Origin of the sequence: Herbaspirillum hiltneri N3, from assembly GCF_001267925.1 — a bacterium.
In the GTDB taxonomy this organism is placed as follows: Bacteria; Pseudomonadota; Gammaproteobacteria; order Burkholderiales; family Burkholderiaceae_D; genus Herbaspirillum; species Herbaspirillum hiltneri.
Genome location: NZ_CP011409.1, coordinates 227,942 through 343,284, shown reverse-complemented (window position 1 = coordinate 343,284; position 115,343 = coordinate 227,942). Strand labels below are relative to the sequence as shown.

Annotated in this window: 108 protein-coding genes and 1 pseudogene (2 of these 109 running past the window's edge); 57 read left to right on the top strand and 52 right to left on the bottom strand. The window is 60.2% G+C overall.

Features of this window, described 5'->3' with window-relative positions; all coding sequences use genetic code 11:
* From F506_RS01560 to F506_RS01540, 5 genes are all read right to left on the bottom strand, one after another.
* On the bottom strand, positions 1 to 19 hold the 5' end (the start) of the coding sequence (locus tag F506_RS01560) for an ABC transporter permease (RefSeq protein ID WP_053195037.1). Its footprint begins 818 nt before the window's first position; only the first 19 of its 837 coding nucleotides appear in the window; the start codon lies at positions 17 to 19; its stop codon lies off the left edge, out of view.
* Positions 19 to 867 (bottom strand): ABC transporter ATP-binding protein, encoded by an 849-nt coding sequence (locus tag F506_RS01555; RefSeq protein ID WP_083457516.1) that lies wholly within the window; start codon positions 865 to 867, stop codon positions 19 to 21. Before F506_RS01555 ends, F506_RS01560 begins: the two co-directional genes overlap by 1 nt.
* A gap of 64 nt (positions 868 to 931) precedes the next feature.
* Entirely contained in the window at positions 932 to 1,441 is a 510-nt protein-coding gene (locus F506_RS01550) for a LeuD/DmdB family oxidoreductase small subunit (protein WP_053195035.1), read from the bottom strand.
* Complete coding sequence (locus F506_RS01545; protein WP_235471263.1) at positions 1,438 to 2,700, bottom strand: 3-isopropylmalate dehydratase large subunit; 1,263 nt, start codon at positions 2,698 to 2,700, stop codon at positions 1,438 to 1,440. Before F506_RS01545 ends, F506_RS01550 begins: the two co-directional genes overlap by 4 nt.
* Before the next feature lie 17 nt (positions 2,701 to 2,717).
* The gene (locus F506_RS01540) at positions 2,718 to 3,596 is read right to left on the bottom strand and encodes an isocitrate lyase/PEP mutase family protein (protein ID WP_053195033.1); all 879 of its coding nucleotides are present in this window, start codon (positions 3,594 to 3,596) and stop codon (positions 2,718 to 2,720) included.
* Between the two features lie 261 nt (positions 3,597 to 3,857).
* Between F506_RS01540 and F506_RS01535 the strand changes: the two genes are divergently transcribed.
* Entirely contained in the window at positions 3,858 to 4,781 is a 924-nt protein-coding gene (locus F506_RS01535; RefSeq protein ID WP_053195032.1) for a MaoC/PaaZ C-terminal domain-containing protein, read from the top strand.
* A complete protein-coding gene (locus tag F506_RS01530) occupies positions 4,771 to 5,928 on the top strand; it encodes an acyl-CoA dehydrogenase family protein (RefSeq protein WP_053195031.1) in 1,158 nt (385 codons plus the stop codon). Before F506_RS01535 ends, F506_RS01530 begins: the two co-directional genes overlap by 11 nt.
* Here F506_RS01530 and F506_RS01525 read toward each other — a convergent pair.
* Entirely contained in the window at positions 5,925 to 6,761 is an 837-nt protein-coding gene (locus tag F506_RS01525) for an SDR family NAD(P)-dependent oxidoreductase (protein ID WP_053195030.1), read from the bottom strand. The two genes, F506_RS01530 and F506_RS01525, sit on opposite strands and share 4 nt — an antisense overlap.
* Before the next feature lie 72 nt (positions 6,762 to 6,833).
* Entirely contained in the window at positions 6,834 to 8,021 is a 1,188-nt protein-coding gene (locus F506_RS01520; RefSeq protein ID WP_053195029.1) for a lipid-transfer protein, read from the bottom strand.
* Positions 8,022 to 8,229: 208 nt separating this feature from the next.
* Between F506_RS01520 and F506_RS01515 the strand changes: the two genes are divergently transcribed.
* The 5 genes from F506_RS01515 (at position 8,230) to F506_RS01495 (ending at position 13,412) form a co-directional block, all read left to right on the top strand.
* Positions 8,230 to 9,399 (top strand): acyl-CoA dehydrogenase family protein, encoded by a 1,170-nt coding sequence (locus F506_RS01515; RefSeq protein ID WP_053195028.1) that lies wholly within the window; start codon positions 8,230 to 8,232, stop codon positions 9,397 to 9,399.
* Positions 9,399 to 10,061: a TetR/AcrR family transcriptional regulator gene (locus tag F506_RS01510; RefSeq protein WP_053195027.1), complete on the top strand. Its 663-nt coding sequence runs from the start codon at positions 9,399 to 9,401 to the stop codon at positions 10,059 to 10,061. The genes F506_RS01515 and F506_RS01510 overlap by 1 nt, the downstream gene beginning before the upstream one ends.
* Before the next feature lie 2 nt (positions 10,062 to 10,063).
* A complete protein-coding gene (locus tag F506_RS01505; protein WP_053195026.1) occupies positions 10,064 to 11,401 on the top strand; it encodes a phenylacetate--CoA ligase family protein in 1,338 nt (445 codons plus the stop codon).
* Positions 11,402 to 11,473: 72 nt separating this feature from the next.
* Positions 11,474 to 12,247 carry an enoyl-CoA hydratase/isomerase family protein gene (locus F506_RS01500; protein ID WP_053195025.1) on the top strand — a complete coding sequence of 258 codons (774 nt, stop codon included), beginning with the start codon at positions 11,474 to 11,476 and terminating at the stop codon, positions 12,245 to 12,247.
* 82 nt (positions 12,248 to 12,329) lie between these two features.
* Positions 12,330 to 13,412, top strand: a complete 1,083-nt coding sequence (locus tag F506_RS01495; RefSeq protein WP_053201132.1) for an ABC transporter substrate-binding protein — start codon at positions 12,330 to 12,332, stop codon at positions 13,410 to 13,412.
* A gap of 12 nt (positions 13,413 to 13,424) precedes the next feature.
* Here F506_RS01495 and F506_RS23595 read toward each other — a convergent pair whose 3' ends face one another.
* Complete coding sequence (locus F506_RS23595) at positions 13,425 to 13,700, bottom strand: YkgJ family cysteine cluster protein (protein WP_083458195.1); 276 nt, start codon at positions 13,698 to 13,700, stop codon at positions 13,425 to 13,427.
* A 152-nt stretch (positions 13,701 to 13,852) separates the two neighbouring features.
* Here F506_RS23595 and F506_RS01485 point away from each other — a divergent pair, with 152 nt between their 5' ends.
* On the top strand, positions 13,853 to 14,761 hold the full coding sequence (locus F506_RS01485) for a LysR family transcriptional regulator (protein ID WP_053195023.1): 909 nt from the start codon (positions 13,853 to 13,855) through the stop codon (positions 14,759 to 14,761).
* A 30-nt stretch (positions 14,762 to 14,791) separates the two neighbouring features.
* Here F506_RS01485 and F506_RS01480 read toward each other — a convergent pair whose 3' ends face one another.
* From F506_RS01480 to F506_RS01470, 3 genes are all read right to left on the bottom strand, one after another.
* Positions 14,792 to 15,574: a pirin family protein gene (locus F506_RS01480; protein ID WP_053195022.1), complete on the bottom strand. Its 783-nt coding sequence runs from the start codon at positions 15,572 to 15,574 to the stop codon at positions 14,792 to 14,794.
* Between the two features lie 107 nt (positions 15,575 to 15,681).
* A complete protein-coding gene (locus F506_RS01475; RefSeq protein ID WP_053195021.1) occupies positions 15,682 to 15,963 on the bottom strand; it encodes a DUF4148 domain-containing protein in 282 nt (93 codons plus the stop codon).
* Positions 15,964 to 16,071: 108 nt separating this feature from the next.
* On the bottom strand, positions 16,072 to 16,332 hold the full coding sequence (locus F506_RS01470; protein ID WP_053195020.1) for a hypothetical protein: 261 nt from the start codon (positions 16,330 to 16,332) through the stop codon (positions 16,072 to 16,074).
* Positions 16,333 to 16,737: 405 nt separating this feature from the next.
* Between F506_RS01470 and F506_RS01465 the strand changes: the two genes are divergently transcribed.
* Together F506_RS01465 and F506_RS01460 are read left to right on the top strand one after the other, a co-directional pair.
* Entirely contained in the window at positions 16,738 to 17,955 is a 1,218-nt protein-coding gene (locus F506_RS01465) for an acyl-CoA dehydrogenase family protein (protein ID WP_053195019.1), read from the top strand.
* Positions 17,948 to 18,790, top strand: coding sequence for a MetQ/NlpA family ABC transporter substrate-binding protein (locus F506_RS01460; RefSeq protein WP_053195018.1), 843 nt, complete (start codon positions 17,948 to 17,950; stop codon positions 18,788 to 18,790). Before F506_RS01465 ends, F506_RS01460 begins: the two co-directional genes overlap by 8 nt.
* Before the next feature lie 53 nt (positions 18,791 to 18,843).
* Here F506_RS01460 and F506_RS01455 read toward each other — a convergent pair whose 3' ends face one another.
* On the bottom strand, positions 18,844 to 20,193 hold the full coding sequence (locus F506_RS01455; RefSeq protein WP_053201130.1) for an LLM class flavin-dependent oxidoreductase: 1,350 nt from the start codon (positions 20,191 to 20,193) through the stop codon (positions 18,844 to 18,846).
* Positions 20,194 to 20,415: 222 nt separating this feature from the next.
* Between F506_RS01455 and F506_RS01450 the strand changes: the two genes are divergently transcribed.
* Complete coding sequence (locus F506_RS01450; RefSeq protein WP_053195017.1) at positions 20,416 to 20,769, top strand: hypothetical protein; 354 nt, start codon at positions 20,416 to 20,418, stop codon at positions 20,767 to 20,769.
* Positions 20,770 to 20,796: 27 nt separating this feature from the next.
* On the opposite strand, the gene F506_RS01445 is transcribed toward F506_RS01450, so the two are convergent.
* The 7 genes from F506_RS01445 to F506_RS01415 all read right to left on the bottom strand — a co-directional run bounded on the left by F506_RS01445 (position 20,797) and on the right by F506_RS01415 (position 27,889).
* A complete protein-coding gene (locus tag F506_RS01445; RefSeq protein ID WP_053195016.1) occupies positions 20,797 to 21,675 on the bottom strand; it encodes an L-fucono-1,5-lactonase in 879 nt (292 codons plus the stop codon).
* Between the two features lie 103 nt (positions 21,676 to 21,778).
* The gene (locus F506_RS01440; RefSeq protein WP_053195015.1) at positions 21,779 to 22,720 is read right to left on the bottom strand and encodes an ABC transporter substrate-binding protein; all 942 of its coding nucleotides are present in this window, start codon (positions 22,718 to 22,720) and stop codon (positions 21,779 to 21,781) included.
* 55 nt (positions 22,721 to 22,775) lie between these two features.
* Positions 22,776 to 23,786 (bottom strand): ABC transporter permease, encoded by a 1,011-nt coding sequence (locus F506_RS01435; RefSeq protein WP_053195014.1) that lies wholly within the window; start codon positions 23,784 to 23,786, stop codon positions 22,776 to 22,778.
* Positions 23,787 to 23,833: 47 nt separating this feature from the next.
* Entirely contained in the window at positions 23,834 to 25,387 is a 1,554-nt protein-coding gene (locus F506_RS01430; RefSeq protein ID WP_053195013.1) for a sugar ABC transporter ATP-binding protein, read from the bottom strand.
* 52 nt (positions 25,388 to 25,439) lie between these two features.
* On the bottom strand, positions 25,440 to 25,778 hold the full coding sequence (locus F506_RS01425) for an L-rhamnose mutarotase (RefSeq protein ID WP_053195012.1): 339 nt from the start codon (positions 25,776 to 25,778) through the stop codon (positions 25,440 to 25,442).
* Positions 25,779 to 25,788: 10 nt separating this feature from the next.
* Positions 25,789 to 26,565, bottom strand: coding sequence for an SDR family oxidoreductase (locus F506_RS01420; protein WP_053195011.1), 777 nt, complete (start codon positions 26,563 to 26,565; stop codon positions 25,789 to 25,791).
* Positions 26,566 to 26,611: 46 nt separating this feature from the next.
* On the bottom strand, positions 26,612 to 27,889 hold the full coding sequence (locus F506_RS01415) for an L-fuconate dehydratase (protein ID WP_053195010.1): 1,278 nt from the start codon (positions 27,887 to 27,889) through the stop codon (positions 26,612 to 26,614).
* A 550-nt stretch (positions 27,890 to 28,439) separates the two neighbouring features.
* On the opposite strand from F506_RS01415, the gene F506_RS01410 reads away from it, so the two are divergent.
* Both F506_RS01410 and F506_RS01405 read left to right on the top strand, forming a co-directional pair.
* Positions 28,440 to 29,570, top strand: a complete 1,131-nt coding sequence (locus tag F506_RS01410; protein WP_235471329.1) for a porin — start codon at positions 28,440 to 28,442, stop codon at positions 29,568 to 29,570.
* Between the two features lie 281 nt (positions 29,571 to 29,851).
* On the top strand, positions 29,852 to 30,706 hold the full coding sequence (locus tag F506_RS01405; RefSeq protein ID WP_053195009.1) for an IclR family transcriptional regulator: 855 nt from the start codon (positions 29,852 to 29,854) through the stop codon (positions 30,704 to 30,706).
* A 184-nt stretch (positions 30,707 to 30,890) separates the two neighbouring features.
* On the opposite strand, the gene F506_RS01400 is transcribed toward F506_RS01405, so the two are convergent.
* Entirely contained in the window at positions 30,891 to 31,562 is a 672-nt protein-coding gene (locus F506_RS01400) for a hypothetical protein (RefSeq protein ID WP_053195008.1), read from the bottom strand.
* Positions 31,563 to 31,932: 370 nt separating this feature from the next.
* Between F506_RS01400 and F506_RS01395 the strand changes: the two genes are divergently transcribed.
* The 7 genes from F506_RS01395 to F506_RS01370 all read left to right on the top strand — a co-directional run bounded on the left by F506_RS01395 (position 31,933) and on the right by F506_RS01370 (position 39,553).
* Entirely contained in the window at positions 31,933 to 32,619 is a 687-nt protein-coding gene (locus tag F506_RS01395) for a TetR/AcrR family transcriptional regulator (protein WP_053195007.1), read from the top strand.
* Positions 32,619 to 33,761, top strand: a complete 1,143-nt coding sequence (locus tag F506_RS01390) for an efflux RND transporter periplasmic adaptor subunit (protein ID WP_053195006.1) — start codon at positions 32,619 to 32,621, stop codon at positions 33,759 to 33,761. Before F506_RS01395 ends, F506_RS01390 begins: the two co-directional genes overlap by 1 nt.
* A gap of 3 nt (positions 33,762 to 33,764) precedes the next feature.
* Positions 33,765 to 36,968, top strand: coding sequence for an efflux RND transporter permease subunit (locus F506_RS01385; RefSeq protein WP_053195005.1), 3,204 nt, complete (start codon positions 33,765 to 33,767; stop codon positions 36,966 to 36,968).
* Positions 36,958 to 37,110 (top strand): hypothetical protein, encoded by a 153-nt coding sequence (locus F506_RS23370; RefSeq protein WP_158443109.1) that lies wholly within the window; start codon positions 36,958 to 36,960, stop codon positions 37,108 to 37,110. The genes F506_RS01385 and F506_RS23370 overlap by 11 nt, the downstream gene beginning before the upstream one ends.
* A gap of 10 nt (positions 37,111 to 37,120) precedes the next feature.
* The gene (locus F506_RS01380) at positions 37,121 to 37,768 is read left to right on the top strand and encodes a protein-L-isoaspartate O-methyltransferase family protein (RefSeq protein ID WP_053195004.1); all 648 of its coding nucleotides are present in this window, start codon (positions 37,121 to 37,123) and stop codon (positions 37,766 to 37,768) included.
* A gap of 9 nt (positions 37,769 to 37,777) precedes the next feature.
* Positions 37,778 to 38,101 (top strand): rhodanese-like domain-containing protein, encoded by a 324-nt coding sequence (locus F506_RS01375; protein WP_053195003.1) that lies wholly within the window; start codon positions 37,778 to 37,780, stop codon positions 38,099 to 38,101.
* Between the two features lie 150 nt (positions 38,102 to 38,251).
* A complete protein-coding gene (locus F506_RS01370; RefSeq protein ID WP_053195002.1) occupies positions 38,252 to 39,553 on the top strand; it encodes a TolC family outer membrane protein in 1,302 nt (433 codons plus the stop codon).
* 8 nt (positions 39,554 to 39,561) lie between these two features.
* Here F506_RS01370 and F506_RS01365 read toward each other — a convergent pair whose 3' ends face one another.
* On the bottom strand, positions 39,562 to 40,194 hold the full coding sequence (locus tag F506_RS01365) for a TetR family transcriptional regulator (RefSeq protein WP_053195001.1): 633 nt from the start codon (positions 40,192 to 40,194) through the stop codon (positions 39,562 to 39,564).
* Between the two features lie 511 nt (positions 40,195 to 40,705).
* On the opposite strand from F506_RS01365, the gene F506_RS01355 reads away from it, so the two are divergent.
* Genes F506_RS01355 through adeC form a run of 3 tightly spaced genes read left to right on the top strand, consistent with a single transcriptional unit; the run spans position 40,706 to position 46,549 of the window.
* Positions 40,706 to 41,938 carry an efflux RND transporter periplasmic adaptor subunit gene (locus F506_RS01355; RefSeq protein WP_053194999.1) on the top strand — a complete coding sequence of 411 codons (1,233 nt, stop codon included), beginning with the start codon at positions 40,706 to 40,708 and terminating at the stop codon, positions 41,936 to 41,938.
* 11 nt (positions 41,939 to 41,949) lie between these two features.
* Complete coding sequence (locus tag F506_RS01350) at positions 41,950 to 45,102, top strand: efflux RND transporter permease subunit (protein ID WP_053194998.1); 3,153 nt, start codon at positions 41,950 to 41,952, stop codon at positions 45,100 to 45,102.
* On the top strand, positions 45,095 to 46,549 hold the full coding sequence (adeC, locus tag F506_RS01345) for an AdeC/AdeK/OprM family multidrug efflux complex outer membrane factor (RefSeq protein WP_200907700.1): 1,455 nt from the start codon (positions 45,095 to 45,097) through the stop codon (positions 46,547 to 46,549). Before F506_RS01350 ends, adeC begins: the two co-directional genes overlap by 8 nt.
* Before the next feature lie 91 nt (positions 46,550 to 46,640).
* Here the strand turns inward: adeC and waaA are convergent, their stop codons facing one another.
* The 5 genes from waaA to F506_RS01320 all read right to left on the bottom strand — a co-directional run bounded on the left by waaA (position 46,641) and on the right by F506_RS01320 (position 52,413).
* Complete coding sequence (waaA, locus tag F506_RS01340) at positions 46,641 to 47,921, bottom strand: lipid IV(A) 3-deoxy-D-manno-octulosonic acid transferase (RefSeq protein ID WP_053194996.1); 1,281 nt, start codon at positions 47,919 to 47,921, stop codon at positions 46,641 to 46,643.
* The gene (locus tag F506_RS01335; RefSeq protein ID WP_053194995.1) at positions 47,921 to 48,790 is read right to left on the bottom strand and encodes a Kdo hydroxylase family protein; all 870 of its coding nucleotides are present in this window, start codon (positions 48,788 to 48,790) and stop codon (positions 47,921 to 47,923) included. Before F506_RS01335 ends, waaA begins: the two co-directional genes overlap by 1 nt.
* Before the next feature lie 40 nt (positions 48,791 to 48,830).
* A complete protein-coding gene (waaC, locus tag F506_RS01330; RefSeq protein WP_053194994.1) occupies positions 48,831 to 49,826 on the bottom strand; it encodes a lipopolysaccharide heptosyltransferase I in 996 nt (331 codons plus the stop codon).
* A 45-nt stretch (positions 49,827 to 49,871) separates the two neighbouring features.
* Positions 49,872 to 51,248 carry a phosphomannomutase/phosphoglucomutase gene (locus tag F506_RS01325; protein ID WP_053194993.1) on the bottom strand — a complete coding sequence of 459 codons (1,377 nt, stop codon included), beginning with the start codon at positions 51,246 to 51,248 and terminating at the stop codon, positions 49,872 to 49,874.
* Positions 51,249 to 51,318: 70 nt separating this feature from the next.
* A complete protein-coding gene (locus F506_RS01320) occupies positions 51,319 to 52,413 on the bottom strand; it encodes a glycosyltransferase family 4 protein (RefSeq protein ID WP_053194992.1) in 1,095 nt (364 codons plus the stop codon).
* Positions 52,414 to 52,559: 146 nt separating this feature from the next.
* Here F506_RS01320 and rfaH point away from each other — a divergent pair, with 146 nt between their 5' ends.
* From rfaH to F506_RS01200, 24 genes are all read left to right on the top strand, one after another.
* Entirely contained in the window at positions 52,560 to 53,273 is a 714-nt protein-coding gene (gene rfaH, locus F506_RS01315; RefSeq protein WP_235471328.1) for a transcription/translation regulatory transformer protein RfaH, read from the top strand.
* Between the two features lie 231 nt (positions 53,274 to 53,504).
* Complete coding sequence (locus F506_RS01310; RefSeq protein WP_053201123.1) at positions 53,505 to 53,861, top strand: MarR family EPS-associated transcriptional regulator; 357 nt, start codon at positions 53,505 to 53,507, stop codon at positions 53,859 to 53,861.
* A gap of 101 nt (positions 53,862 to 53,962) precedes the next feature.
* Positions 53,963 to 54,940 carry a GDP-L-fucose synthase gene (fcl, locus tag F506_RS01305; protein ID WP_053194991.1) on the top strand — a complete coding sequence of 326 codons (978 nt, stop codon included), beginning with the start codon at positions 53,963 to 53,965 and terminating at the stop codon, positions 54,938 to 54,940.
* Between the two features lie 18 nt (positions 54,941 to 54,958).
* Positions 54,959 to 56,053 (top strand): GDP-mannose 4,6-dehydratase, encoded by a 1,095-nt coding sequence (gmd, locus tag F506_RS01300; protein ID WP_053194990.1) that lies wholly within the window; start codon positions 54,959 to 54,961, stop codon positions 56,051 to 56,053.
* 5 nt (positions 56,054 to 56,058) lie between these two features.
* Positions 56,059 to 56,427, top strand: a complete 369-nt coding sequence (locus tag F506_RS01295; protein WP_053194989.1) for a sugar 3,4-ketoisomerase — start codon at positions 56,059 to 56,061, stop codon at positions 56,425 to 56,427.
* Positions 56,420 to 57,529 carry a DegT/DnrJ/EryC1/StrS family aminotransferase gene (locus tag F506_RS01290; RefSeq protein ID WP_235471322.1) on the top strand — a complete coding sequence of 370 codons (1,110 nt, stop codon included), beginning with the start codon at positions 56,420 to 56,422 and terminating at the stop codon, positions 57,527 to 57,529. Before F506_RS01295 ends, F506_RS01290 begins: the two co-directional genes overlap by 8 nt.
* Complete coding sequence (locus tag F506_RS01285) at positions 57,526 to 58,377, top strand: ABC transporter permease (RefSeq protein WP_053194988.1); 852 nt, start codon at positions 57,526 to 57,528, stop codon at positions 58,375 to 58,377. Before F506_RS01290 ends, F506_RS01285 begins: the two co-directional genes overlap by 4 nt.
* Before the next feature lie 2 nt (positions 58,378 to 58,379).
* On the top strand, positions 58,380 to 59,672 hold the full coding sequence (locus F506_RS01280; RefSeq protein WP_053194987.1) for an ABC transporter ATP-binding protein: 1,293 nt from the start codon (positions 58,380 to 58,382) through the stop codon (positions 59,670 to 59,672).
* A gap of 138 nt (positions 59,673 to 59,810) precedes the next feature.
* On the top strand, positions 59,811 to 60,434 hold the full coding sequence (locus F506_RS01275; RefSeq protein ID WP_053194986.1) for a class I SAM-dependent methyltransferase: 624 nt from the start codon (positions 59,811 to 59,813) through the stop codon (positions 60,432 to 60,434).
* A 49-nt stretch (positions 60,435 to 60,483) separates the two neighbouring features.
* Positions 60,484 to 61,620 (top strand): glycosyltransferase, encoded by a 1,137-nt coding sequence (locus F506_RS01270; protein ID WP_144423967.1) that lies wholly within the window; start codon positions 60,484 to 60,486, stop codon positions 61,618 to 61,620.
* Between the two features lie 85 nt (positions 61,621 to 61,705).
* Entirely contained in the window at positions 61,706 to 62,638 is a 933-nt protein-coding gene (locus F506_RS01265) for an FkbM family methyltransferase (RefSeq protein WP_083457513.1), read from the top strand.
* 60 nt (positions 62,639 to 62,698) lie between these two features.
* Positions 62,699 to 63,487, top strand: coding sequence for a class I SAM-dependent methyltransferase (locus tag F506_RS01260; RefSeq protein WP_083457511.1), 789 nt, complete (start codon positions 62,699 to 62,701; stop codon positions 63,485 to 63,487).
* A 9-nt stretch (positions 63,488 to 63,496) separates the two neighbouring features.
* Positions 63,497 to 64,342 (top strand): phytanoyl-CoA dioxygenase family protein, encoded by an 846-nt coding sequence (locus F506_RS01255; RefSeq protein WP_083457509.1) that lies wholly within the window; start codon positions 63,497 to 63,499, stop codon positions 64,340 to 64,342.
* Positions 64,339 to 65,865, top strand: coding sequence for a putative sugar O-methyltransferase (locus tag F506_RS01250; RefSeq protein WP_053194981.1), 1,527 nt, complete (start codon positions 64,339 to 64,341; stop codon positions 65,863 to 65,865). Before F506_RS01255 ends, F506_RS01250 begins: the two co-directional genes overlap by 4 nt.
* Positions 65,862 to 66,563: an acylneuraminate cytidylyltransferase family protein gene (locus F506_RS01245; protein ID WP_053194980.1), complete on the top strand. Its 702-nt coding sequence runs from the start codon at positions 65,862 to 65,864 to the stop codon at positions 66,561 to 66,563. The genes F506_RS01250 and F506_RS01245 overlap by 4 nt, the downstream gene beginning before the upstream one ends.
* Positions 66,560 to 67,567 carry an NAD-dependent epimerase/dehydratase family protein gene (locus F506_RS01240; protein ID WP_053194979.1) on the top strand — a complete coding sequence of 336 codons (1,008 nt, stop codon included), beginning with the start codon at positions 66,560 to 66,562 and terminating at the stop codon, positions 67,565 to 67,567. The genes F506_RS01245 and F506_RS01240 overlap by 4 nt, the downstream gene beginning before the upstream one ends.
* A gap of 10 nt (positions 67,568 to 67,577) precedes the next feature.
* A complete protein-coding gene (locus F506_RS01235; RefSeq protein ID WP_053194978.1) occupies positions 67,578 to 69,461 on the top strand; it encodes an N-acetylneuraminate synthase family protein in 1,884 nt (627 codons plus the stop codon).
* Positions 69,462 to 69,470: 9 nt separating this feature from the next.
* Positions 69,471 to 70,958 carry a hypothetical protein gene (locus F506_RS01230; RefSeq protein WP_053194977.1) on the top strand — a complete coding sequence of 496 codons (1,488 nt, stop codon included), beginning with the start codon at positions 69,471 to 69,473 and terminating at the stop codon, positions 70,956 to 70,958.
* Between the two features lie 118 nt (positions 70,959 to 71,076).
* Entirely contained in the window at positions 71,077 to 71,664 is a 588-nt protein-coding gene (locus F506_RS01225) for a DapH/DapD/GlmU-related protein (protein ID WP_053194976.1), read from the top strand.
* On the top strand, positions 71,661 to 72,515 hold the full coding sequence (locus F506_RS01220) for a glycosyltransferase family 2 protein (RefSeq protein WP_053194975.1): 855 nt from the start codon (positions 71,661 to 71,663) through the stop codon (positions 72,513 to 72,515). Before F506_RS01225 ends, F506_RS01220 begins: the two co-directional genes overlap by 4 nt.
* Positions 72,512 to 73,645, top strand: a complete 1,134-nt coding sequence (locus F506_RS01215; protein ID WP_053194974.1) for a CgeB family protein — start codon at positions 72,512 to 72,514, stop codon at positions 73,643 to 73,645. Before F506_RS01220 ends, F506_RS01215 begins: the two co-directional genes overlap by 4 nt.
* On the top strand, positions 73,642 to 74,460 hold the full coding sequence (locus F506_RS01210; RefSeq protein WP_053194973.1) for a class I SAM-dependent methyltransferase: 819 nt from the start codon (positions 73,642 to 73,644) through the stop codon (positions 74,458 to 74,460). The genes F506_RS01215 and F506_RS01210 overlap by 4 nt, the downstream gene beginning before the upstream one ends.
* Complete coding sequence (locus F506_RS23590; protein WP_053194972.1) at positions 74,450 to 75,430, top strand: hypothetical protein; 981 nt, start codon at positions 74,450 to 74,452, stop codon at positions 75,428 to 75,430. Before F506_RS01210 ends, F506_RS23590 begins: the two co-directional genes overlap by 11 nt.
* Positions 75,431 to 75,452: 22 nt before the next feature.
* Positions 75,453 to 76,211, top strand: coding sequence for a glycosyltransferase family 2 protein (locus F506_RS01200; RefSeq protein ID WP_053194971.1), 759 nt, complete (start codon positions 75,453 to 75,455; stop codon positions 76,209 to 76,211).
* Positions 76,212 to 76,327: 116 nt separating this feature from the next.
* On the opposite strand, the gene rfbA is transcribed toward F506_RS01200, so the two are convergent.
* Both rfbA and rfbB read right to left on the bottom strand, forming a co-directional pair.
* The gene (gene rfbA / locus F506_RS01195; protein WP_053194970.1) at positions 76,328 to 77,236 is read right to left on the bottom strand and encodes a glucose-1-phosphate thymidylyltransferase RfbA; all 909 of its coding nucleotides are present in this window, start codon (positions 77,234 to 77,236) and stop codon (positions 76,328 to 76,330) included.
* Positions 77,233 to 78,312: a dTDP-glucose 4,6-dehydratase gene (gene rfbB, locus F506_RS01190; protein ID WP_053194969.1), complete on the bottom strand. Its 1,080-nt coding sequence runs from the start codon at positions 78,310 to 78,312 to the stop codon at positions 77,233 to 77,235. The genes rfbA and rfbB overlap by 4 nt, the downstream gene beginning before the upstream one ends.
* A 217-nt stretch (positions 78,313 to 78,529) precedes the next feature.
* Here rfbB and F506_RS01185 point away from each other — a divergent pair, with 217 nt between their 5' ends.
* The gene (locus F506_RS01185) at positions 78,530 to 79,339 is read left to right on the top strand and encodes a symmetrical bis(5'-nucleosyl)-tetraphosphatase (protein WP_053194968.1); all 810 of its coding nucleotides are present in this window, start codon (positions 78,530 to 78,532) and stop codon (positions 79,337 to 79,339) included.
* Here F506_RS01185 and F506_RS01180 read toward each other — a convergent pair.
* From F506_RS01180 to polA, 16 genes are all read right to left on the bottom strand, one after another.
* Entirely contained in the window at positions 79,278 to 80,087 is an 810-nt protein-coding gene (locus tag F506_RS01180) for a lysophospholipid acyltransferase family protein (RefSeq protein WP_053194967.1), read from the bottom strand. The genes F506_RS01185 and F506_RS01180 overlap by 62 nt on opposite strands.
* A gap of 13 nt (positions 80,088 to 80,100) precedes the next feature.
* Entirely contained in the window at positions 80,101 to 81,381 is a 1,281-nt protein-coding gene (locus tag F506_RS01175; protein WP_053194966.1) for a dihydroorotase, read from the bottom strand.
* Positions 81,382 to 81,523: 142 nt separating this feature from the next.
* Positions 81,524 to 82,483: an aspartate carbamoyltransferase catalytic subunit gene (locus tag F506_RS01170; protein WP_053194965.1), complete on the bottom strand. Its 960-nt coding sequence runs from the start codon at positions 82,481 to 82,483 to the stop codon at positions 81,524 to 81,526.
* Entirely contained in the window at positions 82,476 to 82,994 is a 519-nt protein-coding gene (gene pyrR / locus F506_RS01165; RefSeq protein WP_053194964.1) for a bifunctional pyr operon transcriptional regulator/uracil phosphoribosyltransferase PyrR, read from the bottom strand. The genes F506_RS01170 and pyrR overlap by 8 nt, the downstream gene beginning before the upstream one ends.
* A complete protein-coding gene (gene ruvX, locus F506_RS01160; RefSeq protein ID WP_053194963.1) occupies positions 82,981 to 83,373 on the bottom strand; it encodes a Holliday junction resolvase RuvX in 393 nt (130 codons plus the stop codon). Before ruvX ends, pyrR begins: the two co-directional genes overlap by 14 nt.
* A 10-nt stretch (positions 83,374 to 83,383) precedes the next feature.
* Positions 83,384 to 84,082: a YqgE/AlgH family protein gene (locus tag F506_RS01155; protein WP_053194962.1), complete on the bottom strand. Its 699-nt coding sequence runs from the start codon at positions 84,080 to 84,082 to the stop codon at positions 83,384 to 83,386.
* An 81-nt stretch (positions 84,083 to 84,163) separates the two neighbouring features.
* On the bottom strand, positions 84,164 to 85,585 hold the full coding sequence (locus F506_RS01150; RefSeq protein WP_053194961.1) for an amidohydrolase family protein: 1,422 nt from the start codon (positions 85,583 to 85,585) through the stop codon (positions 84,164 to 84,166).
* Positions 85,586 to 85,591: 6 nt separating this feature from the next.
* Positions 85,592 to 86,383, bottom strand: a complete 792-nt coding sequence (locus F506_RS01145) for an ABC transporter permease (protein WP_053194960.1) — start codon at positions 86,381 to 86,383, stop codon at positions 85,592 to 85,594.
* A complete protein-coding gene (locus F506_RS01140; RefSeq protein ID WP_053201119.1) occupies positions 86,364 to 87,248 on the bottom strand; it encodes an ABC transporter ATP-binding protein in 885 nt (294 codons plus the stop codon). Before F506_RS01140 ends, F506_RS01145 begins: the two co-directional genes overlap by 20 nt.
* A gap of 15 nt (positions 87,249 to 87,263) precedes the next feature.
* Entirely contained in the window at positions 87,264 to 88,289 is a 1,026-nt protein-coding gene (locus F506_RS01135; RefSeq protein WP_053194959.1) for an aromatic ring-hydroxylating dioxygenase subunit alpha, read from the bottom strand.
* A gap of 95 nt (positions 88,290 to 88,384) precedes the next feature.
* Entirely contained in the window at positions 88,385 to 89,410 is a 1,026-nt protein-coding gene (locus F506_RS01130; RefSeq protein ID WP_235471320.1) for an isopenicillin N synthase family dioxygenase, read from the bottom strand.
* Between the two features lie 66 nt (positions 89,411 to 89,476).
* Positions 89,477 to 90,487: an ABC transporter substrate-binding protein gene (locus tag F506_RS01125; RefSeq protein ID WP_053194958.1), complete on the bottom strand. Its 1,011-nt coding sequence runs from the start codon at positions 90,485 to 90,487 to the stop codon at positions 89,477 to 89,479.
* Positions 90,488 to 90,527: 40 nt separating this feature from the next.
* Complete coding sequence (locus F506_RS01120) at positions 90,528 to 91,541, bottom strand: PDR/VanB family oxidoreductase (protein WP_053194957.1); 1,014 nt, start codon at positions 91,539 to 91,541, stop codon at positions 90,528 to 90,530.
* A 489-nt stretch (positions 91,542 to 92,030) separates the two neighbouring features.
* Positions 92,031 to 92,915 carry a dienelactone hydrolase family protein gene (locus F506_RS01115; protein ID WP_053194956.1) on the bottom strand — a complete coding sequence of 295 codons (885 nt, stop codon included), beginning with the start codon at positions 92,913 to 92,915 and terminating at the stop codon, positions 92,031 to 92,033.
* A 186-nt stretch (positions 92,916 to 93,101) separates the two neighbouring features.
* Positions 93,102 to 94,751 (bottom strand): methyl-accepting chemotaxis protein, encoded by a 1,650-nt coding sequence (locus F506_RS01110; protein WP_053194955.1) that lies wholly within the window; start codon positions 94,749 to 94,751, stop codon positions 93,102 to 93,104.
* A 440-nt stretch (positions 94,752 to 95,191) separates the two neighbouring features.
* Positions 95,192 to 97,978: a DNA polymerase I gene (gene polA, locus F506_RS01105; protein ID WP_053194954.1), complete on the bottom strand. Its 2,787-nt coding sequence runs from the start codon at positions 97,976 to 97,978 to the stop codon at positions 95,192 to 95,194.
* Between polA and F506_RS01100 the strand changes: the two genes are divergently transcribed.
* From F506_RS01100 to F506_RS01075, 6 genes are all read left to right on the top strand, one after another.
* On the top strand, positions 97,979 to 98,722 hold the full coding sequence (locus F506_RS01100; protein ID WP_053194953.1) for an LOG family protein: 744 nt from the start codon (positions 97,979 to 97,981) through the stop codon (positions 98,720 to 98,722).
* 183 nt (positions 98,723 to 98,905) lie between these two features.
* Positions 98,906 to 100,003 carry a L,D-transpeptidase Cds6 family protein gene (locus tag F506_RS01095; RefSeq protein ID WP_053194952.1) on the top strand — a complete coding sequence of 366 codons (1,098 nt, stop codon included), beginning with the start codon at positions 98,906 to 98,908 and terminating at the stop codon, positions 100,001 to 100,003.
* Positions 100,004 to 100,148: 145 nt separating this feature from the next.
* Positions 100,149 to 100,559 carry a DUF2782 domain-containing protein gene (locus F506_RS01090; protein WP_053194951.1) on the top strand — a complete coding sequence of 137 codons (411 nt, stop codon included), beginning with the start codon at positions 100,149 to 100,151 and terminating at the stop codon, positions 100,557 to 100,559.
* Between the two features lie 69 nt (positions 100,560 to 100,628).
* Positions 100,629 to 101,594 (top strand): homoserine kinase, encoded by a 966-nt coding sequence (locus F506_RS01085; RefSeq protein WP_053194950.1) that lies wholly within the window; start codon positions 100,629 to 100,631, stop codon positions 101,592 to 101,594.
* A 1-nt stretch (position 101,595) separates the two neighbouring features.
* Entirely contained in the window at positions 101,596 to 102,393 is a 798-nt protein-coding gene (locus tag F506_RS01080; protein ID WP_053194949.1) for a BPSS1780 family membrane protein, read from the top strand.
* A gap of 57 nt (positions 102,394 to 102,450) precedes the next feature.
* Entirely contained in the window at positions 102,451 to 104,013 is a 1,563-nt protein-coding gene (locus F506_RS01075; RefSeq protein ID WP_053194948.1) for a methyl-accepting chemotaxis protein, read from the top strand.
* Positions 104,014 to 104,096: 83 nt separating this feature from the next.
* Here F506_RS01075 and F506_RS01070 read toward each other — a convergent pair whose 3' ends face one another.
* The 7 genes and pseudogenes from F506_RS01070 to F506_RS01040 all read right to left on the bottom strand — a co-directional run bounded on the left by F506_RS01070 (position 104,097) and on the right by F506_RS01040 (position 112,202).
* Positions 104,097 to 105,446 carry an ABC transporter substrate-binding protein gene (locus F506_RS01070; protein WP_053194947.1) on the bottom strand — a complete coding sequence of 450 codons (1,350 nt, stop codon included), beginning with the start codon at positions 105,444 to 105,446 and terminating at the stop codon, positions 104,097 to 104,099.
* 134 nt (positions 105,447 to 105,580) lie between these two features.
* A complete protein-coding gene (xylB, locus tag F506_RS01065) occupies positions 105,581 to 107,062 on the bottom strand; it encodes a xylulokinase (protein WP_053194946.1) in 1,482 nt (493 codons plus the stop codon).
* A gap of 43 nt (positions 107,063 to 107,105) precedes the next feature.
* On the bottom strand, positions 107,106 to 108,518 hold the full coding sequence (gene dalD / locus F506_RS01060) for a D-arabinitol 4-dehydrogenase (protein WP_144424143.1): 1,413 nt from the start codon (positions 108,516 to 108,518) through the stop codon (positions 107,106 to 107,108).
* An 18-nt stretch (positions 108,519 to 108,536) separates the two neighbouring features.
* Positions 108,537 to 109,652: a sn-glycerol-3-phosphate ABC transporter ATP-binding protein UgpC gene (ugpC, locus tag F506_RS01055; RefSeq protein ID WP_053194942.1), complete on the bottom strand. Its 1,116-nt coding sequence runs from the start codon at positions 109,650 to 109,652 to the stop codon at positions 108,537 to 108,539.
* A gap of 55 nt (positions 109,653 to 109,707) precedes the next feature.
* Positions 109,708 to 110,403 (bottom strand): HAD-IA family hydrolase, encoded by a 696-nt coding sequence (locus F506_RS01050; protein ID WP_083457507.1) that lies wholly within the window; start codon positions 110,401 to 110,403, stop codon positions 109,708 to 109,710.
* 36 nt (positions 110,404 to 110,439) lie between these two features.
* A pseudogene (locus F506_RS01045) lies at positions 110,440 to 111,222 on the bottom strand (carbohydrate ABC transporter permease); the annotation flags it as partial.
* Between the two features lie 29 nt (positions 111,223 to 111,251).
* A complete protein-coding gene (locus F506_RS01040) occupies positions 111,252 to 112,202 on the bottom strand; it encodes a carbohydrate ABC transporter permease (protein WP_407638201.1) in 951 nt (316 codons plus the stop codon).
* On the opposite strand from F506_RS01040, the gene F506_RS23455 reads away from it, so the two are divergent.
* Positions 112,201 to 112,362 carry a hypothetical protein gene (locus tag F506_RS23455; RefSeq protein WP_162490551.1) on the top strand — a complete coding sequence of 54 codons (162 nt, stop codon included), beginning with the start codon at positions 112,201 to 112,203 and terminating at the stop codon, positions 112,360 to 112,362. The genes F506_RS01040 and F506_RS23455 overlap by 2 nt on opposite strands.
* Here F506_RS23455 and F506_RS01035 read toward each other — a convergent pair.
* Positions 112,355 to 113,689 carry an ABC transporter substrate-binding protein gene (locus F506_RS01035; protein WP_053194936.1) on the bottom strand — a complete coding sequence of 445 codons (1,335 nt, stop codon included), beginning with the start codon at positions 113,687 to 113,689 and terminating at the stop codon, positions 112,355 to 112,357. The two genes, F506_RS23455 and F506_RS01035, sit on opposite strands and share 8 nt — an antisense overlap.
* A 257-nt stretch (positions 113,690 to 113,946) precedes the next feature.
* Here F506_RS01035 and F506_RS01030 point away from each other — a divergent pair, with 257 nt between their 5' ends.
* Together F506_RS01030 and F506_RS01025 are read left to right on the top strand one after the other, a co-directional pair.
* Entirely contained in the window at positions 113,947 to 114,915 is a 969-nt protein-coding gene (locus tag F506_RS01030; protein WP_053194934.1) for a sugar-binding transcriptional regulator, read from the top strand.
* 53 nt (positions 114,916 to 114,968) lie between these two features.
* A protein-coding gene (locus F506_RS01025; protein ID WP_053194933.1) for a carbohydrate kinase family protein crosses the window boundary here: on the top strand, positions 114,969 to 115,343 show its beginning. The gene runs 528 nt beyond the window's last position; only the first 375 of its 903 coding nucleotides appear in the window; the start codon lies at positions 114,969 to 114,971; its stop codon lies off the right edge, out of view.

Genomic DNA, 115,343 nt, shown 5'->3' with positions numbered 1-115,343 from the left:
TGTTGTGGACGCTTTCCATCAGATGAATCCCTGTGTATTGAACTGGCTGCGGATGCGTTTGCTGTACACGCCGAAAGCGTCGGTCGACATGATGTCGAGGCTGCGTTCGGCCGGCAGGTCTACCGTCACCAGGTCGGCGATGCGGCCGGGACGATTGGACAGCACCATCACGTGGGTGCCGAGGAAAATCGCTTCAGGAATCGAGTGCGTCACGAAGATGACCGTCTTGCCGGCCTTGCGCCAGATACGCAGCAACTCGAGGTTCATCACCTCGCGCGTCATGGCGTCGAGTGCGCCGAACGGCTCATCCATCATCAGGATCGACGGATCGTGGATCAGGGAACGTGCGATGGCGACGCGTTGCTGCATGCCGCCCGACAATTCATTCGGATAGCGATTGGCGAAATCGGCCAGGCCGACCATGTCCAGCAGCTCCTGCGCGCGCACGCGGCTGGTGGCCATGTCAAGGCCGAGCACCCGCGCCGGCAGCAGGACATTTTCGATGGCGGTTTTCCATGGCAGCAACACCGGACTCTGGAACACCATGCCGATATCGCGATGCGGTTCACGCACTTCTTCGCCGTTGACCCTGATCGACCCGGCCGAGCGCGGGATCAGGCCCGACAGCAACTTGAGCAGGGTCGACTTGCCGCAGCCCGACGGGCCGACGATGGTCATGAAGCCGCCTTGCGGCACCGTCACCGAAATCGGGCCGAGCGCCTGCACCTTGCCGCCGTCGTGGGTGGCGTAGGTTTTTTCCAGGGCATCGACGACGATGGCCGCGGGCCGGCTCGCGGCGGTGGCGCCGGCGGCGTTTTCCGTTTCCTGGCTGAATGACGTGTCTCGCACGATCGACATAACTGACATCCGGTTGACTCCTGAATGGCAAGCATCATAGAGCAAATAAGAACGGCCTCGGATAAATCCCGCCCTAAGAAGTCAATTGCGACTTCACGAATTCGAGACCGCCGCCGGCGTTGACGATATCTTGCAGGAACGGCGCCAGCGGCTCCACCTGCATCTGCTTGCCGCTGGTCGCGTTGAAGATCGCGCCGCGGCTGAAATCGATGTCGAGCTGATCGCCGTCGTCGATGGCGTCGAGCACGTCGCTGCCCGCCATCAGCACCGGCACGCCCATGAAGATCGCCAGCCGGAACGGCCCGCGCGACAGCGAACGCGCCAGCAGGCCGACGCCCAGCGCCTTCATCGCCAGGAAGGGATGGCTGTGGTTGCTACCGTGGGCGAAATTGCGGCCGGCCACGATGACGTCGCCGGGCTGCGCCTGTTGCGCGAACTCGGGCCGCACTTCGGCCAGCAAATGATGGCGCAACATGCGCGGATCGAACTCGAACACGTGACGCGCCGAAATCAACTGATCGCTGGAGATGTCGCCGGAAAATTTCCAGGCGCGCCCGCTGCTGGTTTTGCCGGCGGCGCTCATGCCGCCCCTCCTTCGGCATAAGCACGCGGATCGGTGATGTGGCCGGTGATCGCGGACGCCGCCACCGTCATGGCGCTGGCAAGGAAAATTTCCGCCTCGTTGCTGCCCATGCGGCCCGGGTCGTTGCGGGTGCTGGTGCTGATGCGGCGTTCGCCGGCCGTCAATTGCGCGATGCCGCCGAAACAAGGGCCGCAGGTCGACGGCGAAATGGTCGCGCCGGCGGCGGTGAGCTCGGTCAGCAATCCCTCTTGCAAGGCCTGCTGGAAAACCTGCTGCGTGGCCGGGATCACCAGCAGATTCACTTCCGCATGCACCTTGCGGCCGCGCAGGATGGCGGCGGCGGAACGGATGTCTTCGATCGAACCGGACACGCACGATCCGATGTACGCATGCTGGATGACGACATCGGACATCGCCTGCGCTTCGCGCACGTGGTTGGGCGACGGCGGGATCGACACGCGCGGCGTCAGCGTCGACAGGTCGAGGTCGATGGTCATTGCGTACCCGGCGTCGGCGTCGCTGTTGATCGACTGCGGCGCCTGCAGATCGGCAACGCCATGCGCGCGCAGGTAATCGATGCAGCGCTGATCGACGGCGGCGATGCCTGACTTGGCGCCGGCGTCGACGCACAGGCCGCAGATCGTCATGCGCTCCGGCACCGACAGCGTCGACAGGCCCGCGCCCTGGTATTCGATGACGCGATAGCTGGTCGCTTCGTCGTCAAGCTGCTGCATGGTCGCCAGCACGATGTCGCGCGCCGCCACGCCGGGGCGGCAGGCGCCGTGCAGCCGCACGCGAATGGTCTCGGGCACCTTCATCCAGATCTGGCCGGTGGCCAGCACCATGGACACTTCAAAACCGAACGGCACCGACAAGGCGCCGACTGCGCCCAGTCCCGGCGCGTGGCTGTCGGCGCCGGCGGCGAACATGCCCGGCGCCACCAGGCCCTGCTCCACCATGAGCGGATGCGTGATGCCGACGCCGTCGAAGAAATGCCCGACCGACCATTCCTGCGCCAACTGGCGCGTGAGCTTGTTGCGCTCGGCGCCGGCGATGCTGTGCACCGGCACTTCGTGGTCGATGATGACGGCGACGCGTTCGGGATGCGCCAGCCTGGTCACGCCGATTTCGCGGATGCGTTTGATGTATGCGGAAAACGACACCTCCGGCGCCGTCACCAGGTCCGGACTTGCCCAGATGATCTCGCCGTGCTGCACGCTTTCGCGGCCGCTGGTGCGCGCAAGGATTTTCTGCGTCATGGTTGCGCCCATTGCCGCTAACTCCCCTCGTTCACTTGTGTCGCCAGCTCTGCGTCGAAGGCGGCGGCGCGTTCCACGCCGACCAGTCGGCCGACGTCGGCAAACTGCGCCATGCCGTCCACCAGTTGTACGGTGTCGCCGCTGGCGAACATGCTGCGCAACATGTCTTGCTGCGCCTTGAAGGTGGTCTGGATCAGCGACAGCGGATACAGCGACATGGCGAAGCCGGCTGCCGCAAGCTGTTGGCGCGTGTAATTGGGACGGACGGTTTCGGCGGCGACGTAGATCACCGGGATCCGGACGCTCGACGCCACCGCTTCCAGCTCGGCGGTCGTACTGAGCGAAGGCGCCATGACGGCATCGGCGCCGGCGCGCTCCATCGCCTGCGCGCGCACGATGACTTCGTCAAGGCCGTAGATGGTCATGGCGTCGGTGCGGCCGATGATGACGAATTCGCTGCTCTTGCGACCTGCCCGCGCAGCTTTCAGGCGCAAGGCCATTTCTTCAGCCGGCACAAGTTTCTTGCCGGCCATGGCGCCGCATTTCTTGGGCATGATCTGGTCTTCCAGATGCAGGCCGGCGATGCCGGCCTTTTCGAAGGCGCGCACGGTTTCTGCGATGTTGGCGGCGCCGCCGTAGCCGGTGTCGGCGTCAACCAGTACGGGAAAGGAGACCGCTTCGGCGATGCGCGCCGCCTGCTGCACCATGTCGGTCATTGTCAGCAACCCGATGTCGGGCTTGCCGTAGCTGGAGGCGAGCGAAAATCCGGTCATGTAGGCAGCTTCAAAGCCGGCCTGTTCGATCAGCAGGGCGCCGAGCGGGTCGTAGCAGCCGGGCACCGGCACGGCGCCGCCACGCGCGAGCATGGCGCGGATCAAGGTCCCTGGATGTTGCATCTGGTCTCCGTTGGTAGCGTGTAATCAGGTATCGGCATCAGATCTGTACTTTACCTGCAACACGCCCGGCTCGCACGGGTTGCCGCGCGGCGCTGGTCACTTCTTGTTGACTTCATTTAATCATACTTAGTAGTATGTATATGTCAAGGTCGATTCCGTCATTCCTTAGCCGCATTGGCGGCGCCAATCTCCGCCTTGCCTCGCTGCCGCCCTGGCAGCGCCGGGTTCATGTCAGTAAATGCCCACCATCGACGAGGCTACATGACGATCGACTATCGCAAGCTGATGCACTGGAAGATTCCCATCGCGCGTCAACACCTGCGCCCGCAGGATTGCATCCTGTACGCGCTCGGCGTCGGTCTCGGCGCCGATCCGCTCGACCGCGACCAACTCCGGTATGTGTATGAAGAAGGCCTGCGCGTGCTGCCGACCATGGCGACGGTGCTGGCGCATCCGGGCTTCTGGATGAAGCTGCCCGACACCGGCATCGACTGGACGCGCGTGGTGCATGCCGAACAGCAGGTGATCGTGCACAAGCCGCTGCCGGTCTGTGCGCGGCTGATCGGCGACACCCGCATCGTCGATATCGTCGACAAGGGCCCCGACAAGGGCGCGCTGATCTATCAGGAACGCGTGGTCACCGACGAAGACAGCGGCGAGCCGGTCTGCACCCTGCGCATGACCACCATGTGCCGCGGCGACGGCGGCGTGCAGCACATGCCGGCATCGGGCCATGCTCATCCCGCGCCGTCGCCGTTGCCGGAACGTCCGGCGGATTTCTGCATCGACTTGCCCATCCTGTCGCAGGCCGCGCTGATCTACCGGCTGTCGGGCGACGACAACCCACTGCACGCCGATCCCGAAGTGGCCCTGCGCGCCGGTTTCCCGCGGCCGATCCTGCATGGCCTGTGCACCTTCGGCGTGGCCGGCCACGCCTTGCTCAAGGCGCTGTGTTGGTCGCCCGACCCCGGCGACCGCCTGGACATCCGATCGATCGGCGCGCGCTTTTCGGCGCCGGTGTATCCAGGTGAAATTCTGCGCACGGAAATCTGGCGCGACGGCAACCAGGTCGCGTTCCGCAGCAGCATCCCGCAGCGCGGCGTGGTGGTGCTCAACCATGGCGCCGCCGTCATGGCTGCCCACGCCGAAACAAAGACCCGCAAGGAAATCCTCCATGGCGCTTGACGACCACACCCGCAAACAATTCGTCGCCGCGGTGGAGCGCTTCGTCGCCGAACGCTTGCTGCCGAATGAAACGCTGGTGGAAGAACAGCGGCGCGTACCCGACGACATCCTCGGCGAAATGGCGGCGCTCGGCCTGTTCGGCCTCGGCATTCCGGAGCGCTGGGGCGGCCTCGGCCTGGGCATGGAAGATGAAGTCGCAGTGCTCATCGCACTGTGCCGCGCCAGCCTGTCGTTCCGCTCCGCCATCGGCATCAACAACGGCGTCGGCTCGCACGGCCTGCTGAGCTACGGCAGCGACGCGCAGCGCGAACGTTATCTGGCGCGCATGGCTGCGGGGGAAATGATCGCGGCGTTCTGCCTGACCGAACCGGATTGCGGCTCCGATGCCGCCGCACTGCGCACCAGCGCACGCCGGGATGGCGACCAGTGGGTCCTCAACGGCGTCAAACGCTACATTACCAATGCGCCCTCGGCCGACGTCTTCACCGTGATCGCGCGCACCGATGCCGGCAGTCGCGACCATCGCGGCTTGTCCGCCTTCATCGTGGAACGCGGCGCGCCCGGCCTGAGCATCGGCAACACCGACCGCAAGATGGGATTGCACGGCTCGCACACGGCCGACGTGATCTTCAGCGACTGCCGCATTCCCGCCGACGCCATCATCGGCGAACCGGGACTCGGCTTTGCGCTGGCGATGTCCTCGCTCAATCGCGGCCGCCTCGGCGTTGCCGCCGCCGCCATCGGCGCCGGCCGTCGCCTGATCGAAGAAGCGCTCGGCTACGCCACCGGACGCCGCGCCTTCGGCCAACCGATCGCGCAGCATCAGTTGGTGCAGGCGATGCTGGCCGATTCCGAAACCGAGCTGCTGGCCGCGCAGTGCATGGTCGAACATACGGCGCGCCGTTTCGACCAGGACCTGCCGGTGATCAAGGAAGCCTCGTGCTGCAAGTTGTTCGCCACGGAAACGGTGGGCAAGGTGGCCGACCGCGTGCTGCAGATTTTCGGCGGCGCCGGCTTCATGTGCGACTACCCGATCGAGCGCATCTGCCGCGACGTGCGCGTGATGCGCATCTACGAAGGCACCTCGCAGATCCAGCAGTTGCTGATCGCGAAGCAGATGCTCAAGGAGCATGCGGGGAAAAACTAAGGACGTCCGCCGCCGCAGATCACGATCTGCCCGCTGATGTAATTCGACTCCGGAATGCAGAACAGGTACACCGCGCCGGCCGCTTCCGCCGGTGTGCCGGCGCGGCCCATCGGTATCATGGTTTCCAGGTTCTGCATCAGCTGCTGGTTGACGCCGACCTTGATCTCGTTACCCGCAATGTTGATCGTGGCGCCGGCAGAATCTGCGCCCGCCGTCGCTTCGGTCAGCCGCGTCTTGATCAGGCCGAAGGCAACGCTGTTGACGTTGACCTTGTAGCGTCCCCACTCCTTGGCCAACGCCTTGGTGAGCCCGTTGATGGCCGACTTGGCGGCGGAATAATTGGCCTGCCCGGCATTGCCCATCACGCCCGACACCGACGAAATGTTGACCACCTTGCGGAACACGTCGACGCCTTGTGCGGCTTCCTCCCGGGCGGCGCGGCGGAAATATTCCGACGCCGCCCGCAAGATGCGGAACGGCGCCGTCACGTGCACCGCCATGATGGCGTCCCATTGTTCGTCGGTCATCTTCTGGATCACGTTGTCCCAGGTGTAGCCGGCATTGTTGACGATGATGTCGAGGCGGCCGAAGCTGGTCAGCGCGGTGTCGATGAAGCGCGCCGCGAAATCCGCCGCCGTGACATCGCCGCAGCAGACGGTGGCGCGACCGCCGGCGCCGGTGATTTCCTGCATGACGCTGTCGGCCACGCTGTCATCGAGATCATTGATGACCAGCGCTGCGCCGTCGGCAGCCAGCTTGAGCGCGATCTCGCGTCCGATGCCGCGGCCGGAACCGCTGACGATGGCGACTTTACCTTCCAGCTTCTTGTTCATGTGCTCTCCTGAATTGCCTTGAGGACGCAGTCTGTGCCGCGCTTCACGGGTTGATGAGGGACAAGCTTCGGCTCAGTCGGTTTTTTCGTAGACGGTGAGGACGCAGGCGCCGCCGAGACCGAGGTTGTGCTGCAAACCCCAGCGCGCGCCGTCGACCTGGCGCCGTTCGGCCTGGCCGCGCAACTGCCAGGTCAGCTCGGCGCATTGCGCCAGGCCGGTGGCGCCCAGCGGGTGGCCTTTCGACAGCAGGCCGCCGGAAGGATTGGTGACGATCTTGCCGCCATAGGTGTTGTCGCCATCGAGGATGAATTTCTCGGCGGTGCCGGGCGGCGTCAGTTGCAGCGCTTCGTAGCTGATCAGTTCGTTGGCGGTGAAACAGTCGTGCAATTCGACCACCTGGATATCTTCCGGCCCGACGCCGGCCTCGGCATACGCGCGCTCCGCCGCGGCGGCCGCCATGCCGTAGCCCACCAGTTTGCGCATGTCGCCGCTGTCGAACGAATCGGGGCGGTCGGTGGTCATGGCCTGCGCCGCGATGGCGACGCCGGTGTCGAGATGGAACCAGCGCGCGAAACGTTTGGAGCACAGCACCGCCGCCGCCGCGCCGCAGGTCGGCGGACAGCATTGCAGGCGCGTCAGCAAACCGAACACGGTCGGCGAAGCCATGACTTCTTCCAACGTCACCGGCGTGCGGAATACTGCGTAGGGATTGTTGGCTGCATGCCGGCGCGCCTTCACCGAAATGCGTCCGAAGGTTTCCGGTGCGATGCCGTATTGATCCAGATAATCCTGGCCCGCGCCGCCAAAGAATTGCGGCGCGCGCGGCAGCTCCGGGTCATAGCCGCGGTTGCTTGCCATGGTGTCGAGGAAGCGCTGCAACGGCGCCGGCCGGTCGGTGTAAATGGTTCGCAGCGGCCCCGGCATCATCTGCTCCACGCCGACCACCAGCGCGCAATCGATGGCGCCGCTGGCGATTGCCTGGCGCGCCAGGAACAAGGCGGTGGAACCGGTCGCGCAATTGTTGTTGACGTTGATGATGGGCAGGCCGCTCAGGCCGACTTCGTAGAGCATCGCCTGGCCGACGGTGGAGTCGCCGTACACATATCCTGCGTAGGCTTGTTCGATCGCGTCGTACCGAATGCCGGCGTCGGCGAGCGCGGCGCGCGCGGCGGCCGCGCCCATTTCCACATACGACGCACTGGTACTTGGCTTTGCAAACGGCACCATGCCGACACCAGTGACAAAGACTCTTTCGCTCATTGCCGCCTCCAGGCCCCTTTTGAAGGTTTTAAGCTGCGTCAAAACAGAATTTTTGTTCGCGTGTACAGTAGGCGAACGCGTGTTCGAAAATAATGCGGAATGCTATTTGACTCCATTCATACTACTTAGTATATTAAGATGAAGTCAATATCAGTAAAGCCGCTCTACAACAGACTTATCGCCGAGCCTTCGGCGCAATGGAGAGACGATGGCGATTATCTGGGAACCTTCCCTTGATCCGGATGCAAGCAAGTGGCGCGATATTGCGCACCGCCTTGCCCATGATCAGCTGGCGCCGCGTGCTGCAGCCATCGATCGCGACCAGCGCTATCCCCACGAAAATGTTGAAGCCCTCCATGAGAGCGGCATCGCATCCATGTTCATCCCGAAAGACTACGGCGGCGGCGGCGCTTCACTGACCGCGTTCTGCGCCGTGATCGAAGAACTGGCGCAAGCCTGTGCCTCCACCAGCGGCATCGTCGCCACGCTGCAGCTGGGCGCAATGCCATTGCTGCGCGCCGGCACCACCGGCCAGAAAGATACCTACATCCGCGCCATGGTGGCCGGACGCAAATCGATTTCATTCGCGCTCAGCGAACGCGAAGCCGGCTCTGATCCGTCCAACATGCAAACCGTCGCCACAGCGGAGAACAGAGGCTGGCGACTGCGCGGCGAGAAACGCTGGATCGGCGGCGGCGGCGAGTGCGCATACTACGTGGTATTTGCGCAAACGGAACCGGGCGCAGGCCGGCGCGGTATCGCCGCCTTCATGGTCGCAGCCGATGCCGAAGGCGTGCGCGACGACGCGCGCGAAGACAAGATGGGCATGCGCGGCACCGTCAACAGCACCGTCGTGCTCGACACCTGGGTCGCCGCCGACTGCATGATCGCCGCACCGGGCAAAGCGCTCAGGCTGGCGCTCGAAGCGCTCAACGTCGGACGTGTCGTGGTGGCCGCGCAATCGAACGGCATCGCACGCGCCGCATATGACGCTGCGGCGCGCCGGGCGGCGGTTCGCACCACCTTCGGCCAGCGTCTTCTCGATCATCAGGGCATAGGTTTCAAACTTGCAGATGTCGCAACCCGGTTATCCGCAGGTAGAATGCTTGCATACGAAACCGCCCGCAGTTTTGATACTGGTCAGGATGTCGCGCTTATCGGCGCCCAAGCGAAGTTATTCTGTAGCGAGGCTGCTCACGATGCAGTCGATATCGGTGTACAGGTATTTGGCGGAGAAGGTTTCGTGAAGCCTTCGCTCGTCGAGCGTCTTTATCGTGATCAACGCGCTACCGAAATTTATGAAGGTACTTCGGAGATCCAGAGACTGGTGCTCGCACGGGCGATTCAAGCCGAGTTCAATAACGAGGAGCAAGCATAATGAAGGTCGACACAGTACGTCCCACATCGACGAACAATGAATTTGCCGGAGACGATTCGGACCCGCGCAGCGAGATTCTCGACGCTGCCGCGCTGGCATTCATGACAAAAGGTTATGCCGCTACCAGCATTGACGATGTCGCCGATATCCTCAGCGCCACCAAGGGCAAGATCTACCACCACTACCGCAAGAAAGCCGACCTGTTCTTCGACGTGCACAAGCGCGGCATGGAAATGGACCTGGCCGCCGTGCAGGGTGCTGCATCTGGCTCCCACGCCCGCGCCATTGACAAGCTGCGCGCCATGACACTGGCGCACATCACCGTGATCATGGATCACCTGCCCTACCAGCGCGTCGCGGTGCAGGGCCTGGAAATGCATCTGGCCGGTGAAACCACCGCCGCCCAGCGCGAAGTGCTGTCGGAAATCCTGGTGCTGCGCGATCAGTACGAGAACCTGTTCCGCGACACCATCCGCCAGGTCATGAGCGAAGGCCATGCACCCGACCAGGACCTGCAGATCGTCGTGAAGGCCTTCTTCGGCGCACTGAACTGGACCACCATCTGGTTCCGTCCGCGCGTCGACCAGACCGAAGAAGAAAAGCTGGCAGTCGCCAATTCCATTTCCACCTTTGCGATTCGCGGCCTCGGCGCGGAGCAATAACCATGCTCTCCGGTGCGCCGATCACCGCCGCGCCCTTGCATCTCGACCCTGCCGAACGCTGGGATCGCGCCAGGCTGGAAGCATTCCAGCTGGCGCAATTGCGCGTGCAGCTGGCGCGGCTTGCCAGGGACAGCGCGTACTACGCGCCGCTGTTCCGGCAGCTGGACTGGAACGTCGGCGAGCTGCGCTCGCTGGCTGACCTGAGCAAACTTCCATTTACCACCAAACCTGATTACATCAACACGATCGGCCCGCAAGCGCCGTTCGGCAAATTCATGACCGTGCCGCAGGACGAGGTGCGGCGCATGCACTTTTCCTCCGGCACGACTTCTGCGCCGTCGCCGCAGTTCTGGAGCGAACACGACCTCGATCGCTGGGCCGGCCTGTATGCACGCCACGCGCGCGCGCAGGATATCGGCCGCGGCGACATCGTGCAGTGCATGTTCAGCTACACCTGGTTCGTTGGCGGCCTCGGCGCCACTGCGGGCTATCAGCGCGCCGGCGCCATGGTGATTCCGGCCGGCAGCCAGGACACCGAACGCCAGATCGACACCCTGTTCACCTACGGCAGCACGGTGCTGTGCGGCACACCGTCCTTCATCACCCATCTCGCCGAAGAAGTGCGCAAGCGCGGCCGCGACCCCGCTACCTCGACCGTGCGCCGCATCATGATGGGTGGCGAGCCGGGCGCCAGCATTCCCGCCACCCGCCGCCGCATCGAAGCGCTGTGGGGTGCACGCGCCTACGACGCCTACGGTTGCCTTGAATTCCAACCCATCGCCGGCGACTGCACCGCGCAGGCCGGACCGCACCTGGCGGAAGATTTCGCCTACGCCGAAGTGGTCGACGCCGAAACCGGCGCCGCCGTCGCCGACGGCACGCCGGGCGTGCTGGTGCTGACCCATCTCGACAAACAGGCCGGTCCGCTGGTCCGCTGGTGGACCGGCGACATCGTGGTGCGCGACGCCACTCCCTGCAGCTGCGGCCGCACGCATGCACGCCTGACCGGCGGCGTGCGCGGCCGTGCCGACGACATGCTGGTGGTACGCGGCGTCAACGTCTTCCCATCGGCGGTGGAAGAACTGGTGCGCGCCACGCCCGGCCTCGGGGATGAATATCAGCTCGTGATCAATGCCTCGGTGCATGACGCCGCTGGCTTCATGAAATCCATCCACGTGCGCGTGGAACAGATCGATACGTCGGCCGACGCCGCACGGCTGGCGGCGCAACTGGTACAGGAAATCAAACAGCGCCTGCAAGTCGGCGCGCACGTCGAAGTGCTGCCGCAGGGCACGCTCGCGCGCAGCACCCACAAGGCAAAACGCGTCATCAGGGAATAACGGGAAGAGCAGCTGATCCGGTAGCAAAAACACCATCGGCGCAGGCCATCCTGTCGCCAGGGAGGAGCGGACATGCAAAGCATCGTCACCGTGGAACGCAGCGGCGCCGTCGCCTGCGTCACCATGAACCAGCCCGAGCGCCGCAACGCACTGGCGCCGGAAATGCGTGAGGCGCTCACCGAAACGCTCGAACGACTGGCCGGGGACATCGATTGCCGCGCCATCATTCTGGCCGGCAGCGATCGCAGTTTCTGCGCAGGCGGCGATTTATCCAGCCTGCCCGCCGGCGACACCCTGGCCAGCCGCAAGCGCATGACGCTGGCGCACCGCCTGCTGCGCACCATCACCGACATGTCCAAGCCGCTGATCGCCGCCGTCGATGGCACCGCCTTCGGCGCCGGCATGGGACTGGCGCTGGCCTGCGACTACGTGCTGTGCAGCGAACGCGCGCGTTTCTGCACTGCGTACTCCAACGTCGGCCTGATGGCGGACATGGGCCTGCTATGGTCGCTGCCGCAACGCGTCAGCACCGGCCAGGTGCGCCGGCTGCTCTACACCAGCGCCGTGGTCGACGGCGAAGAAGCGTTGCACCTGGGTCTCGCCGATCAGCTGGTGCGCAGCGACGAATTGCAGCAGGCTGCGTTCGACCTGGCCGTCCAGTTCGCCGCCGCCCCGCCGCTCGCCGTCGGCCTCACCAAGGCCGCACTCGCGCGTCTGCCGGGCTCGCTCGACACCGTCATGGGGCTGGAACTGGATGGCCAGCTGCAATTGTTTTCCAGTGCAGATTTCACGGAAGGGCGGCATGCCTTTCTGGAAAAAAGACGGCCGCATTTTCAGGGCCGCTGAGTGATTGAAGGAATGGATCGATACGTACCTGCGGGTATCCGCGGAGACAGATAGGATGCTGGACTTCACCAACGAGGAAATCATGAAAAGATCAGTTGCCGCCTTTACCTGTGCCGGCGCCGCCGCCGGCGCGCTGATGCTTGCCCCCGCAGCGGTCAATGCGCAGGCGCAGGCCCGTGAAAAGGTCACCATCGCCATCGGTACCGACGTGCTGGACGCCTCGCAGGTCAACAATACCTCGCTGCCGATCTACACCAAGTGCTGGGAAAACGCCGGCCTCGACGTCACGCTGCAACCGACCAACTCCACCACCGCCATGCAGGCCGTGCTGACCGGCCAGGCCGACATGGTCAACATGGGGCCCGCTGCCGCCATCATCGCGCGCACCAAGGGTGCTCCGATCAAGGCGGTGTACCTCAACATGCGCCACAACTTCCAGTTCCCGGTGGTGCTGGATTCGTCGCCGGTCAAGACGCTCGCCGACTTCAAGGGCAAAACCATCGGCGTGCTGTCCTACGGCTCGCAGATGGTGCAGATCTTCAAGGGCATGCTGACCGAAGCCGGCCTCAATCCTGACAAGGATGTGACGTTTGTGGAAACCGGCTCCGGCGCGCAAGCCGTGACGGCGCTGTCGAAAGGCCGCGTCGACATCTGGGGCACCTGGGACTCGCAGATCGCCACGGCGGAAAACATGGGCCTGAAGCTGCGCCGCTTCTCCTCGCCGTTCGCCGAGAAGCTCAACTTCGGCGGCTCCTACTTCGTGCGCGACGACATGATCGCCAAGCGTCCGCAGACCATCGAGAAAGTCTTGCGCTGCGTGGCCATGGGTTCGGTGACGGCACTAGCCAACCCGCAGGGATCGCTGAAAGTGCACTGGAAAGTATTCCCGCTGACCAAACCCTCCAGCCTCGACGATGCCACTGCGATCAGGCAGGGTCTGCACATCATCCAGACGCGCGGCGAATTCCTCAAGCTGGAACCGGGCGTCAAGTGGGGTGAAATTCCGATCAGTGCGGTCGCCAACATGGTGGCGTTCATGAAGGCCAACAACATCATCCAGACCAGCCCGAAACTGGAAGACCTTTACACCAACCAGTTCATCCCGGCGATCAACAACTTCGACACCGCCAAGGTGGTGGCGGCAGCCAAGGCGCTGCCGCAATAAGAATGATGCGCGTCAGGCCGGGACGGTGTTCCGGCCGGGCGCGGTCAACTGTTCCAACGTCCCCAGCCACTGTATCGCCATCTCGCGGCCATCGCCGCACATCTCCACCGACGCCTGCAATCCCCCGCAGCAGGCAGGCCGCTCCGGCCGGCCGAAAATCGCACAGCGCAAGTCATCCATCAGTTGCACGCAAGGCACGCCCGCGGGCTTGCCGTCCGGCATGCCTGGAATCGGGCTCGAGATGGAAGGCGCGGTACAGCATGCGCCGCAATTGGGACGGCAGTTCATGACGATGAGAACAAACGAGAGAAGACGAGAAGGGACGTATTCTACCCTCCCCCTCCCCCCGCGCAGCATCGCCGAGCGGGGCACGGCGTTTGGACCGATAATTGGCAGGCAGCCGGCATCGGGTGCGCATAAAAAATAAACAGGGAAGGCGCATGACGCAAGATCTGAACGACCTCTATTACTTCGCGCAGGTGGTGGACCATCGCGGCTTCGCCGCGGCCGGTCGCGCGCTGGGCATTCCCAAATCGAAACTGAGCCGGCGCATCGCCCAGCTGGAAGAACGCCTCGGCGCGCGCCTGATCCAGCGCTCCACGCGCAGCCTGTCGGTAACGGAAATCGGGCAAAGCTATTACGAGCACTGCAAGGCGATGCTGGTCGAAGCCGAAGCGGCGCAAGAAGCCGTCGAACGCAACCGCGCCGAGCCGCAAGGCACAGTGCGGCTGACCTGCCCGGTGGCGTTGCTGCACGGTCGCGTGGGGGTCATGCTGGCGGACTTCCTGATTGAACACCCGCGCGTGACCTTGCAGGTGGAGTCGACCAACCGGCGCGTCGACGTCATCAACGAAGGCGTCGACATTGCGCTGCGCGTATTGTTGCCGCCCTTGCAGGACAGCGATCTGGTGCTGAAGATTTTTGGCGTGCGCCACTGGTGCCTGGCCGCCAGTCCGGCGCTGCTGGAAAAATGCCGCGTCCCTGAAGTGCCCGCCGACCTGCACCGCTTCCCCAGCATGAGCCTGGCGATCCCGGTAGAGCAGCATGTCTGGCATCTGGAAAACGCCGACGGCGAAACTGCATCGATCCGTCACACGCCGCGCCTGATGACCGACGACGCCACCGCCCTCAAGCGTGCAGCCGTGGCGGGCGCCGGCATCGTCTATCTGCCGACCATGGTGGTCATCGATGAATTGCGCAGCGGCGCATTGGTGAAGGTCTTGCCGGAATGGGCGCCGAAGTCCGGCATCATCCACGCCGTGTACTCCTCACGGCGCTTCCTGTTGCCGTCGGTGCGGCAGCTGATTGATTTTCTTGCCAGGCGTTTTGACGCGCTGGAAGACTACTAGAATTCATAGCATCAACAGGTGTGAGACGCGCTATTGATGAAGCACGGCGCTGCCGGCGTCCAGCGGTTCTCCGCTCAGCAGCAACGCCGTGGTGTCGGCACGCGTTTCCAGCAACAGGCCTGCCCCCGGGCGATCCAGCATCACGACTTCACCGCCGAGCGCCGCATGGTCGCCGTTGATCAGCACCGATCCGCTCAGGATCGCCAGCAATACCGTGCGTCCTTCGACGGCCTGGAATTCGCTCATGCAGCGTGAATTCAATTGCAGCTCCCACACATCGAAGGCCGACGCCGTCGGCATCGCGCCACGCCGGCTCAGGCAATCGCCGGCGATCACGCGGATGCTGCCGGCGCCGTCGGGCAAGGCGATGGAAGGAATCCTGTCGGCCGCGACAATTTTTCCAGAGCAAGGCTGCAACGCCGATGCCGGCACATCGATCCACAACTGCAGCACCTGCGGCGACGCTTCACGCGCGTTGACGCGGCCGGCTGCCGCACGAAAACTTCCTGCGTCGTGCTCGCCGGTCACGCTGCGCCAGTGCACGTCGCCGGCGTTGAGGACCTGTTTCGTTCCGTCGGCGCCGACAAGGTCCAGCCGTCCCTGTTGCACCATGGTCAGCACTTTGCAGCTGCGGTATGACTGCTGCGCACAGGCATCGGGCGCACCGGTTTCGGCCGAACCGACATGATCGAGCAGCAGGAAGGGACTGACGTGCTGTCCCAGCATGCGCTTGGAGAACAGCGTACGCGCGAGCAAGCCGTCGCCGATACGATGCTGCCGGGAGCTGCGATAGATACCGAGGATTTTTTTCATGACAAGCGCCGGTTCCGAACTGCGAACCGGCGTTTCCGATGATCCGCCGGCAAGACCGGAAGGCGGGGTTCGACCGGTCTTGCCAGCGCTGGAAATGTGCACGGCGATCAGGCGCCGCCGTTGATGTCTGCACCGCCGTGCTGGCGAGCCTGCTTCAGCTCTTCAACAACAGCCTGGCGCGACACGGTCGACTTGTGCGCGACTTCGGCCGGATACACGTCGTTGTTGATGATCTCGCCGTTGGCGCGCGCCTGCTTCAGCTCTTCGATCACTTCAGCGCGGGTCTTGTGCGACACGAATTGGGTTTCAGGAGGATAGGCTTGTTCGGCCATGGCGCTACCTGCGATGGAGAGGAAAAGCAGGCCGCCGGCGATTTTCTTGATGTTCATGATGACTCCTTGGTGAGGTGGTGACTTGCCGCACGGCTTCTCGTGAAAGCTGGCGGCGGAAATCGGAAATGCTTGTCGTTGCAGGGTAGTACGGATCTGCGCCCTCGATTAGCGCAGGTACAGTGTTTCGGTGTAAGTCAGCGGTTCGTGGCGTGCCAGCTTTTGCTGGATTTCCTGACGCTTGACCGAGGCCTTCGACGGTGTCTTGACGCTTTGACGGACATCGGCCTGCTGCGCTTGCGCGGTGTCGGCAGGTTCGTTGGCGGCCAGGGCGCTGCCGGCAGCGACGGTGCCGGCGACGGCGATCAGCAGGACGGCGGCGGTAAGTTTCAGGACGCTGCGGTCCAGACGTGCGGTTGTGGTGTTCATGGTGATGCTCCTTGTTTGCATTGTGTGCGTTGTTTGCGTTGTGCTTGTGGCAACGAAGCGTTCGAAGCCTTCCGGTCAAAGCGCAGCGGCGTTTGCTGATGCGGTGTGCAAGTGCGACTGCTTGGACTGAAGTGTAGGTTTTGCGTTGAAAGCGCACTAGGAGGCAAATTCCGGATTCATCGTTCCATCAATAGAACAATCAAGTCCCTTGAATCCGCCCATTCCGCCCCGACTTCGGGGAGCGCCATAGCCGGCATGCCGCACGGGGGCTCCGCGGGAGGTATATGGATATCTGTTTATCTTCGTTATCAAGCGAGTTTTGCTGCCAGATAATCGGCGCTTGCTGGTGTGGACTTGCTTCGTCGCAAGGTCCGCGCGCAACCCGATCATTACGAAGAGACAACCATGACCCACGCATCACCTCCGCCATCGTTCGACGCCTTGCTGGCGCGTTTTGAACCCATCTTCACGCGCATCGCAGAAGGCAGCATTGACCGTGAGAACGACCGCGAACTGCCGTACGAAGCCGTGCAATGGCTCAAGGACGCCGGCTTCACATCGCTGCGCGTGCCGGTCGAACACGGCGGCAGCGGCGTCACGCTGCCGCAGTTTTTCAGCCTGCTGATCCGCCTGGCGGAAGCGGAATCGAATCTGCCGCAGATCCTGCGCGTGAACGCCGGCTTCACTGAACTGCTGCTTGAGCGCAAGGATGACGAAGATACGCGTCACTGGCTCGGCGTGATCGGCAAGGGCGAGACCTTCGGCGCGGCCGTCTCGGAGCGCACAGGCACCACGGGCAACTCGGTCACCGTCACGCCGGATCCGGACAAACGCCCCGATCACTTCCTGCTGAACGGCGAAAAGTATTATTCGACCGGTACGCTGTACGCCGACTGGATCCTGGTGCGTGCGCACGACGACGAATCCGACCTCAATGTGCTGATCCGCAGCGACACGCCGGGCGTAACGCGCGTGGATGACTGGGACGGTTTCGGCCAGCGCCTGACCGGCAGCGGCACCACGCGCTTCGACAAAGTGCTGGTCACGCAACAGCAGATCCTGGATCGCTATCACGTCTCGCAACCGCGTCGCAACACCATCATCACCGCGTTTTACCAGACCGTGCACCTGGCCACGCTGGCCGGCATCGCCCGCGCCGTACAACGCGATGCGGTGGCGTTCACGCAGGCGCGCACGCGCACCTTCGGCATACCGGGACAATCCAGCCCGCGCGAAAATCCGCTGGTGCACCGTGTAGTCGGTCGCCTCGCCAGCCTGGCCTGGTCGGCGGAACAGCTGGTCAACGCCGTTGCCAACGCCATCCACACCGTGCATCAGGCGCGCCTGGCCGACGCCGCCAGACCCGAGGACTACATTGCGCTCGACGTGCAGACCTTCCAGGCCCAGCAGGTCATCATCGGCCAGGTGCTGGAAGCCGCCACGCTGCTGTTCGAAGTCGGCGGCGCCTCCGCCACCAGCGACAAGCGCCGGCTGGACCGCCACTGGCGAAATGCCCGCACGCTGGCATCGCACAATCCGGCGACGCAACGTGAAGCCGCCATTGGCGACTACCACCTCAACGACAATCCGCCCAGCGAACGTTTTGGAGTGTCGTATGCGTAATCACCTCTTCCACCGACTCCTCGGCGCGTTCATTTCCGCGCTCGCGCTGAGTGGCATTGCGCTGCTCACAGGACAAGCATCGGCGGCGCCGCAAAAACCGGAACTGCGCGTAGGTTTCGTCCCCGGCCCTTACATTGATGAATTCAAGATCGGCGTGCAACCCGAGCTGGAGAAAAAAGGCTACAAGATCAGGTACTACGAATTCAGCACCGGCCTTGAAGCCAACAGCGCGGTGTTCAAGGGCGACATCGACGCCAACGTGATGCAGCACTCGGTGTTCCTGAAGTCGTACAACGACCGCAACAAGACCGACCTGGTCGGCATCGTGCAGGTACCGACGCCGCCGATGGGCCTGTATTCGAAGAAGCACCGCAGTCTCGACGGTCTCAGGAAAGGCTTCACCGTCGCCGTGCCGAACGACCCGGTCAATCTGCAACGCGCGCTGTGGATATTGCAGCGCCTGGGCTGGATCAGGATCAAGGAGAACGCCAATCCGGTCGACGTCACCGAACTCGACGTGGTCGAGAACAAGGCCGGCCTGAAACTCGTGCTGCTGGAAAATGCCCAGGGGCCGCGTGCGCTGGACGATGCCGACTTCGCCGCGATCCAGGGCAACTTCGCCATCTTCGCCAAACTCAAGCTGTCGGAAGCCTTCATCCTGGAAGACATGACGCCGGCCTACATCAACGTGCTGGCAGTCAGGAAGACGCGGCAATCGGACCAATATGCCCGCGACATCGTCGAGGCCTATCGCTCCGACACCTTCCAGAACGCGATCCGCGCCGATCGTTTCTATGACGGTTTCCGCCTGCCCGATTATTTCAAGGCCAAATAGGCCCCGACCGCTCTGATCTCCGGCGCCCGTCATCCGGTTGACGGGCGAGCGGGTCAAGCAGCGTCGGCGATGCTCTTGCGTCCTCCCGGACGCGCCAGTCCCAGATGTTCGCGCAGGGTCGTTCCTTCGTAGTCGCGCCGGAAGATGCCCCGCCGCTGCAGGAGGGGCACGACGCCGTCGGTGAAATCCTGCAGGCCGCTCGGCAGTGCATCGGGCATCAGATTGAACCCGTCGGCCGCACCGCCCTTGAACCAGTATTCGATGTCGTCGGCGATTTGTTCCGGCGTGCCGACCACGACACGGTGGCCGCCTCCGCCCGCCAGCGCATACACCAGCTGCCGCGCGGTATAGCCGTGTTGCCGCGCCTGCGCCAGGGTGGCGTTGAAGAAGGTGTGATTGCCGTTGCCGTTGTTGGGCAGCGCGATGTCGTCGGGCAGGCGCTCATCGAGCCTGATGCGTTCCGGCGCGACGCCAAGGATGCCGGCCAGGCGATTGATGCTGTAACTCCAAGGGATCATGTCGATCAGCTCGTTGCGCCGGCGGATCGCATCGGCCTCCGTGGCGCCGATGATGGTGGTCAATCCCGCCAGAATCTTGACGGCATGCGGCCCGCGTCCGTAGGCCGCCGCGCGCGCCTTGAGCTCGCGTCCGTAAGCCAGCGATTCCTCGAACGACTGCGACGCCGTAAACACCGCCTCGGCATGGCGTGCGGCGAGATCGCGGCCATCGGCGGAGCCGCCCGCCTGCACCAGCACCGGATGCCCTTGCGGCGTACGCGGCAAGTTGAGCGGACCGTGTACGGAAAAGTGCGTGCCGCGATGCGCGATCGGCTGCACCTTGGCGGTGTCGATGAAGCGGCCGCCGGCCTTGTCGCCGATCATTGCGCCGTCTTCCCAACTGTCCCACAAGGCCTTGACCACGTCGGTGAACTCGGCCGCGCGCGCATAGCGGGTGGCGTGATCGGGCACCGCGTCGCGACCGAAGTTGCGCGCCGAGCCGAGATCGGCGGTGGTGACAACGTTCCAGCCGGCGCGGCCCTGGCTGACGTGGTCCAGCGTGGCGAAACGGCGCGCGATGTTATACGGCTCGTTATAGCTGGTCGAGGCAGTACCAATCACGCCGATGTGCGTGGTCGCCGCAGCGACGCTGGCAAGCAGCACCGTCGGTTCCAGTGCGGTGATGGGCCGGAAATCGATCTGCTCGATGATGGCAGCGTTGTCGGCCAGGAAGACCGCATCGAATTTCGCGGCTTCGGCGATCTGCGCCACACGGATGTAATGGCCGACGTCGACGAAGGCATGGGGATCGGCCTCAGGCAAGCGCCAGGCCGAGGGGACGAAACCGGAATGCAGAATGTTGATGTTGAGATGCAGCTGTCGCCGGCGTGCGGATGTGTCGCTCATGGTGCGCTTCAGAAAGAAAATCAATCGATGATTCTCTTGCGCACGCCATGCCGCCGCCACGAATATATCCGCATATTCATATACCGCGTACGGTGCATCCGGGAATGAATTTGAAAGCAAGAACTCGTATTGCGCCGAGGGACAATTTTGGAATATACTGTATTTATGTACAGTATAATTCGACAACTAAGACATGAGGGAATCCGCCGCACCGAGGCGGAAGTGGCTGCCGACGCCGGTTTTGCCGGCATCGTGACGATGAGCATGGCCGGAACCACCCGCCAGATGACGCTGAGCGCGCCCGATACCGATATCGCGGGAGGCGTGGACGGTGCGGAAGGCCGGCCGGTGCTGTTGCTGTCGCCGCTGTATGAACCGCAATTGCTGAGCATGCATGCCGACGGCATGATCGTGCGCGGCTGGCAACGCGTGCTCAACGACCGCACCGGCAAGAACACGCCGGGTGCAACCTATTTGCAAGAGTGGGTGCTGACGCTGGTGGCGCAGCGGCCGGCGAACATGCGCGAACTGAACACCGTGATGGCGACGCCCTTGCAACTGGTGCAAGGCAATTGAGATGCCGCTGCCGGCGTTACCGTTGCGTCAGGCCTTGAGGCCGTAGCAGCGCGCCGCCGTTCCGCCCCACAACGCATCCTGCTCGTCTTTGCCGAGGTTGGCCGCCGCCCAGTCTGCAACCACATCGGCCACCTTGTCGTAAGACGCCGCCAGCAGGCACACCGGCCAGTCCGAACCGAACATCAGCCGTTGCGGACCGAAGGCTTCCAGCGCGGTATCGAGGCAGATGCGGATGTGCTGGTAGTCGGCCGGTTGCAGGCCGTTTTTCCAGTCGGCTTCGGTGACCAGCCCGGACAGCTTGCAGACCACGTGCGGCAATTCGCCCAGCGCCAGCAATTCCTTTTCCCAGCGCCACAAGGCATCGTCGCTTTTGCCGCCGTTTTTGCCAAACTCGCGCAGCGCGGGCTTGCCGAGATGATCCAGCACCAGCCAGTGCTTGTCATGCCGTGCGCAGAACGCCTGCGTATCGGCCAACTGGCGTTCGAACACGAGCACGTCGTAGACATAGCTGCGCTCCTGCAGTAACGCCACGCCGCGATTGAAACCGGCTTGCTCCAGGAAGGCGCGCGCATCGGCTTCGTCCTGCACCTGATGACGGAATCCCAACAGCTTGTCGCCGCCCTGCCATTCATCGAGGCGCTCGCCGAGATCGGGCACGGCGAGGTTTTCCCAGCCGACCACGCCGGCGATGAAATCATGCTCCTGCGCCAGTCCGAGCAGGAAACGTGTTTCGTCGCGCCCCGGACGCGCCTGCACGGCGACCGACGCATCCAGCTGATGCGCGCGCAACAGCGGCAGCAGATCGGCGGGCAGCTTGTCCTGCGCCAGTGCGTCCATGCCGGCGCCTATCCAGGGGTAATCTTCAGCGCGATAGCGCCAGAAATGTTGATGTGCATCGATGCGCATGGTCGTGGTCCGGTCAGCGTAAATAATTCAGAACATTCAATGAGAATGCCGGCGCATCCGCACAGTGCGAATGCCGCCGGCATCAGATCCTAAGGTCAGATGATCAGTCGTACAGCACCGCGGCAATCTTCGGATCGGCGATATTGCTCTTGTCGTACCAGTAGAAACCGGTGTCGATGATCTTCGGCAGCTTCTCGCCCTTGAGCGCCTTGACTGCGGCCTCGACGGTCTTGTAGCCGATGCCGACAGGATTTTGCGTGATCGCGCCTGCCATCTGGCCGTCGCGGATTGCATCCTTCTGCTGCTTGCCGGAGTCGAAGCCGACAATGACGACCTTGCGCTTCATTTCCCTGGCGCCGTTCAGCACGCCGATGGCCGAACCTTCATTGGTGCCGAAGGCGCCCTTGAGTTTCGGATAGGCCTGCAGGATGGACTTGGTGACTTCGGTCGACTTCAACTGGTCGCCTGCGCCGTACTGGATGCTGACGATCTTGATCTTCGGATAGGCCGACTTCATGCGATCGACAAAACCGTCGCGGCGGTCGATGCCGGTACGGCTGGTCTGGTCATGCGCGACCACGGCGACTTCGCCTTCCTTGCCGATCAGCTCGGCCATCTTGTCGGCAGCCAGCGCCGCTGCGGCCTTGTTGTCGGTAGTTGCCGTCGTCACCGGAATATCGCTGTCGACGCCGGAGTCAAACGCCACCACCGGGATCTTCGCGGCTTGCGCCTTCTTCAGCAGCGGCAGCGCGGCCTTGCTGTCGAGCGCGGCGAAACCGATCGCCTGCGGCTTCTTGGCCAGCGCGGCGGACAGCATGTCGATCTGCTTGTCGACCATGGCTTCGGTTTCCGGGCCTTCGAAGGTCACCTTGACCTTGTAGTCGGTCGCGGCCTGGTTGGCGCCGGCCTTCACCGCTTGCCAGAATTGATGCTGGAAGCCTTTCGACACCAGCGGGATATAGACTTCCTGCGCTTGTGCGATGCCGCTTGCGCCGAACGCGAAACTGAGGCCGAGGGCAATGTTGAGGGCTCTTCTCTTTATCATTTTTAAGTCTCCTTGATGAATGTTAAAACAGCGGGGGTAAGGCGATTTCTACTTTTTATTGTCGGCGGCGGCGCAGGATATCCATGTACACCGCCAGGATGATGATCACGCCGGTGACCACGGTCTGCCACTCCTGCGCCACCGACATGATGCGCAGGCCGTTGATCAGCACGCTCATGATGAACGCGCCGATGATGGTGCCGAGGATGGTGCCGGTGCCGCCCGAGAGCGAAGTGCCGCCGATCACGACGGCGGCAATCGCGTCGAGTTCATAGCCCTGCCCCAGCGCCGGCTGCGCGGAATTCAAGCGCGACGCGATCAGCAGGCCGGCGATGCCGCAGATGGCGCCGCTGACGGTGTAGACGGTGACCTTCCAGAAATCCACCTTGACGCCGGACAGGCGCAGCGCTTCTTCGTTGCTGCCCAGCGCGAATGTATAGCGGCCGAACACGGTCTTGTTGAGAACCACGCCTGCCGCGATGGCCACCAGGAACAGGATCAGCACGGCATTGGGAATCGGCAGCGCCGGGATCAGGTCGCCGATCAGCGACTCTTGCGAGATCTGCGGAAACGACGGAGTGTCGTTGAAGTAGATCGGCTTGGTGCCGGAGATCACCAGCGACAGGCCTTTGAGCAGCATCATCATGCCGAGCGTGGCGATGAACGGCGGCACCTTGAGCTTGGCGATCAGCATGCCCGAGGTCCAGCCGCACAACGCGCCGAAGAAGATCGCGGCGAAGATGCCGAAGTAGATCGGCAATCCCCAGTAGGTCAGGAACACGCCGGCCATGACCGAGCAGAACGTCATCATGGTGCCGACCGACAGATCGATGCCGGCGGTAATGATGACGAAGGTGCAGGCGATCGCCAGCACGCCGTTGACGGCGGTCGATTGCAGGATGCTGACCAGATTGTCGATCTGCAGGAAGTTGTCGTTGGCGATGCTGAAGAACACCACCAGCGCCAGCAAGCTCGCGAAGGCCAGCAGTTTTTGCCGTGTCGAGGGATGGAACAATCGGTCGCGCAGGCTGCCGGCGCCGGTTTCGGAAACTGGAGTGGATGTCATGGTCAGGTTCGCTTGGGGATTGGGGGTAGTTGCCATGGTCGTCTTCTTCAATGGGTGGGGGCAGCGACAGCCGAGGCGCGCTGCGTCGCCAGTTGCATGATCTTTTCCTGGGAAGCTTCGGCGGCGCTGAGTTCGCCGGTGATGCGGCCTTCGCACATGACCAGCACGCGGTGGCTCATGCGCAGCACTTCCGGCAGCTCGGACGAAATCATCACGATGGCCTTGCCCTGTTCGGCCAGCGTGTTGAGCAACTTGTAGATTTCGCTCTTGGCGCCGATGTCGATGCCGCGCGTAGGCTCGTCGAAGAACAGGATGTCGCAGTCGCGCAGCAGCCACTTGGCGATCACGATCTTTTGCTGGTTGCCGCCCGACAGCAGCCGCGCGGGCTGGTCGATCGACGGCGTCTTGATGGCGAGCTGGCGCACATAGCCTTGCGCCGTATTGCGGATCGCGGCCTGGTCGAGGAACAAGCCCTTTTTCAGGAAACGATTCATGCTCGACATGACCACGTTGGCCTTGACGTCGAGGCCGGTGGCCAGGCCGAAGTGCTTGCGGTCTTCGGAGAGATAGCCGATGCCGTGAGCGACGGCGTCGGACGGCGACTTGATTACGGCCTTGCCGCCGTGGATGAAGATCTCTCCGGCGTCGAGCGGATCGGCGCCGAAGATGGCGCGCGCCACCTCGGTGCGACCGGCGCCCATCAGGCCGGCGAAGCCGAGGATCTCGCCCTTGCGCAACTGGAAGCTGACGTCGCGGATCGCGTGGCCGCGCGACAGTCCCTTGACCTCCAGGACGACCTTGTTGTCGGCGGCGTTGGCGACGACCGGCCTGGCGCCGTCGAGCTGGCGGCCGACCATCATGCTGATGATGGTGTCGATCGGAGTTTCTTCGGTCGGCACGGTGGCGATGTATTTGCCGTCGCGCATGACCGTGACGCGGTTGGAAATGCGGCGCAGCTCGTCCATCTTGTGCGAGATGTAGACGATGCCGACACCCTGCGCTTGCAGGTCGCGAATGATGCGGAATAATTCGTCGATCTCGGCGTTGTTGAGCGCGGCGGTCGGCTCGTCCATGATCAGCACGCGCGAATTGAAGGACAGCGCCTTGGCGATTTCCACCATCTGCTGCCTGGCCACGGTCAGTTCGCCGACCGGGGTGCGCGGATCGAGCTTCAGGCGCATGCGAGCGAAGATCCCGGCGGCCTGGCGATTGAGTGTCTCTTCGTCGAGGAACATGCCGAAACGTCCGCGCGGCTCGCGGCCGATGAAGATGTTTTGCGCGGCGCTCAGATGGTTCATCAGGTTGAGTTCCTGATGGATGATGCCGATGCCGAGTTCCTGGGCCGCGCGCGGACCGTCGATATCGACTTCCCTGCCGTCGACAAAGATGCTGCCCTCGTCCTTCTGGTAGACACCCGACAGGATCTTCATCAGCGTCGATTTGCCGGCGCCGTTTTCGCCCATGAGCGCGTGCACTTCCCCCGGCAGCAGGTCGAGCTGGCAGTTATCCAATGCCAGGACGCCGGGAAAGCGTTTGCTTACGTTGCGCAGCGAAATCAGGTATCCCGATTCGCCTGCGGTCTCTGTTTTTTCTGATTGCATGCCTGCCTCTTGATTCTTGATGCAAGTGGTTGTCCGTCTTTGCGGATTGCCCTCACTGTTCCGTCAGGTCGAAAATCTTCGCCATCGGGATCCATTTCTCTCCTTGCGGCGTCCACGGCGTCGGCGCCTGGAACTGCCACATCAGCGTTTCCCATTCCTGCACTTTGGGATCGCTTTGCATCGCCCGCGCCATCGACGCCGCGTCATACACGGCGTCGTCGGTGTCCATGATCATCGTCATGCGCGTGCCGAGGCGATAGATCTCCATGCCGGTCACGCCGTGCGCACGCAGGTGCGCGGCGATCTCCGGCCAGATGCGCCGGTGGTGTTCTTCGTAGCGCGCGATCAGCGCGGCGTCGTCTTTCAGGTCGAGGGCAAGGCAGTAACGCATCGGTCGCTCCTTAGCTCAGTGCGCGGTCAAGGTGGGTGTATCCGCCGTCGACGAACACCCACTGCCCGGTGGTGTGCGCGGCGCGATCCGAGAGCAGGAAGACGGCGGTGTCGGCCATTTCTTCCGAAGTCGTGAAGCGCTTGCCGAACGGGATCTTGCTGGCGATGGAGGCGATCTTCTCTTGCGGATTGTCGAAGCTGGAAATCCATTTTTCGTACAGCGGCGTCATGACTTCGGCCGGGATCAGCGCATTGACGCGTACACCGTCGTTGGCCAGCGCCGCCGCCCATTCGCGCGTGAGCGACAGCTGCGCGCCCTTGGATGCGCAATAGCCGCTGGTATTGCCCTGGCCGGTCACGGCGGTCTTGGACGAGACATTGACGATGGCGCCGCGCGTGGCCTTGAGGTGCGGCACGCAATAGTGGGCCATGACGTAATAATGGATCAGGTTTTTTTCCAGCGATTGCATGAAGGCGGCGCGGCCGGCGTCGAGGCCGACGTTGTCGTTGACGCCGGCATTATTGACGAGGCCGTCGAGGCGGCCGTATGCAGCCACGGTCTCTGCGACCGCTTGTCGGCATTTCTCCTCATCCATCAGGTCGAGCAGGAAGAAGCGCGCCTGCGGTTGCAGCTTCAGCAACTGCTCCCGGAACGCGTCATTGGCCCGGCTCTTGCCGAACACCACTGGAATCGCGCCTTCGGCGGCCAGTTGCAGCGAGATCGCGCCGCCGATGCCCGACGCGCCGCCGGTAACGATGACGACTTTGTCTTTGAGATGTAAATCCACGTCTTGTCTCCGTGTTGCGATTGTTATTGTTGTCTTGTTTTTTTGATCAGCCGCGGAAGCGATATTGCTCCAGCGATTCCGGCTTCATCGTAATCGAGAAGCCGGGTGCGGTCGGCGGCATGTAGGCTGCACCTTTGACCACGCAGGCATCGATAAAGTGCTCGTGCAGGTGATCGACATATTCGGTCACGCGTCCTTCGGTGGTGCCGGAGATGCAGACATAGTCGATCATCGACAGATGCTGCACGTATTCGCACAGGCCGACGCCGCCGGCGTGCGGGCAGACCGGCAACTTGTACTTGGCCGCCATCAGCAGCACCGCGAGGATTTCGTTGACGCCGCCGAGCCGGCACGAGTCGATCTGCACCACGTCGATGGCGCCGCGCATGATGAATTGCTTGAACAGCACGCGGTTCTGGCACATCTCGCCGGTGGCGACCTTGACGGCGCCGATGCCTTCGCGAATCTTGCGGTGGCCTTCGACATCATCCGGGCTGGTCGGCTCTTCGATGAACCATGGCTTGGCGAAGGCAAGCTCATTCACCCATTCGATGGCTTGGTCGACTTCCCAGACCTGGTTGGCGTCGATCATGAGGTGGCGATCCGGTCCGATGACGTCGCGTGCGATGGTGACGCGGCGCTTGTCGTCGGCGAGATCGCGCCCGACCTTGAGCTTGATGTGATTGAAGCCGCCATCGATGGCTTCCTTGCACAAGCGGCGCAGCTTGGCATCGTCGTAGCCAAGCCATCCGGCCGAGGTGGTGTAGCAGGGATAGCCGTTCTGCTCCAGCAGGCGGATGCGTTCGGCCTTGCCGGGCGCCTGCGCGCGCAGCAGCGCCAGCGCTTCGTCGGGTGTGATGCAGTCGGTGATGTAGCGGAAATCGATGCTGCGCACCAGTTCTTCCGGCGACATGTCGGCCACCAGCTTCCACAGCGGTTTGCCTTCGGCCTTGGCCCACAGATCCCAGACCGCATTGACGACGGCGCCGGTGGCGAGATGGATCGCGCCCTTGTCCGGGCCGATCCAGCGCAGCTGGCTGTCGGAGGTGATGTTGCGCCAGAAGCGCCCCATGTCTTCACTGACCCGGGCCAGGTCGAGACCGACCACCAGATGCTCCATCGCCTTGATGGCGGCGCAGCAGATTTCGTTACCGCGCCCGATGGTGAAGGTCAGGCCGTGACCTTCGAGGCCGGGCTGGTCGGTTTCCAGGATGACGTAGGCGGCCGAGTAATCCGGATCCGGATTCATGGCGTCGGAGCCGTCGAGCGTCTGCGAAGTCGGGAAACGTACATCCAGTACGCGCATGGAAGTGATGGTGGTCATCGTCTCTGTAGATAAAAAAGGGGATGTTAAGAACAAATCTCGGTGAAGCCTGCGAAGGCTGCAGATGCGTGCCGCGACCGGCCCGTCATACTGTCTCCTCACGTTGCCTCGTCACGCTGTTCTGCTCCTGTCTCCGCAACGTTTTTTTGCGCTGCCTTTGTTGTACACGGCGTTGCCTGAAGCGAAAAAAACCGGCAAGGACCATGAAGTGTGGCGATTATTGCACGCACCCTTAAATTCATCAATAAAATTCTATTTTATATTTGAGTTTACTTTGCTACTATCGCTTCGCCGGAGACTATACCGGAATCATGTAACTGGATTCAGAAAAAGCGAATGATAACCAATAGATAGTCGACAGATATCGAAATACAGATGTCTATGTGGCAATGTTTCTTTGACGTTTTATTAAAATTAAATTTTACAAATAAAAATAAAACAAAGAAAGGAGGCCAGACCAAACCTAAAACTTCCCTTGCAGCAATGCCGGGACGAAACACGAACGTGCAGTCACCAACAACCATAAATGAAGACACATACGGAGATCCTCATGCAGACCATCACATCCATCGCTGCGACCAGCGGCAACCGCGTACAGCGCGGCGCACCCACATTCAGGCTGGCGGCCATCGCCGGCGCGTTGCTCTCCCTCGCGGGCGCGGCGCAGGCGCAATCGGCAGTCACGATCTACGGCCGGGTTGACGCCGGCGTCGACTATCAATCCAACGTCGCCACAGCCGGTGGCGGCAGCGGCAGCCTGTGGCGCGCCTCCGGCAACCAGTGGGGCACCAGCATGATCGGCTTCAAGGGAACGGAAGATCTTGGCGCAGGACTGAATGCTTTCTTCCTGCTGGAGTCAGGTTTTGACGCCACCAAGGGCTCCACCAACGGCAGCGCGCTGTTCAATCGCCGCTCTTACGTCGGCCTGGCCGGCAGCGCCGGTTCGCTGAAATTCGGCAAGAATCTCTTCATCGACAACGACGTCTGGTTCCTCGACCCGACCGGCCAGCAATTCATCGGCACCGCCACGCTGGTGCGCGGCCGCAACTGGCAGGGCGCAGACAACGTCATCGAATACCAGACGCCGACCTGGGGCGGCTTCAACGCCACGTTCCAGACCGCACTTGGGGAACAGGCGGGCTCGATCAAGAACAAGCGCAAGGACGGCGTCTCGCTGGTCTATCAAAACCAGGGCCTTGAATTGCGTGCGATCTACGACCTGATCCGCGACAGCAACGGCAAGTACGGCAGCGGCCTCAATAGCGACGGCACGCGCAATACCGTGTTCGACACCTCGAAAGAACTGATCCTGGGCGGCACCTACACCATCGACAAGCTGAAACTGTTCCTCGGCTATGAAAACCTGCGTGCGCCGGACGTGGCCCCAGGCTCGCCGGACAAGGTCAATCATTACTGGCTGGGTGCGAACTATCAGGTCACACCGGCGCTGACACTGATCGGCTCGGTGTTCCGCGTGAACGTCAATAACGGCGGCGGCAACGCCAACCTGTTCATGGCCGGCGCCAACTACTCGCTGTCCAAGCGCACCTTGCTCTACGTCGGCGCGGGCACCGTACGCAATAGCAGCACCGCCAATTTCTCGGTCGAGGCCTCCAACAACAATCCGTTGCCGGGCCAGAACCAGAACGGGGCGTACGCCGGCATCAGCCACTCTTTTTAAAATCTGCTCTTGAGCCTACTGCGAACCTGTCAGCCGGTGCCGTACGGTGCTCGGGATCCTCGTGTACTTGAGTACACTCCGGTACCCTGCGCTCCGGTCGACACCGGCTGACAGGCTCTCGCTACGGCCCCAGAACAGATTTGATGTGTTGAGTGCTCTTCTTTGAAACCGGCAAGGCCGTATGAATGCCGGTTTCAGGGATAAAATGCGCAACAAGACGGATTTGCGCAAAACCACAAACCTCCGTAATCCCGCAATCCATTTGATCACCCAGCCAGCCCATGCCAAGAACCAAGAAAATCGTGCCTGACGCAGACTTGGAAGCCGTCGCCGAGGTTTCCGCCAACGACAGCGCCGCCGACACCGGCAAGGCGCGCTATGCCGCGCCGGCGCTGGATAAGGGCCTGGACATCCTGGAACTGCTCAGCAAGTCCGAGCAGATGCTGACGCTGAACCAGATCTCGAAACAACTGGGACGCAGCGTCAATGAAATTTTCCGCATGGTGGTGACGCTGGAGCAGCGCGGCTACCTGATCGCCGACAACGACCAGTACCGCCTGTCGCTGAAGCTGTTCGAGCTGGCGCACAACAACCAGCCGATCCGTTCTCTGGTGAGCACGGCGTTGCCGCATATGCGTGAGCTGGCCAACCGCACCATGCAATCGACCCATCTGACGGTGTATGAAGCCGGCCGCGTGATCGTGGTCGCGCAGGTCGACAGCCCGGAACGCTGGGCCTTCGGCCTCAAGGTCGGGGCACTGGTCAGCCTGACCGACACTGCCTCCGGCCATGTGCTGCTGTCGTTTCGCGATGAAGCCGAGCGCGGTCGCATGCTGGCGGCGCACGTGCGCATGGACGGCGAACAGGAAATCGACCACGCCCAGCTGCTGCGCCAGATTGCCGAAACCCAGGAGCGCGGCTATTCACGCATGGAAAGCCGGCAGATCCGCGGCGTGGTCAATCTCTCGTACCCGGTGCTGGGCGCCAACGACCGCATGCTGGCGGCGCTCAACGTGCCCTACATCGAGCGCATCGACAAGAAGGTCAATCCCAGCCTGGATGAAGTGCAGAATATCGTGCAGGAAATTTCGGCGAGGCTGTCCAAGCTCATGGGCAGCAGCAGCTTCGGCACCTGAGAGTCGCCGGCAAAGCACCGCTGGCGGCGTTGCGTCTCCCGGTTCAGTTTAACTGAGGTACATTCGTACTGTCTGCGTCGGCGCGCCTTGCCAGCGGCGCTTTGCCGGCGACTCTCGAATCATTTCCTGATGAACAAAAAAGCCAGGCGTCGCAGCCTGGCTTTTTGTTTGCTGCGGGCTGCGTTCAGCCGCCGCGCGCAACCTGCTCGCGGTTGAGTGTGGGCAGGCTCTTGCCCTTGTTGTATTCCACCGCGGCATTGGTCAGGTTGTAGCGATCATATGCCTTCATCAGGTCGTCCATGAAATCCGATTCGCCCTTGATCAGGCGCCAGGCGCCGCGCGCGTCCTGCTCTTCGATGTAGCTGCCGAGGCCGTCGTAGATGACGCTGATGGCGCGCGGTTTTTCATTTTCCTTGAATTCGGTCAGGAAGCCGCGCATGTCGTAGCCGCCCTTGCCGCGCATGAAGGTGTCGATCGCCGACTCCATCGCCGCTTCGCGATCGGTCAGCGCCTTGGTGTGCGCTTGCGTGAGCAATTCGGTCACGCCGGGATTGTCGGTGATGAGCATGTCGAACTTGCCGCTGCGCTCGTCGCCCTCTTCCAGTACGTATTTTTTCTTGGTCGGCAGGATGCGTAGCTTGGGCGGCACGTTGATGCCGTAGCGGCCGATCAGGCCTCCCAGCGCCATTGTCAGCGCCGGGCTGACGTCAGCCTTGGCGGCGCCGCTGAGGCCGTCGACGCTGCCGCGCGTGGCCATCATCTGGGCGAAGCCGATGTCGTCGTTTTTGGCGTACGCCTTCGCCGACGTCGGCGACGCGGTGTTGTTGATGAAGAATTGGTTGTTGATGCTGTCCATTGCCGCGCTCCTACGGATTGCCGGCACTGCCGGGCTGCCGGGCTGCCTGTAAGTTGCCGATACCCTGCCAATACCGAACCAATAGGCTGTCAATGCGTTGACGGATTGACAACTTCGTCCGATTTTTTGGCAATACCTGCCTGATTTTCCTATTGTAAGAGCCTTTTGTCCGTTCCGTTTGCAAGGACACCGCAGCATTCACCGCTTAATTCAACGAATCCGGCGTTTCGTCGCAAACCGCTGTCGCAGGGACCGACGCACCTTTACCCTGCTTTACTCAATTGACCCGGGCGCGCTTCTTGACGATATGACTGTTGCCACTTACATTGCTGACTCACCGGTAACTTACTGGCGGCGACGCCGCTTCGCCATGTCTCAGCCTTCGAAATCCCCGCCCGTCCCCAAAGTCGCCCAAGCCGCTCGCGGCGCCTCCTCACGCGGACCGCGCTGGGAGCGGCGCAAGGAAGCGCGCCCGCAGGAACTGCTGGCCGCTGCGCTGGATATCTTCGTCGAGCGCGGCTTCGCGGCCGCGCGGCTGGAAGACGTCGCCGCTCGCGCCGGCGTCTCCAAAGGCACGCTCTATCTCTACTTCGACAACAAGGAAAGCCTGTTCAAGTCGGTCGTGCGCAGCAACATGTTGCCGCTGCTGGAAGAAGCCGAAGGCATGGTTGACCGTTATGAAGGCCACAGCGCCGATCTGTTGCGCGACCTGATCCTGGGTTGGTGGGCATCGGTGGCGGATACAAAATTAAACGGTATTTCCAAACTGATGATGGCAGAATCCGGCAACTTTCCAGAACTTGCGCAGTTCTACCATGCCGAAGTCGTCACGCGCTGCAACGCGACCATCGTGCGCATGCTCGAGCGCGGCATCCGGCGCGGCGAATTCCGCGCCATCGACGCCGAGCACATGAAGCGCGTCATCGTCGCGCCGGTGCTGATGCTGATGCTGTGGAGCCAGTCGTTCGGCCCGTGCAGCATCGAACCGGTGGAGCCCGGCGCCTATCTCGACAATTTCATCGACCTTTGCCTGAACGGCCTGCTGACCAAACCCTGATGACTCTTTCCTTTTTCAAACGCCGCTCGGTCCTGATCGTTTTGCTGGTGCTGGTTGTAGTGATCGCCTTCATGGCGCTGCGCAAACGCCCTGCCGCGCCCGCAGCTGTGGCTATGGTGGAAAAGCCGGCGCAGGTGCTGGAGTTTCTGCCCGGCGATATCGCCACGGCCGGCGTCGAACCGTTGCGCCAGGTGTTGCCGTTGTCGGGCGCCTTGCGCGCGCTCAATCAGGTCGCGGTCAAGGCCAAGGTCGGCGGCGAGGTCAAGGAGGTGCTGGTGCGCGCCGGCGAAGCGGTCACCCTCGGCCAGGTCCTGATCCGCATGGACACCAGCGAATACCAGGCCAAGGTCGAACAGGCCAAGGGCTCGCTGGTCGCCTCGCGCGGCCAGCTCGACATCGCCACCAAGACGCGCGACAACAACCTGGCGCTGCTGGACAAGGGCTTCATCTCGCGCAACGCCTTCGACAATGCCGCCAGCCAGTTCGATATCGCCAAGGCCAACGTCGACACCGCACGCGGCGCGCTCGACGTGGCGCAAAAGGCGCTCAGCGACACCGTCATCCGGGCGCCCATCGCCGGCATGGTCAGCACCCGCACCATCGAGCCCGGTGAAAAGGTGTCGGTCGACAACAAGCTGCTCGACGTGGTCGACCTGCGCCAGATGGAACTGGAAGCGCCGGTGCCGACTGCCGACATCCTCAAGGTGAAGCTCGGCCAGGAAGTACAGGTGCGCGTGGAAGGCCTGCCTGACGCCGTCGCCGGCAAGGTCGTGCGCATCAATCCGGCCACGCAATCGGGCTCGCGCTCGATCATGGTCTACGTGCGCATCGAGAATCCGGACAATCTCCTGCGCGCCGGCATGTTCGCCGATGCCAGCCTGACGCTGGACAAGCGCGACGCCGTGCTGACCGTGCCGGCCACGGCGATCCGGAACGAAGGCGACAAGGCTTACGTGTACACCATCGAGAACGGCAAGCTGGCGCGGCACGATGTCGTCACCGGCCTGCGCGGCGTCGACAGCAAAGGCGACGCGGTGGAAATCAGCAGCGGCCTGCAAAACGGCGCGCGCATCGTCAAGGCCAACCTGGGCAACCTGAACGCCGGTACCCCGGTCAGGATCCTGCCGGCGGCGAAGGAATAAGACATGTGGTTCACCCGCATCAGTATCGGCAACCCCGTGCTCGCCACCATGATGATGATGGCGTTCGTGGTGCTGGGCCTGTTCTCCTACCAGCGCCTGCGCGTCGACCAGTTTCCCGACATCACCTTCCCGGTGGTGGTGGTGCAGACCACGTACCCCGGCGCATCGCCTGAGAACGTCGAATCCGACGTCACGCGCAAGATCGAAGAGACAGTCAACACCATCAACGGCATCAACAGCCTGACTTCGCATTCGTATGAAGGCCTGTCGGTCGTCATCGTCGAGTTCGACCTCACCGTCGATCCGGCGCAAGGCGCGCAGGACGTGCGCGAAAAAGTCGCGCTGGTGCAGGCGGCCTTCCGCAAGGAAGTCGACCAGCCGCGCATCACGCGCTTCGATCCGGCCGATCAGCCGATCTTTTCGATCTCGGTGACCAACGATCCGAACGCACCCAACACACGACCGCGCACGCTGCGCGAACTGACCACGATTTCCGACCAGGTCATCAAGAAACGGCTGGAGAACGTGCGCGGCGTCGGCTCGGTGACGCTGGTGGGCGGCGTCAAGCGCCAGATCAATATCTACGTCAAGCCGAACGAAATGGAAGCGCTCGGCATCGGCGTCGACCAGGTCATCGCCGCCGTCAAGAACGAAAATCAGGAATTGCCGACCGGGGCGATTCGCATGGCCGACGCCGAAAAGGTGGTGCAGGTGCAGGGCCGCGTCAAGAATCCGGAAGATTTCAAACGCATCATCGTGGCGCGGCGCGGCAGCCAGCCGGTCACGCTGGAACAGATCGCCACCGTGGTCGACGGCCAGGAAGAACAGGAAACGCTGGCGCTCTACAACGGCCAGCGCACGCTCGCGCTGGACATCCTCAAGGCGCAGGGACAAAACACCATCGACGTCGCCGACGGCCTCAAGCAGGCCATCAAGGACATGGAGCCGAACCTGCAAAAACTGTATCCCGGCGTGCGCCTGCAAGTCATCAAGGACAGCTCGCGCCAGATCCGCACCGGCGTCGAGAACGTGCGCCGCACGCTGCTCGAAGGCGCGGCGCTGACGGTGCTGATCGTGTTCCTGTTCCTCAATTCTTGGCGCTCGACGGTGATCACCGGACTGACCCTGCCGGTGGCGCTGATCGGCACCTTCCTGTTCATGTACATGTTCGGCTTCACCATCAACATGATCACGCTGATGGCGCTGTCGCTGTGCGTGGGCCTGCTGATCGACGATGCGATCGTGGTGCGTGAGAACATCGTGCGCCACGCCGGCATGAAGGTGCACGGCAAGTTCAAGTCGCACAAGACGGCGGCGCTGGAAGGCACCGCGGAAATCGGCCTGGCGGTGCTGGCGACGACCTTCTCGATTGTCGCGGTGTTCCTGCCGGTGGGCTTCATGGGCGGCATCATCGGCCGCTTCTTCCACCAGTTCGGCATCACGGTGACGGCGGCGGTGCTGATTTCGATGTTCGTGTCGTTCACGCTGGATCCGATGCTGTCGTCGATCTGGCCCGATCCCGATGTCCATGGCGATGCGCATGGCGAAAAGCGCAAGCACGGCTGGTACGCCAAGACCATCGGCCGCGTGCTCGACCAGTTCGAACGCCTGGTGCAATGGCTGTCGGCGAGCTATCAGAAACTGCTCAAGTGGTCGCTGCGGCATCGCATCCTGACGCTGGTGCTGGCGCTGCTGAGTTTCATCGCGGGCCTGGCGCTGCCGGCGGCGGGACTGATCGGCTCCGAGTTCGTGCCGCAGGCAGATTATTCCGAAAGCGGCGTCACCTTCTATACCCCGGTCGGCTCCTCGCTGGAACTGACCGAGTCCAAGGTGCACCAGGTCGAAACCGTGCTGCGCCAGTTTCCCGAAGTGGTCGACACCTACAGCACCGTCAACACCGGCAACTCGCAGGGCAAGAATTACGCGACCGTATTCATCCGTCTCAAGCCGCGCAAGGAACGCCGGCTGAGTACGGCGCAACTGGCGCCGCAATTGCGCGAACGCCTCACGCGCGTGGCCGGCATCACCGTCACGCATATCGGTACGCTCGACGGCGTCGGCGGCGACAACAAGCAAGTGCGCTTCAGCCTGCTGGGACCGGACCTGGATCAACTGGGACGCCTGTCGGAGGAAGTCCAGACCCGGCTGCGCGCCATCCCCGGCGTGGCTGACCTCGACTCCAGCCTGAAGCCGCAAAAGCCGACCATCTCGATCGAACCGAAGCGCGACATCGGCTCCGACCTCGGCGTCGGCGTGGCCCAGATCGGCAACGCGCTGCGCCCCTTGCTGGCCGGTGAAGCCGCCAGCAGCTGGCGCGCGCCCGACGACGAGAACTACGACGTCAACGTGCGCCTGGCGCCGACCGATCGCAATACCGTCGACGATCTGTCGCGCATGATGCTGGCCAGCAGCTTCAACAATGCCGACGGCACGCCGCGCATGGTGCCGCTGCGCCAGGTCGCCGACATCCGCAGCACGGTCGGCGCCAACCAGATCAACCGGCGCGACCTCAACCGCGAGGTGGAACTATCGGCCAACGCCGCCGGCCGTTCCGCCGGCCAGGTCAACGCCGATATCAAGGCCATGCTGGACAAGATCAACTGGCCGCCCGGCTATCGTTACCAGATCGGCGGCTCGACCAAGAGCATGAACGAATCCTTCGGGTATGCGCTGGGTGCGCTGGCGCTGGCGATCGTCTTCATCTACATGATCCTGGCCTCGCAATTCGCCAGCTTCCTGCAACCGGTGGCGATCATGTCGTCCCTGCCGCTGACGCTGATCGGCGTATTCCTGGCGCTGATGTTTTTCCGCTCGACGCTGAACATGTTTTCCATCATCGGTTTCATCATGCTGATGGGACTGGTGACCAAGAACGCGATCCTGCTGGTCGACTTCGCCAACCAGGCCCGCAAGGAAGGCATGGAGCGCGGTGCGGCGCTGCTGGAAGCCGCCCATGTACGCCTGCGGCCGATCCTGATGACCACGCTGGCGATGGTGTTCGGCATGGTGCCGCTGGCCTTCGGCATCGCCGAGGGCTCGGAACAGCGCGCGCCGATGGGACAGGCGGTGATCGGCGGCATCATCACCTCGTCGCTGCTGACGCTGGTGGTGGTGCCGGTGGCGTACACCTATCTTGACGATCTCGGCGCCTGGGTCAAGCGCAAATGGTTCGGCGCCACCACCACGGAGGACGAGCATGCATCCTGATTATTTCCGTTTTGCAAGCATGGCGACGGAATCGGCAAGCGATAAATTCGCTGAATTCCCCGCCGCACCTCCGAAAGCAACAGCCTGGCGCTGTCTCGGAGCGTCCGGGTTTGATAAAATGCTGCTTTTACGTCGCTATTGAGCCCATTGCCATGAATATCGAACAAGCCCGCTTCAACATGATCGAACAGCAAATCCGTCCCTGGAATGTGCTGGCGCAAGATGTACTGGACCTTCTGACGGTGGTCCGGCGCGAGGAATTCGTCCCGGCCGAGTATCGCAGCCTGGCGTTCTTCGATACCGACATCCCGCTGCCGGGCGGCGAGAACATGCTGGCGCCGAAGGTCGAAGCGCGCATCCTGCAGGAAGCCAACGTCAAGAAACACGAGCAAGTGCTGGAAATCGGCGCCGGCTCCGGCTACATGGCGGCGCTGCTGGCCTCCAAGGGGCGTCACGTGACCACCGTCGAGATCGACCCCGGCCTCAAGGCATTTGCTGAACAGAACCTCTCCGGCTACGGCGTGGCCAACGTCAGCGTCGAGTTGGGCAACGGCGCCCAGGGCTGGCAAGGCGAATACGACGTGATCGTCATTTCCGGCGCGCTGCCGTTCCTGCCGGAAGCCTTCCTCAAGCAGATCAAGGTTGGCGGCCGCATCCTGGCGATCGTCGGCGAAGCGCCGGTCATGTCGCTGCAGGTAATCACCCGTACGTCCGACCATGTCTACGACACGGTCAACGTGTTTGAACTGATGGCCAAACCTCTGCATGCGGCCAGCGAGCACTCTCACTTCACTTTCTAGGAAATTTGCATGGAGCACATCACCGCACCGGAACTGGCCGCCTGGATCGCCGACCCGGACCGCCCGACACCTCTGCTGCTTGATGTGCGCGAGCCATGGGAATTCGAAACATGCCGCATCGAAGCCGCACAGCTGATGCCGATGAACACGATCCCCGGCCGCTTCTCCGAACTGGACGAAGAACAGCCCGTGGTGTGCATCTGCCACCACGGCGCCCGCAGCATGCAAGTGGCGGCGTTCCTGGAGCGCCAGGGCTTTGCCAATGTGACCAACCTGACCGGCGGCATCCACGCCTGGGCCAAGCAGGTCGACCCGGCGATGCCGACGTACTGATCCATCCCCCAATTCAGCAGTGCCAGGCCGCAACAAGACGACCGTTTCGCTCGTCGCCCGGGCAGCCGCGCAATGCGCCGGATCAGCTCCGGCGCCGCGGCAAGGTAGCGTAATCAGGGAGTTTCACATCTTCTCCAGAGAATTCAACGTATGCGTCAAGTCTTACTCGTCCCGCTGCTGACAGCCGCCCTGCTGGGCGCCTCGGCCCACGCCGCCGACCTGGTACAGGTCTACCAGCAGGCGCTGGCGAATGATCCCGTCTACCAGAGCGCGCGCTACGCGCTGCGCGCCGGCGAAGAAAGGATCACCCAGGGCCGCGCCGCCATCCTGCCGACCGTCGGCATCGGCGGCAGCTACACGCGCTCCGGCGACACCATGCAGAATTCGTCCAACACCTATACGCTGCAGCTGACGCAGCCGCTGCTGCGCTGGGCCAATTGGGAAACCTACCAGCAGGGCAAATTATCGGCAGCCGTAAGCGAGGCGCAATTCGCCCAGGCTCAGCAAGACCTGATTCTGCGCGTCGGGCAGGCTTACTTCGATGTGCTGGCGGCGCAGGATGCGCTGGGTTTCCTGCGTGCGCAAAGAATCGCCATTTCGGAGCAACTGGCCTCGGCCAAGCGCAACTTCGAAGTCGGCACCGCCACCATCACCGACACCAATGAAGCGCAGGCGCGCTACGACCTGGCCGGTGCCCAGGAAATCGCCGCTCAGAACGACCTCGAAGTGGCGCTGAGCAGATTGCAGCAGATCATCGGCCAGCCGCCGACACCGCTGTCGGCGCTGCGCCCGAACGTGCAACTGAGCCTGCCGCAGCCGGCCGTGATCGATCCATGGATCGCCAGCGCCGAACAGCAAAATTCCAACGTGGTGGCGCAGCAGGTCTCGCTGGAAATCGCCCAGAGCGAAATCAGGCGCAACCGCGCCGGCCACACGCCCACGATTGACCTCGTGGCGGGCCGCAACTACACCAACCAGAACAGTCAGCTGACGCCTTACACCAACGGCCGCGGCTACGCCAACTCGATCGGCGTGCAATGGAATATCCCGCTGTTCTCGGGATTCAGCGTCAGCAGCAAAGTGGATGAATCGATCGCATTAGCCGACAAGGCCCGCTCGGACCTCGAGAATGCACGGCGCACCGCCGTGCTCAATGTGCGCCAGTCTTACCTCGGCGTGAGCAACGGTTTGTCGCAGGTGAAGGCGTATGAAGCGGCGGAAGTCTCCAGCCTGTCGGCGCTGGAATCCAATCGTCTCGGCTACCAGGTCGGCGTGCGCATCAACATCGACGTGCTGAACGCACAGCAACAGCTGTTTTCAACCCGGCGCGATCTGGCCAAGGCGCGCTACGACACGCTGATGAATGGATTGAAGCTGAAGTCGGCCGCCGGCAGCCTGAAGGAAGAAGACCTCGCGCAGATCAACCTGCTGCTGGGCGCGCCTTCTCCCTGAGAACCCGGTCAGCGGAGCAGCGTCGGCGCCGTCTTGATAGCGTGAATGCAAGCGGTAAGCAGGCTCTCCGCCTCCAGCTCCAGATCGAAGCTGTCGGGCGAAAAGAACCAGTCGGCCAGCAAGCCGCTGAACATGGCATGCGCCATCAAACAGGCGCGGCGGATGTTCAGGTCGGGCGGTAACTGTCCGCGGGCAATGGAGTTCGTGAGAATTTGCTCCATGCGCAACATGCCTTGCATGTGGCATTCGCGCTGGCGCATCAGGATCGGATCATTGTGATCGACGAATTCGCACTTGTTGAAAATGATGTCGAAGACTTTGCGGCAACGCGGATCGGTCGCCGCCTGCTTGAGCACATAAACACCGCCCTTGATGAACTCGCCGAGCGGATCGGTGACGCGTTCGTCGGCGTTGGCTTCCATGATGGCTTCCATCGGCAGACGCACGCGCTCGCACATGGCGTCGAACAGGTCGCTCTTGTTCTTGAAGTGCCAGTAGATCGCGCCGCGCGTCACGTCGGCGGCTTTGGCGACATCGGCCAGCGAGGTGTGCGACACGCCGCGCTCGTAAAACACTTGCTCGGCGGCGTCGAGGATGCGCGAACGGGTTTCGAGGGCTTCTTCCTTGGTCGAACGGGCCATCGTCAGCAGTCCGGGTAGGATGTTTGGGGCATAAATGTTGGGTTCATTGCAATCTCCGGGCACGTTCGTTGTGCGATAAAGACAGACTGTCGCAGTTCTCTTTGACAAAGAGAGGATTTCGCGAAAATCTGCATGTTTTGCATGTTTCTGAAAGTATCGCTGAATTGCATTTCGACATATTGCGATACATCAATCAAATACATACATACAAGAATGTATGTATAATAGCACCGGATTTCAATGGCCGCTTGGGCGTTTTTACGATTGCTTTCTTTTGTTTCACCCGTCTGCTGTCTTTTCTGCACCGCAACAATTTTTACGTTATCTTCTTGGTTCTGCCGCAGTACCCATTATTGTCAATCGTGTTTTCGTAGTTACTCCGTAATCATTCCGTAATTGTTCCAAAGCTATATTCAGTAATTTCAGTAATTTAAATTCCGCAATTTAATTACCGTATTCGAATCACCAGCTGCATTTGCAGCTTCAACTTTACCTACCGTGCGAGATATTTATGAGCTCAGTTAGTCGTTTCACGCGCCTTACCCTTACCGTTGTCGCCGCGGCCGCCCTCGCGGCATGCGGTCAAAAACCGAATGCCCAGGCCGGCGCAGGCATGCCGCCGGGCGAAGTGTCGGTCGTCACCATTGCGCCTGAGCGCATCACCATCAGCAACGAACTGCCGGGCCGCCTGGAAGCCACGCGCATTGCCGAAGTGCGCGCCCGCGTGGCCGGCATCATTCTCAAGCGTACCTTCCGCGAAGGCAGCGAAGTCAAGGCAGGCGAGGTGCTCTATCGCATCGACCCGGCTACGTTCAAAGCCAACTACGACAGCGCGCAAGCCACGCTGGCAAAGAACCAGGCCACGCTGACGCAAGCCACGCTGAAGGCGCAACGCTACAAGCCGCTGGTCGAAGTCAACGCCGTCAGCAAGCAGGAATATGACGACGCCGTGGCTGCGCAGAAGCAAGCCGAAGCCGACGTCGCCGCCGGCAAGGCAGCCGTGCAGACCGCCGGACTGAGCCTGGGCTATGCCACGGTAACGTCGCCGATCTCCGGTCGCATCGGCCGTGCATTGGTGACCGAAGGCGCCTTGGTCGGCCAGAACGAGGCAACGCAATTGGCCGTGGTGCAGCAGCTCGACCCGATCTACGTCAACCTGACGCAATCGAGCACCGACCTGCTCAAGCTGCAGCAGGCCATGTCCAGCGGCCAGTTGAAGACCGTCGGCCAGGGCAAGGCCAAGGTCACCCTGGTGACCGATGACGGCCGCCCTTACCCGCTGCCGGGCAAACTGCTGTTCTCGGATGTCACGGTTGACGCGACCACCGGTGCGGTGACCATCCGCGCCGAGTTCCCGAACCCGAACCGCACGCTGTTGCCGGGCATGTATGTGCGCGCGCAACTGGAGCAGGCAGTCAACGAATCCGCCATCGTGGTGCCGCAACAAGCGGTCATGCGCGACCTGAACGGCTCGTCGGTGCTGGTGGTCGGCGACGACAACAAGGTCGCGGCACGTCCGGTCAAGACCGGCTCGGCGCAAGGCAACAACTGGGTCGTCACGGACGGTCTGAAAGCCGGCGACCGCGTGATCGTCGAAGGTCTCCAGAAGACCAAGCCGGGTGCGCCGGTCAAGCCGGTGCCATGGAAGGGTCCGGCCGCCGAAGCCGGCGCTGCGCCGGCTAATGCATCCGCTGCACCTGCAGCGGCTCCAGCCAAGCAGGACGCCGCAACCAAAGCTAACTAAGAGGCTGTCAGATGGGAAAGTTCTTTATTGATCGCCCCGTATTTGCGTGGGTGCTAGCAATCTTCATCATACTGGCGGGCGCGCTGGCCATTACCGGCCTGCCCGTCTCCCAGTATCCGAGCATCGCGCCGCCGACCATTGTGGTCACGGCAACTTATCCGGGCGCGACCGCGCAAACCCTCGACGATTCGGTGACCAGCCTGATCGAACAGGAAATGAACGGCGCCGACGGCTTGCAATACATGGAGTCGCAAAGCCAGGCCAACGGCCAGGTGCAGATCACGGTGACCTTCTCGCCGGACACCAATGCCGACCTGGCCGCGGTGGACGTGCAGAACCGCCTGAAACGCGTCGAAGCGCGTCTGCCCGCGGCTGTGACGCAACAAGGTGTGCAAGTCACCAAGTCGCGCAGCAACTTCCTGCTGTTCATCGGCTTGTCGTCGACCGACGGCAAACTCGATCCGGTGGCGCTGGGCGACTATCTGTCGCGTAACGTCCTGAACGAAGTCAAACGCGTTCCCGGCGTCGGCCAGGCGCAGCTGTTCGGCACCGAACGCGCCATGCGCATCTGGATCGATCCGAACAAGCTGATCGGCCTGAACCTGACACCGGCTGACGTGACTGCCGCCATCACTGCGCAAAACGCGCTGGTGGCTGGCGGTACGCTGGGCGCCTTGCCGAGCCCGACCTCGCAGCAGATTTCTGCGACCGTGGTCGTGAACGGCCAGCTGACCAGCCCGGAACAGTTCGGCAACATCATCCTGCGCGCCAATGCGGACGGTTCGTCAGTGCGCATGCGCGACGTCGCCCGCATTGAAGTCGGCGGACAGTCATACGACACCTCCGGCCGCCTCGACGGCAAGCCAAGCTCGTTCATCGGCGTGCAGCTGTCGCCGACCGCGAACGCGCTGGGCACAGCCACTGCCGTGCACAAGAAGATGGAAGAGCTGTCCAAGTATTTCCCGGCCGGCGTGAAGTACACCATCCCTTACGACACCTCCAAGTTCGTCAAGATCTCGATCGAAGAAGTGGTCAAGACCCTGATCGAAGCGATCGTGCTGGTGTTCCTGGTGATGTTCCTGTTCCTCCAGAACATCCGCTACACCATCATCCCGACCATCGTCGTGCCGGTCGCGCTGATGGGCACCTTCGCGACCTTGCTGCTGTTCGGTTTCTCGATCAACGTGCTGACCATGTTCGGCATGGTGCTGGCGATCGGTATCCTGGTCGATGATGCGATCGTGGTGGTGGAAAACGTCGAACGCATCATGAGCGAAGAAGGTCTGTCGCCGCGAGAGGCAACCCGCAAGGCGATGGGCCAGATCACCGGCGCGCTGATCGGCATCACGCTGGTGCTGATCGCGGTGTTCATCCCGATGGCGTTCTTCGGCGGCGCGGTTGGCGCGATTTATCGCCAGTTCTCGCTGTCGATGGTGGCGTCGATGGTGTTCTCCGTGCTGATGGCGTTCACGCTGACGCCGGCGCTGTGCGCAACCATCCTGCTGCCGGTCGAAAAAGGCCATCATCACGAAAAGAAAGGCTTCTTCGGCTGGTTCAACCGCCGCTTCAACAAGACTGCCAGCGGCTATCAGGGCGTGATCGGCAAGATGCTGACCAAGGCCGGCCGCTACATGATCGTGTACGCCATCATCGTCGGCTGCGTGGGCTTGCTGTATGTGCGCCTGCCGGCATCGTTCCTGCCGAACGAAGACCAAGGCTACATCATCACCAACGTGCAGTTGCCGGCAGGCGCGAGCACCGGCCGTACGCTGGAAGTGATCAAGACCATCGAAAACTATTACCTCAAGCAACCTGCGGTCGAACACGTCGTGGCGATTGCCGGTTTCAGCTTCTCGGGTAACGGTCAGAATGCGGGTCTGGTGTTCACGCCGCTGAAGGACTGGGGCGAGCGGGACAAGACACAATCGGCGGATGCCATTGCCGGCCGTGCATTCGGCGCGTTCTCGCAAATCAAGGATGCGATCGTGTTCCCGCTGAACCCGCCGCCTATCCCTGAACTGGGTAACGCGACCGGCTTCACCTTCCGTCTGCAGGACCGTGCCGGTCTGGGACATGCTGCACTGGTGCAGGCGCGTAATCAGATCCTCGGCATGGCTTCGCAAAGCAAGGTGCTGGCCGGTGTGCGTCCTGAGGGCCTGGAAGATGCGCCGCAGCTGCAACTGGACATCGACCGCGACAAGGCCAATGCATTGGGCGTGCCGTTCTCGACCATCAACAGCGTGCTGTCGACTGCCTTGGGTTCGTCCTACGTCAATGACTTCCCGAACCAGGGTCGTCAACAGCGGGTGATCGTCCAGGCCGACGCCAAGCGTCGTCTGCAACCGGAAGATCTGGCCGGCCTGTATGCCCGCAACAGCGGCGGAACCATGGTGCCGTTCTCTTCCTTCACCACGTCGAAATGGATCAACGGCCCGGTGCAGCTGATCCGCTACAACGGCTATCCGGCAATGAAAATCGCCGGCGGCGCAGCACCTGGCCGCAGCACCGGTGAAGCGATGGCGGAAATGGAAGGCTTCGTCGCCAAGCTGCCGGCCGGTTTCGGCTTCGAGTGGACCGGCCAGTCGCTGGAAGAAAAGACCTCGGGTTCGCAAGCGCCGGCACTGTATGCGCTGTCGCTGATCGCCGTGTTCCTGGTGCTGGCGGCGCTGTACGAAAGCACCTCGATCCCGCTGGCGGTGATGCTGGTGGTGCCGCTGGGTATTCTCGGCGCACTGCTGGGCGTGACGCTGCGCGGCATGCCTAACGACGTGTACTTCAAGGTGGGCATGATCGCGGTGGTCGGCTTGTCGGCGAAGAACGCGATTCTGATCATCGAATTCGCCAAGGATCTGCAAGCGCAAGGCATGGGCCTGATCGAAGCGACGCTGGAAGCGGTGCACCTGCGCTTCCGTCCGATCATCATGACCTCGCTGGCGTTCATCCTCGGCGTGCTGCCGCTGGTCATCGCCAGCGGCGCCGGCTCCGCCAGCCAACGCGCCATCGGTACCGGCGTGATGGGCGGGATGATCACGGCGACCGTACTGGCCGTGTTCCTGGTCCCGATCTTCTTCGTCGTCGTGCGCAAAATCTTCAAAGGCAGCGAACGCCAGCGCAAGCTGGACGCCGCCCATCACAAAATCGATGCGGAGGACCACAATGTTTAAGTTTCCCACCCTGCGCCTGAAGCAGTTGAGCGCAGCCATGCTGGTGGTCGGTGTTTTGTCCGGCTGCACGCTGGCGCCAACCTACGAGCGCCCGCAAGCGCCGGTCGAAGGCAGCTATCCGGCCGACGCCAAGGGCCAGGCGGCGTATGACGCCGCCACTCTCGGCTGGCGCCAGTTCTTCCCTGATCAACGCCTGCAGGCACTGATCGCAGCCGCGCTGGAAAACAACCGTGATCTGCGCACTGCGGCACTGAACATCGAAGAAGCGCGTGCGCAGTATCGGATCGCCCGTGCCGACCTGCTGCCGACGCTGAACGCGACCGGCAGCGAATCCCGCACCCGCCTATCGGCCAGCCAGTCGACCACCGGCTCACCGCTGATCACCAAGAGCTATCAGGTCGGCCTGGCGGTTCCGGCCTATGAACTGGACTTCTTCGGCCGCGTACGCAGCCTGAAGGATGCGGCGCTGTCGACTTACCTGGCGACCGAAGAAGCCAGGCAATCGGTGCAGATCAGCCTGGTGTCCCAGGTCGCGCAGGCGTATCTGACCGAGCGTTCCTACGCCGAGCAACTGAAGCTGGCGCAGCAGACGCTGGAAAGCCGCCAGTCCAACCTCGGCCTGGCACAAAAGCGTTTCGACGTCGGCGCCTCGTCGGCCCTCGACCTGCGCCTGTCCGACACGCTGGTGCAATCCGCCCGCACGTCGGTGGCGACGCTGCTGCGCCAGCGCGCCCAGGCGGAAAACGCCCTGGCGCTGCTGGTCGGCACCAACGTCAAGGATCTGCCTGCAGGCCAGGATCTGTCGCTGCAAAACATCGTCACCGACATCCCTGCCGGCGTACCGTCGGAACTGCTGACACGCCGTCCGGACATCCGCTCAGCCGAACAGAAGTTGCTGGCCGCCAACGCCAACATCGGCGCGGCCCGCGCTGCGTTCTTCCCGCGCATCAGCCTGACCGGCTCCTTCGGCAGCGCCAGTAGTTCGCTGGGCGGCTTGTTCGATTCCGGCTCGGGCGCCTGGTCTTACGGCCCGCAGCTGAGTTTGCCGATCTTCGATTTCGGCCGCAACAGCGCCAACCTGGACGTTGCGGAAGTGCGCAAGAACCAGGCCATCGTGACTTACGAAAAGACCATTCAAACGGCCTTCCGCGAAGTCGCCGATGCGCTGGTGGCACGCGGCACGCTGGACGAACAGATCGAAGCCCAGGAAGCCTTTCTCAAGGCGCAACAGGAACGTCTGAACCTGACCGACCTGCGCTACAAGAACGGCATCGCTTCCTCGCTCGACCAGCTTGATGCGCAGCGCGACTTGTTCTCGGCCCAGCAGGCGCTGATCCAGGCGCGCCAGTTGCGTCTGAACAATGCGATTGATTTGTATCGTGCGTTGGGTGGCGGGTTGAATGAAAATTCGGTGACGGTGGCGGCGACGCCTTCGGGATCGAAGTAAATAACCCTTTGTGCCGTAACAAAAAAACGCCCCTGAGAAGGGGCGTTTTTTTATGACCGTTTTCATGACGGAGCTCCGTGAAAAAAACCCGTCAGACGTCTTCCTGTTTCAGCATCCCATTCAACATCGCCATGGTGCGTTCAGTAGCGCCCTGATGCCGACGCGCGAATTCCCGCGCATGCAGCGCCATCGACGTGCGGCGTTCGCCATCGGCGAACAGCGACTGCGCTTGCAGCAACATCTCCGCCGCGCTGTTGACGCGCAACGCGGCACCGGCGAAGACGGCATCATCGCTGATCATCTGGAAATTGAAAGTGTGCTCGCCGATCAGCACCGGGATACCCAGGGCACAGGCTTCGATCAGGTTTTGTCCGCCCAGCGGCAGCAGGCTGCCACCGATGAAAGCCGTTTCGCAGGCCGCGTAGTAAGCCGCCATTTCGCCCATTGAATCACCCAGGATGACGGCCGTATCCGCAGCCACCGTGGCGGCACCGAGCAGCGAGCGCCGTTGCATGGCGAACCCGCGCGCTGAAACCATCGCTGCGACTTCATCGAAACGCTGAGGATGGCGCGGCACGATCACGGTGAGAAAATTGCGATCCGCGACCTTGGCCAATGCGTCGAGGACCAGCGCCTCCTCGCCTTCGCGCGTGCTGGCGCACAGCAGCACCGGACGTTCGCCGAACTGCACCCGCCATTGCCGACCCAGTGCAACCATCTCAGCCGGCGCTTCAACATCGAACTTGATGCTGCCGGTCACATGCACCTGGCGCGCGCCGAACAGGCGCAAGCGCTCGGCATCTTGTTCGGACTGCGCACCGACGCAGTCGATGCCGGCGGCGGCCTCCAGCAGGATGGCGCCGAACCGCTGGCCGCGACGCAGCGAACGGGCTGACAGGCGTGCATTGGCCAGCACGACCGGCACGCCATGGCGGACGCATTGGCGCACCATGTTCGGCCAGACTTCGGTTTCCATCAGGATGCAGATCCGTGGTTTGAAATGGCGCAGGAAACGCGCGCACATCCAGCCGGTATCGTAGGGGAGGTAACTCTGGATCACGCGCTCCTGCGCCTCGAACAACTGCCGGCCGGTTGCGCGACCGGTGGCGGTCATGTGCGTGAGCAGGATCGCATGTTGCGGATAGGTTCGGAGCAAGGCTTCGATCAGGGGCTGTGCCGCGCGCGTCTCGCCGACAGAGACCGCGTGCACCCAGATCAGCGGCTGCGCGGACTGGCGTGCAGCGTGACCATAGAACCCCAGGCGCTCGCCGATGTGCTGCCGGTAGCCCGGCTCCTTGCGGCCGCGGCGCCACAGGCGCAGCAACACGAACGGCAGGCCAATCCACCACAGCGCGGAATAAAGCAGGCGCATCAGACCAGCTGGCGTCCGGTGAGCTTGCTCAGGATGGCGAGCGGACTGGCGGTGGGGTCATATTGCTTTTCGGCGGGCAGGTGCAGGGTCTGCTCCAGCATGTACTGGCCGGACATCACGGCATGCGACGCCTGGTCCGAGAAGCACACCCACACCGAGCCGGCCGCGAACGGCATGGTGACCTGGCCGGCGCTTTCCTGATAGGCCATGTCGCCCTTCATGCCGTCATGCAATTGCAGCATCAGGTGATCGTATTCGCTGCGCAGGGATTTGGTCACGTGCAGCGCTTTGAGCGCCTTGGCCTGCCACGCGACATAAGGCTTGGCGCGCGGCACGAATTTGCGCGCCACGGTTTCAAACGGCTCGCCGACACGCCACACGCGCGGCACGCCGTCGGGGTTGATATTGCTGAACACGCGCAGGATGCGCTCGCCGTAATTCGGCCGCGACGGAAAAGCGTCAACGTGCAGGCGGCGGTCATCGGCACGCCAGGATTGCGCGCGCGTCTCGACTTGGGTCGGACGATAGCTGGTCGGCGCCAGGCGCAATGCGCCTTTGTATTTCGGCAGCAGCGAATAGACCAGCGACTGCGCTTGTTCGCGGAAACGCCCGATCATCAGCGCCAGCGCGAGTTGCGTGGCAGTGTCGCCGACCGCGCCTTTCAGATGGCCGGCAGCGTCCAGGCTGATGTTGCGGACCTTGGGGTCGCGGATTTCCGGCTTCAGCAAGGTTTTTTCTTCCGGCAACAATTCGAACGGCAGTTGCGGGAAGTACAACACCTTGCCACCTTCCAGGCCGGCGATCCATGCGGGATTCGGTTCGGTCACCTGCCAGTCGGTGACGCCGATTTCGATAATTTGCGATTCCATGTCGATATTATGCCTCGTTGTTCCGTGCGCCACTGCCGCGTTATGCGGCAGCCTGGGCGGACAATACCCCATCGATGGCGAGCAGTACTTGCGCTACATCAGGAGGATGGCCGGTATCGCCCAGATTGGCGACGAAAGGCGACCAGTTTCCTTCGGTTTTCCAGCGCGGGGAGTCGCAGTAAAGTTCCACGGTAGGCCGGCAATAAGCGGCGGCAATATGCGTGAGGCCGGTATCGAGTCCAACCACCAGTGCGGCGCGGCGCACCAGCGTGACCGCCTCCATCAGCGGCAGCGCAGGCAGGACCGTCGCTTGCGACATCAACGCCGCGAGGCGTTCAGCGGCCAGTTTTTCCTGGGGATTGCCCCATGGCAGCAAGACCGGCAAATTGCGCGCATGCAGCGCCTGCGCCACGGCAACCCAGTGCTCCGGCGCCCATTGCTTGGCGGCGCGCGCGGTGCCGTGGAAGAACACCGCGTAAGGATGCGGCGGCAGCCAGGCCGGAGCCGTGTCCGGCATCGGTATGCCCAAGGCAAAATCGGCCGCATCGTCAGGCGTGTAGCCGAGCGCGACTGCAGCCACCGTGCGCGCCCGCATGACTGCATGCGTACGCAGGCCGACCGGCACGCTCAGTGTATGGAAAACCCTGGAAAGCGGCTCGTAACCCGAGCCTTCGGTGGCGTTGGCCAGCCCGACACGCTTGCCGCCGGGGGCCAGACGCGCCATGCGCATCACCACGCTGGTCTTGAGCAAGCCCTGCGTATCGAAGACGAGGTCATAAGCTTCATGGCGCAGCCGGCGATAGAAGCCGGCGATTTCAGCGCGCGTGGCAGCCGAACCGAGACTCTTGCGCCAGCGCCGCAGGGCGATCGGGATAATATTGCGGACATGGGGATTGAGCCGGATCAGGCTGGCATAGGCCTCTTCCACCACCCAGTCGATATTGGCATCCGGATAATGGCGCCGGATATCGGCGACCATGGGCATGTTGTGCACCACGTCGCCTAGGGACGAAACGCGGACGATCAGGATGTTCAAGGCTAACCCACTATTATTTGTCTGTGGGCCAGCATCTTACCCCTTTCAAAAGGGCAAGGCTACATCCGGCCGGGCCGCCAGAATCACGCGCCGGAACTCGTCCTGGATGCGCGCCAGCGCCTGCTCCGTCTCGGCCTCGAAACGCAGCACTACCACCGGCGTGGTGTTGGAGGAGCGCATCAGGCCGAAGCCGTCGGCGTATTCGATGCGCAGACCGTCAATCGTGATGATCTGTTCGGCGCCGGGGAATGTTGCGTCGTTTTGCAATTTCCCGATCAGGGCGAAGTTCTCGCCCTCCTGCAGCTTCAGTTGCAATTCGGGCGTGCTGATCGATTGCGGCAGGGCATTCAGCAGCGCCGACGGATCGGCTTCGCGGCTGAGCAGCTCCAGCAAGCGCGCGCCGGCGTACAGGCCGTCGTCGAAGCCATACCAGCGATCCTTGAAGAACACGTGCCCGCTCATCTCGCCGCCCAGCGGCGCACCGGTTTCGCGCAGCTTGGCCTTGACCAGCGAATGGCCGGTCTTCCACATCAGCGGTTGTCCGCCGCGTGCGCTGATCCACGGCGCCAGGTGGCGCGTACATTTGACGTCGTAGAGGATTTCACGGCCCGGATGCCGCGTCAGCACATCGGCGGCGAACAGCATCAGTTGCCGGTCCGGATAAATGATCTGCCCATCCTTGGTCACCACGCCGAGGCGGTCGCCGTCGCCGTCGAAGGCCAGGCCGATTTCGTTATCGGTCTCTTGCAGGCAGCGGATCAGGTCCTGCAGATTTTCCGGATGGGCCGGGTCGGGATGATGATTGGGAAAGGTGCCGTCGACTTCACAGAACAGCTCGGTCACTTCGCAGCCGAGCGCACGATACAGTTCACCGGCAAAGGCGCCGGCCACGCCGTTGCCGCAATCGACGGCAATTTTCATCGGCCGCGCCAGTTTGGCGTCGCCGACGATGCGGTCGATGTATTGCTTGCGGATGTCATGGGTGCGATAGCTGCCGGCACCGGTGGCGAAGCTGTTCTTCACGATGGCCTGGTACAGCGCCTGGATGGTCTCGCCATGGATCGCTTCGCCGGCCAGCACCATCTTGAAACCGTTGTAGTCGGGCGGATTGTGGCTACCGGTGACCATCACGCCGGATTGCGTACCGAGCACGTGCGTGCCGAAATACACCATGGGCGTGGCGACCACGCCGAGGTCGATGACGTCAACGCCGGATGCCTGCAGACCCGCGGCCAGCGCCGCTGACAATTCAGGCCCCGACAACCGGCCGTCGCGGCCGATAACGACTGCGGTCTGGCCCTTGGCCAAGGCTGCGCTGCCGAAGGCTTGGCCGATTTGTTTTGCCACCTCGGCGTTGAGGGTGTGGCCTACGATACCGCGGATGTCGTAGGCTTTGAAGATGGAGGGAGATACGTTTGTCATGATTGACCCTGCAATTCACAAAATTGAAAAGCGGGAGATATGCCCCCGCTTACGCGCTACCAACGACGGATTATTTTTTCTTGCCGAGAATCATCCAGCGCGGCGCGCGGAAACGGACGATGCGCACATACAACCAAAGATACGTTGCGACGAAGCTCAACGAGAACAGCATCAATACCCATGTGTGCCGCCAAAACAAGGTCGCGGGCAACACAGCCAGCAAAGACAACAACCATAGGTAAGGCGACGTCATCGAATTGCGGCGAGTAAGCGCGCGGGCGTCTTCTCGTCCAACGGCCCACACTACGACGCGACGAAAAATCAAGCTGTGCAGGTGAATGCCGTCGGGCATACCGGGAGATTTGCCCCGCAAGAAAACCCGCCGGTAAGCCGAGAACAAGGTTTCAAACACCGGGTAAATCAGCAGCAGCAGCGCATACCACGTGGAAACTTCCGGGTTACGCATCACCAGCAAAATAGATAACTCACCGAGCACAAAACCAAGAAAATAAGCGCCACCATCTCCCAGAAAAATCATTCCCGCCGGGAAATTCCAGATGAAAAAACCTGCCGTCGCTCCGGCCACCATCAACGCGATGATTAACACAAAACTGTCGTTAACTTGCAGTGCTACATAACCGAGGGACAACAGCATGCAGATCGTCACCACACTGGCCAGGCCATTGAAGCCGTCGATAATATTAACCGCGTGGGCGATACCGGCTACTGCAAAAATCGTCAATGGCAAGGCAAGCCAGATCGAGCCTAACCACCACTCGCCGGAAATCAAATGGATATGCTGAATTTTGGCGCCCAACAGAAAATATCCCAGCGCCGCAGCGATCATCGTCAGCCCCAAACGGCGCGTCGGACTCACCCTGCGTGTGAAATCTTCAAGAATCCCGCCTAGAAAAGCCACCGATGAACATAGCAGCAACAAGCCAATAGGGCTACCCAATTCGCGCGAGCGAAACACCGTAATGCCGCTGGCGATGATGACGGTGACAAAAATACACAGGCCGCCGATGCGGGGCACTGCGTGGGAATGTACTTTTTGTACTCCCCCCAGATCGACGTCCAGTCCCCTGCCATAAAAATGGGCGTGCCGGATGACCAACAACGTCAGGATCGCCGAAATGACGAAACTAATAAGAAAAGATGACATGGAGCGGAAGCGTGATTTGAACCTGAGCGTAGCCTGATTTGCTTGGGGAAAACCGCCTTCTCAGTGAAGGCGAGATTATAGCCTTGCCTTTGCAAACAACGATCTGAATCGTCTGCTCGGCGAATCTCGCGAAGTGGGTAATATTTATGGCACTGCCTGATGCAGCTGGTTTCACGCCGCATATTAACCGACACAAGATAAGGTTGCATCCCGCAAAATCCTTGTCAGTGGCAGGATGCCGGGATATTGCATTTTTGACAACCGGTTATTTTCAAACGAATGGGGCTGTGAGTTGGGCGACCGCAGCGTTGTTGCGTCACAACTACATCTGTAAAATGAATTGCCTAATTTTATTCGAGATAATGATGCGTTGGTATCTCATCTATACCAAACCAAAACAGGAAAAACTCGCTCAGGAAAATCTTGAGCGACAGGGTTATGTTTGTTATTTGCCAATTATTTTCAAGGAAAAACTTTCTCACAACCGACGTCATGTGGCGAAAGAGCCACTGTTTCCACGCTATCTTTTCATCCACTTGGACCAAGCAAGCTCAGGCAAAAGCTGGAGTCCCATACGGTCCACCAAAGGTGTGAGCAGGCTGGTCGCATTCGGTGCAGAAGCCGCAGTAGTCAGCGACCATTTGATTGATTTACTGCAGTCCTTGGAAAACAGCAGCCATCATCCCGCGCCGCTATTTACTCCCGGTGAAAAAGTATTGGTCGCCGAAGGCGTCTTCAGTGGCATCGAGGGAATATATGAAATGGCCGACGGTGAGAGCAGAGCCATGGTCTTGATCGAAGTATTGAGCAGACCCGTACAAATGAAGTTGCCAAAAACCAACTTGCGCAAGATCAGTTGAATTGACGATCCCGATAGCATCGTCCAAGCGCCATATATCTCGAAACTATAGCGTTCCGCATTAGAAATACCCCTCGGAATGCTGTGTCTATGGCACAATCCGTTCGCCTAATGAACAGGATCAAGACGATCTTTACAAGAGGAAACATGTTTTATGTTGCCGCCGCGCTTGCTGATCGTGACACAGCATGGCGGTAGCCTGCCAAAACGCTTTATTTGCTGAATGAATTTCATGACGAACCGACGGGCCGAGTTTCAGGAAGATCTGCAGTTCCAGGTACTTCGACGCTTGCAGGAGGAACCTGATCTAAGCCAGCGTACGCTGGCGAAGGAAATGGATATCAGCCTCGGCAGCATCAACTTCTGTTTTCAGGCCCTCATGGAAAAGGGCTGGGTCAAAATGCAGAATTTCAGCCAAAGCGGCCATAAACTGGGCTACGCCTATTTGCTTACGCCATCCGGCATTGCCGAAAAATCACTTCTGACTGCGCGTTTTTTAAAGCGCAAGATGGAAGAATACGAACAGTTGCGCAAAGAAATCGAAGCGCTTCAGGCCGAATTACCCGACGAATCGCAATCGTCGCCTTGACCGCCAGAGCAATATATTTCCGGCAAGCTACAGCTGTCCATTTGTGATTCTGCCTGCCAGCAAAACAAACCGAACCTGAAAATTTATCCCTGCGAAATTTTATGCCTTCGTCCCCTAAAATCTACGTTGCCGGCCACCGAGGAATGGTGGGATCGGCGATCGTCCGCACCTTGCAGCGACAAGGACATGAAAACATCGTCACGCGGACGCATGCAGAACTCGACCTGACCGAGCAGGCAGCTGTGCGAGCCTTCTTCGAACAAGAGCGGCCGGATCAGGTTTATCTTGCCGCCGCCAAAGTCGGCGGCATCTATGCGAACAATACTTACCCTGCTGAATTCATCTATCAGAACCTGATGATGGAGGCCAATATTATTGAAGCCGCATTTCGTAACGGTGTCAAAAATCTGCTGTTCCTTGGCTCCAGTTGCATCTACCCCAAACTGGCTGATCAACCGATGCGCGAAGATGCTTTGCTCACCGGCACACTCGAAGCGACCAACGAGCCTTATGCACTAGCCAAGATTGCCGGTATTAAGCTGTGTGAAAGCTACAACCGCCAATACCACGTCAGCCACGGCATCGACTATCGCAGCGTCATGCCGACGAATCTGTATGGTCCGGGAGACAACTATCACCCGGAGAATTCGCACGTCATTCCGGCTCTCATTCGCCGCTTCCACGAAGCCAAAGTCAATCGCAGCCCGCGGGTTTATATCTGGGGCACGGGCACACCCAAACGCGAATTCCTGTTCGTCGACGATATGGCTCTGGCGAGCGTACATGTGATGGCGCTCGACAAAGCGACGTATGACCAGCACACCCAGCCAATGCTCAGCCATATCAATGTCGGATACGGCAGCGACATTACCATTCGCGAGCTCGCCGAAACCATCGGTAAAACTGTCGGCTACGAAGGCACGATTGAATTTGATTCGAGCAAGCCCGATGGCGCTCCGCGCAAACTCATGGACAGCGCCCGGCTCAACGCGCTGGGATGGCATGCCAAGGTGGAGTTGGCGACTGGACTGGCATCCGCCTATCAGGACTTTCTAAAAAACGAATCAGCACGTACATAACAAAGGTAATCAGCAATCATGACAACCCCACCAAAAGTCGCACTCATTACAGGCATCACTGGTCAAGACGGCGCCTATCTCGCCGAATTTCTGTTGAACAAAGGCTACATCGTGCACGGCATCAAACGCCGCACCAGCCTGTTCAATACCGACCGGATTGACCACCTTTATCGTGACCGTCATGAAAAAGATGTGCGTTTTTTCCTGCATCACGGCGACATGACTGACTCGTCTTCACTGGTACGCATTCTGCAACAGACGCAACCTGATGAAGTCTACAATCTGGCCGCACAAAGCCACGTCGCGGTCAGCTTCGAAGAACCCGAATACACCGCCAACTCAGACGGCCTGGGCGTGTTGCGCCTACTCGAAGCAATCCGTATCTTGGGACTGGAAAAGAAGACGCGTTTCTACCAGGCCAGCACCTCGGAACTGTATGGTCTGGTACAAGAAATTCCGCAGAAGGAAACCACGCCGTTCTATCCCCGCAGCCCTTACGCCGTCGCCAAACTGTACGGTTACTGGATCGTCGTCAACTATCGCGAAGCCTATGGCATTTACGCGTGCAACGGCATTCTGTTCAACCATGAATCTCCGATCCGCGGCGAAACATTTGTCACTCGCAAGATCACCCGCGCACTGGCCCGCATCAAACTGAACCTGCAAGAATGCCTGTACCTCGGCAACATGGATGCCAAACGCGACTGGGGCCATGCACGCGACTACGTTGAAATGCAATGGCTGATGCTGCAACAAGACAAGCCGGAAGACTTCGTCATCGCCACCGGCGTGCAATTCAGCGTACGAGATTTCGTCAATGCAGCAGCTGAGGAATTGGGCATCACGCTACGCTGGGAAGGCCAGGGCGTCGAAGAAAAAGCCTACGACGAAAAGGGCGTCTGCCGTGTCGCTGTCGATCCTCGCTATTTTCGCCCAACCGAAGTTGAAACGCTGCTCGGCGACCCGACCAAAGCGAAAGAAAAATTGGGCTGGACACCGCGCACAACTTTCAACGAGCTGGTCTGCGAGATGGTCCGCGAAGACCTGAGGGCAGCCGAACGCGACGAGCTGGTCAAAAAGCACGGCTACAAAACGATGAACTACAAGGAGTAAGCGACATGGCCCACTTCTCGCTACTGAATCTTCCCACTTTCAATGAACCCCGTGGGTCGCTGACTGTCATGGAAGATGCCTTGCCGTTCAAAGTGGTCCGTACCTACTGGATTTATGGTGCAGACGGCCAGACGCGCGGCGGACATCGTCATACGCATACGCGCCAGGCATTGATCGCCATCAACGGCAACATCTCGATTTTCATGAATGATGGCATTACCAGGGAAACCATAGAGCTGAATCATCCCGGCCAATGTTTGCTTGTCGAGCCAAAAGACTGGCACACCATGACGTTTGGCCCGGGTTCAATACTGCTGGTCATGTCATCGCACAGCTACGACCGCAGCGAATACATCGATACACCTTATGAATGATCCGAAGATGATTGAATATGAAAGCCTGGGACAGTCCAATGCCGCCTTCATGACGGAGTTGGAAGCAGCAGCCGTACGTGTAATCCGCTCGGGTTGGTATGTATTAGGCAAGGAAGTCAGCGCTTTTGAAGCCGAGTTTGGCACCTACATCGGCGCCAAACACTGCATCGGCGTTGCCAATGGTCTGGATGCACTGATCCTCTCTATCGAAGCCTTGGACCTGCCCAAGGGCAGCGACATTCTGGTCGCGGCCAATACCTACATAGCCACCATCCTCGCAATTCTGCGCGCGGGCCACCAGCCGGTGCTAGTCGAAGCAGAATTGGCCACATTCAACATGGACCCGGCCCTGTTACCGGGCGCCATGACCAAGAAGACGCGTGCGATCTGTGTGACACACATGTTCGGCAAGATCTGTCGGATGGATGCAATTGCGGCATTCGCGAAAGAGCACGGTTTGAAGCTCATCGAAGATTGCGCCCAATCGCACGGTGCCAAACTGAATGGAAAAATGAGCGGTACTTTCGGCAATGCCGGCTGCTTCAGTTTCTATCCAACCAAAAATCTCGGCGCCGTCGGCGATGCCGGTGCGATCACGACAGATGACGATGCGCTGGCCGACAGATTGCGCCACCTGCGCAATTACGGCTCGAAACAGAAATACGTCAACAAATATCCTGGCGTCAATTCTCGTCTCGATGAACTACAGGCGGCGTTGTTGCGCGTGAAGCTTCAACACCTTGACGCCATGACCGCGCACAAACGAGCGCTGGCAGACATCTACGATCAGCATCTGCCTGACTGGGTTATTAAACCACGCCGTCGCGAAGATGAATTCGATGTGTTCCACATCTATGGCATCCGCCATCCCGAGCGTGACGCCCTGCGGCAGTACCTGCTGGACAATGGCGTAAAGACCGAAGTGCACTATCCCATTCCACCACATCGGCAGGAAGCCATGGCGGGCATCCTGTCAGGCAACTATCCGATTGCAGAAGAACAGCATGCAACGGAGCTGAGTCTGCCGATTTCGAACGGACATACCGCTGACGACATACAACGTGTTTGCGATGTCATTAGCGGATTTACAAAGACAAAATGATCGATAACAAAAGTAAACTCTCGTCCAACATGGAATTGCTGACGATCGAAGCCGGCCGCGCGGATGCGCACTACTGGCGCGATCTCTGGAAATTCCGCGAATTGTTGACGTTTCTTGCTTGGCGCGACATCCTGGTGCGTTACAAACAGACGGTTATCGGCGTCGCATGGGGGCTAATTCGTCCTTTGCTAACGATGGTCGTATTCACCGTCATCTTCGGCAAACTGGCCAATTTGCCATCAAACGGTGTGCCCTATCCGGTACTGGTCTTTGCTGCACTGCTGCCCTGGCAATTTTTTGCCAATTCACTTTCCGATAGCAGCAACTCACTGCTCAGCAACGCCGGCATGATATCCAAAGTGTACTTTCCCAGATTGATAGTGCCTGCCAGCGCCATCATCGTCAGCCTTGTAGATTTCGCGATCACATTCGTGCTGCTGCTGCTGGTTATGCTGTGGCACGGCATCTATCCAAGCTGGCGTATGCTCGCGCTGCCCCTATTCATATTGTTGGCCCTCGCGACCTCGCTGGGCGCAGGATTGTGGTTTGCCGCACTGAACACGAAGTTTCGGGATTTTCGCTACATCGTTCCTTTCGTCGTGCAATTCGGACTCTATGTCTCCCCCGTCGGCTTCAGCAGCGACATCGTCCCGGAGCGCTGGCGTTTGGTTTATTCGCTCAACCCGATGGTTGCCGTCATCGATGGCTTCCGCTGGGCCGTGATCGGCGGTGCGTCTCAAATATATTGGCAGGGGTTCATCATCTCGGTGCTGTTCATCACTGCGCTGCTGTTTACCGGAATCATGTATTTCCGTAAAACCGAAAAAACTTTTGCGGACGTCATCTGATCATGCCAGCTATCAAGATTGAAAATCTCAGCAAGAAATATGTACTGAACCACGAACAAGGCGGTAATTACGTCGCACTGCGCGACGTAATTGCCAACGGCGCGAAAAAGCTCATCCAGAATATCCGCCACCCCTTGGGCGGCTACGATGCCGGAGATCCTGCCCATGAAGAGTTCTGGGCACTCGATGACGTCTCTCTTGAAATCAAGCAAGGCGAACGGATCGGCATCATCGGCCGCAACGGCGCCGGCAAATCCACGTTACTGAAGATCCTCTCGCGCATCACCGAACCTAGCCGCGGTCGCGTACACCTCAACGGGCGCGTCGCCAGTCTGCTGGAAGTCGGAACCGGCTTTCACCCGGAGCTGACTGGCCGCGAAAACATTTTCCTGAACGGCGCCATTCTGGGCATGAGCAAAACCGAGATCCGCCGCAAGTTCGACGCCATCGTCGAATTCGCGGAGGTAGAACGCTTCCTCGACACACCGGTCAAGCGCTACTCCTCAGGCATGTACGTACGCCTGGCGTTCTCGGTGGCCGCACATCTTGAGTCCGACGTCCTGATCGTCGACGAAGTGCTGGCCGTCGGCGACGCCGGCTTCCAGAAAAAATGCATGGGAAAAATGGAATCGGTCGCCAATGAAGGACGCACCATCCTGTTCGTCAGTCACAACATGGGCGCCATCAGCGAACTATGCACCTCGGCAGCATTGCTGCACAAGGGCAAGCTAGTCTCGCAGGGCGGGGTGCCACAGGTGGTCGAACAATATGCACGCCTGACGCTCAACGAGCAAGAATCCGGGCTGCAGTTCGAAGATGACGAACGTAAGCCAAGTTCCATCGTTGGTGTGCGCATCTGTAACACGGACGGCGCCAATACCAACGCGTTCGACATGGCCGATGACGTTATCTTCGAAGTAACTTACCGGATCCGTGAAAGCACTGCTGCACTGCAGTTGACGCTGACAATATCCCGCAATATGGTGGATCTGTTGCATTCGTTCGACACCGACGAAGACATTGAACTACCAATGCGCCCTCCAGGTCTCTATACAGCGACGTATCGTATTCCGGGCATGACGCTCAAGGCCGGTAGCTACTCGGCCTCTGCATCTCTTGGCACACCAGAGGTACTTCTGCAGAACTTGGAGCATATCCTCGCATTTGATGTTGAAGAGTGGTCCGTCAATACGCAATCCAGAAGTTATCGCCGAGAACGCCCCGGTTTGCTCATCTCTCCGGGAAAATGGGTCACTGACATGATCACTGAGGCTTCACATGCCACTACCAAGTGAATCACAAACTCCGATATCACCCGACTTGTTCCGCAATTTTCAGGAGTGCAAGACGGCGCGGCAAAGACGAGTTATCCGCACGATACGTTTGCGTCAACTGGCGTTGCGCCCCCTGTTTTTCTTGTGGAGAATGATTAAATGAGTAACCTGAGCAACTCTTGGAACGCATTCTCACCGGACATAGCCGAGCAATACCTGAAAACATACGGCCATCCCTCGGTTTCATCCAAGGCCTTGCTGGTGGATGTGCTGAAGCAGTACACCGCCTCTGTCGCCAAGCCGAGCGTCATTGATCTTGGTTGCGGCAATGCTCAAATTGGTGAGTTTTTCATAGAGAAAAATTTCGACTGTGTTTATACGGGTGTCGATTTTTCAGATGTGTTGCTGGATGTAGGCCGGCGCGTCCTTCCAAATGCAAACTTCATCAAGGACGATGTGAACACATTGGGACTGATTCAGGGGCGATACGACATCGCGCTTTATTCGCATGTTGTCGAATTATTGAGTTCCCCGGAAGAATCGCTTGCCGCTGCAAAGCGGCTTTCAGATATCGTCGTCATCCGTTTCTATGAACCGCCGGAATTTGAAACCGATACGACCGAGTTGAAATGGATGGATGTCGGCAATGAGCAACAAGTCCCCTTCCTGCGCCGCAAAATGTCACGCGATTATTATCGAATGGTGCTGGCCAAACTGGATTGCAAGCAAGTCGACATCTATCGTGACGCCACCAAGGACCAAGTACATGTACTGCTGTTCTAGTCCGTTCTTTCGCAGAATCCGTTACCAGTAAATCACCATGGCTTGCATATTGAAACTGCCGACCGAAAATTCGGTTGGTGTAATCAGCATTACCACTCCAGAGCGCGATTCCCAGATTGCGAATGATCCGGCACTGCGCTCCGCCATCGAGGGCATGAAGAGAAAATGGCTTATCGGGCTGCATCACAACTGGCACGATCATAACTTTCGCTATGACCCGTTGTTTGATTTCAGCATGGCAGGCGAGGACGATCTTCGGGAAATTAACGGAACCACTGTTCCCTTGGTTCCGATGGATGCCTGCAATTTTGTTCCTGAAACATTCAAGCCTCGCACCACGGAGAAGTTTTGGGACATCTTGTATGTGGCCCGTGCAGTTCAATTCAAACGCATTCCTGAGTTCTTTCAGTGCATTCGTGATTTGTATGATGCGGGGCATAAATGCCGTGTGCTTTTCATCTGCCCGGTTCCGTCTTACGATGCTAAAAATCAGAATACTGTTTTTTATAACATTCGCGAAGTGTATGACACGATGTTTATCGGGGCCGAACGCGATTTGTTCAATCTGCTGACCATCGACTACCGGTACCCATTTCCTTTTGATCTGGATACGTTGGCGCATTTTTACCGTTCCTCCAAACTCTTCGTTCACACTGCTGATGACGAACGACGCTGCCGCGTCGCGGGCTATGCTTGGGCAAGCGGCATTCCGGTCGTGGCGATGAATTGCGTAGCGGGTCTTCTCCCGCCGGAAGCGAGAAAAACGCCTTATTTCTACGAGGCGAAGCAATATGCGGATTTTCCGACACAGATAGTACGGGCATTACGAGATCAATCATCTGCCCAATGGGATACAGCATTGATGGAGCGTTTTTTCATAGAAACCAAATCGACCGATACACTCAATAGCTATCTGCAAAAAATTGCGATGGATCGTGGCCTTCCTTATGACCTGGAAAATCTCTCTAGAAAAAACCTGAGTATCAGATTAGGCCGACATCACGTTGACTCAGAAGGGCCCAATAGTCTTAACGTCAAATTGATTGATCTGATTGAATGGATTTCGAACAATCCTACAGAGGCGCAACACGCACTGCAAAGTGAAGATCCAGAACGTGCAATGAACATTAAGAAAAGCGAACTAGGCCTCCTAGAACGTCTGCGGAGTTTTATATCCAAATTCTGACTGATAAACAGGCAGACATTAGTCTTCGAGCGTTGGCAGGAATCATGGGCTTGGAAGATCATCACAACACACAGGAGCGTTAGGCGTGCACGAGCACAAATTAATTTTTTCTCAGCTCGCAGCTGAAACAGGTTTGATTGTCAATTATTTGGACGTCGGGGCAAGAGGAGACATCTATGCTCCTTGGTCACTGTTTCAGGATGACTCTCTGAAAGTCATCGGCTTTGAACCGGACCCCAAAGAATGTGCACGCTTAAGCCAGTTGTATCCCGGACGTGTTTACTACCCTCATGCACTATGGGGATCTGAGGCAACCAAGAATTTTTATCTCTATGAGTGGGAATCGACGTCATCGATGTATCCGCCCAATGAAGCGCCCAATCGTACTTATTTGGAGCGCCATTGGACCGGCCGTAAGCCCAAAGCTGAAATAGAAGTACAGTGCGTCGCCTTGGACGATGTACTAAGTGAGGCCGATGCACCTGATTTTATCAAGCTTGATACACAAGGATCCGAATACGAAATATTGCAAGGGGCTCGAAAAATTCTGACCAAAAATCAACCGTTGGTGCTTGCCGAAACTTGGTGTACTGAAGTCTACAAGGGGGCACCGTTAACACATGACGTAATGCGTTTGATGCATGAACTCGGCTATGAACTGTTTGATCTGAATGTCGCGGCGGCGTGGAGATATGGCCCCAAAACAATTAAATCCGTCAATGCAAAAGCAAGAATGATTGGCTTCGACCTACTGTTCGTCAAGCGAGTGGATTTACATGATTTTGACAACCTCGAAACACTCCTGAAGTTTGCAGGATTGTGCGAGTTGTTCGGATTCCGCGACTACGCGGCGCTCAGCCTAGAAAAATCCAAATTCGCTGACACGCTGATTGTCAAGCAAGCAATCGACGTATTGGTTGCCAACAACCAATGGGAAACTTCGTGGCAGCGAAAAATCGCATCGAAATTCAAACGATTAGTGAGAAAGAATTCTCCGCTGTGGCCACAACTTCATTGAAACAATAAGAACGATATATGAACAATTATTTAGCGGCGGATATAGTGCCAAACACAATCAATGTCTAGATCTTCAGAAAAACTTGTTTATATCCTTACCCGGCTTTTCACCTTACTACGTCCGAAATTTCGGATTATTGTGGATCGCGAAAGGAGACTCGGTAATTTCGAGACGACAACTGTCGGCTACAGGACAGATCTGATCAAAGAAGAAGTGTCACGCCGTTATGTCTTTGCCCATCCTGGTGAAAATCTGAATTTCCTGGATGTCGGTGCTCGGGACGGAGAATTAAGCTATTTGCTCGGCATGCAAAAAAATCTAGTGTTCGACAAGTCTTTTTACGATAGCAACATGGCCGCCTTCCGTGCGAAGTACAACTATTACGGCATGGACCTGCACCCGGCTTCAGACGAACGAGTGCTCTCCGGTGATGCTTGCGCCCCTGATTATGTCGACAGTCATCCCGCTTTTCGCAGCAAGTTCGATGTCATCTACAGCAATAACGTATTCGAACACTTCGAACGTCCCTGGATTGCCATCGCCAATCTGAACCAGTTGCTCAAACCCGGTGGCATTGTCATCACGATCGTGCCGTTTTCGCTGCGTTACCACGAGTCTCCGGGCGATTATTTCCGCTATACACACAAAGGCTTGGAGTCACTGTTCACCTCTGTGGGGCGATTCGAAGTACTGGAAAGCGGTTATGACATCTGCGGCCGCCGCAATGACTGGCAAGGAGCCGGTCTCGAAAACGACATAGTACCAATCGACAACTTCGGTGCCTGGCGTGAAACTTGGTTTGCCGTCTGCGTCGTTCGTAAACTCGCCGACTCCACATCGGCAATATGAGGATCAGCAATGTTTGATCGCTTAGTCTCGGTAGCACGCAAACACGTCAGGCATAGCGGACGGCCCGGTTTACTGCCGCGCTGGGTGACCCATGCCGACTACAAGAGCTTTCAAGCATGGCTCCGGCGTGCCCCGACACCGCCTTCACTGGCTTATGGTGCAGAATATCTGGCCGAGGTCGAGAGAAACGGTATTTGCATCGTGCCTGATTTTTGGTCTGCCGAAAAATGTGCCGATGCGCGTGCCGAGATCGATCGCGTGATCACTGAATATCCGCGCTACGTCAACGGTAACGCTAAGGCAGACGTCCGCGTGTACGGTGCCAACAACGCCTCGGCACTGATTGACGACTTCGCTCAGGATGCGCGTCTGTTGGCCATTGCCAGCGCCTACAACCATAAGGCGACCGAGACTGCCTTTACGCTTGCGGCTCGCATGCCGACCACACCCGGCAACAGCGGCTCGGGAGAAGGTTGGCATCGCGACGCATTCTTGCGTCAATTCAAGGCGATTCTCTATCTCTCGGAAGTGAGCATGGAAAACGGCCCGTTCCAGTTTCTCAGTGATTCCCAGCGCAGCAAACGTGTGTTGGTAGATATGAAAACCGCCGATCTGAAATACATGCAGTACCGCATGGAAGAAACCCAGATCGCGCGTCTGCTGGCACAGGAACCGGCGCGATTGAAAACATTTACTGCGCGCGCCGGTACGCTGATATTGGTCGATACCAGTGCGATTCATCGCGGCAAGCCGATCCAGGCCGGCACCCGCTACGCACTGACCAACTACTATTTCCCGACGGATTCGATCGATCAGAGCATGTATGAAAAATTTGATGTGTTACCTCGAGCATGATATTCAGTGACCAAATAAGCCGTACGCTGGACGGATTCCACGCCTACATCGCCAGGAATCTGGCCGCCTGCGCGCAACACCCGGCAGCCCGCGTCTCTGCCTTTTGGGGCGAACATTTTGCTGACCGGAGCAACTTCCCGGATGTGCGTGATTTTTTATCATTTCGCCGCGGTAATTTTCTCTATGGTATCGGCGACACGGGTCCCGCCACATCCGAACAGAAACAGCGCGAGTTTGAGGACATCAGCAAGAGCATGCTGTTGTTTACTCCCGTCGAGTTCATCGAACGGCTACGCGAGCCCGTGCTGGGTGCACCACTGGTATATGCATGCGGCAACGCAATCCTGAGCTCCAGTTATGTATTGAATGCAGGAACCGCATGGCGCGTCAGCCAACTGGTCGCACAATACGGACGTGCCCCGGGGCCATTGCGTATTTGCGAAATCGGTGCGGGCTGGGGCGCATGCGCCAGCCAGTTGCATCAAGTATGTGACGTCGCCAGCTACACTATCGTCGATCTGCCTGAAAATCTTTGCCTCTCAAGCACTTACCTGGCCACTACGTTGCCTGAGCGCCGTGCCGGATTTGTCGAGTGCATTGCCGACGGTACCGCTGCGCCAGAAACCGGTAGCCTTAATTTCGCCTTGCCACCCGCGATTGATCGTCTCTCCGGCCCCTACGATCTGATCATCAACACGATGAGCTTCCAGGAAATGGATCGTGAAACGGTCGACGAATATTTCCGCTGGGCCGCACGGACGCTTGCACCGGGAGGCTTGTTGCTGTCGTTCAATGCACACGATAAGGCCGGCATTCTGCGCCCATCCGATTATTTGCATGACGGCCTGGAACTGGCTCACGTTGCTCCATTCCGCAAAGTGCCCGCGAGTTATTTCAATACCATCCCTTACGAAACCGTCTTCATCCGCAAGGAAGGTGCGGTCAAGACGAGCACCGCCGTCGCCATCGATGCGCTGGGAGAACTGATACAGCTCGGCCTGGACACAGATATCACCGAGATGACCACGGCCGGACTGGCGGCAGAGCACGGCCGTCTGCTGCTCATGCGAGAATTTCTCTATGCCGCCGACGAAACACAACGACAGGCGGTGCTGACACAGTTGCTGCAGGAGGAGGATGTCATCACCAATTTCCTGGCCGGCAATTACTGGTATGCGCAAGGTCACATGGACGTCGCACGGCATCATCTCGCACGCAGCTTGTCAGCAGGATTGCAAGATTTCGCGGCGACCAGAGCCCGTGTGCTGCTGGCGTCTCTCGATCGCAACGTCGATGCCAGTGCCGAAAAGATACTCGTAGAAATCGGCGCTGCCGCTGGCGGGCTGCGTAGTGAGATCGCGGCGATCCTGGCGACCGGCGATGTATCCAGACTGCAAAACCATATCGCACGCGTCCTCGACTGTCCGGTCATCACGCCCGCAGAATCCGGCGCGACGCTGCGCCGGGTATGGCGACGACTCGTTGGAGCCAATGCAGACATATCAACGAAGGCGACACAATGAGCACTCCATCCATCGTCGCCATCATCCCGGCACGCGGCGGCTCCAAAGGCATCCCCGGGAAAAACATCCACCCGCTCGCGGGCAAGCCGTTGATTGTCCACACGATCGAACAGGCGCTGCGCTCATCCCGGGTGACGTCCACAGTGGTCACGACCGACGATGAGCGTATTGCGGCAACCAGTCGCGACGCCGGTGCAGCGGTAATCGTGCGGCCCGCCGTCATCAGCGGCGATACAGCAACCTCCGAATCGGCGCTGATACATGCCGTTGAAATTATGCAGACACAAAACGGCTCACTTCCCGATCTGCTGGTCTTCTTACAATGCACCTCACCGCTGCGTCATCCTGACGACATCGACCGCGCTATTGAAACACTCTTGTCCAGCGGAGCCGATTCATTGTTGTCGGTTTCTCCTAGCCACCGTTTTCTCTGGACGGAGACTGAGGGCGAAGCGCGGTCGATCAATTACGATTTCCATCATCGTCCGCGCCGTCAGGACATGCAACCGCAATATGCAGAGAACGGTTCGATTTATGTATTCCGCCCACAAGCGCTCCTCGCCACCAGCAACCGCCTCTCAGGAAAAATTGCGCTCTACAAGATGGACGAAGACGCCGCCGTCGATATCGATACGCCACTTGATCTGAAGCTGGCAGAAATATTACTCCAGGAGCGTCACAAGGAAGCGCAACGATGAGTACAGCAGCAATACCAGCGTCGGCAGGACGCAAACTGCTTGTCATCGGAAGCGGCTTCATCGCGGCCAAGCTGGCAAGAACGGCAGCCGTCGAATGGGGCTGGCCGGTCGAGGTTGTCTATCGGAATTATCAGAATCCGACGCTCGCAAATTTGACAAGTCATGCTCTGCCGTCCACAGTGGCGGCGCTCGCCGAACTGATTGCGGCATCGGCGGCAACTGATATCGTAGTGGCGCTGGGCTCCTCCTTTGTTCCCGATATCAATCGCGACCTCGACCTCGCCATGCAACAACATCTTGGCGGCGCCTTGCAAGTCATGGATGCGGTCTCGCGCTTGCCAACGCCGCTGGCCGGAAAAATTCTGATGGTCGGTTCGGCGTCTGAATATGGTGAATTTGACGATGCGCCGGTGGATGAACTGCATCCAGCCAGACCGCGCGATCATTACGGCCATCTCAAACTGACCTTGCGCCAGCTGGGGCTGCATTACCATGCCCATCATGGCCTGCCAGTAATCCACGTCCGGCAATTCAATGTCACCGGTATCGGACAAGATTCTCGTTTCGTGCTACCGTCAATTTGTCTGCAGGTTGCTCAAGCCAAAAAATCCAATACTAGCGACGCCGTGCACCGCATCATTGCTGGAAATACCGCCGTACGCCGCGATTTCCTGGCGGTCGAAGATGTATGTGAGGCGTATCGCGCGCTCATGCTCACCGGCGCGCCCGGAAATATCTATAACGTCTGCTCCGGCCATGCCCACAAGATCGCTGACCTGATCGTCATGGCCGCCGACATCGCCAACATAAGAATCGAAGTTGAAGTCAACTCGCAGTTGCTCCGCGAAAACGACAAGGTGCAAGAAATCATTTGCGGCGATCCCGGCAAACTAAAACACTTGGGGTGGCAGCCCAGAGTACAGATGCGCGAACTGCTCGCGCAGATGATCGCGAACTATTCCACTGCCGCCGGCTCTGTCCCATCGGCATCAGCAAAAATTTAATCGAGGTTATATGTCACGCTTTGCATCTCTCAAAAATGACGGTTTGTACGTCATCGCCGAAATCGGTATCAACCACAACGGCTTGCTTGACGAAGCCCTGTATCTCATGAACGAAGCCGCCCGCGCTGGCGTGGACGCAGTCAAATTTCAGAAAAGAAACTTGTCGGAGATTTATGTGGAATCGTTACTGAACGATCCAAACAGCGCAGAATGGTCGTTCCAGTATCTGATTCCACAATTGCAAGTGCTGGAGCTGAGCGAGGACAATTTTAGGATATTGCGCGCAGAAGCCCGCAGGCTCGACATTGATTTCATCGTGACGCCGTTCGACCAGCTTTCCGCCGATTTCGTCGCGACGCTGGAACTCGATGCGGTCAAGTTTTCTTCAGCCGATCTGACCAACTGGCCGCTGATTTCGCATACTTTGAACAAGCTGAAATGTCCTGCGATCTTCAGTACCGGGATGTGGGATGACGCGGTGATCCGCAAATCGGCCAAGTTCATCGCCGACAATTTTTCCAATCGCTATGCGATGCTGCTGTGCCAGTCGACTTATCCTGCTCCGCCGGAATCGCTCAACCTGCGTTACCTCAATACGCTTGCATCGCTGGCACCGATGATCGGTTACTCGGGACATGAACTGGGCGTGCAGGCGTCATTGCTCGCTCACGGGCTCGGTGCGACCATCATCGAAAAACACATCACGCGCGATATCCATCAACTTGGCCCGGATCACAAGGCATCGCTGACGCCCGAACAGTTCCGCGACCTGGTGCAGCAACTCCATCTGACTCGCACCATGCTGGGCGAAGACAAGAAATTTATCACCCAGGCGGAACATCTGAATCGCGAAGTATTCGCCAAATCGCTGGTTGCCAAACGCGACCTGCCTGAAGGTGAAGTCCTCAAGTTGGAAGATCTGAAATTCATGAGCCCGGGCAAAGGCATTACACCTGACCGCCTGACAGATTTTCTTGGCAAGAAACTGATGCGCGCCAAGCTCGCGACCGAATACATCACAGAACTCGATTTCGAAAAATCGCATTCGGTATCGGACTGGCCCCAGTTCACTTTCTCGAAAGATTGGGGCGTCAAATGCCGTTTCCATGATTTCGAAATTTACAAACAGCTGGAAACACCTGTCATCGAATTTCACTGTTCCGACCGAGATGTGATCGATCCCATCTCGGCACACAGCCCACACTCGGAACTGATTATCCATGCGCCGGAAATCATCGGTCGCGACCTGTTCGACCTGTGCTCAGACAGCGCGGAAGTGATTCACAAGTCAGTCGATATCCTGGAGCGCACTATCGTCCGGACCCGTGAACTTGCCCCCGGCTTCAAGCAAACCGCCAAGCCGAAGATCGTTCTGCACGTTGGGGGCATGAGCCTGCTGGACGGCAATCACGATTGCGCCACATTGACGGCGAAAGCTGAGAAGATTCTGCGCGACGTCAATCTTGACGGTGTCGAATTGCTTCCGGAAAACCTGCCGCCGCGGCCATGGTACCTGGGTGGCCAATGGCATCAATACGGTTATATGCGTCCTGAAGACATGGCGTCGTTCTGCAAATCGCTCTCGCTCGGAATGACGTTTGACATCTGCCACGCCCAGTTGTATTGCAAGTACGCCGGTATCAGCCTGGTCGAATACGCAAAAATCGTATTGCCATATATTCGCCACGTCCACATTTCCGACGCCCACGGCATTGATGGCGAAGGCGTCCAGATCGGCGAAGGTGAACTCGATTTTGACGCCTTGTTCCACCATCTTGAAAAACTCAAATTCAGCTGGGTTCCTGAAATCTGGAGCGGCCACATCAATCACGGCGCCGGCACCCATCATGCCCTGTGCTGCCTCGAAAAATACGGCCACTCCCACATGCTCTGACGGTTTGCAATGAGCATTGATTTCGGTAACGACGGCTTTGATTACACGCAGGATCTTTGCAGTGCGATAGAGCGCTACACGGGCGCGGCTGCCGGACGCCGTGCCGCTGCATTCAGGTATCGCGGCATGGAGCTGCGTTATGCCATTGAGCGTCGCCTGTACATACAAGCCATCAATTCGCCATCGCTATTCCATGTGTACCTCGAGCGACAAGGACGTCCGGCAACATCGGCTGCCATGGGGCTCTTGACGCCGTTGGAAGCCGATATTGCGGCGTTTTTTCCCGGCGCCCACGCCATGGTTGCGGCAGAAGCAAGGCAGTCGTTGCTCTACAAGATGGCTCAACGGGCATATGGCTGGCTTCGTAGCCGCCGACACGCGACTGCCGCCGTTGGCCCAACTACTACAGCGCCAATCGGCAACATCCTGATCCATGTCGGTAACGCCAAATTTGCAACATATCTACATCCGGTCACACAGCGACTTGGTCAAGACCACTATGCTTACCTGACCTGCAATGACGCCCAATTGGCGAGGACGCTGACACAAAACGGTCATCGCGTATTTGCGTGGTCGGAGGAAGTATCCTCGTTGCATGGCGTTTTTTCATCTCCGGCGCTCGCTGACTTCGTGCAGCTGATGCATGAGGCCGACCACGTGCTGGCGGCATTGCGCGCCGCACGCCCCGCTGCAGTATTGGTGGTCGAGGGCAATGCTCCCAAAGATGTCATTACCGCTGAAGCTTGCCGTTTGCTCGGTATTCCGTGTTACTGCGTGCAACAGGGATGGTCGCCATACGTACACAACGGCTTTCGCAACATGCGCTATACCGAAATGTTCGTCTGGGGAAAACGCTTCGCGGAATTGTTGACCCCTTTCAACCCCGACCAACGCTTTCTCACCACTGGCAGCCATGCGCTGCAACAAGGTGCGCGACAGCACGTTGACTTGGCACAGGCACGTGTATTCAGTTTTTTTCTGCAAGCGCCTTGCGCCTTGCTGGGCGTCAAAGCATTTGATGCATTTGTGGGCCTCATTGTCGCGGTCGCGAAAGCGCATCCGGCCATCAACTTTACTGTTCGGGAACATCCAGGGTACCGCCTTCCGGAGGATACCCGGCAACAACTGAACGCGTTGCACAATGTTTGTTTTTCGATACCCGGCAAGGAACTGCTGCCAGATCTGATTCGCAGATCGGAGCTGGTTGTCAGCGTCTTTTCCACTGTACTGCTGGAAGCAATGGCCTTGCATGTGCCCTCGCTTATTTGCAGCATTGGCTCCATGCCACGATATGCGCCCGATGTGGCGTCCGTGGGAGCCGCGATTGAAGTATCGACCATCAGTGCCGCGCGTCAGGTAATTGACGAGGTTGCCACAAACTCTGTCCGCTTGTCGGAGATTCGCAAGAACCTGACGCAAATTGCACAGGATTTTTTCAAAGACGGTGACGCTGCGCAGGAAATCGCCGACAGGCTGCTGTCTCATATCAAAACATAGGCGACGCTCCGGTGCAGACCACGAAAAATAACGCCTGGCAGATATACCGTTGCACGATAATGTCCGACAATGTCTGCCTGGCCAATAAATTCAGCCACTCGTTATTCGGAAAGACCGCATGAATAGAATCCTCTCCAAACTGTTGCGGTTATTTGTACTATTCCGTGTGCGCCGAACCGGCGCGACATTGGGTAGCGGCGTGGTCTTTTATGGTTCCCCGCAAATTAAACTGTGCATGTCAAGCTCGCTCTCAATTGGAGCAAGAACTGTGATATGTTCCGACTCGGATTACACCGCGCTGGCACTCAATCACAAGACCAAAATTTCAACTATCCGCGCAGGTGCATCCATTGAGATCGGTAGTGACGTCGGCATCAGCGGCGCTTGCATCGTCTGCGCCGAAAGTATTCGTATCGGCTCCGAAGTACTGCTCGGCGCCAACGTCCTGATCGTCGACTCTGATTTCCATCCGATCAATCCTGTTGGTCGACGTCATAGCGACGACGATACGCAAATCGGCGTAGCACCGGTGGTGGTGGGTGACAATGTATTTATTGGCACTCGTGCAACCCTTCTCAAGGGCGTGTCCATAGGAAAAGATAGCGTAGTTGCCGCAGGTGCAGTAGTTGCCGCCGGCAATTATGTCGACGGAGCGATCCTGGCCGGTAATCCTGCCCGTATAATTGGAAGCGTATATAAAGAATGACCGTTCATGTACTGATGCCCGTATTTAATCGGGTCGCAATGACCGAAGCGATGCTGACATGCTTGCGAGCCCAACAAGTTGATGAGCCACTATCCATCATTGTTATCGATGATGGCTCTACGGACGGTACTGCCGAGCTACTGCTCACTCACCCCGAAGTCCGCGTGCTGAAAGGCGACGGATCGCTATGGTGGGGTGGCGCTATTCAGTTCGGACTAGCAACCATTTTTACTGGCGCAGCGCCACAAGACTGGGTGCTATTCGTCAACAACGATACGCATATTGAAGCGGGCTTCGTGCAGGCCCTGCTGGATGCCGGGCGGACACACGCCCCCGCAGCCGTCGGCAGCATCATTCGCGATGTCGACGAACCAGGGAAATTATTGTCGGTCGGTCCGCGTATCAACGCATGGCGCTTCAAGGTCGACGATGCCGTTGACTCGCTCCCCGCCTTTGTCGACGGCAGTCTGCACGCCGACGATATTATCAACGTCGATGCTCTCAGTGGTCGCGGTGTCCTGTTTCCGCTGGCGGCGCTCAAGAAGGTTGCGGGCTTGCGCCCGCAATGGTTACCGCATTATCTGGCGGACTATGAAGTCGCAGTGCGCGTGCGCTCTGCCGGCTGGCGCCTGATCGTCGCACTAAATGCGCCGGTTTACTCAAAACATGAATACGGCAACGTTTTTCGCGGTGCAACCTTACGCGAACGATTATTTTCCGTCCGTTCCCCAGCATACTTGCCAGCGCGATTTAGATTCTGGTGGAGTGCCAGCAATTCACTGCAACGAGTTACTTTACCTTTGCGGCTGGCGGCCTATATGCTGCTCCAAGCCCTACGCACAAAAACATGAAAATAGCCATCCTCGACACCTATTACCCAGCGTTTCTCACCGCGCAATACGAAAAAACGCCTAGCTTGAAGGCCCTGCCATATCTGCCACAACGTGAGCGACTGCTGGATGAATGTTTTGGCACATCGGATTTTTATTCGCGCCACTTGAACGCGCTCGGCTGGGACGCTCAGGACCTCGTCGTCAATTGCTTACCCCTGCAAGAAGCATGGGCCAAAGAAAACAAAATTGCTTACAGCAGACTGGCGTTACATCTGCCGCATCGTTTTTTCCGTCTGCCATTGATCGGCCGCTCTCTTGCGTCACTGCCCGGCCTAGTAGAAATTGCTGTCGCGCAGATCAAGAAAACACGTCCAGACGTGTTGTATTGTCAGGACCTCAGCTTTTTCCCTCCGAAGATGCTTCGATCGCTACGTGAGCATGTCGGATTAATCGTGGGCCAGATTGCCTGTCCCCTACCTCCCGATGACTTCTTGCGCGAATACGATCTGATCCTAACGTCGTTCCCTCATTTTGTACCGCGCCTGCGTGCACAGGGTATCGCGTCGGAATATTTCCGTATTGGATTTGACACACGTGTACTGGAAAAACTTGGACACGTCGAAAAAGACATACCGGCGAGCTTTGTGGGAGGGATAAGCCGCCATCACGGCAAAGCTGTGCCGACGCTTGAATATCTTGCCCGCAACACACCGATCCAGTTCTTTGGCTACGGCGCCGGCAGTCTGGACTCCAGTTCTCCAATCTTGGCCCGTCACCATGGTGAAGTATGGGGATTGAACATGTACCGTGCGCTTGCGCGCAGCGGCATCACGCTCAATCGTCATATTAACGTGGCTGAGAACAATGCCAACAACATGCGCTTGTACGAAGCTACCGGCGTCGGCACGCTACTACTCACCGATCGCAAGGATAATCTTGGCGAGCTGTTCGAGGTCGGCAAAGAAATCGTTGTCTACTCCACCCAGGAAGAGGCCGCAGAACTGGTCCGCTACTACATAGACCATCCCGATGAAGCTATTGCAATCGCCAGCGCCGGCCAAAATCGCACCTTGTCCGAACATACATACGCCCATCGGATGAAAGAACTGGCCCCCATTCTGGAGCGCCATTATCGGAGCAAAAAATGAAAGCCGCGCTGCGAAAAATACTTGGTCGCTGCCCTCGCTTGAAGCGTGTCTTGCGCAAAATCCACGATGCCCTCTTTGCCGAGAAATCCGTTTCATCCCTCTATGAACCGATCACCGGTGAGCACGCTGACCAAGAAGCCAATCGACTGCGAACATCTTGGCAATCCGAACTGCTCCCCTCCCGGCAACGTGAACTGGTGGACCGACAATTGGCAGAATACCGCCGAGGTAAAGCTGTGGATGTCTTTGATATCCTGGTTCAGGCCCTGCAAAGCATCTACCAGGGAAGCGGAACCCGCAGCCTTCTGGAAGTTGGCTGTTCAAGCGGTTTTTACTCGGAAGTATTGAAAATAAAACAATTGCCGTTCAATTACAGCGGTTGTGACTACTCGCCCGCATTTATCGACCTTGGAAAAAAACGCCATCCCGAAATATCGCTGTCGGTACAAGATGCCACTACCCTAAGCTTTGGCAATGGCGAATTCGATGTGGTAGTCTCAGGATGTTGCTTGTTGCACATCCCGGAATTCGAGAAAGCCATTGCTGAAACAGCACGCGTTGCAAAAGCATTCGCCATCTTTCATCGCACGCCGGTCGTAACTGGTCTGCCACATCAATATTTCCGCAAACAGGCATACGGTGTCGAAACTGTAGAAATCCATTTTAACGAAGCGGAGTTACTTGAGCTTTTCGCTCGTTATGGCTTGGAACTACAAGAGACTTTTACACTCTCGCAAGAGTCAGACTCAAATATCCCCGGTGCCTGCCACTACAACCGAACATATGTTTGCAGGAAAACCCGCAATGCCGCCTAAACACCATTATTTCTGCACTTTATTTGATAGCGGCTACTTGATCAAAGGGATTGCCATGCTCCGCAGTCTGGCGACGCATTGTCCGACGGCCAAAGCCTTTGTGCTTTGTATGGATGAAAAGACCCAGACCCTGCTTGAACAACTCGATCTGCCCTTTGTGCAATGCATCCCTCTTCGTGCAATCGAGGACGAGGCCTTGCGAGCGGTGAAAAATGAACGTGGCGTAGCGGAATATTGCTGGACTCTTTCTCCTTGTCTGCCTTGGTACGTATTGCAACAAAACCCCGAGATTGATTTCATTACCTATCTTGATGCCGATCTTCTCTTTTATTCCGCTATACAACCTCTGCTCGATGAGATCGGCAATGCATCGATAGCGATCATCGAACATCGCTTTGCACCCCGCCTGAAGGATCGCGAAGTCAATGGTCGCTTCTGCGTGGAATGGGTCAGTTTTCGCCGCGACGAAGAAGGTATGGCTTGCCTGGCTCGCTGGAAGGAACAATGCATTGCATGGTGCTATTATCGATTGGAAGATGGCAAGATGGGAGACCAGAAATATCTGGACGAATGGCCTGCGCGCTATTCCTCTTGTCATATTTTGCAACATCCCGGCGCTGGCATCGCGCCGTGGAACTACGAACAATATCAATTCAGCCAAGATAGCGCGGGGGCACTTACAGTGAACGACTCCCCTTTACTGTTCTATCACTTTCATCAGTTCCAGCTGCTTGAAAATGGAAAATTCGACCGGCTCTCCCGCTTTTACACATCTGTTTGCAGGGAACCTGCCTTACTGTACGAGTACTACGAACGCGAAATCAAGAAGAGCATGCTTGAAGTACGCGCTATCGACCCCTCCTTCAAGGCTGGTCTTCAACGGGCTGCTCGCGTCAACGGACGTCGCTGGATCCAGCAATTCGTTCCGATGTGGATCAAGGAAATTGCGCGCCGATTCATCCGCTACTGAAAAGATAACGCGTAACGCACCTGTGAACCAACACACCACCGTCTCCGTTATTACGGTCTGCTACAACAGCGCGACCACCTTGGCAGCCGCCTTGCAGTCGGTTGCCGGTCAGACCTGGCCGCACATCGAGCATATTGTGATCGACGGTGGCTCAAAAGACGCGACACATGAAATCCTGGCACAATTTCCGCATCTGGCGCAGGTTGTCAGCGAGCCTGACAAAGGCATATATGACGCCATGAACAAAGGGTTGGCGCTGGCCCGCGGAGACATCATCTGCTTCCTGAATGCAGACGATCAGTATGCATCGCCGGAAGCGCTCGCGACCGTCGCGCAAGAAATGGCGGGACATCAGCTTGATGCCTTATTGGGCGATGTCGCTTTTTTCCATCCGGGCAAACCGGACAAGGTTGTGCGCCGCTACCGATCCGCCCGTTTCAGCCCGGCGCGACTGGCATGGGGGTGGATGCCGGCGCATCCCGCCTTGTTCCTGCGCCGGTCGGTGGTGGACCGGGTTGGAAAATTCAGGACGGACTATCGTATTGCAGGCGATTTCGAGTTCATCATTCGTGCTTTTTATCAGGCCAACCTGCGCTACCGTCATCTGTCGCAAGTGTTTGTCAACATGCAGACCGGCGGTGTCAGTACCGCAGGCCTGCGCTCCAAGATCTTGTTGAACCAGGAAGTCTTGCGTGCTTGCCGGGACAACGGTATCCGCACCAATATGCTCAAAATCCTGTCAAAATACCCTGCCAAATTACTTGAATTGATTGTTCGATAGGCTGAGCTAACGAGAGATCACTGAAATAAAAAAAGGGCACTCGCCCTTTTTTTACGCCTGACTTTTCCCCATATCCATGGGGCATTGATCTCGTCAACCAGGGCAATTTTCCGTGATTAAAATTCCCGTCGATTAATCAATTGCATCAAATATCTTCCGTACCCGCTCTTCTCATAAGGTCGGGCGAGTTGTTCAAGTTGAGCAGCGTTAATATATTCTTTGCGATACGCAATTTCTTCCGGACATGCGATCTTCAGCCCCTGCCGGTTCTCGATTGTAAAAATGAATTGCCCCGCTTCCAGCAATGATTCATGTGTGCCGGTATCCAACCAAGCCATGCCCCGCCCCATCAATTCAACATCCAGCTGATTGCGCTCCAGGTAAATGCGATTGACGTCGGTAATTTCCAACTCACCTCGTGCCGACGGCTTAATGCTCGCTGCGATGTCCAGCACCTGATTGTCATAAAAATATAGTCCGGTCACCGCATAGTTTGATTTCGGTCGCGCCGGCTTTTCTTCTATGCTGACGGCCTGCCGGTGTGCATTAAACTCGACTACGCCATAGCGTTCCGGGTCATGGACGTGATAGGCGAAGACGGAAGCGCCTTCAGTGCGTTCCGACGCTGTATGCAGCTGTGCTTCAAAATCATTGCCGTAAAAAATGTTGTCGCCCAAAATTAACGCCGAAGGCTTGTCTCCAATAAATTCGCGGCCAATGGTGAACGCCTGCGCCAAACCATCCGGTGACGGCTGAACTGCATACGACAGACTGATGCCCCACTGTGACCCATCGCCTAACAGTTCGCGAAACCGAGGCGTGTCATGCGGAGTGGAAATAATCAATATTTCCCGCATCCCTGCCAGCATCAGCGTTGTCAGCGGGTAATAGATCATCGGCTTGTCATAAACAGGCAACAGCTGTTTCGATACGGACAGGGTTACAGGATAAAGCCTGGTTCCCGACCCTCCCGCCAGAATGATTCCTTTACGGCCGTTTCCAGCAGAATTGATTGCGCCAGTCATGCAGATTCCTTCTCAGCCATGCGCTGATTGTAGTTTGTCTCAATCCACTTCAAATAGTCACCAGACTGCACATCGGCGACCCAGTCTTGATGTGCCAGGTACCATTGCACTGTTCTTTCAATGCCAGTCTCGAATGTCTCGACAGGCCGCCATCCCAACTCGCGTTCGATCTTGCTCGCATCGATCGCATAACGCCGATCATGTCCTGGCCGGTCCGTAACGAACGTGATCTGATCGCGATAACTGCCACTTTTCTTCGGATCCATCCGATCCAGCATATCGCACAAGATGTGGACAACGTCGAGGTTGGCTTTCTCATTCCAGCCGCCGATGTTATACACCTCACCTGGCATGCCTTTGTCGAGTACGCAACGAATTGCTGCACAGTGATCCCCGACATACAACCAGTCGCGCACCTGCTGCCCGTCGCCATAGATCGGTAGCGATTTGCCGGCGCGAGCATTGGTGATGATCAAGGGGATCAATTTCTCGGGAAAATGGTAAGGGCCGTAGTTGTTGGAACAATTGGTTGTCAGCGTCGGTAGACCGTAAGTGTGATGGTACGAGCGCACCAGATGATCGGAGGCAGCCTTGGACGCCGAGTAGGGGCTGTTGGGCGCGTAGGCGGTGGTCTCGGTGAATGAGGCGTCGCCAGCGCTCAGGCTGCCGTACACTTCATCGGTCGATACGTGCAAAAAACGGAAATCGCGTTGCTCCTGCCCAGGCAATTCACTCCAATAACCGCGTGCGGCCTCCAGCAAACTGAACGTTCCATTGATATTGGTGTTGATGAAATCACGAGGGCCGCGGATCGAGCGATCTACATGACTTTCTGCTGCAAAATGGACGATGGCCCGTGGCTTATATTTATTCAGCAATGCTGCAATCGCGTCCTGATCGCAAATATCTTCACGCACGAAAACGTGCCGCTCATCCCCCTGCAACGCCGACAAGTTGCGCAGGTTGCCAGCATAGGAGAGCTTATCAACATTGAGCACAGCCTCGTCAGACTGTGCCACCCAATCGAGCACGAAGTTGGAGCCTATAAATCCGGCACCTCCGGTGACTAGAATCATCTGTTACTCCAAATTTCTCGTAAACGGTAGTCCGACATTTTAACGGGAGAAGTCCCCGGTGACATACGGATGACATAAAACGCCAGAGGCTTTCTTCAGAAAAATTTGGCCGCCGCTGCAAATGTCGCCATTAAACACGGGCGACGATCAACGGAGAGAAGTTCTGTCCGCGTAGCCCTCTCAGTTAAAATACGACATTATCCTCAACAACAGCAACATGCCCACCTACGCCATCGGCGACCTGCAAGGCTGTGGCCAGCAGCTCGACAACTTACTGAATATTATCAATCAGATATCGTCGGATGCGAATCTGATCTTTGTCGGCGACCTGGTCAACCGAGGTCCCCAATCCTTGGAAACCCTGCGTCATCTGCAAGCATTGGAAACACGTTCCAAAGTGCTCCTGGGCAACCACGACCTGCACCTGCTGGCGGTCTCTCAAGGCATTCGTCCGCAGCACAAAACCGATACGCTGGACGACATCCTCAACGCGCCTGACCGCGACGACTTGATCGACTGGGTGCGCCATCGCCCACTGGCCTTGTTTGAGCAAAACCACCTGCTGTTTCACGCTGGCGTATTTCCGCAATGGGATGCCGCCAAGACCATGTCGCTGGCCCACGAAGTCGAAACCATGCTGCGCGGCCCCGACTGGGTCGATTTCCTGCGCCACATGTACGGCAACGAACCGGCAATATGGTCGGACGATCTGCAAGGCTATGACCGCCTGCGCTGCATCATCAATACGCTCACGCGCATGCGTCTGTGCCGGCCCGACGGCGGCATCGACTTCAAGATCAAGGAAGGCCTGGACGCCGCGCCACCGGGCTATGTGCCGTGGTTTGACATGCCTGGCCGCAAGACGGCCGATGTCACGTGTGTATTCGGCCATTGGGCATCGCTGGGACTGACGCTGCGCCCCAACCTGATCGGTCTCGATACAGGCTGCGTCTGGGGCGGCAAGCTTACTGCGGTGCGGCTCGAGGATCGGGCGCTGTTCCAGGTGGACTGCCCGCGGGCGGAGTAGTTTGCGTGAGGTCTTCCGGCAGGTAGCCTAGTCCGTCGGCGACCACCTTGCGCGCCGTCACCGCCAGCTCGCGGCGATGTGCGCCCTCCGTCGGAATGCTCGGCAATTGCGTCAGCTCGGCCGTGATCGAGCCTGCCTGTAATACCGCCAGGATGCTTTCCACGATGGTCGTGTCGCCGATAAAGTCGGCGGCGGCGTGGTAATTTCCCTGCGCATCCAGGTAGCGCAATGCATACGGCTGCACCGGCACCTTGGCGTCCAGCGCCGCTTCGAACAGGTTGGCGTGGAACGGCAGCAGCTTGCCTTGCGCTGCGGTCGTGCCCTCGGGAAAAAACGCCACGCGGTCGCCTGCTTCGATGCTTTCCACGATGCCCTTGAAAATGCGGCGCACGTCGCTGGCCTTGCCGCGCGAAATGAAGATCGTGCCGGTCTTGGCGCACAGCCAGCCGATGAAGGGCCAGCTGCGGATGTCCGACTTTGCCACGAAACGGCACGGCTGCATCGAGTTCACCACGAAGATATCCAGCCACGAAATGTGATTGGCGACGATCAGCGCGCGCGGCGGCGCCGGCGGGCCGGGCAGCGTGCGCACCACCAGCTTGATGCCGCAAATTCCCAGCAACTGATGCGACCAGCGGCGGACATGCCCTTCCCGGCGCGCCGGACCGATCAGGGGAAAGATGAAGGCGCAGATCGCCATGCCGACGAACAGGTGCACCACCATGCGCAATACGCGGAAAACAAGCATGGTTCTTCCGTGTTTAGCGTTCAAATGCGACGTAACCCGACACGATGGTCGCCTTGACCTGGCCGCTCAGCTCATAACCGAGGAAAGGCGTGTGCTTGCCTTGGCTGGCGAGGGCTTTGGCTTCGACGGTCCAGCGTGTCTTCGGATCGAAGATGCAGATGTCGGCGACGTCGCCCACCTTCAGGCCGCCGGCCGGCAAACCGGCCACGCGCGCCGCGTCAGTGGTGACCTTGGCGACCGCCTTGCTGATGGCGTCGGCGGCGCCCATGTCTTCCGCCCACTTGAGCGACAGCGACAGCAGCAGTTCCAGGCCGGTTGCACCCGGCGACGCTTCGCCGAACGGCAGCAGCTTCTCGTCGTCGTCGACCGGCGTGTGGTCAGAGCAGATCGCATCGATAGTGCCGTCCAGCAGCGCCGCGCGGATCGCGTCGCGGTCACGCTGTGAGCGGAACGGCGGATTGACGCGCGCGTTGGAATCGAAGAAGCCGATGTCCATGTCCGACAAATGAATGTGGTGGGCGCCGACGTCGCAAGTCACCGGCAGGCCTTCCTTCTTGGCCGCACGCACCAGTTCGAGTCCGGCAGCCGAGGACATGCGGCACAGGTGGACGCGCGCGCCGGTGGAGCGCACCAGTTCGAAAATGGTGTAGAGGGCGATGGTTTCCGACATCACCGGCACGCCCGACAAACCCAGACGCGAAGCGGCAGGACCGCTGTGCGCGATGCCGTTGCGGCCGAGGTGCGGATCCTGCGGACGCAGCCACACGGTGTAATTGAACGTCTTGGCGTATTGCAGCGCGGACAGCAGCACCGTGGTGTCCAGCACCGGTTCGTCGGCTTGCGAGAAACCGACGCAACCAGCTTCGGTCAGTTCGGCCATTTCGGTCAGCGCCTTGCCCTTGAGGCCCATGGTCAATGCGCCCAGCGGATACACATGCGCCTGGTTGAGCGACTTGGCGCGGTGCTTGAGCATCTCGACCAGGCCTGGCTCGTCGAGCACCGGATCGGTGTCGGGCGGGCACAGTAGGCTGGTGACGCCGCCTTGCATCGCTGCCTGCATTTCGGATTCCAGCGTGGCCTTGTATTCATAGCCCGGCTCGCGCAGGCGCGCGCTCAGGTCGACCAGACCGGGAGCAACCACCAGGCCGCTCGCATCGATGGTCTTGTCGGCAGTGAAGCCGGCCGGCGCCTGGCCGATGCCGGCAACTTTGCCGTCGGCCACGAAGACGTCCTGTTGCGCGTCGATGTTGTTGGCAGGATCGATCAGCCTGCCGTTCTTGATGTGCAGTTTCATGCGCTTATTCCACTCTTGTCCGCGTTGGGACTGACGCAAAACCGCCCCAGCGTCGTTGTGCCTCCTAGTCGTACTACCGTACTGCCTTCGTCGGCACGCCTAGCTGGGACAATTTTGCGTCAGTCCTGTTTGTACCAATAAATTAATTGCCGGCCACGATACTCATCACCGCCATGCGCACCGCGATGCCGAAAGTCACCTGCGGCAGGATCACGGCCTGCGATCCGTCGGCCACGGCGGAGTCGATCTCGACGCCGCGATTCATCGGGCCCGGGTGCATCACGATGGCGTCCGGCTTGGCCAGCGCCAGGCGCTCGGGCGTCAGGCCGTAACTCTTGAAGAATTCCTGCGCCGATGGCAGCAGCGCGCCGCTCATGCGTTCGTTCTGCAGGCGCAGCATGATGATGACGTCGACGTCCTTGAGGCCTTCTTCCATGTTGTGGAAGACGCGCACGCCCATTTGTTCGAGTCCGTTCGGCAGCAAGGTACGGGGGCCGATGGCGCGCACTTCCGGCACGCCCAGCGTGGTCAGGCCGTGGATGTCGGAACGCGCCACGCGGCTGTGCAGGATGTCGCCGACGATCGCCACGCGCAGGTTGGTGAAATCCTTCTTGTAGTGGCGGATCGTGTACATGTCTAGCAAACCCTGCGTCGGATGCGCATGGCGACCGTCGCCGGCGTTGACCACGTGCACGTGCGACTGCTTGGTGTCGATCAGGTGCTTGGCGATCAGGTAAGGCGCGCCCGATTGCGAATGGCGCACCACGAACATGTCGGCGTGCATCGCCGCCAGGTTGTCGATGGTATCGAGCAGCGACTCGCCCTTGCTGGCGCTGGAGGCGGAGATGTTGAGATTGATCACGTCGGCCGACAGGCGCTTGGAGGCGATCTCGAAGGTGGTGCGGGTGCGCGTGGAGTTCTCGAAGAACAGGTTGAACACGCTCTTGCCGCGCATCAGCGGCACCTTCTTCACCTCGCGGTCGCCGATGCTGACGAACGACGACGCCGTGTCGAGGATGTTGGTAATGATGGCTTTGGGCAGACCTTCGATGGTCAGCAGATGTTGCAGTTCGCCGTTCTTGTTCAGTTGTGGATTAAGCATGTACCACCGTCAGGGAAAATCGGCCGTCGTCGGCGCGTTGCAGTTGCAGGGATTGATCGTCGGCGAGCGCGATCGTCTCGGCCAGGAAGTCGGCGGAGATAGGCAGTTCGCGGCCGCCGCGGTCGACCAGCGCCGCCAGCAGGATGCGCGCCGGGCGGCCGTAGTCGAACAGCTCATTGATTGCGGCGCGCGTGGTGCGGCCGGTATAGAGCACGTCGTCGACCAGCACGATGGTGGCCCCTTCGACGTCGAAGCCGATCTGGCTCGGCTTGACGTCGGCACGCAAGCCCTTCTCGGCGAAGTCGTCGCGATAGAAGGAAGCGTCGATGAAGCCGAGCCGGTCATTGAGCTGCAATTCCTTGGCCAGGCGTTCGGCCAGCCATGCGCCGCCGGAATGAATACCGACGATGGCGACCTGTTCGACGCCTTGCAAGCCGGCTTTGATCTGTTGCGCCAGCCTGGCGTACAGCGCTTCTGCATCGAGCGGCGGGAGAGTGTTAGTTGTGCTCATGGGTATCGTCAAAATATTGCTGCAAAATGATGGCCGCGGCCTCGGCGTCAATATGCTCGCCGCGGCGCTGTTCGATGACGGCCGACGAATAACGCTCGTCCACCAGCACCGTTTCGACGCCGAAACGTCCGTGCAATTGATTGGCGAAGCGGCGGCAGCGTACCGTCATTTCATGCTCGGCGCCGTCCGGATGGCTGGGCAGTCCGACGATGCAGCGCGCCGGCGTCCACTCGCTGATCAGCTTGCCGAGTTCGGCAAACTTGCCGTCGTTGGTCGCGGCGCTGATGATGGTGAGCGGCTGGGCTTGCTTGATCAGGGTATTGCCGATTGCCACGCCGATGCGTTTCAAGCCGAAGTCGAAGGCCAGGAGCGTTTCCACGGCGTCTCGCTCAGGCGCGGCCGAAATCGCCGCTGAGCATGATGGGATCGATGCCCAGCAGAGCCAGCGCGGCGGTAAAGCGCTGCTCCACCGGCAAGTCGAAAATGATGGCGGGATCAGCCTTGACCGTGAGCCAGCCGTTGCGGCCGAGTTCTTCTTCCAGCTGGCCGGCGCTCCAGCCGGAGCAACCGAGGCTGACCAGCACCTGATCCGGACCGGCGCCGTGGGCGACCGCTTCCAGCACATCCTTGGAAGTGGTCAGGGAGATGCCGTCGGTCACCTGCAAGGTCGAGGAAAACTGGCTCATCGCCGTATGCAGCACGAAACCGCGTTCGACCTGCACCGGGCCACCGAACATCACCGGGCTGCGATACAGCTCGGGCACGGCGTCAGGCGAATCGTGGATGATTTCCAGCTTGAGATTGATGCGATCGAACAGGACATCCATGGTCATGTCGGTCGGCTTGTTGATCACGACGCCGAGCGCGCCGTTCTGATTGTGCTCGCACAGGTACACCACGGTGCCGCCGAAAATCGGGTCCAGCATCGAGGGCATTGCTATCAGGAAATGATTGGTCAGATCAAACTCGGGGGCGAGTTTGGCGGCCTTGTCGGTACTTGCAGCAAAATCGGAGGTTTCCGTCGCCTCGGAGGCGGCGTCGGAAGTGTCGGCGGAGAAGGCTTTGCGTCGCTTGATCATGCCCGCCATTTTAGCAGTTTTACGGCAAATCCCCCAACCCGGCGGCGAGCCCCGCTGCCCCAGTCGCCGCCGGCTCGCCCGCCGAAGGCGTCAATCCTGCGCCGCCAGCAAGCGCCGCGTCGCCTGCCGCGCTTCCCGTCCCAGCGCCGCCAGGTCGATGCCGGGAATGCCGTCATCCTCGACCACCGCTCTGCCCGCCACGTACAAGGCCTTCAAATAAGGCCGCCCGCCGCCGACCACCGGACCCAGCGCAGGGTCGTGCAGGCCGAAGTAACGCGGGTCGTCCAGGCGGTACAACGCAATGTCGGCCTGTTGTCCGACTTGCAAGCCATCAAGTGCACCCAGCCCAAGCACTCTGGCACCACCGGTCGTGCCCCAGCGCACCACATCTTCCACCGTCGCCGCATCGGCGCCGCCTTCGAAGCTGCCGCCGGCGTAGGAAGGAGTCGCCTCCTGACCGCGACGCGCACGCTGCATCAGCCAGGCAGCATGGGTTTCCGACACCATGTCGGCCGCTTCGTTGGAAGCGGCGCCGTCGACGCCGATGGAAATCGGCACGCCCGCCTCCTCCAGCTGACGGATCGGCGCAATGCCGCTGCCGAGCCGGCCGTTGCTTTGCGGACAATGCGCGATGCCGGTGCCGGTCTTGCCGAGCAAGGCGATTTCGGACGGATCGAGCTTGACCAGATGGGCGAACCAGACGTCGTCACCGAGCCAGTCGCAGCGCTCGGCGAATTCGACCGGCGTGCAATGATGCTTGCCGTGCGCAGTGTCCTGATAGCCGACGGTCTCCGACAGATGACTGTGCAGGCGCACGCCGGCGCGGCGCGCAAAGCCGGCCATGGTGCGCAATTCCTCCGGCGTGGCCGAATACAGCGGCGTGGTCGGCGCCATCACGACGCGGCGCATCGCCATCGGCGACGGGTCGTGATACAGCTTGATCAAGCGCTCCATGTCGGCGAGGTAACCGTCCAGCGTTTCCGGCCGCAGCGCAGTCGGCAATTCGGCTTCCAGCTGGCGTGTCTGGGTCGCGCCGCCCCGGCACAGCACGAAGCGCAACCCCAGCGCTTCGGCCTCCTCAAACAAGATCGCCGAGGTGTCGTACGGCATGCCGGGGTAATACAGATAGTTGTGATCAGCCACCGTCCCGCACCCGGAGCGCATCAGCTCCACCAGTCCGATCCGCACGGCCAGGCGAAACAGCTTCTCGTCGAATCTGGCGCGATAGCGATAGGGCGTCGCCGCCAGCCACGGCGTCAGCGAAGCATCGATCCCCGCCGGATCTCCCTTGAGCATGGACTGGAACAAGTGGTGATGGGTGTTGACCCACGAGGGATAGGCGATGCAATCGGTGGCGTCGACAACGGCCTCGCCCGGCAGCGGTGCCAGTTTGCCGATGGCGCCGATGACGCCGTCCACGACGCGGATATCCGGTCCGGCATGGCGTGCCGCCGCACCGTGCAAGCCGGTCATGATGGCGTCGATGTTGCTGATCAAAAAAGAAGTCGTCATTGTTTTTCAGCCCATTTCACTTTCATGCCATCCGGCCAGCGCCGCGCGCGACAAGGCCATCATGGCGAGGAACAACACGATCCCGGTCACGGTAATCAGGAACAGCGCTGCGAACAGGCGCGGAATATTCAACTGAAAACCCGCCTGCAAGATCTGATAGGCCAGCCCCGATCCGGTGCCGCCGGTACCCGCCACGAATTCCGCCACCACCGCACCGATCAGCGCCAGTCCGCTGGAAATCCGCAAGCCGCCGAAAAAATACGGCAAGGCGCTCGGAATGCGCAAGCGTCGCAATATCTGCCAGCGCGTGGCCTTGTTCAGCCTGAACAGATTCAGCAAACCCGGATTGACGCTGCGCAGTCCCAGCGTGGTGTTGGAGATGATGGGAAACAGCGCCATGATGGTCGCGCAAATCACCAGCGCAAAGGTCGGTTCCTTGACCCAGATGATGATCAGCGGCGCGATGGCGACGATCGGTGTCACCTGCAAGATGATCGCGTAGGGAAAGAGGCTGACTTCGATGAAGCGGCTCTGCACGAATACAAATGCAATCGCCACGCCCAGCAGCACCGACAACACGAAAGCCATGAAGGTGATCTTCAGCGTCACCAGCAGCGATTCGGACAGCAAGCCCCAGTCCGCCGCCAGCGTCCTGGCAATCACGGATGGCGTCGGCACCAGATAGACCGGCACCGCCAGCGCCGTACAAATCAACTGCCATGCCAGCAGCAGCATCACGCCGATCATGAACGGTGCGGCGATGCGCAGGAACTTCGGATTAGTGATGAGCGGTGTCATGCGAGCCTCCTTCCAGGTTCTCTTGATTGGCCTGCGTCAGGTAGTCGGACAGGATCTTGCAATAACCCATGAATTCCGGCGAGATGCGGAAAGCATCGTCGCGCATGCCGCCGGCGCCCGGCGCTTCGATGGGGACATCGGCGATCACCCGCCCCGGCCGCGCCGCCATCACCACCACGCGGCTCGACAGGTACACGGCTTCGTAGATGCTGTGGGTGACGAACACCACGGTCAGGTCTTGCTCGCTCCAGATCTTGCGCAGGTCGGCGTCAAGCTTGTTGCGCGTGAACTCATCGAGCGCGCCGAACGGCTCGTCCATCAGCAACAGATTCGGTTGTGTCGCCAGCGCGCGCGCAATCGAGGCGCGCATCTGCATGCCGCCCGACAACTCCCGTGGGTAAGCACCCTGAAAGCGATCCAGTCCCACCAGCTTGAGCGCCTCCTGTACGCGCGCGTCGCTTTCGGTGCGCAGCATGTGCCGGAGGTCGAGCGGCAGACGCACGTTCTGCTGCACCGACGCCCACGGCATCAGCGTGGCTTCCTGGAACACCATTGCCAGCGTGCGGTCCGGCGTACCCACCGTCGCCAGATTTTTTCCCCACCAGCGGATGTGGCCGTGCGACGGTTCTTCCAGTCCTGCAAACATCTTCAGCAGCGTACTCTTGCCGCAGCCGGACGGACCGAGCAGCGAGACGAACTCGCCGCGCCGGATCTCCAGCTTCACCTCGTCCAGTGCGCGGGTGCCGTTGCGATAGGTCTTTTCCACCCGCTGTGCACTCAGCACGGCGTCGATTGAGGATGCGGGGTCGGCAGCGCCCTGCTCCCATGCCGCCAGTTGCGGCATCGGGTGATCGTCTCGTTTCATCATTGCTCCCGGCCTCTAGTCTTTGCTGCGGAAAACTTCGGTTTCGCCATGCTCTTCCAGCAACTGCAACAGCATGCGGCGCATGATCAGACCCGGGCGGTCGGACGCCATGTGGAACTCCTGCTTGCGGCGCACGTCGATGCAAGCGTCGGGGTCGGTGGCCTCCAGAATCTCGCGGTCTTCCACCAGGATGGGCGCGTCCCAGGCGATCAGCTCGGCTTCGGCGCAATCCTCTTCGGTGTCGTTGCGATACAGCCACTGGGCCAGCATGATGGAACCGTCATCGATAGGCGTGGCGCAGTTGTAGATGATGTGATGGCGGCCCGAGCCCGGATACTGGCAACCGAAGCGGCGCGAAAACGGCAGATACCAGCGGTTGAACATGTGGCGCATGGTGGTGTCGTCGGTGGTGCCGGTGACGCGGTAGCTGGCCGGCACGTTCTTGATCGGCACCAGCGTTTCCGCTTCGAAGCCGTAATCGGTTTCATTGATCTCGTACTTCTCCGGCTTGGGCTGGTCGTACAGGCCGAAGGTGCCGCGATGCACGTAGCTGAAGTGCGAGTTGTCGAAGGAGTTTTCCATCATGCGCAACGCGCTGGTTTCCCAACGTTCGTAGAACTGGAAGATGCGGCGATAACCCGGCGTGGTTTCCTCCGGGAAGAACGGGATGTCGCGCAGCGGCTTCTCCAGCGCCACCCACACGTAGCCGTAACGCTCTTCACAGTAATACGACTGCACCATCGCCCCGGCCGGCACCGAGCCGTCAGCGTTCTGCGGCACGCGCACGCAGGCGCCGGCGCAGTCGAAGGTCCAGCCGTGATAGCCGCACACGATGTTGCCGTTCTCGACGAAGCCCTTCGACAGTTTCGCCGTGCGATGGCAGCATCGGTCCTGCAGGGCAGCCGGCTTGCCCGGCGACTTGAGCCAGACGACGATGTTCTCACCCAGCAGCGTGAAAGGTTTAGGGCCGTCTTCCAGCATGGCGATCGGCATGACCGCGTACCAGAACTTGCGCAAGACTTTCTGTTTCGTAACCAGCATGGTGCAACTCCTTTAAAACCAGCCACGTCTTGCTCTTGCAAAGACATGGCCAAGCGGCCGGCGCGCCATCATGGTCGCCTTCGCCGCAACATCATTCACGGCGCCACAGCCAGTACGCTGGCGGCGCCAAAGGTTTCCTGCACTTTTTGCGTGAGGTAGTCGCCGATGGTGCACGGCGCGTAGCGCGCCGGATGCGCATCGGAACAGCACGACGGCAGGCACGACACCGTCACCGCGTGATCGCCGTCCATGAAGAACGGCAGGGAATAGCGCGGCGCCGGATTGTCGTTGCGCACGCGATGCGCATTGCTGTGATAAATGTCATTGCTCCAGCGCTGCAGCAAATCGCCGATGTTGACCACGAAGCTGCCGTGGATCGGCGTGGCGCGTACCCACTCGCCATCGGCATTGCGCACTTCCAGACCGCCGATGTCATCCTGCGCCAGGATGGTGACGAGTCCCCAGTCGGTATGCGCGCCGGCGCCAATCTGGTTGTGCTGGGCGTCGGCAGGCTGCGGCGGATAGTGCAGCATACGCTGCGTGGCGATCGGCGTACCGAGTGCGAAATCGAAGAAATCTTCCGGCAATTGCAGCGACAGCGCGATGATCGACAGCAAGCGTTGCGACAGAACGCTCATGGCGGCATGGTATTGCTGCGCATGTGCGCGCATGCCGGGCAACTCCTGCGGCCAGAGGTTGTGGCCGTAGCGCAGCACGCCTTGCCGTACGTAAGGATGATCGGGCGGCAGATCCGTGCCGAACTGGAAGCCCTCTTTGAGATCGGTCGGGCCGTCATCCAATGCCTGCGTGCCGATGCGTTCATAACCGAAGCCCGCCGGCGACAGCGACATGTCGACCGCGCGCTTGACGGCATCCGGTGCGGCAAAAAAACGCCGCGCCCAATCGAACTGCCCGTCCACCAGCGCGGACGGCACGCCATGATTGACCAGGTAGAAGAAGCCGACGTCGCGGGCGATCTTGTGGATTTCCCAGGCGACGGCTTCGCGCTTGCCGAGGTCGCTTGAAAACGCATCGGCAAAATCGATGACCGGCAGGCGCTGCACGGTCTTGGGTGGAGTGTAGGGAATCATGGCGTCCTCACGCAAATGAACTTCGGGCATCCGGTCTGCGCCAACCAGCGGCGCAGACCGGCAAACGGCAAATGGCAAACGACCATCCGGCGACACTCAAGGCATCACGTGCATGTCTTTGACGAACTGCGTGGTGTACGCCTTGTGCCAGTCGACGTCGGCCTTCAGCAAGCCGGTCGAGACCATGGTGTCGTAGGTCTTCTTCCAGCGTTCGTCGGTCATGATGCCGATGCCTTGTTTGGCAGCGTCGCCGCCGGTCACGACCTTCAGCTCCTTGAGCTTCTTCACGGCGTAGGCCAGCTGTTCATCGCCCATGTTCTTGTTGTCCTGCTTGATCAGTGCATTGGCCGGTGCAGGATCTTCCAGGTAGCTCTTCCAGCCTTCGGCGGTCGCCTTGACGAAGCGCTTCACGAGATCAGGCTTGGTCGCCACCGTCTTTTGCAGCGTGACGATGGTAGTGCCGTAAGGCGGATAGCCATCCTGTGCAAACAGGAAGAAGTTGGCCTTGGCGCCGGACTTCTCGGCCTGGAACAATTCCGACGACGGGTACGCCTGCTGCACGGTGTTCGGATCGGCGAAGAACGGTTGCAGGTTGAAGGTGTAAGCCTTCGACTGTGCATCGGTGTAACCGTATTTGGCCTTCAACCATGGCCACCAGCTCGATTGGCCAGAGCCCGCCACCAAAATCGTCTTGTCCTTCAGCGCACCGAGATTGGGTACGTCGGCGTGCGTCATCATGCCTTGCAGATCGGATTGAAATGAAGTGCCGACCGTCACCAGCGGCAAGCCCTGCTCAACGCCCTTCAACACGGCGAAGTCGTAACCCATGCTGAAATCGGCCTGGCCGGCGACCAGAATCTGCATGTTGTTGACTTGCGGCCCGCCCATCTTGATGGTGACGTCCATGCCGTACTTCTTGTAGATGCCCTTGGCGACGGCCTGATAGAACCCGCCGTGCTCGGCCTGCGCGTACCAGTTGCTCAGCAGGGTGACCTTTTCCTGTGCCTGCGCCTGCGCTGTCGCAGCAGTCTGCAATGCCAGCACGCCGATCAATGCTGCAGCAATACGGAGGAGAGATGTTCGCTTGCCGTTTGTTTGCTTACTCATGGCCTTCCTTTCAGGTGGGTTGTTGTACGTCAATCGAAAATCAGATATCCAGCACGAGACGTTCGCCGCGACAGCGCGACACGCAGGGCATCAGGCATCGGCCGGCGGCGCGCTCCTTTTCCGTCAGTACGCTGTCGCGATGATCGGGTACGCCTTCCAGCACACCGGTCCGGCAACTGCCGCAAAAGCCTTCTCCGCACGAGGTGCCGATTTGTACGCCTGCCGCCGCCGCGGCGGCGGCGATGCTCTGTCCCGGCTGCACCAGACATTGCACGCCGGAGCGCCGCAGCACGAGTTCGAATGCGCGGTCTTGCGCTGCGTGGGGATCGCTCGCGGGTGCCGTGGAGGCGAACAGTTCGAAGTGCACATCGGCATCGCGCCAGCCAAGCTGCATCGCCTGCTCTCGCACCTGCGCGATGAAGGGAGCCGGACCGCAGACATACAGCGGCGCGGCGCGCGGCAATACGGCCAGGCCGGCAGCGATGGCGATGCCGGCTTCTTCCGCACTCAGACCGAAGTGGAAATGGCAATGCCCCGCCATGGCGGACTGCGACAGCGGAGAGAGAAAGGCGGCATGCCCCATGCTGCGCGCGAAGTAATGCAGCTGCGCGGCGCGTCCCCGGGACAGCAAATCGGCCGCCATGGCATAGATCGGCGTAATGCCGATGCCGGCAGCGAACAGCGCAGCGGGATGCTCACTGTCTTGCAAGGGAAACGCATTGATGGGGCCATAGGCCGTCAGTCGGGCGCCCACGCCGGCGTGTTCATGCAGCCAGGCCGAGCCGCCGCGTGACGCCTCTTCGCGTTTGACGGCGATGCGATAGAAGCCGGTCTCTTCGGGCGTATTGCACAGGGAGTAGCAGCGTTCCAGTCCGCCGGGCAAGGACAGTTTGATATGCGCGCCCGGCGTCCATGCCGGCAAGCGGCGCCCGTCATCGGCGCACAGATCAAAGACGCGGATGCCGTGGCCATCCTCTCGGACTGCAGCCACGCGCAGACGCAATTGCGCGCCGGACTGCACCGGTGTCATGAAGGGCTCGTGCACGGTCGTCATTGCATGACTCCGTGAGGCTGCAACAGCGCTGCGCAATGCGCAAGAGATTCAGGGAGAAAACGATTGCCGCAGACATGAACGCGGCTGCAAGTACATGTAGTACAAGTAGTACATGTACATGCACGAGTACGAGCAAGGGAAGTATGGTTTGAGCAGCATGAGTGCGGAGATCGGCGCAGCATTTCTCGTGTCCTATAAATTCACAGGTGCCACTGGTCCATTCCGATGGCGTCACGAGCAATGCCCCACAGTCGATGGTATCCGGATCGACGGCTAGCCGCTTCTACTCAGTCTTCAAACTAGCAATCTGCGTGCCATGCGCCGGCAGGAGGAGATACGCCGCTTTTGTTGACGGACAAATAAAAAGAGGACGGAAAAATCCGTCCTCAGTGCAAGCAACTGATCCAAATCAGTGCGGCGCCACATCAGCCTTGCTTTCGCCGCCCCAAAAACTGGCGCAGGGAGCAGGCCGGCCCCACTATATAGAGATCAGCCCACGCCGTGCGATTTGAACCATTCGATGGCGCGCTTCCAGCCTTCCTTGGCATCTGCCTCCACATAGCTCGAACGATAGTCGGCGTTGAAGGCGTGACCCGAATTCGGGAACACGATGAACTCGGACTTGTTGCCGGTCTTGGCCAGCGCTTCCTTCATCTGCTCCACGGTCGCGACCGGGATGCCGCCGTCCTTGCCGCCGTACAGGCCGAGCACCGGCGCTTTCAGGGTCGGCGCGATGTCGATCGGATGCTGCGGTTGCAGCGCCGATTTCTCGCCGACGATGCGTCCGTACCATGCAGCGCCGGCCTTGATCTTCGGATTGCGCGCGCTGTACAGCCAGACGATGCGGCCGCCCCAGCAGAAGCCGTTGATGCCGATCTTGTCCGGATTGCCGCCGTTCTGGCCGGCCCAGGCGACGTAGGCGTCGAGGTCGCCGAACACTTGCTCGTCGGGCACCTTGGAGATGATTTCCTTGTTCAGTTCGGCGATGGTCGGGTAGACCGCAGGATTACCCTGACGCACGAAGAAATCCGGCGCAATCGCCAGGTAGCCGAGCTTGGCGAAACGGCGTGCGATGTCGGCAATGTGCTCATGCACGCCGAAGATTTCGGAAATCACCAGGATTACCGGCAAGTTGGTCTTGCCTTCCGGCTGCGCGCGATAAGCCGGCACCTTGGTGCCGTTGACCATCACGCTGACTTCGCCGGCGGTGAGGCCGACGGTGTCGGTCTTGATCATGGTCTGTGCGCAGACCGGCAGCACGGCGGCGGCGAAGCCGGTGCCCAGCGCGGTCTTGATGAAAGTACGGCGATTGCCGGCATCGAGCAGGCCAGTCGTGCCCACCAGGCTGTCTACATCATTCTTCAGATCGTTCATGAAATTCTCCAGGAGTCGGACGTGCAGGAAGTGCAGAAAGTGCGCAAAAACGGGATGAAACCGGCGTAAACAAAAACACGGCCTGCCTTGCAATACAGGCAGGCCCCGGCCGGTGTCTTGGCTAAAAGGTCAACTGGAACTACCGCAAGCATTCTACAAGATACGAAGACTTGCGACAGGCAGGCGTCACGCCGCCATCGCGCCCGGCAGCTCTGGATGCATCGGCGTGATGTCGATGGTCCGCTGCGCCGGCGGCGCGCTCAGCTGGCGGCCATCCAGCTTGAACACGCTGACCAGTGCGGTCAGGTTGGCTGCCTGGTCCTGCAACGACTGCGCCGCAGCTGCGGCTTGCTCGACCAGCGCGGCGTTCTGCTGGGTCATGTCGTCGATCTGGATGATGGCTTCGTTGACCTGTTCGATGCCGCTGCTCTGTTCGCTGTTGGCGCTGGTGATTTCGGACATCACGTCGGTGACGCGGCGGATGCTGGTGACGATGTCGTTCATGGTCACGCCGGCCTGTTCGACCAGCTTGCTGCCGTTCTCGACCTTGCCGACGGAGTCGCCGATAAGCACCTTGATTTCCTTGGCGGCGCTGGCCGAGCGCTGGGCCAGGCTGCGCACTTCCGACGCCACCACGGCGAAGCCGCGCCCTTGCTCGCCGGCGCGCGCGGCTTCGACCGCGGCGTTCAAGGCGAGGATGTTGGTCTGGAAGGCGATGCCGTCGATCACGCTGATGATATCGACCACCTTTTGCGACGACGCGTTGATCGATTCCATGGTCTGCACCACCTGCGACACGATGCTGCCGCCTTGTACTGCGACGTCGGATGCGGCGACGGCGAGCTGGTTGGCCTGCTGCGCATTTTCGGCGTTCTGCTTGACGGTGGAATTTAGCTGTTCCATCGACGAGGCGGTTTCTTCGAGCGAGCCGGCCTGCTGTTCGGTGCGCGACGACAGATCGAGATTACCGCGAGCGATTTCGGTCGAAGCTGTGCTGATGGTTTCGGAACCGACGCGCACCTCTGTGACGATGGCGGCCAGCTTGTCGCGCATGCCCTTCATCGCCATCAGCAGGCTGTCCTTGTCCCCCGGCTTGGTGTCGATGTGCACGGCGAGGTCGCCGTCGGCGATCTGGCCGGCGATCGCTACTGCGTAGTCAGGCTCGCCGCCGAGCTTCTTCAGCAAGTTGCGCGTGATCCACGCTGCCGCGATCAGCGCGGTGATGATGCCGACCGCGCTGGTGACCAGCATGAGCCAGCGCGCAGCCGTGTATGCACTGGTGCTGGCTTGCGAGGCGTCGGTGTTAAGGCGGTCTTCGACTGCCACCAGTGCGGACAGTTCGGTCTGCCATTTCTTTTGCACCGGCAGGTATTCGTCCTTGAGGAATTGCGCCAGTTCATAGGCTTCACGCTTGAGACCGAGATCGACCGCCTGATCGATCAGCTTGTGGGCGATATCGCCCTGCGCCTTGATCTTCTGGATAGCTGCCTTCTTCTCGGCAACAGCCCCCGTATCCTTGTCGAACATGGTGCGAAGCTTCTGCTCCGAGCTCTGATATTTCTGTGTCTGCGCCTTGATGTAGGCGGCTTCTCTTTCGATGTCGTCGGAACCACCCTGCAGCATCAGGTTACGCAGCGAGATGGAGCGTTCCGAAACCGTGCCCATCATTTCGTTGACCAGTTTGGTCTCAGGATTGTTCACCTCGACCACATCGAGGAACCGCCGCTGCATCTGGTCCATGTTGTACAAGCCGAACGCAGTCACCGCGATCAGCAGCAATACCACCCACGCGAACCCCAGCCCCAGCCGTGTCCCCACCTTCATCCCTGCAACCATTGACGCCTCCTCGTTTCTGCTTGTCCGAGAAGCGGTCGCCCGCGAATGTCCGCCGAATCCGTCGTCTTGCCTATGCCTGTGTTTCCGTCGACGCAACAGCCAACTTCACCGCAACAGCTTCGTGTCTCTACTACGTTTGTGTTTGTTATCCCAAGCGGCATCGGGCGATGCCGTTGTTGCAACTTTTATCGTTATTCGTTTTATCTTGTATTTCCGGCAAGTGTATCCCTGCTTCCGAAAATGCATTTTGCATCAATCTGCGTTGTCGTGCATCAATATAAATTCATGTGAAAAGATGACGCTCCGAGTACCTGCCAGTGCTCAATGGCCTGGTGAAGCGTAGCGAGCGCGCCCGTGTGCGGCCGAGGAGCGGAGTCGTACGCGAGTACGTCGAGCACCGCAGGCCGTACACGGGCGCGCGCAGTAGCTTCACCAGGTCATTAATGGGCTTGGTCCCAGTTTTTGCCGGTCCCCACTTCGGCGATCAGCGGCACCTTGAGCTCCGCAACATTTTTCATCAGTTCCGGTAGTTTTTCGCGCACCAGCGCCAGCTCCGCATCTGGCACTTCCATCACCAGTTCATCGTGCACCTGCATGATCAGTTTGGATTGCAGGCCGTCACGCTCGATCCAGCCTTGCACGGAAATCATTGCCAGCTTGATCAGGTCCGCGGCGGTGCCCTGCATCGGCGCGTTGATCGCTGCCCGTTCGGCGCCCTGGCGGCGCGGGCCGTTGGGCGAGTTGATCTCGGGCAGCCACAGGCGGCGGCCGAATACGGTTTCGACGTAGCCCTGCGACTTGGCTTCAAGGCGCGTGTTGTCCATGTATTGCTTGACGCTGGAGAAGCGCTGGAAATACTTGTCAATGTACATCTGCGCCGCCGAACGTTCGATGCCGAGATTGCCGGCCAGGCCGAAAGCGCTCATGCCGTAGATCAGGCCGAAGTTGATGACCTTGGCATAGCGGCGCTGCTCGCTGGTGACGTCGCCGAGACCGACGCCGAAAATTTCGGCGGCGGTGGCGCGGTGAATGTCTTCGCCGTCTGCAAAGGCCTTGAGCATGTTCGCGTCTTCCGAGATGTGCGCCATGATGCGCAACTCGATTTGCGAATAGTCGGCGGAAACGATCGTGCTGCCCGGCGGTGCGATGAAGGCTTCGCGGATGCGGCGGCCTTCGGCGGTGCGAATCGGGATATTTTGCAGGTTGGGATCGTTGGACGCCAGCCGGCCGGTGACGGCCACGGCTTGGGCATAGTTGGTGTGCACGCGGCCGGTGGTCGGATCAACCATCTTCGGCAGCTTGTCGGTGTAGGTCGACTTCAGCTTGGACAAGCCCCGATAGTCGAGCAGGATTTTCGGCAGCGGATAATCTTCGGCCAGTTTCTGCAGTACCTCTTCATCGGTGGACGGCGTGCCGGACGGCGTCTTTTTGACGACCGGCAATTGCAGTTTCTCGAACAGGATTTCACCGAGCTGCTTGGGTGAATTCAGGTTGAACGGCTGACCCGCGAGTTCATACGCCTGCTGCTCGATCTCGAGCATGCGCTTGCCGAGTTCATTCGATTGCGTGGCGAGGATGGCGGCGTCGATCAGTACACCGTTGCGCTCGATCTTTTGCAGCACCACCGAGGTCGGTACTTCGATTTTTTCGTAGATATAGCGCAGCTTGGCGTCGTTCTCGACTTGCGGCCACATGGCCTGGTGCAGCGCCAGTGTAACGTCGGCATCCTCCGCCGCATAGTCGGTGGCGCGTCCGATCTCGACCTGGTCGAAACCGATTTGCGAAGCGCCCTTGCCGCACACGTCGGTGTAGCTGATCGTGGTGCGGTTCAGATGGCGCAGCGCCAGGCTGTCCATGTCGTGCGTGCGGTGCGATTCGAACACATAGGATTCCAGCAGCGTGTCGTGCACGATGCCACGCAACTGTATGCCCTGGTTGGCGAAGATGTGGCTGTCGTATTTGAGATTCTGTCCGAGCTTGGGCTTGCTGTCGTCCTCCAGCCAAGGCTTGAGCCTGGCCAGCACCAGTTCGCGCGGCAGTTGCGCCGGCATGTCCTGGTAGTTGTGCGCGACCGGAATGTAAGCCGCACGCCCCGCTTCGCAGCACAGCGAAATGCCGACCAGTTGCGCCTGCATGGGAACCAGCGAAGTTGTTTCGGTGTCCACCGCAGTGAGCTTGGCCGCATTGATGGTGGCGATCCAGGCATCGAGTTGCGCTTCGGTCAGGACGGTTTCGTATTCCTTGGCGATCGCTGCGCTGGCGTCGAACAGGCCGACTTGCGCGGGACCTGTGGCAGCATCGGCGGCGACCGCGCCGGTTGCAGATGCAGATGCCGGCTTGGCTGCAGCATCGGCACCCGAAGCTGAAGCCGCGTCCAGCTCGCGCAGCCAGGTGCGGAAGTTGTAGCGCGTGAAAATCTCGCGCAGCGCCGCATTGTCATTGGGTTGCACGGTGAGCGACTCAAGGATGGTGCCCATGTGCGCCGACAGATCGCAGTCGGTCTTCACGGTCACCAGCACGCGCGCTTGCGGCAGCCAGGGCAAGGCCTTGCGCAGGTTCTCGCCGACCACGCCGCTGATCTTGTCGGCGTTGGCAATGACGCCGTCGAGCGAGTCGTATTGGGTGAGCCATTTCACGGCGGTTTTGGGGCCGCACTTTTCGACGCCGGGAACGTTGTCGACAGTGTCGCCGATGAGGCTGAGGTAATCGACGATGCGTTCCGGCGGTACGCCGAATTTGCCGATCACGCCGGCGCGATCCATGGTTTCGTTGCTCATGGTGTTGACCAGCGTGACGTGGTCGTTGACCAGTTGCGCCATGTCCTTGTCGCCGGTGGAGACGATGGTCTTGAGTCCTTCTTCGGCGGCGCGCACGCCCAGCGTGCCGATGACGTCGTCGGCCTCGATGCCTTCGACCATCAAGATCGGCCAGCCGAGCGCGCGCACGGCTGCGTGGATCGGTTCGATTTGCAACGCCAGATCTTCCGGCATCGATTTGCGTGTAGCCTTGTACTCGGCGTACAGGTCGTCGCGGAAAGTCTTGCCCTTGGCGTCGAATATACAAGCGATGTAACTTGCAGGATAATCATTACGCAGTCGGCGCAGCATATTGATGATGCCGTACAACGCACCGGTCGGCGCGCCTTCCGCGTTACGCATGTCGGGCAGAGCATGGAATGCACGATAGAGGTAACTGGAACCATCAACTAACAACAAGGTTTTTTGCATATGGAACTTAGAGGAAAAAATGTCCCGCGACTGCGGGAAGTGGATGACATCGAGCGCGCCACCGCCAAGAAGGCGCGCGAGTCATGGCATGTACTCACGATTATGGCAGAATTTATCGAGTCCACCGAGCGCCTGTCCGAGCTGCGGCCGGCGGTTTCCATCTTCGGTTCCGCCCGCACAAAACCGGACGATCCGCATTATGCCTTGTGCATCGACATCGCCCGGCGCCTGTCGGACGCCGGCTTTGCGGTGATCTCGGGCGGCGGCCCGGGCATCATGGAAGCGGCCAACAAGGGCGCCTTCGACGGCGCCTCGCCATCGGTCGGCCTCAACATCGAACTGCCGCATGAACAGCACGGCAACGGCTGGCAGGACATCTCGCTGTCGTTCCGCCATTTCTTCGCGCGCAAGGTCGCCTTCGTCAAATACGCCGATGCCTACGTGGTGCTGCCGGGCGGCTTCGGCACGCTCGACGAACTGACCGAAGCACTGACGCTGATGCAGACCGGCAAATCGCGCCTGATGCCGGTGATCCTGGTCGGCAGCAAGTTCTGGGCAGGCCTGATGGAGTGGATCCGTACGCGCCTGGTCGACGACGGCATGATTTCCGCGAAGGACCTTGACCTGTTGCAGGTGATCGACGATCCGGCCGAAGTCGTGGTGGCGGTGCAGAAGTTCTACGAAGCGCGCCAAAAACCGGCGGATCCGGAAGATACGGAACGCCAGACCGGCATGTATCTGTAGTTTCCCCGCATCGTCGAAAACGCCAGCCCGCAACGCATGTTCCGGCTGGCGTTTTTTATGGACAACGAATAGTAATTTTTCTACAACTCCGCTGTAATCGTCGCATAATCGACGCAACGCTGAACAAAATTCCTCAGCGTCCCTCAAAGCCTGCTGCTCTTCTCCTCTTCGACCGGACCGAACATGATCACCAAACACTGGCTGTGCTGCCTGGTTGCATTCGCTGCGGTGCAGGCGAACCCGCTTGCTTTGGCCCAATCGACGAGTGCAAGCGCAGGCGCGCTGTCGCCGGCCGTGACGAAGGTCGCCGATGCAGCCGTCGCCGGCGATGCCGAATCCCAATACGCATTGGCGCAGATGTACGGCAGTGGCAGCGGCGTGCCGCGGGATCCGGCGGCGGCGGCCTTGTGGTTGCAAAAGGCCGCGAATCAGGGCCACGCGAATGCGCAATTCAGTCTTGGCACCAGCTATCTGCTGGGCGACGGCGTCCCGAAGAGTACAGCGTCGGCGATCGAGTGGCTGAACAAATCGGCACAACAGGGCAACACGCTGGCGCAGGCCAATCTTGGAGCGATTTATCTCAATGGCGACGGCGTCGCGCAGAATTTCCGCGTGGCGCTGTCCTGGTTTGAAAAAGCCGCCGCCCAAGGCCTGCCGCTGGCGCAATACAGCCTAGGCAAAATGCATCAGAACGGCTATGGCGTGCGCACCGACGAAGCGATGGCGGCGCAATGGTATACCCGCGCCGCGGCTCAGGACTATGCGCCGGCGCGACAAGCGCTGGCTGAATTGAAACGTCCGGCCGCGCCGGTTTCGCGCACGACGAATGCCGTCACGACTGCGCCTGCTGCTGTTGCGGCTGCGGTTGCGGCTGCTGCTGCCGCGCCGGCCACAGCGGCGGCGACCGCTGCAGCGCCGGAATCCTCTGTCGTACTCGCTGCCATCCAGGATTGGGCAGCGGCATGGAGCCGCAAGGACGTCGACGCCTATCTGGGTCATTACGCCGACGATTTCCGCACGCCGAACGGCGAAAGCCGCAGCGATTGGGCGGCACAGAGAAAGACGCGCATCGATGGCCGCAAGCGCATTGTCATCAAGATCACTGCGCCGCGCGTCGCCATGAACGCCGACAACAGCGAGGCCACGGTGGCCTTCACACAGGAATACAACTCCGACCAACTGACCGAGACCAGCGCCAAGACGCTGGTGCTGGCGCGCCGCGGCGATGCCTGGAAAATCCTGCAGGAAACCGCCCGCAAGACCGCAACGGGCCGCAAATAGACGAGAATCGCGCGCAGAAAACGCTTGAGTCGCGGCAACATGCCGCCATCTGCATGGGGAACCCATTCGCGAGGATGCAGGCTCCTGCTGATTCGTTTGTTACAATGGTCCCCTACTGTCAACCTGTCCAGATTGCGAGTTCCCCATGATTACCCGAAGCCGGTCCGCCGTATCGCTTTGCTTCTCCCTGCTGATGCTCTCCTTGTCCTCACTGGCGCACGCCCAGGCAATATCGGACAAGCCGGCCCCGCCGCCGCCTGAGCTGCAAACACTGGAAGAAGGCGAACCGCCTGCCGTGACCATCAAGAAGCCGGGCGAAGAACAAGGCAGCGGCAACAGCATCACCGAGCGCCGCGACCACGGCCAGACCAAAGAAGTCAAAGTCAAATCGGGCCCGAGCACGTATTACCTGAAGCCGACGCAGCAACTCGGCGGCTCGACGCCGGGCGATGTCCAAAGCGGTCCGCCGAGCGGCGCCCAATGGCAGATCAAGGAATTCGACTGGGGCGGCAAGAAGAAAGCCAAAGAAGGCGAAGCCGGCGACGCCAGCAAGTAATAACTCATATTGATCCTCTCCGGACGGCATGCCGTCCGGATTTTCCATCGTTCTTCATCACTCCCGCACATGGCAGTTTTTACTCCGGTCAGCCTGGATGACCTCTCCGGCTGGATCACCCAGTTTTCTCTCGGCAAAGCGCTGGCCGTCAAAGGCATTTCTTCCGGTATCGAGAACAGCAATTTCTTCATCACGACCGAAAGCGGCGAATACGTCCTGACGCTGTTTGAAAAACTGAGTTTCGAGCAACTGCCGTTTTACCTGGAACTGATGCGTCACCTGGCCCAGCGCAACGTGCTGGTGCCGGCGCCGATTCCCAACCGGAGCGGCAGCATCATCAATGCCCTCAACGGCAAGCCGGCCTCGATCGTGACCAAGCTGGAAGGCGCTTACCAGCCGAAGCCGGAACCGGTGCATTGCGCCGAAGTCGGCGCCATGCTGGCAAAAATGCATCTGGCGGCGCAGGACTTCGGCATCCGCCAGCCGAATCTGCGCGGTCTGCCATGGTGGCGCGAAACGGCCCCGGTGGTGCTGCCTTATCTCGACGCCGGGACGCAGCAAATGCTGCGCGCCGAAATGCAATTCCAGGAAGACTTCGCCGCCTCCGAGATTTACCCGCAATTGCCGAATGGCCCGGTGCACGCCGACCTGTTCCGCGACAACGCCATGTTCGTCGGCACACGTCTGACCGGCTTTTTCGACTTCTACTTTGCGGGCTGCGATACCTGGCTGTTCGACCTCGCTGTCACCGTCAACGACTGGTGCATCGACCTGGCCACGGGCGCGCTTGACGTCGCGCGCGTGCAAGCCATGCTGGACGCCTATCACGCGGTGCGGCCATTCGGTGCGGCCGAGCAGCAGGCCTGGAGCGCCATGCTGCGCGCCGCCGCGCTGCGCTTCTGGCTGTCGCGCCTGTATGATTTCTACCTGCCGCGCGCCGCCGAAATGCTGACGCCGCACGATCCGACACACTTCGAACGCATCCTGCGGTTGCGCGTGAACGGCGCCGTACCGCCGCTGCCGGGACCGAACTGATATGGAAAAACTGCCTGCAAAAACCGGCTGGCTCTGGGTCAAGGAAGGCCTGGCGCTGTTCCGCAAGCAACCCGCGGAAGTGTCGACGCTGTTCCTGAGCTACATGTTCCTGATGCTGGCACTGGGCATTTTGCCCATCATCGGCCAGCTGCTGCCACTGATCCTGGTGCCGGTGTTCGCCATGTCGTTCATGCAAGCCTGCCGCCAGATCGAGGAAGGCAAACGCGTCTATCCAAGCCTGCTGCTGGTGAGCTTCCGTTCGCCGGCGCTGCGCACGCTGCTGGCGCTGGGCGTACTGTATCTGCTGGCGGCCTTCGCGGCGGTCGCCGTCTCGACGCTGGTCGACGGCGGCGCCTTCTGGAAAGCCATGACCGGCCCCGGCCTGGACCCCAGGGACATCGAAGGCAGCAATCTGCGTCTGGCCATGATCGTGGCCGCGCTGGTATACATCCCGGCGGCCATGGCGTTCTGGTTCGCCGCGCCGCTGATCGCCTGGCACAAGATGCCGCTGGGCAAGGCGCTGTTCTACAGCTTCTTCGCGGTGCGCCGCGCCGCCAAGGCATTCACGGTCTACGGCCTGGCGTGGCTGGTGATCGGCGTGCTGCTGCCGGCCACCATCAGCACCATTGTTGCATTGCTGTTCAACAACATGACGGTGATCGTGTTTATTTTGCTGCCATTGTCGATAATATTGACCGTGGTCATGTATTGCTCTTTTTACCCAACTTACACTGCAGTCTTTGGCAAGCCCCCGCGCGACGAAGCACCTGTTCCAGAGAGCAACGACGGCGCAAGGTAAAGTGCTTGCCGAAAAGCAAGAATAACCACCACAACGCAGCTGTCACGGGGAAATAAGATGCGCATGAACCTGCCGGTCACCAATGCCGAGTATGAATTACAAGACGGCAAATCGATCGTCTCCAAAACTGATCTGAAGGGCAACATTACCTACGTCAATCCCTACTTCATCGAAGTCAGCGGATTCCACGAAGAAGAGCTGATGGGCGCACCGCAAAACATCGTGCGCCACCCCGACATGCCGGCTGAAGCCTTCGCCGACATGTGGAAAACCGTCAAGAAGGGCATCCCCTGGACCGGCCTGGTCAAGAATCGCCGCAAGAGCGGCGATCATTACTGGGTGCTGGCCAACATCACGCCGGTACGCGAAAAAGGCCAGGTCATCGGCTACATGTCGGTGCGTACCAAGCCGTCGCGCCAGGACGTCGCCGGCGCGGAAAAACTGTACGCCGACATGCGCAAGGGCAAGGCCAAGGGCATCGCCATCGAGCAGGGCAACGTCGTCAGAACCGGCTTCAAGGGCTGGATCGCCAAGCTCGGCAAGATCCAGCTGAACACCCGCATCAACCTGTCCATGATCACGCTGCTGGGGCTGCAGCTGGTGGCCGCGAGCGTCAGCTTCCTGACCGATCACAGCATGCTCAACACCGCCATCTGCATCGCCACCATGCTGATCACGCTGACCATCTGGTACGCGCTGCACAGTGCGCTGGTGCGCCCGATCCAGGCGGCGCTGCTGGCTACTTACGCCATCACCGGCGGCGACTTGTCGAACCGCGCCGAATCCGACCGCCACGACGAGATCGGCCGGCTGTTGCGCGCATTGCGCCAGATGAACATCAACCTGACCGCGATCATCGGCGACGTGCGCTCCAACGTCGAGTCGATCAACGGCGCTACGCGCGAGATCGCCACCGGCAACATGGACTTGTCGCACCGCACCGAGTCGCAGGCATCCAATCTGGAAGAGACTGCGTCCAGCATGGAACAGCTGGCCGCCACCGTGCGCCAGAATGCCGACAGCGCATTGCAGGCCAACCAGCTGGCGGCCTCGGCCTCGTCGATTGCGGTCAAAGGCGGCGACGTGGTCGCCAAGACCGGCACCACGATGAGCGAAATCAGCGCATCGTCGAAGAAGATCGTCGACATCATCAGCCTGATCGACAGCATCGCCTTCCAGACCAATATCCTGGCGCTGAACGCCGCCGTCGAAGCAGCGCGCGCCGGTGAACAGGGCCGAGGCTTTGCGGTCGTGGCTTCCGAAGTGCGCAGCCTGGCGCAGCGTTCGGCCGGCGCCGCCAAGGAAATCAAGACGCTGATCGAAGACTCGGTGGAAAAGGTCGATATCGGCAATCGCCTGGTCGACGACGCGCGCAGCACCATGACCGAGATCGTCGAATCGGTCAAACGCGTGACCGGCATCATGAACGAAATCACCGTCGCCACCCAGCAGCAAAGCGCCGGCATCACGCAAGTGCATCAGGCCGTCACCGACATGGATGAAAGCACGCAGCAGAATGCCGCTCTGGTGGAACAAGCCGCCGCTGCCGCAGGCAGTCTGGAAGAACAAACCGGCCGCCTGTTGCAGGCGATTTCGGTATTCAAATTCCAGCATAAATAAGTCTTCCTGCACTGCAGGATCGCAGCAAAAAATGGCAGCCGGAGTTTTCTCCGGCTGCCATTTTTCTTTCCCCCGCAAGCGCTTCAGTATTTGATGTAGCGCCCCTGCTGCATCAGACGCGTCGTGATGGTCTGCGCGGACTTCAACGCGTTTTCCACACTGCTCCTGCCCACCAGCGCGCGCGCGATGGCCTGGCCGGTGACCGTGCCGATGCTGGTAAATTCCGGAATCGTCACAAGCTGGATGCCCACGTAAGGAACCGGCTTGAGGGTGGGACTGTCGGGGTCCGCGCTCTGGATAGCGTCGAGGACGAAATCTGCATACGGCGAGGCCTTCTGGTAGCCAGCCGACGCATAGGTCGACTTGCGCGTGCCGGGCGGCGCCAATCCCCAGCCATCCTTCTCCGCGACCAGCTGGATGTATTCCTTGGAGGTAGCCCACATGGCGAATTTCTTGGCCGCCTCTTTCGATTTTGAGGAATGAGGGACCGCCAGCGCCCATACCCATAGCCATTGCGCGCCCTTCGCCGTGGTTGCGGTCGGCGCCGCCACGAAAGCGGTCTTGTCGAACACCTTGGAATTCTTGCCGTGATAGAGCGTTCCGGCCGCGACGGTGGCGTCGATCCACATGGCGCACTTGCCTGCGGCGAACAGCGCCAGGTTCTCGTTGAAGCCGTTCTGCACCGCATCGGCCGGACCGTATTTGCGGAGCAGGTCGACATACAGGCCGACCGCCTGCGCCCATTCCGGTGTATCGAGCTGCGGTTGCCATTGCTCGTCGAACCAGCGGCCGCCGAATGCGTTGACCATGGTGCCGATCAGGGCCATGTTCTCGCCCCATCCCGGGCGTCCGCGCAGGCAAATGCCGGCGACGCCGCCGGCAGGGTCATGCAGCTGCGCGGCGAAGGTCGCGATCTCGTCCCAGCTCGGCCTGGTCGGCATGACCAGCTGCTTTTGCGCGAACAGATCCTTGCGGTAATACGTCATCGAGCTTTCCGCATAGAACGGCAATGCGTACAGTTTGCCGTTGCTGCTCAAGCCGGCCCGCACCGGCTTAAGCAAGTCGTCGACGTCATAGCCGGGCGGCAGGTCGTTCATCGGCACCAGCCATTCCTGCTCCGCCCACAGCGGCGTGGACATCAGGCCGATGGTCATCAGATCGAACTGCCCGCCGCTGGTCGTGATGTCGGTGGTCACGCGCTCGCGCAACACGCCTTCGTCCATGATGTGCCAGTTGAGTCTGAGGCCGGGATTGGCTTTTTCAAACACCGCCGACAGACGCTGCAGTTCCAGCATGTCGGGGTTGTTGGTCGTGGCGATGTTGACGACGGTCACCACGTCGGCGCAGGCAAGGCCTGGGCAAAGCAGGCCGCTGAGAATGGCAAGCATCGACAGCCGGCGCGCGAAGGCGCCGCGACGTGCGTAAGGTTTCATGCAAATCCCCCGGGCATTGGAATGGGTTCCGGCCTGTTCAGGGGATCATCAGACAAGGCCTGCTGCAAGTCAAGCGAGTGTCTGTTTAATGAAAAAGCGGCGCGGCTTTCCGCAGCGCAAAACGTACATGTGCATCAGGCAGAACCTGAGGGCAACGGCTTCCACGGCTGATAAATATCCCGGTAACGTTGCAAGCGCGGTTGCAGCTGCGCGTGGCGCATGCGCCGCGGTTCGTAGCAATCCTGTTGCGGCGGTTTGCAGCAAACCTCTTCTTCGTTGCCCCCATCGGCCAGCCAGGCCAGTCGCGCGGCGCCCAACGCGCCGCCGGCTTCGCTGCCGATGTGGGTCACGATGCGCACATCGAGCGCATCGCTGAGCAACTGCGCCCAATAGGCGCTGCGCGCCCCGCCGCCCACCAGCGACAACTGCTGCACGTCGGTGCCGGCGGCGCGCAAGGCGTCGAGGCCGTCCACCATGCCGAAGCTCACGCCTTCCAGCACCGCGTAGGCCAGCGCCGCGCGCTGATGCTCATGCGAGAGACCATGGAATACACCCAGCGCGTAGGGATCATTGTGCGGCGTACGCTCGCCGGACAGATAAGGCAAGAACAGCGGCGCGTTGGCCAGCGCTTCGTCATCAAGTGCGGCGACTTCCTGCAACAGCGTTTTTTCGTCAACGCTGCACAGGCGACAGAACCAGCGCAGGCAACTCGCAGCCGACAACATCACGCTCATCTGGTGCCAGCGCTGCGGCAAGGTGTGGCAAAACGCATGGATGGCGCGCGCCGGATTGGGACGGAATTTATCATTGACCACGAACAGCACGCCCGAGGTCCCCAGAGACAGGAAACCGTCGCCCGGTCTGACTGCACCGATGCCGACCGCGCTCGCCGCGCCATCGCCGGCGCCGCCCGCCACCACCACGCCATCCGCCAGTCCCCAGGCCCGCGCCACTTCCGGCAGCAGGAAACCGGCGGCGGCATTGCCGTCAGCCAGTTCCGGCATCTGTCCGCGATGCATGCCGCCTGCGGCCAGCAAGGCATCCGACCAGTCGCGTTGCGCCACATCCAGCCAGAGCGTGCCGGCGGCGTCGGAGGGATCGGATGTCTTGCGCCCTGTCATCCGCAGCCGCAGCCAATCCTTGGGCAACAAGACACAGGCGACCTGATCAAAAAGTTGCGGCTCGTGACGCGCCACCCACAGCAATTTTGGTGCAGTGAATCCCGGCATTGCGAGGTTGCCCGCGAGCTGATGCAAGTCGCCTGATTCGTTCCAGCGCCGCGTCAGTTCCGCACATTCATCGGTGCTGCGCGAGTCGCTCCACAGGATGGCCGGCCGCAGCACGCGCTCCTGCGCATCCAGCAGGACCGCGCCGTGCATCTGACCGGACAGGCCGATGGCGCGAATGGCCGCGAAACGTGCAGCGCCCAATTGTTCGCGCAGGCTCGCAACGGTATCGCAAGCGGCGCGCCACCAATGCTGCGGATCCTGCTCCGACCAGCGCGGATGCGGCCGCGACACCGTCAGCGGCGAGCCGGCCAGGGCCAGCAGTTTTCCTTCGGCGTCAATGACGACCGCTTTGACTTCCGACGTACCAAGGTCAATCCCCAGATACATGGCGCTCCTTGTTATTGATTGTGGTCTTTCTCCGCCAGCGGCACTAAGCGGACATTTTAGTCGAAGCGGCAAGCCAGGCATTCACGCTGACCACGCCCTCCCGCAACAGCCGTTCGAGCTGGACGCTGCCTGCCAGTTCGCCCCACAGCAAAGGATCGTTGCAATAGGCGCGTACCGGATCGGGGCCGTCCAGCATCGCCCCGACCGCCGCCGGATCGAATACGCCGTCCTGATATTCATATGCCAGCTCGCCGCGCCGCCAGCGCTGCAGGAAGGCGAAGAACAGCGCCGCCACCTGGGCCGTGGCGCGCGCCTGATGACTGCGTGCGAGGCTGTCGGAAATGGTGGGACGAATGAAGCCGGGTATCTTCGAAAAACCGTCCGCCGCCACCCGCTGGTTGGTGTCCTGGATGGCTGGATTGGCAAAACGCGCCAGCGTCGTGTCACGATACGCTTCGAGATCCAGCGGGCTCGGAGTCAGGCACGGAATCACGTCTTGCGTGATGTAGTCGTAAGCCATGCGGCGGATGTCTTCGTGCATCGTGCCTTCGTGGATATAGCCGAGGCCGATCATGGTGCCGGCCCAGGCGATGCAGCTGTGGCTGGCGTTGAGGATGCGGATCTTGGCCTCTTCATAGGGCAACACCGACGCCACCATTTCGACCCCGACTTTTTCCAGCGCCGGACGGCCTGCCTTGAAATCGTCCTCGATCACCCATTGGATGAAAGACTCGGCCATCAGCGCGCATGGATCGTCGACGCCGGTGGCTTCTTTCACTCGCTGCCGTACGGCGTCGGTCGGACGCGGCGTGATGCGATCGACCATGGAATTGGGGCTGGCGACATTGGCGCGCACCCATTCCAGCAACTGATGATGGCCGCGCAAGGCCAGGAATTGCTGCAGCCCGCCGAAGAAGCGCTCGCCGTTATGGCGCAGGTTGTCGCAATTGAGCAGCGTCACGCCGCCGGCATTGCTGTCCTGGCGCGCTTGCAGGATCGCCGTCACCGCACCGTAAATCGTGCGGCGATCACCGCCGATATCGGCCGCCAGATCTGGGTTATGCACATCCAGCAAATGCTCATGGTCGAGGTAGTAGCCGCCCTCGGTCACGGTAAACGAGATCACGCGCGTGCGCGCTTCGGCACCGGTCCTGACCAGGCCTTTCAGCTGCGCATCCCAGGGCACGATATCGCGGATGGCGCGGATCGTCTCATAGGCGCGCTGTCCGTGCGGCGTCACCGTCTCCAAGGTATAGCGGCCTTCGCTTTGCGCCAGCTCCTTCAGCAGCGGCGCCATGTCGGCGCGGATGTTGCCGAGCGCCAGCCGCCAGCGACGATCGTCGTCATTGCCGCGCTCGCGCAGGCGATGCAGGTAGACCGCCTGGTGGGCGCGGTGGAACGATCCGGCGCCGATGTGCAGCCAGACCAGGTCGTCTTTTGAATCACGGTTCGTCATCATGTTCTCGCTTGCTGTTCAATGTACCGCCATGGCCGGATCGCGCAAAAGACGCTTCACCGCGCTGCCGTCCTCGCGGAACAGGTGACAGCGATGCGCCTCCGCGCCGACCCCGATGACGCTGCGGGAAGCAAGCTGAAGACTGTCCGGCACGCGCAGGATCAGCGGCTCGTCGGACGCATCCGTGGCGGCATACAGGTAAGAAAAATCGCCCAACAGTTCCAGCGCCGTGTAGTGCGCCTGCAGCATCGGCTGTTCAGTGACGATGGCGAGATGCTCAGGACGGATACCCAGTGTCACCTTGTCGCCGACCTTGAGCGTCCCTGCTTCGACCGCCGCCAGTTGGCGTCCCCCGCCAGCCACATCCACCAGCGCGCCCTCCGCGCCGACGCCGGCGACAACGCCGTTGATGAAGTTCATCTTGGGCGAGCCGATGAAGCCCGCCACGAAACGGTTGGCCGGGTGGTGATACAGCTGCTGCGGCGTACCGACCTGTTCGATCCGTCCTGCCGACAGCACGACGATCTTGTCGGCCAGCGTCATGGCTTCGATCTGGTCATGCGTGACGTAGATCATGGTGGTCTTGAGATCGTCATGCAGCTTGGAGAACTCGAGCCGCATCTTCACGCGCAAGGCGGCGTCGAGATTCGATAGCGGCTCGTCGAACAGGAACACGCTGGGCTGGCGCGTGATCGCGCGGCCGATGGCGACGCGCTGGCGCTGACCGCCGGACAAGGCGCGCGGCTTGCGATCGAGAAGATGGTCGATGTGCAGAATCCTGGCCGCGTGCTGCACGGCGCTGTCGATCTCCGTCCTGGACTTGCCGGCGATCTTGAGGCCGAATGCCATGTTGTCGTACAGCGTCATGTGCGGATACAGCGCGTACGACTGGAACACCATGGCGATGCCGCGCTTGGCGGCCGGAACGTCGTTCATGCGGCGCTCGCCGATGTTGAGCTCACCGGCGCTGATGTCTTCGAGGCCGGCGATCATGCGCAGCAGCGTCGACTTGCCGCATCCGGAAGGGCCGACGAAGACGACAAACTCGCCGTCGTCGATGTCGAGGTTAATGTCGCGCATCACTTCGTTGTCGTCGTAGCGCTTGGCGAGGTTGCGGATGGTGACGGCTGCCATGGTGATCTCCTTGTTTCGTTACTGGTGGTGCCTGATGCGTTGTCGGTCGGGGTTCTTACGCTGCGCGTCCCGGCAGCAAGGCCGCGATCAGCACCGGCAATTCCTGCATGTCGTCGAACACCAGCTCGGCGCCGGCATCGAGCAGCTTCTGGCGCATGCCGTGACGGTCGTGCGCCACGCCGGTGAAACCGAGCACGCGCATGCCTGCGCTGCTGGCGGCGCGTACCCCGGTGACGCTGTCGTCGACGGCGACGCAGTGCTGCGGCGCGACGCCGTAGCCTGCCGCTGCAGCGAGATAGACATGCGGCGCCGGCTTGGGGCGGCCGACGTCGTGTGCGCTGTGGATGTGACCGTCGAACAAGGCAAGCAGGTCGCAGCGCTGCAGGCCTTTGATGATGCGGTCGGTGCTGCTGTTGCTGGCGACCGCCTTGGGCAGGTCGATTTTCTGCAAGGCGTCGGCAATGCCCGGCACTAATTGCACTTCGTCGCCGCAGGCAATCCCGACGGCGGTATTGATGGCGGCATATTGCGCAGCGTTCAGGCCGAAGCTGAACTCGACGTCGAGTTCATCGAGCAGCAATTCCGTGAACATGCCGAGGCGGGAAGCAATCGCGTGATGCAGTTTGTCGCCGTCGGCCGGATTCTCCAGCAGCGGCAGCAGATGCTCATGTAGCACGCGCAAGGCGATGCTCTCGCTGTCGAGCAGCACGCCGTCGCAGTCGCAGACCAGGTGGGTAATTTCCGGCTTCATGTTTCCTTTCATTTGGAGCAGCAAAAAGCCGCTCTCTTACTTCACGGCGCCGAAGGTCAGGCCGCGCACCAGCTGCTTCTGCGCCAGCCAGCCCAGCGCCATGATCGGTGCGATCGCCAGCAGCGATGCGGCCGACAGCTTGGCCCAGAACAGCCCTTCCGGATTCGAATACGAGGCGATGAACACCGTCAGCGGCGCGGCGTCCACGCTGGTGAGGTTGAGGCTCCAGAATGCCTCGTTCCAGGACAGGATGATCAGCAGCAGCGCGGTCGACGCCAGTCCCGGCATGGCGGTCGGCAGCAGCAGGTACAGCATCTCCTGCCAGGCATTGGCGCCGTCGATGCGCGCCGCTTCGAGAATCTCTTTCGGCACGTCGTTGAAATAGGTGAATGCCATCCACACCGCGATCGGCAGGTTGATCAGCGTGTAGATCAGCGTCAGGCCGGTGACCGAATCGAGCATGCCGCTGTTCTTGGCCAGCAGGTAGATCGGCACCAGCACGCCCACGGCCGGCATCATCTTGGTCGACAGCATCCACAGCAAGAGTTTTTGCGTACGCCCGGTCGGGAAGAAGGCCATCGAATACGCCGCGGGCACGGCAATCAGCAGCGACAGCAAGGTCGCCCCCAGCGAGACGATCATGGAGTTCTTGACGAAGGCCAGGTAGTTGCTGCGCTCGAAGACTTCGCGGAAGGTATCCAGCGTCGGCATGAAAATCAGGCTCGGCATGTAGGCCTGGTGCTCGGTCTTGAACGCCGTGACGGCGATCCAGAAAATCGGGAAAAACAGGACGATGGCGCAGGTCCATGCCAGCAGGCCTACCCAGAGCGGACTCTTTTTGGCGTCGTTCATTTTTCGTTCGCTCCTTTGAGATTCTTCGCCAGCATGCGCACCAGGAAGAACGACACGATATTGGCCAGCACCACGGCGAAGATGCCGCCCGCCGACGCAATGCCGATGTCGAATTGCTGTAGGCCGATCGAATACACCAGGTAGGTCAGGTTGGTGGTTTCAGTGCCGGGTCCGCCGGCGGTGGTGGTGAAGATTTCCGCGAACACCGATAGCAGGAAGATGGTTTCGATCATGATCACCACGGTGATCGCGCGCTTGAGATGCGGCAGCACGATGTAGAAGAAGATGCGGATCGGTCCGGCGCCGTCGAGCTGGGCAGCCTCCTTCTGGTCGACATCCAGTGACTGCAGCGCCGTCAGCAGGATCAGGAAGGCGAACGGTATCCATTGCCACGACACGATAATGATCACCGACAGCATCGGATACTCCGCGAGCCAGTCGATCGGCTCCATGCCGAGATGGCGCATGGCGAAGGCCAGCATGCCGTAGACCGGATGCATGATCATGTTTTTCCAGATCAGCGCGGCCACGGTCGGCATCACGAAGAACGGCCCGATCACCAGCAGCCTGGCGATGCCGCGTCCACGGAACGGTTGGTCGAACAACACCGCCAGCAAAGTGCCGCCGATCACGCTGATGCCCAATACGGAGCCGATCAGCAAGGCGGTGTTGGCGATCGACGGCCAGAACGCCGGGTCTTCCAGCAGGAACTGATAGTTCTCCAGCCCGATGAAACCGGTCTGGTCGGGCGACATCAGGTTGTAGCGATTGAAGGAGAAATACACCGTCATCGCCAGCGGCACGATCATCCACAGGAACAGCAACGCCACTGCCGGCGTCTGCAGCAGGCGAATCGGCAGGAAGCGCTCGCTGCCCGCGTGCTTGATATGTTTGCCGCGCCGGGATTTCTGCGAGGACGGAGGCGAAGCGCCGGCTTCGGAGGGCATGGGAGAGGTATTCGATATCGACGACATGGCGGCCTCGATGCAATCAGGTTCGGGCCGGCGTCATGCTGCGGACGATCCGGCGGAAATCGGTGACACGGTGTTGTGCGCCGCCCGGCGTCAGGCCGGGCGAACGCACAGCGGCGCGAGCGGCATTACTTGATGTAACGCCCCTGCTTCATCATGCGCACAGTCTGCGCCTGTGCCGTCTTCAGCGCAGCGTCTGCGGTGCCCTTGCCGGCCAGCGCACCGGCAATCGCCTGGCCGGCGATGGTGCCGATCGACTGGAACTCGGGAATCGTCGCAAACTGGATGCCTGTGTAAGGCACCGGTTTGAGCGTCGGATTGTTGGCATCGGCCTTCTCGATCGCGTCGAGGACGAAGTCGGAGAATGGCGACGCCTTCTTGTACTCGGCGGAAGCATAGGTCGAGGTGCGCGTACCCGGCGGCACCAATGCCCAGCCGCTATCCTTGGCGACCAGCTTGATGTAGTCCCTGGAAGTCGCCCAGGCGGCGAACTTCTTCGCGGCGTCCTGCGACTTGGACGACTTCGGCACCGCCAGCGACCAGATCCACAACCAATGCGATCCCTTGTCGGTGGTCGCCATCGGCGCCGGCGCGAACGCGACCTTGTCGGACACCTTGGAATCCTTGCCGTGATACAGCATGCCGGCGGCGACGGTGGCGTCTACCCACATGCCGCATTTGCCGCCCGAGAACAGCACCAGGTTTTCATTGAAACCGTTGGAGCTGGCACCCGGCGGACCGGATTTGCGCATCAGGTCGACGTAGAAATTGACGGCCTGTTTCCATTCCGGCGTATCGAGCTGCGGCTGCCATTTTTCATCGAACCAGCGGCCGCCGTAAGCATTGACCATGGTGCCGACCAGCGCCATGTTTTCGCCCCAGCCGGCGCGTCCGCGCAGGCAGATGCCGTAGACACCCTTGGCCGGATCATGCAGTTGCGCCGCCAGCTTGCCGATCTCTTCCCAGGTCGGCTTTTCCGGCATCTTCAGGTTCTTTTGCGCGAACAGGTCCTTGCGGTAATAGGTCATCGAGCTTTCCGCATAGAACGGCAGCGCGTACAGCTTGCCGTCGCTGGTCAAGCCTTCGCGCACGGTCTTGATCAGGTCGGCTTCATCGTAATCGGCGGGCAAGCCGGTCATCGGCGCCAGCCATCCCTTCTTGGCCCAGATCGGCGCTTCGTACGCCCCGATGGTCATGAGGTCGAACTGGCCGCTGTTGGTGGCGATATCGGTGGTCAGGCGCTGGCGCAGCACGCTCTCCTCCATCGTGACCCAGCGCAGCTTGATGTCGGGATTGGCTTTTTCGAACTGCGGCGACAGCTTTTGCAGTTCGATCATGTCGGGGTTGTTGATCGAGGCGATGTTCAGGGTAACGGGATCGGCAGCGGCAAGACCGGCGAAACCGAATACGGCGATAGCGGCAGCAAGGCGTGCCAAGGGAAATGCGGGGGCGCGAAGTTTCATGCTTGTCTCCATTGTGTACGGGCTGAGGATGAGCGTTGCCGCCTTCCTCGCCTCGATGTAGTTTTCTGAGCAAAAAATCTGTTTGCGAGCAAATAATCAAACATTGACGAAAGATTGTCAAGCATTTGCTTTTTTGTTGAGCAAATGTTCAATTTTGATAATAATGACGTCTGACGTCCCGCAGGAACAGGCGCTCAAAGTCCGTACAATGCCGGATCGGCCAGCGCGACGCGGCAGGTTCACAACAAGGAAAACCGATGTCATCCAGCCCATCCAAACTCGATCTGGCGGCGCGCGCCGCATGGATGTATTACGTCGCCGGCAACACCCAGAATGAAATCGCCGAGCGCCTCGGCATTTCGCGCCAGATGGCGCAGCGCATGGTGGCCTACGCCGGCGCGTCGAACCTGGTCAAGGTCCAGATCGCCCATCCGATCTCGTCCTGCCTGGAACTTGCGCAGGGCCTGCAACAGCGCTACGGATTGGACGTCTGCCGCGTGGTGCCCGGCAACACGGGCAATGACGCCGCGGCCGGGGATGATGCACACGGTGTGCAACAGATGCTGGCGGTCGCCGGCGCCGAGTTGATGGAACAATACCTGCGGCAGGAAGAACCGCTGATCGTCAACGTCGGCTCGGGTCGCACGCTCAAGGCCGCAATTGAAAAGATCAGCGACATGGAACGCCCGCAGCACCAGATCGTCTCGATGATCGGCGCCTTCGCTTCCGACGGTTCCGCCAACCGCTACGACGTCGCCCTGCTCGCCGCTGAAAAAATGCAGAGCCGCTTTTACCTCTTGCCGGCGCCGCGCGTGGCGGAAAGCGAAGCCGACCGCAAGCAGTGGTGCAACCATCGCGCCTACCAGATCGTCACCGGCCTGGCGCAACGCGCCGACGTCACCTTCCTCGGCATCGGCACGATTGCATTGCAAGGCGCGATGCATGAAGACGGCTTCATCGACGACGACGAAGTCGCGCAGCTGCAAAATCAAGGCGCGGTCGGCGAACTGATCTGCCACGCCTTCGACGCCGCCGGCAACATGCTCCGTTCGCCGCTGGCCGCGCGCATCACCACCCCGCCGCTCACCTCGCCGCCGCCCAAGCCGGTCATCGCGCTGGCAGGCGGTCGCAAGAAAGCCGAAGCGGTGCGCGGCGCCTTGCGCGGCGGCTGGCTGACGGGTCTCGTCACCGACGAGTACTGCGCGCAATTTGCGTTGCAGGATTAAATTCCGCGCAGCGCCAGAACAACAATTTCAGCATCAGCATTACGGAGACATTTATGCCGCATCCCATCGAATTCGTCGTCTTCGGCGAAGCCCTGACCGACTTCATTCGCCAGCCCGGCGGCGAGTGGCGCGCCCTGCCCGGAGGCGCCTGCTGGAACGTCGCGCGCGTCGGCGCGCGTCTTGGCGCGGCGACCGGTTATGCCGGCAGCGTCAGCAGCGACGTCTTCGGCGAAGAATTGCGCGTGCTCACGCAAGAGGCGGGACTCGACATGCGCTACCTCCAGCAAGTCGACAAATCGCCGCTGCTGGCCATGGTGACGTCAACCACGCCGCCCGATTATTTCTTCGTCGGCGACGACAGCGCCGACCTGCATTTCGATCCGAGCAAGTTGCCTTCCGGCTGGATGGATGAAGCGCGCATATTGCAC

Bases quoted from the DNA above. Each gene is read 5' to 3' on its own strand.
- F506_RS01555 (WP_083457516.1), bottom strand. From the start codon at position 867: ATGTCAGTTATGTCGATCGTGCGAGACACGTCATTCAGCCAGGAAACG.
- F506_RS01550 (WP_053195035.1), bottom strand. From the start codon at position 1,441: ATGAGCGCCGCCGGCAAAACCAGCAGCGGGCGCGCCTGGAAATTTTCC.
- F506_RS01545 (WP_235471263.1), bottom strand. From the start codon at position 2,700: ATGACGCAGAAAATCCTTGCGCGCACCAGCGGCCGCGAAAGCGTGCAG.
- F506_RS01540 (WP_053195033.1), bottom strand. From the start codon at position 3,596: ATGCAACATCCAGGGACCTTGATCCGCGCCATGCTCGCGCGTGGCGGC.
- F506_RS01535 (WP_053195032.1), top strand. From the start codon at position 3,858: ATGACGATCGACTATCGCAAGCTGATGCACTGGAAGATTCCCATCGCG.
- F506_RS01530 (WP_053195031.1), top strand. From the start codon at position 4,771: ATGGCGCTTGACGACCACACCCGCAAACAATTCGTCGCCGCGGTGGAG.
- F506_RS01525 (WP_053195030.1), bottom strand. From the start codon at position 6,761: ATGAACAAGAAGCTGGAAGGTAAAGTCGCCATCGTCAGCGGTTCCGGC.
- F506_RS01520 (WP_053195029.1), bottom strand. From the start codon at position 8,021: ATGAGCGAAAGAGTCTTTGTCACTGGTGTCGGCATGGTGCCGTTTGCA.
- F506_RS01515 (WP_053195028.1), top strand. From the start codon at position 8,230: ATGGCGATTATCTGGGAACCTTCCCTTGATCCGGATGCAAGCAAGTGG.
- F506_RS01510 (WP_053195027.1), top strand. From the start codon at position 9,399: ATGAAGGTCGACACAGTACGTCCCACATCGACGAACAATGAATTTGCC.
- F506_RS01505 (WP_053195026.1), top strand. From the start codon at position 10,064: ATGCTCTCCGGTGCGCCGATCACCGCCGCGCCCTTGCATCTCGACCCT.
- F506_RS01500 (WP_053195025.1), top strand. From the start codon at position 11,474: ATGCAAAGCATCGTCACCGTGGAACGCAGCGGCGCCGTCGCCTGCGTC.
- F506_RS01495 (WP_053201132.1), top strand. From the start codon at position 12,330: ATGAAAAGATCAGTTGCCGCCTTTACCTGTGCCGGCGCCGCCGCCGGC.
- F506_RS23595 (WP_083458195.1), bottom strand. From the start codon at position 13,700: ATGAACTGCCGTCCCAATTGCGGCGCATGCTGTACCGCGCCTTCCATC.
- F506_RS01485 (WP_053195023.1), top strand. From the start codon at position 13,853: ATGACGCAAGATCTGAACGACCTCTATTACTTCGCGCAGGTGGTGGAC.
- F506_RS01480 (WP_053195022.1), bottom strand. From the start codon at position 15,574: ATGAAAAAAATCCTCGGTATCTATCGCAGCTCCCGGCAGCATCGTATC.
- F506_RS01475 (WP_053195021.1), bottom strand. From the start codon at position 15,963: ATGAACATCAAGAAAATCGCCGGCGGCCTGCTTTTCCTCTCCATCGCA.
- F506_RS01470 (WP_053195020.1), bottom strand. From the start codon at position 16,332: ATGAACACCACAACCGCACGTCTGGACCGCAGCGTCCTGAAACTTACC.
- F506_RS01465 (WP_053195019.1), top strand. From the start codon at position 16,738: ATGACCCACGCATCACCTCCGCCATCGTTCGACGCCTTGCTGGCGCGT.
- F506_RS01460 (WP_053195018.1), top strand. From the start codon at position 17,948: ATGCGTAATCACCTCTTCCACCGACTCCTCGGCGCGTTCATTTCCGCG.
- F506_RS01455 (WP_053201130.1), bottom strand. From the start codon at position 20,193: ATGAGCGACACATCCGCACGCCGGCGACAGCTGCATCTCAACATCAAC.
- F506_RS01445 (WP_053195016.1), bottom strand. From the start codon at position 21,675: ATGCGCATCGATGCACATCAACATTTCTGGCGCTATCGCGCTGAAGAT.
- F506_RS01440 (WP_053195015.1), bottom strand. From the start codon at position 22,720: ATGATAAAGAGAAGAGCCCTCAACATTGCCCTCGGCCTCAGTTTCGCG.
- F506_RS01435 (WP_053195014.1), bottom strand. From the start codon at position 23,786: ATGACATCCACTCCAGTTTCCGAAACCGGCGCCGGCAGCCTGCGCGAC.
- F506_RS01430 (WP_053195013.1), bottom strand. From the start codon at position 25,387: ATGCAATCAGAAAAAACAGAGACCGCAGGCGAATCGGGATACCTGATT.
- F506_RS01425 (WP_053195012.1), bottom strand. From the start codon at position 25,778: ATGCGTTACTGCCTTGCCCTCGACCTGAAAGACGACGCCGCGCTGATC.
- F506_RS01415 (WP_053195010.1), bottom strand. From the start codon at position 27,889: ATGACCACCATCACTTCCATGCGCGTACTGGATGTACGTTTCCCGACT.
- F506_RS01410 (WP_235471329.1), top strand. From the start codon at position 28,440: ATGCAGACCATCACATCCATCGCTGCGACCAGCGGCAACCGCGTACAG.
- F506_RS01405 (WP_053195009.1), top strand. From the start codon at position 29,852: ATGCCAAGAACCAAGAAAATCGTGCCTGACGCAGACTTGGAAGCCGTC.
- F506_RS01400 (WP_053195008.1), bottom strand. From the start codon at position 31,562: ATGGACAGCATCAACAACCAATTCTTCATCAACAACACCGCGTCGCCG.
- F506_RS01395 (WP_053195007.1), top strand. From the start codon at position 31,933: ATGTCTCAGCCTTCGAAATCCCCGCCCGTCCCCAAAGTCGCCCAAGCC.
- F506_RS01390 (WP_053195006.1), top strand. From the start codon at position 32,619: ATGACTCTTTCCTTTTTCAAACGCCGCTCGGTCCTGATCGTTTTGCTG.
- F506_RS01385 (WP_053195005.1), top strand. From the start codon at position 33,765: ATGTGGTTCACCCGCATCAGTATCGGCAACCCCGTGCTCGCCACCATG.
- F506_RS23370 (WP_158443109.1), top strand. From the start codon at position 36,958: ATGCATCCTGATTATTTCCGTTTTGCAAGCATGGCGACGGAATCGGCA.
- F506_RS01380 (WP_053195004.1), top strand. From the start codon at position 37,121: ATGAATATCGAACAAGCCCGCTTCAACATGATCGAACAGCAAATCCGT.
- F506_RS01375 (WP_053195003.1), top strand. From the start codon at position 37,778: ATGGAGCACATCACCGCACCGGAACTGGCCGCCTGGATCGCCGACCCG.
- F506_RS01370 (WP_053195002.1), top strand. From the start codon at position 38,252: ATGCGTCAAGTCTTACTCGTCCCGCTGCTGACAGCCGCCCTGCTGGGC.
- F506_RS01365 (WP_053195001.1), bottom strand. From the start codon at position 40,194: ATGGCCCGTTCGACCAAGGAAGAAGCCCTCGAAACCCGTTCGCGCATC.
- F506_RS01355 (WP_053194999.1), top strand. From the start codon at position 40,706: ATGAGCTCAGTTAGTCGTTTCACGCGCCTTACCCTTACCGTTGTCGCC.
- F506_RS01350 (WP_053194998.1), top strand. From the start codon at position 41,950: ATGGGAAAGTTCTTTATTGATCGCCCCGTATTTGCGTGGGTGCTAGCA.
- adeC (WP_200907700.1), top strand. From the start codon at position 45,095: ATGTTTAAGTTTCCCACCCTGCGCCTGAAGCAGTTGAGCGCAGCCATG.
- waaA (WP_053194996.1), bottom strand. From the start codon at position 47,921: ATGCGCCTGCTTTATTCCGCGCTGTGGTGGATTGGCCTGCCGTTCGTG.
- F506_RS01335 (WP_053194995.1), bottom strand. From the start codon at position 48,790: ATGGAATCGCAAATTATCGAAATCGGCGTCACCGACTGGCAGGTGACC.
- F506_RS01325 (WP_053194993.1), bottom strand. From the start codon at position 51,248: ATGACAAACGTATCTCCCTCCATCTTCAAAGCCTACGACATCCGCGGT.
- F506_RS01320 (WP_053194992.1), bottom strand. From the start codon at position 52,413: ATGTCATCTTTTCTTATTAGTTTCGTCATTTCGGCGATCCTGACGTTG.
- rfaH (WP_235471328.1), top strand. From the start codon at position 52,560: ATGGCACTGCCTGATGCAGCTGGTTTCACGCCGCATATTAACCGACAC.
- F506_RS01310 (WP_053201123.1), top strand. From the start codon at position 53,505: ATGACGAACCGACGGGCCGAGTTTCAGGAAGATCTGCAGTTCCAGGTA.
- fcl (WP_053194991.1), top strand. From the start codon at position 53,963: ATGCCTTCGTCCCCTAAAATCTACGTTGCCGGCCACCGAGGAATGGTG.
- gmd (WP_053194990.1), top strand. From the start codon at position 54,959: ATGACAACCCCACCAAAAGTCGCACTCATTACAGGCATCACTGGTCAA.
- F506_RS01295 (WP_053194989.1), top strand. From the start codon at position 56,059: ATGGCCCACTTCTCGCTACTGAATCTTCCCACTTTCAATGAACCCCGT.
- F506_RS01290 (WP_235471322.1), top strand. From the start codon at position 56,420: ATGAATGATCCGAAGATGATTGAATATGAAAGCCTGGGACAGTCCAAT.
- F506_RS01285 (WP_053194988.1), top strand. From the start codon at position 57,526: ATGATCGATAACAAAAGTAAACTCTCGTCCAACATGGAATTGCTGACG.
- F506_RS01280 (WP_053194987.1), top strand. From the start codon at position 58,380: ATGCCAGCTATCAAGATTGAAAATCTCAGCAAGAAATATGTACTGAAC.
- F506_RS01275 (WP_053194986.1), top strand. From the start codon at position 59,811: ATGAGTAACCTGAGCAACTCTTGGAACGCATTCTCACCGGACATAGCC.
- F506_RS01260 (WP_083457511.1), top strand. From the start codon at position 62,699: ATGTCTAGATCTTCAGAAAAACTTGTTTATATCCTTACCCGGCTTTTC.
- F506_RS01255 (WP_083457509.1), top strand. From the start codon at position 63,497: ATGTTTGATCGCTTAGTCTCGGTAGCACGCAAACACGTCAGGCATAGC.
- F506_RS01250 (WP_053194981.1), top strand. From the start codon at position 64,339: ATGATATTCAGTGACCAAATAAGCCGTACGCTGGACGGATTCCACGCC.
- F506_RS01245 (WP_053194980.1), top strand. From the start codon at position 65,862: ATGAGCACTCCATCCATCGTCGCCATCATCCCGGCACGCGGCGGCTCC.
- F506_RS01240 (WP_053194979.1), top strand. From the start codon at position 66,560: ATGAGTACAGCAGCAATACCAGCGTCGGCAGGACGCAAACTGCTTGTC.
- F506_RS01235 (WP_053194978.1), top strand. From the start codon at position 67,578: ATGTCACGCTTTGCATCTCTCAAAAATGACGGTTTGTACGTCATCGCC.
- F506_RS01230 (WP_053194977.1), top strand. From the start codon at position 69,471: ATGAGCATTGATTTCGGTAACGACGGCTTTGATTACACGCAGGATCTT.
- F506_RS01225 (WP_053194976.1), top strand. From the start codon at position 71,077: ATGAATAGAATCCTCTCCAAACTGTTGCGGTTATTTGTACTATTCCGT.
- F506_RS01220 (WP_053194975.1), top strand. From the start codon at position 71,661: ATGACCGTTCATGTACTGATGCCCGTATTTAATCGGGTCGCAATGACC.
- F506_RS01215 (WP_053194974.1), top strand. From the start codon at position 72,512: ATGAAAATAGCCATCCTCGACACCTATTACCCAGCGTTTCTCACCGCG.
- F506_RS01210 (WP_053194973.1), top strand. From the start codon at position 73,642: ATGAAAGCCGCGCTGCGAAAAATACTTGGTCGCTGCCCTCGCTTGAAG.
- F506_RS23590 (WP_053194972.1), top strand. From the start codon at position 74,450: ATGCCGCCTAAACACCATTATTTCTGCACTTTATTTGATAGCGGCTAC.
- rfbA (WP_053194970.1), bottom strand. From the start codon at position 77,236: ATGACTGGCGCAATCAATTCTGCTGGAAACGGCCGTAAAGGAATCATT.
- rfbB (WP_053194969.1), bottom strand. From the start codon at position 78,312: ATGATTCTAGTCACCGGAGGTGCCGGATTTATAGGCTCCAACTTCGTG.
- F506_RS01185 (WP_053194968.1), top strand. From the start codon at position 78,530: ATGCCCACCTACGCCATCGGCGACCTGCAAGGCTGTGGCCAGCAGCTC.
- F506_RS01180 (WP_053194967.1), bottom strand. From the start codon at position 80,087: ATGCTTGTTTTCCGCGTATTGCGCATGGTGGTGCACCTGTTCGTCGGC.
- F506_RS01175 (WP_053194966.1), bottom strand. From the start codon at position 81,381: ATGAAACTGCACATCAAGAACGGCAGGCTGATCGATCCTGCCAACAAC.
- F506_RS01170 (WP_053194965.1), bottom strand. From the start codon at position 82,483: ATGCTTAATCCACAACTGAACAAGAACGGCGAACTGCAACATCTGCTG.
- pyrR (WP_053194964.1), bottom strand. From the start codon at position 82,994: ATGAGCACAACTAACACTCTCCCGCCGCTCGATGCAGAAGCGCTGTAC.
- F506_RS01155 (WP_053194962.1), bottom strand. From the start codon at position 84,082: ATGGCGGGCATGATCAAGCGACGCAAAGCCTTCTCCGCCGACACTTCC.
- F506_RS01150 (WP_053194961.1), bottom strand. From the start codon at position 85,585: ATGACGACTTCTTTTTTGATCAGCAACATCGACGCCATCATGACCGGC.
- F506_RS01145 (WP_053194960.1), bottom strand. From the start codon at position 86,383: ATGACACCGCTCATCACTAATCCGAAGTTCCTGCGCATCGCCGCACCG.
- F506_RS01140 (WP_053201119.1), bottom strand. From the start codon at position 87,248: ATGAAACGAGACGATCACCCGATGCCGCAACTGGCGGCATGGGAGCAG.
- F506_RS01135 (WP_053194959.1), bottom strand. From the start codon at position 88,289: ATGCTGGTTACGAAACAGAAAGTCTTGCGCAAGTTCTGGTACGCGGTC.
- F506_RS01130 (WP_235471320.1), bottom strand. From the start codon at position 89,410: ATGCCCGAAGTTCATTTGCGTGAGGACGCCATGATTCCCTACACTCCA.
- F506_RS01125 (WP_053194958.1), bottom strand. From the start codon at position 90,487: ATGAGTAAGCAAACAAACGGCAAGCGAACATCTCTCCTCCGTATTGCT.
- F506_RS01120 (WP_053194957.1), bottom strand. From the start codon at position 91,541: ATGACGACCGTGCACGAGCCCTTCATGACACCGGTGCAGTCCGGCGCG.
- F506_RS01115 (WP_053194956.1), bottom strand. From the start codon at position 92,915: ATGAACGATCTGAAGAATGATGTAGACAGCCTGGTGGGCACGACTGGC.
- F506_RS01110 (WP_053194955.1), bottom strand. From the start codon at position 94,751: ATGGTTGCAGGGATGAAGGTGGGGACACGGCTGGGGCTGGGGTTCGCG.
- polA (WP_053194954.1), bottom strand. From the start codon at position 97,978: ATGCAAAAAACCTTGTTGTTAGTTGATGGTTCCAGTTACCTCTATCGT.
- F506_RS01100 (WP_053194953.1), top strand. From the start codon at position 97,979: ATGGAACTTAGAGGAAAAAATGTCCCGCGACTGCGGGAAGTGGATGAC.
- F506_RS01095 (WP_053194952.1), top strand. From the start codon at position 98,906: ATGATCACCAAACACTGGCTGTGCTGCCTGGTTGCATTCGCTGCGGTG.
- F506_RS01090 (WP_053194951.1), top strand. From the start codon at position 100,149: ATGATTACCCGAAGCCGGTCCGCCGTATCGCTTTGCTTCTCCCTGCTG.
- F506_RS01085 (WP_053194950.1), top strand. From the start codon at position 100,629: ATGGCAGTTTTTACTCCGGTCAGCCTGGATGACCTCTCCGGCTGGATC.
- F506_RS01080 (WP_053194949.1), top strand. From the start codon at position 101,596: ATGGAAAAACTGCCTGCAAAAACCGGCTGGCTCTGGGTCAAGGAAGGC.
- F506_RS01075 (WP_053194948.1), top strand. From the start codon at position 102,451: ATGCGCATGAACCTGCCGGTCACCAATGCCGAGTATGAATTACAAGAC.
- F506_RS01070 (WP_053194947.1), bottom strand. From the start codon at position 105,446: ATGAAACCTTACGCACGTCGCGGCGCCTTCGCGCGCCGGCTGTCGATG.
- xylB (WP_053194946.1), bottom strand. From the start codon at position 107,062: ATGTATCTGGGGATTGACCTTGGTACGTCGGAAGTCAAAGCGGTCGTC.
- dalD (WP_144424143.1), bottom strand. From the start codon at position 108,518: ATGACGAACCGTGATTCAAAAGACGACCTGGTCTGGCTGCACATCGGC.
- ugpC (WP_053194942.1), bottom strand. From the start codon at position 109,652: ATGGCAGCCGTCACCATCCGCAACCTCGCCAAGCGCTACGACGACAAC.
- F506_RS01050 (WP_083457507.1), bottom strand. From the start codon at position 110,403: ATGAAGCCGGAAATTACCCACCTGGTCTGCGACTGCGACGGCGTGCTG.
- F506_RS23455 (WP_162490551.1), top strand. From the start codon at position 112,201: ATGGGAGAGGTATTCGATATCGACGACATGGCGGCCTCGATGCAATCA.
- F506_RS01040 (WP_407638201.1), bottom strand. From the start codon at position 112,202: ATGCCCTCCGAAGCCGGCGCTTCGCCTCCGTCCTCGCAGAAATCCCGG.
- F506_RS01035 (WP_053194936.1), bottom strand. From the start codon at position 113,689: ATGAAACTTCGCGCCCCCGCATTTCCCTTGGCACGCCTTGCTGCCGCT.
- F506_RS01030 (WP_053194934.1), top strand. From the start codon at position 113,947: ATGTCATCCAGCCCATCCAAACTCGATCTGGCGGCGCGCGCCGCATGG.